The sequence below is a fragment of the Virgibacillus oceani genome, assembly GCF_014638995.1.
GTDB lineage: Bacteria > Bacillota > Bacilli > Bacillales > Amphibacillaceae > Virgibacillus_E > Virgibacillus_E oceani.
Genome location: NZ_BMFR01000003.1, coordinates 115,344 through 230,686 on the forward strand (window position 1 = coordinate 115,344; position 115,343 = coordinate 230,686).

General features: G+C 37.7%; 118 protein-coding genes and 1 other annotated feature (2 of these 119 cut by a window edge). Of the genes, 18 read left to right on the forward strand and 100 right to left on the reverse strand.

What is annotated here, in order from left to right; genetic code table 11:
- Positions 1–432, forward strand: partial view of an NCS2 family permease gene (locus IEV74_RS05855; RefSeq protein ID WP_188454430.1) — the end only. 855 nt of this gene lie to the left of the window's left edge; only the last 432 of its 1,287 coding nucleotides appear in the window; its start codon lies beyond the left edge, outside the window; its stop codon occupies positions 430–432.
- Positions 433–650: 218 nt separating this feature from the next.
- Here the strand turns inward: IEV74_RS05855 and fakA are convergent, their stop codons facing one another.
- Positions 651–2,312: a DAK2 domain-containing protein gene (fakA, locus tag IEV74_RS05860; RefSeq protein WP_188454431.1), complete on the reverse strand. Its 1,662-nt coding sequence runs from the start codon at positions 2,310–2,312 to the stop codon at positions 651–653.
- 36 nt (positions 2,313–2,348) lie between these two features.
- Positions 2,349–2,711, reverse strand: coding sequence for an Asp23/Gls24 family envelope stress response protein (locus tag IEV74_RS05865; RefSeq protein WP_188454432.1), 363 nt, complete (start codon positions 2,709–2,711; stop codon positions 2,349–2,351).
- 282 nt (positions 2,712–2,993) lie between these two features.
- Here IEV74_RS05865 and rpmB point away from each other — a divergent pair, with 282 nt between their 5' ends.
- Positions 2,994–3,182 carry a 50S ribosomal protein L28 gene (gene rpmB, locus IEV74_RS05870; protein ID WP_188454433.1) on the forward strand — a complete coding sequence of 63 codons (189 nt, stop codon included), beginning with the start codon at positions 2,994–2,996 and terminating at the stop codon, positions 3,180–3,182.
- Between the two features lie 147 nt (positions 3,183–3,329).
- Here the strand turns inward: rpmB and spoVM are convergent, their stop codons facing one another.
- From spoVM to IEV74_RS05945, 15 genes are all read right to left on the reverse strand, one after another.
- Positions 3,330–3,440, reverse strand: a complete 111-nt coding sequence (gene spoVM, locus IEV74_RS05875; protein WP_229683073.1) for a stage V sporulation protein SpoVM — start codon at positions 3,438–3,440, stop codon at positions 3,330–3,332.
- 3 nt (positions 3,441–3,443) lie between these two features.
- Positions 3,444–4,112, reverse strand: a complete 669-nt coding sequence (locus IEV74_RS05880; RefSeq protein WP_188454434.1) for a thiamine diphosphokinase — start codon at positions 4,110–4,112, stop codon at positions 3,444–3,446.
- 3 nt (positions 4,113–4,115) lie between these two features.
- A complete protein-coding gene (rpe, locus tag IEV74_RS05885) occupies positions 4,116–4,772 on the reverse strand; it encodes a ribulose-phosphate 3-epimerase (protein ID WP_188454435.1) in 657 nt (218 codons plus the stop codon).
- A 2-nt stretch (positions 4,773–4,774) separates the two neighbouring features.
- Positions 4,775–5,656, reverse strand: a complete 882-nt coding sequence (gene rsgA / locus IEV74_RS05890) for a ribosome small subunit-dependent GTPase A (RefSeq protein WP_188454436.1) — start codon at positions 5,654–5,656, stop codon at positions 4,775–4,777.
- The gene (pknB, locus tag IEV74_RS05895) at positions 5,657–7,720 is read right to left on the reverse strand and encodes a Stk1 family PASTA domain-containing Ser/Thr kinase (protein ID WP_188454437.1); all 2,064 of its coding nucleotides are present in this window, start codon (positions 7,718–7,720) and stop codon (positions 5,657–5,659) included.
- Positions 7,714–8,475, reverse strand: a complete 762-nt coding sequence (locus tag IEV74_RS05900) for a Stp1/IreP family PP2C-type Ser/Thr phosphatase (RefSeq protein ID WP_188454438.1) — start codon at positions 8,473–8,475, stop codon at positions 7,714–7,716. Before IEV74_RS05900 ends, pknB begins: the two co-directional genes overlap by 7 nt.
- A gap of 112 nt (positions 8,476–8,587) precedes the next feature.
- Positions 8,588–9,937: a 16S rRNA (cytosine(967)-C(5))-methyltransferase RsmB gene (gene rsmB, locus IEV74_RS05905; protein ID WP_188454439.1), complete on the reverse strand. Its 1,350-nt coding sequence runs from the start codon at positions 9,935–9,937 to the stop codon at positions 8,588–8,590.
- The gene (gene fmt / locus IEV74_RS05910; RefSeq protein WP_188454440.1) at positions 9,934–10,878 is read right to left on the reverse strand and encodes a methionyl-tRNA formyltransferase; all 945 of its coding nucleotides are present in this window, start codon (positions 10,876–10,878) and stop codon (positions 9,934–9,936) included. Before fmt ends, rsmB begins: the two co-directional genes overlap by 4 nt.
- A 16-nt stretch (positions 10,879–10,894) precedes the next feature.
- The gene (priA, locus tag IEV74_RS05915; RefSeq protein ID WP_188454441.1) at positions 10,895–13,303 is read right to left on the reverse strand and encodes a primosomal protein N'; all 2,409 of its coding nucleotides are present in this window, start codon (positions 13,301–13,303) and stop codon (positions 10,895–10,897) included.
- Positions 13,300–14,508, reverse strand: a complete 1,209-nt coding sequence (coaBC, locus tag IEV74_RS05920; protein WP_188454442.1) for a bifunctional phosphopantothenoylcysteine decarboxylase/phosphopantothenate--cysteine ligase CoaBC — start codon at positions 14,506–14,508, stop codon at positions 13,300–13,302. The genes priA and coaBC overlap by 4 nt, the downstream gene beginning before the upstream one ends.
- 124 nt (positions 14,509–14,632) lie before the next feature.
- Entirely contained in the window at positions 14,633–14,827 is a 195-nt protein-coding gene (gene rpoZ / locus IEV74_RS05925) for a DNA-directed RNA polymerase subunit omega (protein WP_188454443.1), read from the reverse strand.
- Positions 14,824–15,444: a guanylate kinase gene (gene gmk / locus IEV74_RS05930; RefSeq protein WP_188454444.1), complete on the reverse strand. Its 621-nt coding sequence runs from the start codon at positions 15,442–15,444 to the stop codon at positions 14,824–14,826. Before gmk ends, rpoZ begins: the two co-directional genes overlap by 4 nt.
- Before the next feature lie 14 nt (positions 15,445–15,458).
- Entirely contained in the window at positions 15,459–15,716 is a 258-nt protein-coding gene (gene remA, locus IEV74_RS05935) for an extracellular matrix/biofilm regulator RemA (RefSeq protein ID WP_099158037.1), read from the reverse strand.
- A 115-nt stretch (positions 15,717–15,831) separates the two neighbouring features.
- Positions 15,832–16,713: a YicC/YloC family endoribonuclease gene (locus IEV74_RS05940; protein WP_188454445.1), complete on the reverse strand. Its 882-nt coding sequence runs from the start codon at positions 16,711–16,713 to the stop codon at positions 15,832–15,834.
- Between the two features lie 179 nt (positions 16,714–16,892).
- Positions 16,893–19,544 carry a calcium-translocating P-type ATPase, SERCA-type gene (locus IEV74_RS05945; protein WP_229683074.1) on the reverse strand — a complete coding sequence of 884 codons (2,652 nt, stop codon included), beginning with the start codon at positions 19,542–19,544 and terminating at the stop codon, positions 16,893–16,895.
- A 125-nt stretch (positions 19,545–19,669) separates the two neighbouring features.
- Here IEV74_RS05945 and IEV74_RS05950 point away from each other — a divergent pair, with 125 nt between their 5' ends.
- Positions 19,670–21,379: an Rqc2 family fibronectin-binding protein gene (locus IEV74_RS05950; RefSeq protein ID WP_188454447.1), complete on the forward strand. Its 1,710-nt coding sequence runs from the start codon at positions 19,670–19,672 to the stop codon at positions 21,377–21,379.
- A gap of 84 nt (positions 21,380–21,463) precedes the next feature.
- Here the strand turns inward: IEV74_RS05950 and IEV74_RS05955 are convergent, their stop codons facing one another.
- Both IEV74_RS05955 and IEV74_RS05960 read right to left on the reverse strand, forming a co-directional pair.
- Positions 21,464–21,883, reverse strand: coding sequence for an organic hydroperoxide resistance protein (locus IEV74_RS05955; protein WP_188454448.1), 420 nt, complete (start codon positions 21,881–21,883; stop codon positions 21,464–21,466).
- Between the two features lie 71 nt (positions 21,884–21,954).
- The gene (locus tag IEV74_RS05960) at positions 21,955–22,815 is read right to left on the reverse strand and encodes a LysR family transcriptional regulator (protein ID WP_188454449.1); all 861 of its coding nucleotides are present in this window, start codon (positions 22,813–22,815) and stop codon (positions 21,955–21,957) included.
- 80 nt (positions 22,816–22,895) lie between these two features.
- Here IEV74_RS05960 and IEV74_RS05965 point away from each other — a divergent pair, with 80 nt between their 5' ends.
- Entirely contained in the window at positions 22,896–23,693 is a 798-nt protein-coding gene (locus IEV74_RS05965) for a class I SAM-dependent methyltransferase (RefSeq protein ID WP_229683075.1), read from the forward strand.
- Between the two features lie 35 nt (positions 23,694–23,728).
- On the opposite strand, the gene IEV74_RS05970 is transcribed toward IEV74_RS05965, so the two are convergent.
- The 6 genes from IEV74_RS05970 to IEV74_RS05995 all read right to left on the reverse strand — a co-directional run bounded on the left by IEV74_RS05970 (position 23,729) and on the right by IEV74_RS05995 (position 28,079).
- Positions 23,729–24,349, reverse strand: coding sequence for a TVP38/TMEM64 family protein (locus IEV74_RS05970; protein ID WP_188454450.1), 621 nt, complete (start codon positions 24,347–24,349; stop codon positions 23,729–23,731).
- A 67-nt stretch (positions 24,350–24,416) separates the two neighbouring features.
- A complete protein-coding gene (locus tag IEV74_RS05975; protein WP_188454451.1) occupies positions 24,417–25,076 on the reverse strand; it encodes an LPxTATN C-terminal sorting signal domain in 660 nt (219 codons plus the stop codon).
- Between the two features lie 52 nt (positions 25,077–25,128).
- On the reverse strand, positions 25,129–25,725 hold the full coding sequence (sipW, locus tag IEV74_RS05980; protein ID WP_188454452.1) for a signal peptidase I SipW: 597 nt from the start codon (positions 25,723–25,725) through the stop codon (positions 25,129–25,131).
- On the reverse strand, positions 25,709–26,575 hold the full coding sequence (gene tapA / locus IEV74_RS05985; protein WP_188454453.1) for an amyloid fiber anchoring/assembly protein TapA: 867 nt from the start codon (positions 26,573–26,575) through the stop codon (positions 25,709–25,711). The genes sipW and tapA overlap by 17 nt, the downstream gene beginning before the upstream one ends.
- A gap of 154 nt (positions 26,576–26,729) precedes the next feature.
- Entirely contained in the window at positions 26,730–27,299 is a 570-nt protein-coding gene (locus IEV74_RS05990; RefSeq protein WP_188454454.1) for a TasA family protein, read from the reverse strand.
- Between the two features lie 147 nt (positions 27,300–27,446).
- The gene (locus IEV74_RS05995) at positions 27,447–28,079 is read right to left on the reverse strand and encodes a CalY family protein (protein ID WP_188454455.1); all 633 of its coding nucleotides are present in this window, start codon (positions 28,077–28,079) and stop codon (positions 27,447–27,449) included.
- Positions 28,080–28,485: 406 nt separating this feature from the next.
- Here IEV74_RS05995 and IEV74_RS06000 point away from each other — a divergent pair, with 406 nt between their 5' ends.
- Positions 28,486–28,830 (forward strand): helix-turn-helix domain-containing protein, encoded by a 345-nt coding sequence (locus IEV74_RS06000; protein ID WP_188454456.1) that lies wholly within the window; start codon positions 28,486–28,488, stop codon positions 28,828–28,830.
- A 58-nt stretch (positions 28,831–28,888) separates the two neighbouring features.
- Here IEV74_RS06000 and pyrE read toward each other — a convergent pair whose 3' ends face one another.
- From pyrE to IEV74_RS06205, 41 genes are all read right to left on the reverse strand, one after another.
- Positions 28,889–29,503 (reverse strand): orotate phosphoribosyltransferase, encoded by a 615-nt coding sequence (gene pyrE / locus IEV74_RS06005; protein WP_188454457.1) that lies wholly within the window; start codon positions 29,501–29,503, stop codon positions 28,889–28,891.
- Entirely contained in the window at positions 29,487–30,200 is a 714-nt protein-coding gene (gene pyrF / locus IEV74_RS06010; RefSeq protein ID WP_188454458.1) for an orotidine-5'-phosphate decarboxylase, read from the reverse strand. Before pyrF ends, pyrE begins: the two co-directional genes overlap by 17 nt.
- On the reverse strand, positions 30,200–31,114 hold the full coding sequence (locus IEV74_RS06015) for a dihydroorotate dehydrogenase (RefSeq protein ID WP_188454459.1): 915 nt from the start codon (positions 31,112–31,114) through the stop codon (positions 30,200–30,202). The genes pyrF and IEV74_RS06015 overlap by 1 nt, the downstream gene beginning before the upstream one ends.
- Entirely contained in the window at positions 31,111–31,863 is a 753-nt protein-coding gene (locus IEV74_RS06020; protein WP_188454460.1) for a dihydroorotate dehydrogenase electron transfer subunit, read from the reverse strand. The genes IEV74_RS06015 and IEV74_RS06020 overlap by 4 nt, the downstream gene beginning before the upstream one ends.
- Positions 31,860–35,060 (reverse strand): carbamoyl-phosphate synthase large subunit, encoded by a 3,201-nt coding sequence (gene carB, locus IEV74_RS06025; RefSeq protein ID WP_188454461.1) that lies wholly within the window; start codon positions 35,058–35,060, stop codon positions 31,860–31,862. Before carB ends, IEV74_RS06020 begins: the two co-directional genes overlap by 4 nt.
- Positions 35,053–36,153 (reverse strand): carbamoyl phosphate synthase small subunit, encoded by a 1,101-nt coding sequence (locus IEV74_RS06030; protein ID WP_188454462.1) that lies wholly within the window; start codon positions 36,151–36,153, stop codon positions 35,053–35,055. Before IEV74_RS06030 ends, carB begins: the two co-directional genes overlap by 8 nt.
- A complete protein-coding gene (gene pyrC / locus IEV74_RS06035; RefSeq protein ID WP_188454463.1) occupies positions 36,146–37,426 on the reverse strand; it encodes a dihydroorotase in 1,281 nt (426 codons plus the stop codon). The genes IEV74_RS06030 and pyrC overlap by 8 nt, the downstream gene beginning before the upstream one ends.
- Positions 37,386–38,306, reverse strand: a complete 921-nt coding sequence (locus IEV74_RS06040; RefSeq protein ID WP_188454464.1) for an aspartate carbamoyltransferase catalytic subunit — start codon at positions 38,304–38,306, stop codon at positions 37,386–37,388. The genes pyrC and IEV74_RS06040 overlap by 41 nt, the downstream gene beginning before the upstream one ends.
- Before the next feature lie 137 nt (positions 38,307–38,443).
- Complete coding sequence (gene pyrR / locus IEV74_RS06045) at positions 38,444–38,986, reverse strand: bifunctional pyr operon transcriptional regulator/uracil phosphoribosyltransferase PyrR (RefSeq protein ID WP_188454465.1); 543 nt, start codon at positions 38,984–38,986, stop codon at positions 38,444–38,446.
- 256 nt (positions 38,987–39,242) lie between these two features.
- Positions 39,243–40,154: an RluA family pseudouridine synthase gene (locus IEV74_RS06050; RefSeq protein WP_188454466.1), complete on the reverse strand. Its 912-nt coding sequence runs from the start codon at positions 40,152–40,154 to the stop codon at positions 39,243–39,245.
- Positions 40,151–40,621, reverse strand: coding sequence for a signal peptidase II (lspA, locus tag IEV74_RS06055; RefSeq protein WP_188454467.1), 471 nt, complete (start codon positions 40,619–40,621; stop codon positions 40,151–40,153). Before lspA ends, IEV74_RS06050 begins: the two co-directional genes overlap by 4 nt.
- A 380-nt stretch (positions 40,622–41,001) precedes the next feature.
- Positions 41,002–43,764 carry an isoleucine--tRNA ligase gene (ileS, locus tag IEV74_RS06060; RefSeq protein ID WP_188454468.1) on the reverse strand — a complete coding sequence of 921 codons (2,763 nt, stop codon included), beginning with the start codon at positions 43,762–43,764 and terminating at the stop codon, positions 41,002–41,004.
- Positions 43,765–44,047: 283 nt separating this feature from the next.
- Positions 44,048–44,268 (reverse strand) — a binding site (T-box leader).
- 59 nt (positions 44,269–44,327) lie between these two features.
- The gene (locus IEV74_RS06065; RefSeq protein ID WP_188454469.1) at positions 44,328–44,831 is read right to left on the reverse strand and encodes a DivIVA domain-containing protein; all 504 of its coding nucleotides are present in this window, start codon (positions 44,829–44,831) and stop codon (positions 44,328–44,330) included.
- Positions 44,832–44,932: 101 nt separating this feature from the next.
- A complete protein-coding gene (locus tag IEV74_RS06070; RefSeq protein ID WP_188454470.1) occupies positions 44,933–45,706 on the reverse strand; it encodes a YlmH family RNA-binding protein in 774 nt (257 codons plus the stop codon).
- Between the two features lie 11 nt (positions 45,707–45,717).
- A complete protein-coding gene (locus IEV74_RS06075) occupies positions 45,718–45,984 on the reverse strand; it encodes a YggT family protein (protein ID WP_188454471.1) in 267 nt (88 codons plus the stop codon).
- Positions 45,985–45,990: 6 nt separating this feature from the next.
- On the reverse strand, positions 45,991–46,428 hold the full coding sequence (locus tag IEV74_RS06080; protein ID WP_188454472.1) for a cell division protein SepF: 438 nt from the start codon (positions 46,426–46,428) through the stop codon (positions 45,991–45,993).
- A 9-nt stretch (positions 46,429–46,437) separates the two neighbouring features.
- Positions 46,438–47,118 (reverse strand): YggS family pyridoxal phosphate-dependent enzyme, encoded by a 681-nt coding sequence (locus IEV74_RS06085; RefSeq protein WP_188454473.1) that lies wholly within the window; start codon positions 47,116–47,118, stop codon positions 46,438–46,440.
- 27 nt (positions 47,119–47,145) lie between these two features.
- Positions 47,146–47,955, reverse strand: coding sequence for a peptidoglycan editing factor PgeF (gene pgeF, locus IEV74_RS06090; RefSeq protein WP_188454474.1), 810 nt, complete (start codon positions 47,953–47,955; stop codon positions 47,146–47,148).
- Between the two features lie 58 nt (positions 47,956–48,013).
- The gene (locus IEV74_RS06095) at positions 48,014–48,280 is read right to left on the reverse strand and encodes a YlmC/YmxH family sporulation protein (protein WP_188454475.1); all 267 of its coding nucleotides are present in this window, start codon (positions 48,278–48,280) and stop codon (positions 48,014–48,016) included.
- Positions 48,281–48,412: 132 nt separating this feature from the next.
- On the reverse strand, positions 48,413–49,192 hold the full coding sequence (gene sigG / locus IEV74_RS06100; RefSeq protein WP_099158004.1) for an RNA polymerase sporulation sigma factor SigG: 780 nt from the start codon (positions 49,190–49,192) through the stop codon (positions 48,413–48,415).
- A gap of 127 nt (positions 49,193–49,319) precedes the next feature.
- A complete protein-coding gene (gene sigE, locus IEV74_RS06105; RefSeq protein WP_188454476.1) occupies positions 49,320–50,039 on the reverse strand; it encodes an RNA polymerase sporulation sigma factor SigE in 720 nt (239 codons plus the stop codon).
- Between the two features lie 16 nt (positions 50,040–50,055).
- Entirely contained in the window at positions 50,056–50,979 is a 924-nt protein-coding gene (gene spoIIGA / locus IEV74_RS06110) for a sigma-E processing peptidase SpoIIGA (protein WP_229683076.1), read from the reverse strand.
- A 328-nt stretch (positions 50,980–51,307) separates the two neighbouring features.
- The gene (gene ftsZ / locus IEV74_RS06115; RefSeq protein ID WP_188454477.1) at positions 51,308–52,444 is read right to left on the reverse strand and encodes a cell division protein FtsZ; all 1,137 of its coding nucleotides are present in this window, start codon (positions 52,442–52,444) and stop codon (positions 51,308–51,310) included.
- A 111-nt stretch (positions 52,445–52,555) separates the two neighbouring features.
- Positions 52,556–53,842 carry a cell division protein FtsA gene (gene ftsA / locus IEV74_RS06120; RefSeq protein ID WP_188454478.1) on the reverse strand — a complete coding sequence of 429 codons (1,287 nt, stop codon included), beginning with the start codon at positions 53,840–53,842 and terminating at the stop codon, positions 52,556–52,558.
- A 168-nt stretch (positions 53,843–54,010) separates the two neighbouring features.
- Positions 54,011–54,379: a small basic family protein gene (locus tag IEV74_RS06125; RefSeq protein ID WP_188454479.1), complete on the reverse strand. Its 369-nt coding sequence runs from the start codon at positions 54,377–54,379 to the stop codon at positions 54,011–54,013.
- Positions 54,380–54,381: 2 nt separating this feature from the next.
- On the reverse strand, positions 54,382–55,110 hold the full coding sequence (locus IEV74_RS06130; protein WP_188454480.1) for a DUF881 domain-containing protein: 729 nt from the start codon (positions 55,108–55,110) through the stop codon (positions 54,382–54,384).
- 4 nt (positions 55,111–55,114) lie between these two features.
- Positions 55,115–55,816: a DUF881 domain-containing protein gene (locus IEV74_RS06135; protein WP_188454481.1), complete on the reverse strand. Its 702-nt coding sequence runs from the start codon at positions 55,814–55,816 to the stop codon at positions 55,115–55,117.
- The gene (locus tag IEV74_RS06140; protein ID WP_188454482.1) at positions 55,800–56,591 is read right to left on the reverse strand and encodes a cell division protein FtsQ/DivIB; all 792 of its coding nucleotides are present in this window, start codon (positions 56,589–56,591) and stop codon (positions 55,800–55,802) included. Before IEV74_RS06140 ends, IEV74_RS06135 begins: the two co-directional genes overlap by 17 nt.
- 602 nt (positions 56,592–57,193) lie before the next feature.
- Entirely contained in the window at positions 57,194–58,294 is a 1,101-nt protein-coding gene (gene spoVE, locus IEV74_RS06145; RefSeq protein WP_188454630.1) for a stage V sporulation protein E, read from the reverse strand.
- 147 nt (positions 58,295–58,441) lie between these two features.
- Positions 58,442–59,791: a UDP-N-acetylmuramoyl-L-alanine--D-glutamate ligase gene (murD, locus tag IEV74_RS06150; RefSeq protein WP_188454483.1), complete on the reverse strand. Its 1,350-nt coding sequence runs from the start codon at positions 59,789–59,791 to the stop codon at positions 58,442–58,444.
- Entirely contained in the window at positions 59,788–60,774 is a 987-nt protein-coding gene (mraY, locus tag IEV74_RS06155) for a phospho-N-acetylmuramoyl-pentapeptide-transferase (protein ID WP_188454484.1), read from the reverse strand. The genes murD and mraY overlap by 4 nt, the downstream gene beginning before the upstream one ends.
- A gap of 35 nt (positions 60,775–60,809) precedes the next feature.
- The gene (locus IEV74_RS06160; protein ID WP_188454485.1) at positions 60,810–62,174 is read right to left on the reverse strand and encodes a UDP-N-acetylmuramoyl-tripeptide--D-alanyl-D-alanine ligase; all 1,365 of its coding nucleotides are present in this window, start codon (positions 62,172–62,174) and stop codon (positions 60,810–60,812) included.
- Positions 62,175–62,176: 2 nt separating this feature from the next.
- A complete protein-coding gene (locus IEV74_RS06165) occupies positions 62,177–63,649 on the reverse strand; it encodes a UDP-N-acetylmuramoyl-L-alanyl-D-glutamate--2,6-diaminopimelate ligase (RefSeq protein WP_188454486.1) in 1,473 nt (490 codons plus the stop codon).
- A 125-nt stretch (positions 63,650–63,774) separates the two neighbouring features.
- Positions 63,775–65,718 carry a stage V sporulation protein D gene (locus IEV74_RS06170; RefSeq protein WP_188454487.1) on the reverse strand — a complete coding sequence of 648 codons (1,944 nt, stop codon included), beginning with the start codon at positions 65,716–65,718 and terminating at the stop codon, positions 63,775–63,777.
- A 93-nt stretch (positions 65,719–65,811) separates the two neighbouring features.
- Positions 65,812–68,034 carry a penicillin-binding protein gene (locus IEV74_RS06175; RefSeq protein WP_188454488.1) on the reverse strand — a complete coding sequence of 741 codons (2,223 nt, stop codon included), beginning with the start codon at positions 68,032–68,034 and terminating at the stop codon, positions 65,812–65,814.
- A gap of 16 nt (positions 68,035–68,050) precedes the next feature.
- The gene (gene ftsL, locus IEV74_RS06180) at positions 68,051–68,425 is read right to left on the reverse strand and encodes a cell division protein FtsL (RefSeq protein WP_188454489.1); all 375 of its coding nucleotides are present in this window, start codon (positions 68,423–68,425) and stop codon (positions 68,051–68,053) included.
- Positions 68,425–69,402, reverse strand: coding sequence for a 16S rRNA (cytosine(1402)-N(4))-methyltransferase RsmH (gene rsmH / locus IEV74_RS06185; protein WP_188454490.1), 978 nt, complete (start codon positions 69,400–69,402; stop codon positions 68,425–68,427). Before rsmH ends, ftsL begins: the two co-directional genes overlap by 1 nt.
- Before the next feature lie 23 nt (positions 69,403–69,425).
- Positions 69,426–69,857, reverse strand: coding sequence for a division/cell wall cluster transcriptional repressor MraZ (gene mraZ / locus IEV74_RS06190; RefSeq protein WP_188454491.1), 432 nt, complete (start codon positions 69,855–69,857; stop codon positions 69,426–69,428).
- Between the two features lie 286 nt (positions 69,858–70,143).
- Entirely contained in the window at positions 70,144–71,769 is a 1,626-nt protein-coding gene (bshC, locus tag IEV74_RS06195; RefSeq protein ID WP_188454492.1) for a bacillithiol biosynthesis cysteine-adding enzyme BshC, read from the reverse strand.
- Between the two features lie 186 nt (positions 71,770–71,955).
- On the reverse strand, positions 71,956–72,336 hold the full coding sequence (locus IEV74_RS06200; protein WP_188454493.1) for a DUF3397 domain-containing protein: 381 nt from the start codon (positions 72,334–72,336) through the stop codon (positions 71,956–71,958).
- Between the two features lie 2 nt (positions 72,337–72,338).
- Positions 72,339–73,217: a 2-dehydropantoate 2-reductase gene (locus tag IEV74_RS06205; RefSeq protein ID WP_188454494.1), complete on the reverse strand. Its 879-nt coding sequence runs from the start codon at positions 73,215–73,217 to the stop codon at positions 72,339–72,341.
- 182 nt (positions 73,218–73,399) lie between these two features.
- On the opposite strand from IEV74_RS06205, the gene IEV74_RS06210 reads away from it, so the two are divergent.
- Positions 73,400–73,870 carry an N-acetyltransferase gene (locus tag IEV74_RS06210; RefSeq protein ID WP_188454495.1) on the forward strand — a complete coding sequence of 157 codons (471 nt, stop codon included), beginning with the start codon at positions 73,400–73,402 and terminating at the stop codon, positions 73,868–73,870.
- Positions 73,871–73,914: 44 nt separating this feature from the next.
- Here IEV74_RS06210 and IEV74_RS06215 read toward each other — a convergent pair whose 3' ends face one another.
- The 4 genes from IEV74_RS06215 to IEV74_RS06230 all read right to left on the reverse strand — a co-directional run bounded on the left by IEV74_RS06215 (position 73,915) and on the right by IEV74_RS06230 (position 76,129).
- Positions 73,915–74,400, reverse strand: coding sequence for an RsfA family transcriptional regulator (locus IEV74_RS06215; protein ID WP_188454496.1), 486 nt, complete (start codon positions 74,398–74,400; stop codon positions 73,915–73,917).
- A 91-nt stretch (positions 74,401–74,491) separates the two neighbouring features.
- Positions 74,492–75,250, reverse strand: coding sequence for an enoyl-CoA hydratase/isomerase family protein (locus tag IEV74_RS06220; protein ID WP_188454497.1), 759 nt, complete (start codon positions 75,248–75,250; stop codon positions 74,492–74,494).
- A 135-nt stretch (positions 75,251–75,385) separates the two neighbouring features.
- Positions 75,386–75,559: a 50S ribosomal protein L32 gene (gene rpmF, locus IEV74_RS06225; protein WP_188454498.1), complete on the reverse strand. Its 174-nt coding sequence runs from the start codon at positions 75,557–75,559 to the stop codon at positions 75,386–75,388.
- A 39-nt stretch (positions 75,560–75,598) separates the two neighbouring features.
- Positions 75,599–76,129 (reverse strand): YceD family protein, encoded by a 531-nt coding sequence (locus IEV74_RS06230; protein WP_188454499.1) that lies wholly within the window; start codon positions 76,127–76,129, stop codon positions 75,599–75,601.
- 186 nt (positions 76,130–76,315) lie between these two features.
- Here IEV74_RS06230 and IEV74_RS06235 point away from each other — a divergent pair, with 186 nt between their 5' ends.
- A complete protein-coding gene (locus IEV74_RS06235) occupies positions 76,316–77,563 on the forward strand; it encodes a nucleotidyltransferase (protein WP_308418978.1) in 1,248 nt (415 codons plus the stop codon).
- A gap of 207 nt (positions 77,564–77,770) precedes the next feature.
- Here the strand turns inward: IEV74_RS06235 and IEV74_RS06240 are convergent, their stop codons facing one another.
- Positions 77,771–78,787 (reverse strand): SepM family pheromone-processing serine protease, encoded by a 1,017-nt coding sequence (locus tag IEV74_RS06240; protein ID WP_188454500.1) that lies wholly within the window; start codon positions 78,785–78,787, stop codon positions 77,771–77,773.
- Positions 78,788–79,032: 245 nt separating this feature from the next.
- Between IEV74_RS06240 and spoVV the strand changes: the two genes are divergently transcribed.
- Positions 79,033–80,244 carry a dipicolinic acid transporter SpoVV gene (gene spoVV, locus IEV74_RS06245; RefSeq protein ID WP_188454501.1) on the forward strand — a complete coding sequence of 404 codons (1,212 nt, stop codon included), beginning with the start codon at positions 79,033–79,035 and terminating at the stop codon, positions 80,242–80,244.
- 41 nt (positions 80,245–80,285) lie between these two features.
- On the opposite strand, the gene coaD is transcribed toward spoVV, so the two are convergent.
- The 7 genes from coaD to IEV74_RS06280 form a co-directional block, all read right to left on the reverse strand.
- The gene (gene coaD, locus IEV74_RS06250; RefSeq protein ID WP_188454502.1) at positions 80,286–80,765 is read right to left on the reverse strand and encodes a pantetheine-phosphate adenylyltransferase; all 480 of its coding nucleotides are present in this window, start codon (positions 80,763–80,765) and stop codon (positions 80,286–80,288) included.
- 16 nt (positions 80,766–80,781) lie between these two features.
- The gene (rsmD, locus tag IEV74_RS06255) at positions 80,782–81,336 is read right to left on the reverse strand and encodes a 16S rRNA (guanine(966)-N(2))-methyltransferase RsmD (protein ID WP_188454503.1); all 555 of its coding nucleotides are present in this window, start codon (positions 81,334–81,336) and stop codon (positions 80,782–80,784) included.
- 379 nt (positions 81,337–81,715) lie between these two features.
- Positions 81,716–81,991 carry a YlbG family protein gene (locus IEV74_RS06260; RefSeq protein ID WP_188454504.1) on the reverse strand — a complete coding sequence of 92 codons (276 nt, stop codon included), beginning with the start codon at positions 81,989–81,991 and terminating at the stop codon, positions 81,716–81,718.
- Positions 81,992–82,060: 69 nt separating this feature from the next.
- Positions 82,061–82,504, reverse strand: coding sequence for a YlbF/YmcA family competence regulator (locus tag IEV74_RS06265; RefSeq protein ID WP_188454505.1), 444 nt, complete (start codon positions 82,502–82,504; stop codon positions 82,061–82,063).
- 131 nt (positions 82,505–82,635) lie between these two features.
- Entirely contained in the window at positions 82,636–82,869 is a 234-nt protein-coding gene (locus tag IEV74_RS06270) for a YlbE-like family protein (protein WP_188454506.1), read from the reverse strand.
- A gap of 10 nt (positions 82,870–82,879) precedes the next feature.
- Complete coding sequence (locus IEV74_RS06275) at positions 82,880–83,284, reverse strand: YlbD family protein (RefSeq protein ID WP_188454507.1); 405 nt, start codon at positions 83,282–83,284, stop codon at positions 82,880–82,882.
- 332 nt (positions 83,285–83,616) lie between these two features.
- The gene (locus IEV74_RS06280; protein WP_188454508.1) at positions 83,617–84,684 is read right to left on the reverse strand and encodes a CAP domain-containing protein; all 1,068 of its coding nucleotides are present in this window, start codon (positions 84,682–84,684) and stop codon (positions 83,617–83,619) included.
- Positions 84,685–84,939: 255 nt separating this feature from the next.
- Here IEV74_RS06280 and IEV74_RS06285 point away from each other — a divergent pair, with 255 nt between their 5' ends.
- On the forward strand, positions 84,940–85,305 hold the full coding sequence (locus IEV74_RS06285) for a YugN family protein (RefSeq protein WP_188454509.1): 366 nt from the start codon (positions 84,940–84,942) through the stop codon (positions 85,303–85,305).
- A gap of 138 nt (positions 85,306–85,443) precedes the next feature.
- Positions 85,444–86,502, forward strand: coding sequence for a sporulation integral membrane protein YtvI (ytvI, locus tag IEV74_RS06290; RefSeq protein ID WP_188454510.1), 1,059 nt, complete (start codon positions 85,444–85,446; stop codon positions 86,500–86,502).
- 47 nt (positions 86,503–86,549) lie between these two features.
- Here the strand turns inward: ytvI and IEV74_RS06295 are convergent, their stop codons facing one another.
- From IEV74_RS06295 to cyoE, 7 genes are all read right to left on the reverse strand, one after another.
- Positions 86,550–87,005 carry a DUF420 domain-containing protein gene (locus IEV74_RS06295; protein ID WP_188454632.1) on the reverse strand — a complete coding sequence of 152 codons (456 nt, stop codon included), beginning with the start codon at positions 87,003–87,005 and terminating at the stop codon, positions 86,550–86,552.
- 85 nt (positions 87,006–87,090) lie between these two features.
- The gene (gene ctaG, locus IEV74_RS06300) at positions 87,091–87,993 is read right to left on the reverse strand and encodes a cytochrome c oxidase assembly factor CtaG (protein WP_188454511.1); all 903 of its coding nucleotides are present in this window, start codon (positions 87,991–87,993) and stop codon (positions 87,091–87,093) included.
- 131 nt (positions 87,994–88,124) lie between these two features.
- Complete coding sequence (gene ctaF / locus IEV74_RS06305) at positions 88,125–88,448, reverse strand: cytochrome c oxidase subunit IVB (RefSeq protein WP_188454512.1); 324 nt, start codon at positions 88,446–88,448, stop codon at positions 88,125–88,127.
- Positions 88,449–88,451: 3 nt separating this feature from the next.
- On the reverse strand, positions 88,452–89,075 hold the full coding sequence (locus IEV74_RS06310; RefSeq protein ID WP_188454513.1) for a cytochrome (ubi)quinol oxidase subunit III: 624 nt from the start codon (positions 89,073–89,075) through the stop codon (positions 88,452–88,454).
- Between the two features lies 1 nt (position 89,076).
- A complete protein-coding gene (gene ctaD / locus IEV74_RS06315; protein ID WP_188454514.1) occupies positions 89,077–90,927 on the reverse strand; it encodes a cytochrome c oxidase subunit I in 1,851 nt (616 codons plus the stop codon).
- A 59-nt stretch (positions 90,928–90,986) separates the two neighbouring features.
- Positions 90,987–92,039 (reverse strand): cytochrome c oxidase subunit II, encoded by a 1,053-nt coding sequence (gene coxB, locus IEV74_RS06320; protein ID WP_188454515.1) that lies wholly within the window; start codon positions 92,037–92,039, stop codon positions 90,987–90,989.
- Between the two features lie 78 nt (positions 92,040–92,117).
- Positions 92,118–93,056, reverse strand: a complete 939-nt coding sequence (gene cyoE, locus IEV74_RS06325; RefSeq protein ID WP_188454516.1) for a heme o synthase — start codon at positions 93,054–93,056, stop codon at positions 92,118–92,120.
- A 501-nt stretch (positions 93,057–93,557) separates the two neighbouring features.
- Here cyoE and IEV74_RS06330 point away from each other — a divergent pair.
- A complete protein-coding gene (locus tag IEV74_RS06330; protein WP_188454517.1) occupies positions 93,558–94,514 on the forward strand; it encodes a COX15/CtaA family protein in 957 nt (318 codons plus the stop codon).
- 40 nt (positions 94,515–94,554) lie between these two features.
- Here IEV74_RS06330 and pyc read toward each other — a convergent pair whose 3' ends face one another.
- From pyc to IEV74_RS06345, 3 genes are all read right to left on the reverse strand, one after another.
- A complete protein-coding gene (pyc, locus tag IEV74_RS06335) occupies positions 94,555–97,998 on the reverse strand; it encodes a pyruvate carboxylase (protein WP_188454518.1) in 3,444 nt (1,147 codons plus the stop codon).
- A complete protein-coding gene (gene ftsW / locus IEV74_RS06340; protein WP_188454519.1) occupies positions 97,986–99,173 on the reverse strand; it encodes a putative lipid II flippase FtsW in 1,188 nt (395 codons plus the stop codon). Before ftsW ends, pyc begins: the two co-directional genes overlap by 13 nt.
- Positions 99,174–99,405: 232 nt before the next feature.
- Complete coding sequence (locus tag IEV74_RS06345) at positions 99,406–99,690, reverse strand: Fpa/YlaN family protein (RefSeq protein ID WP_373284308.1); 285 nt, start codon at positions 99,688–99,690, stop codon at positions 99,406–99,408.
- A 178-nt stretch (positions 99,691–99,868) separates the two neighbouring features.
- Between IEV74_RS06345 and IEV74_RS06350 the strand changes: the two genes are divergently transcribed.
- Complete coding sequence (locus tag IEV74_RS06350; RefSeq protein ID WP_188454520.1) at positions 99,869–100,360, forward strand: hypothetical protein; 492 nt, start codon at positions 99,869–99,871, stop codon at positions 100,358–100,360.
- A gap of 213 nt (positions 100,361–100,573) precedes the next feature.
- Positions 100,574–101,173 carry a YhcN/YlaJ family sporulation lipoprotein gene (locus IEV74_RS06355; protein WP_188454521.1) on the forward strand — a complete coding sequence of 200 codons (600 nt, stop codon included), beginning with the start codon at positions 100,574–100,576 and terminating at the stop codon, positions 101,171–101,173.
- 57 nt (positions 101,174–101,230) lie between these two features.
- Here the strand turns inward: IEV74_RS06355 and IEV74_RS06360 are convergent, their stop codons facing one another.
- On the reverse strand, positions 101,231–101,518 hold the full coding sequence (locus IEV74_RS06360) for a YbyB family protein (protein WP_188454522.1): 288 nt from the start codon (positions 101,516–101,518) through the stop codon (positions 101,231–101,233).
- A 136-nt stretch (positions 101,519–101,654) separates the two neighbouring features.
- Between IEV74_RS06360 and IEV74_RS06365 the strand changes: the two genes are divergently transcribed.
- Entirely contained in the window at positions 101,655–101,858 is a 204-nt protein-coding gene (locus IEV74_RS06365) for a YlaI family protein (protein ID WP_188454523.1), read from the forward strand.
- Between the two features lie 41 nt (positions 101,859–101,899).
- Here IEV74_RS06365 and IEV74_RS06370 read toward each other — a convergent pair whose 3' ends face one another.
- Complete coding sequence (locus IEV74_RS06370) at positions 101,900–102,193, reverse strand: YlaH-like family protein (protein WP_188454524.1); 294 nt, start codon at positions 102,191–102,193, stop codon at positions 101,900–101,902.
- A gap of 145 nt (positions 102,194–102,338) precedes the next feature.
- Between IEV74_RS06370 and IEV74_RS06375 the strand changes: the two genes are divergently transcribed.
- The gene (locus IEV74_RS06375) at positions 102,339–102,518 is read left to right on the forward strand and encodes a DUF5325 family protein (protein ID WP_188454525.1); all 180 of its coding nucleotides are present in this window, start codon (positions 102,339–102,341) and stop codon (positions 102,516–102,518) included.
- A gap of 7 nt (positions 102,519–102,525) precedes the next feature.
- Here IEV74_RS06375 and IEV74_RS06380 read toward each other — a convergent pair whose 3' ends face one another.
- Both IEV74_RS06380 and IEV74_RS06385 read right to left on the reverse strand, forming a co-directional pair.
- Positions 102,526–103,335, reverse strand: coding sequence for an inositol monophosphatase family protein (locus IEV74_RS06380; RefSeq protein ID WP_188454526.1), 810 nt, complete (start codon positions 103,333–103,335; stop codon positions 102,526–102,528).
- Between the two features lie 159 nt (positions 103,336–103,494).
- Positions 103,495–103,686, reverse strand: a complete 192-nt coding sequence (locus IEV74_RS06385) for a YkzI domain-containing protein (protein ID WP_188454527.1) — start codon at positions 103,684–103,686, stop codon at positions 103,495–103,497.
- Between the two features lie 205 nt (positions 103,687–103,891).
- On the opposite strand from IEV74_RS06385, the gene IEV74_RS06390 reads away from it, so the two are divergent.
- A complete protein-coding gene (locus IEV74_RS06390; RefSeq protein WP_188454528.1) occupies positions 103,892–104,515 on the forward strand; it encodes a YktB family protein in 624 nt (207 codons plus the stop codon).
- A gap of 91 nt (positions 104,516–104,606) precedes the next feature.
- On the opposite strand, the gene IEV74_RS06395 is transcribed toward IEV74_RS06390, so the two are convergent.
- Positions 104,607–104,891, reverse strand: coding sequence for a UPF0223 family protein (locus IEV74_RS06395; RefSeq protein ID WP_188454529.1), 285 nt, complete (start codon positions 104,889–104,891; stop codon positions 104,607–104,609).
- An 11-nt stretch (positions 104,892–104,902) separates the two neighbouring features.
- A complete protein-coding gene (locus tag IEV74_RS06400; RefSeq protein WP_188454530.1) occupies positions 104,903–105,862 on the reverse strand; it encodes an NAD(P)H-dependent flavin oxidoreductase in 960 nt (319 codons plus the stop codon).
- A 145-nt stretch (positions 105,863–106,007) separates the two neighbouring features.
- Between IEV74_RS06400 and IEV74_RS06405 the strand changes: the two genes are divergently transcribed.
- Entirely contained in the window at positions 106,008–107,480 is a 1,473-nt protein-coding gene (locus IEV74_RS06405; RefSeq protein ID WP_188454531.1) for an aminotransferase class I/II-fold pyridoxal phosphate-dependent enzyme, read from the forward strand.
- Positions 107,481–107,519: 39 nt separating this feature from the next.
- Here the strand turns inward: IEV74_RS06405 and IEV74_RS06410 are convergent, their stop codons facing one another.
- Entirely contained in the window at positions 107,520–107,621 is a 102-nt protein-coding gene (locus IEV74_RS06410; protein WP_188454532.1) for a GapA-binding peptide SR1P, read from the reverse strand.
- Between the two features lie 587 nt (positions 107,622–108,208).
- Positions 108,209–109,045 carry a polysaccharide deacetylase family protein gene (locus IEV74_RS06415; RefSeq protein ID WP_229683077.1) on the reverse strand — a complete coding sequence of 279 codons (837 nt, stop codon included), beginning with the start codon at positions 109,043–109,045 and terminating at the stop codon, positions 108,209–108,211.
- Between the two features lie 262 nt (positions 109,046–109,307).
- Here IEV74_RS06415 and IEV74_RS06420 point away from each other — a divergent pair, with 262 nt between their 5' ends.
- Positions 109,308–110,834, forward strand: a complete 1,527-nt coding sequence (locus tag IEV74_RS06420) for a glycine betaine uptake BCCT transporter (RefSeq protein WP_188454533.1) — start codon at positions 109,308–109,310, stop codon at positions 110,832–110,834.
- A gap of 237 nt (positions 110,835–111,071) precedes the next feature.
- On the opposite strand, the gene lpdA is transcribed toward IEV74_RS06420, so the two are convergent.
- The 4 genes in view from lpdA to pdhA are tightly spaced (at most 24 nt apart) and all read right to left on the reverse strand, a layout consistent with a single transcriptional unit that may run on beyond the window.
- Positions 111,072–112,478 carry a dihydrolipoyl dehydrogenase gene (gene lpdA / locus IEV74_RS06425; RefSeq protein ID WP_188454534.1) on the reverse strand — a complete coding sequence of 469 codons (1,407 nt, stop codon included), beginning with the start codon at positions 112,476–112,478 and terminating at the stop codon, positions 111,072–111,074.
- Between the two features lie 3 nt (positions 112,479–112,481).
- A complete protein-coding gene (locus tag IEV74_RS06430; protein WP_188454535.1) occupies positions 112,482–113,771 on the reverse strand; it encodes a dihydrolipoamide acetyltransferase family protein in 1,290 nt (429 codons plus the stop codon).
- Positions 113,772–113,795: 24 nt separating this feature from the next.
- Positions 113,796–114,773 carry an alpha-ketoacid dehydrogenase subunit beta gene (locus IEV74_RS06435; protein ID WP_188454536.1) on the reverse strand — a complete coding sequence of 326 codons (978 nt, stop codon included), beginning with the start codon at positions 114,771–114,773 and terminating at the stop codon, positions 113,796–113,798.
- A gap of 3 nt (positions 114,774–114,776) precedes the next feature.
- Positions 114,777–115,343, reverse strand: the 3' portion of a protein-coding gene (gene pdhA / locus IEV74_RS06440) for a pyruvate dehydrogenase (acetyl-transferring) E1 component subunit alpha (protein ID WP_229683080.1). Its footprint extends 477 nt past the window's final position; the window shows 567 of its 1,044 coding nt (coding positions 478–1,044); its start codon lies off the right edge, out of view; the stop codon is at positions 114,777–114,779.

Consider the following 115,343-nt stretch of genomic DNA (forward strand, 5'->3'; position numbering starts at 1 on the left):
ATATGCGCCTTTTTAGGTACATCACCTACAGTTTCAGCGGCAGAAAACGCAGCTGTAATTGCGTCTAAGGGAAAAACAGGTAAAGCGGCTATTACAGCAGGTATACTGTTTTTAGCAACGCTCTTTATTATTCCCTGGATTTCAATGATTCCGAACACAGCTATTAGTCCGATTTTAATCATTGTTGGAGTGTTAATGGCACAGAATATCCGCCATATATCACTCGATGATTTATCGGAAGCATTGCCTGCATTTTTAATTGCTGTGATGATTCCGTTTACGTACAGCATTGCTGATGGAATGGCCTTTGGTTTTATTGCTTATCCAATTGTAAAGATTGCCCTTGGAAAACAAAAGGAATTATCAACAGCATTAATCGTTATTTCATCGCTGTTTTTATTTGATTTTTTAATGAAGATTGCAGGGTTATAAGATTGGTAGTGACTGGGTCGAAAGTATTTTAGTCAAAGAGAAATCCGAACTATAAATTCTTCTATTTGAATTGTATAGTTCGGATTTCTCTTTTTTTTGGTTATTCGTAATCCCTACTGCGAATTGTCCGTAAACTGCGACGTAAGTATTACATTTTGCGATGCTCTTCGATTTCGCAGGCCGTATCAGTAGGTGATGCGGCCTTTGTTTCAATACTACTATTCAACTGAAAAGATATATGAATAGATCGGCTGATTCCCATTGTGGAGTTCAACCTCTACATCCGCATATGTTTCTTCAACAAAATCAACCAGTTCTTTTGCTTCTTCGTCATTTACATCTTCCCCATACAAAATGGTTAGAATTTCATCGTCCTCTGTAATCATCTCAGCGAGCAGTGCTTTTACTGCTTCAAATTTGTCCTGATGTGTCGCTTTAATTTTGCCATCAGCGATACCCATGAAGTTACCGTTTTCGATCGTAATGCCATCAATTTGTGTATCACGAACAGCATATGTAACCTGTCCAGTTTTAACTTGTGATCTTGCTTGATCCATTGCTTCTTTGTTTTCGCTTATACCTGCATCTGGATGGAATGCAAGCATTGCACTAATACCCTGTGGAATTGTTTTAGTCGGAACAACTTGTACGTTTTCTTCTGCCAAATCCGCTGCTTGATCAGCAGCCATAATAATGTTCTTGTTATTCGGTAATATCAGTACATTTTTAGCGTTTGCCTCTTTAATTGCATCAGAAATATCTTGTGTGCTAGGGTTCATTGTCTGACCACCCTCAATTACTACTGTAGCTCCGAGACTTTCAAGCAATGCCTTCAAGCCACTGCCCATTGCAACTGTCACAATTGCATATTCAGCTTTTTCTTTTAATTCCGGCTTCGCCTCTTTTTCACCAACGATTGAGGTATGCTGTTCACGCATATTTTCAATCTTCATGTTTATCAGACTGCCGTAACGCTGGCCAATTGTCAGAACTGAACCGGGGTATTCTGCATGGACATGAACTTTTACAATCTCATCATCTGCCACTACTAATAAAGAATCGCCGTGGTCACTTAATTCATTGCGAAAATCTTCCTCACTAAAAGGATTCTCATCCACTTTTTCTTTTTCAAATTTAACCATAAATTCTGTACAATAGCCAAATTCGATATCAGAAGTATTCATAAAGTCCTGAGCAATTTTATGATGTTCTGCATTTACCATTTCATCCATTCCAACATCACTAGCATCCTCAGGAAGTTCCTCGCCTTTTAATGCCGCTAGAAATCCTTCGTAAATCGTGACCAAGCCCTGTCCGCCAGAGTCAACCACACCGACTTCCTTTAATACAGGAAGTAAATCTGGTGTGCGCTTTAATGAAGCTTTTGCCTCTTTTAATACTTTTTCCATGAATACAATTACATCATTTTCCCGCTTCGCTTCTTTTACAGCAATTTTTGCGGCATCTTTTGCAACCGTTAAAATCGTACCTTCCACAGGTTTCATTACAGCTTTATAGGCTGTAGCGACACCGCTGTCTAAAGCTTCTGCCAGGTCCTTAACTGTTAATTCATGCTTTTTCTCTGTACCCTTTGCAAAGCCTCGAAATAACTGTGATAGAATTACCCCGGAATTTCCCCTGGCACCCATTAGCAAACCTTTTGCAAAAGCCTGTGCAACTTCTGATACATGATCGGTTTTTGTATTCTTTACCTCTTTGGCACCAGAGGTCATCGATAAATTCATATTTGTACCTGTATCTCCATCCGGAACCGGAAATACATTAAGTGCGTCAATTTTCTTAGCATTATTCGTTAAATGGTGTGCTCCTGAGAGTACCATTTGTGCAAACGTCCTGCCATCTAACGTTCGTACCGTCACTACTTCTTCCTCCTTCTTGACCGAAACTAGCAAAGGTTATTCCTTCGCTACCCGAACCCCCTGTATATAAATATTTACAGAGCCAATCGATAATCCTAATGTTTTATTTAGTGTGTATTTGACTTGAGATTGAACGTTATGTGCTATTTCTGATATTTTGGTACCATAGCTTACAATAATATACATATCAATATGAAGACTATCACCATCTTGTCTTACTACGACGCCTCTTGAAAAGTTTTCTTTTCTCAAAATTTCAGCAATACCATCTTTTATCTGGCTTTTAGAGGCCATTCCGACAATGCCGTAACACTCAATTGCTGCACCTCCGGCAATAGTTGCAATAACATCATTTGTAATTGTTACATGACCATCATTCGTATTAAGTTCAATGGACATCATTATCCTCCTTCTATACCCACTAATTATAAGGATAGTTTACTACAAACAAATCAGTTTTAAAAGCACTCTATTTCACACATAACCCATTATAACAATGGACGAAACTAACTAAACTGTCAAGCATTTTCACTTTATAAAATCAAAAGCGAAACGGGCTTGTTCAGCTGCGACAAGCGTAATCTAAATCGCCATAAATCAAAAAGCAATTGCATTCTAGCGGCAGTTGTGATAAATTGTATTAGTAATAATTGACGCATGTTAAGAGTAAGGAGGGATACCATGGCTAGAAAATGTGTTGTTACTGGACGTAAAACTCGCAGTGGAAATCAACGCTCTCACGCTATGAATTCCAATAAACGTAATTGGAAAGCTAATGTACAAAAAGTTCGTATTATGGTAGACGGGAAACCTAAACGTGTTTATGTTTCCGCACGTGGACTTAAATCTGGTAAAGTTGAGCGCGTATAAGTTATCGTTCCATCAAAGCTGTTGCTTTGGCATGGTAAATCAAAAGCACCCTATTTGGGTGCTTTTTTAATATACTATTAAATATACGTGCTCTGGCAACAAAAAAATGAGCTTCTGCCAATTAATTTGACAAAAGCAAGCATTATCCTATTTATCTTTCTTAAACACACCAATTACAACTCGAACAAATCCGCCAATTACCCTTGGGAGCTTAATCGTATAAAATTTCAATGAGTCCCCTCCTCTAAATACAAACACAGCTTACTTTGGAATCGTTTCATCTGTGGCATCACGACTCTTTATTAGTAATAATATGCCTTTGCTAAATGAAAAAGTACCATTTTTTAAAAGAAGCTTGTTTGATATACAAAGAGTAGAACCCCAAGAAATAGTCTGATCAGCTAGAGGATAATAAAAACCTTCTAATGTTAACCCCTCTATATTTTCGGTAAATGGGACAAATGAGATATTTGGGTAGTTTTCATTAAACGTAATTTGATATTTACCTGGGTTCACCATTTCAAGCTGATTATTTTTGTCTGCAATAATTCCCTTAATATTATTTTTATTTATGGAATAAAGCGTTTGTATATTTATCAGTTCATGATCTATTCTTCCACCAGTCACACCTAATAAATAAATTGTGTCAGGATTTAATTCATATGCTTTTAAAATAGCAATTTCTAAATCAGTCTGATCTTTTTCCGCTGGATATTCCGAAAAATTTCTAGCATACTTCTGGATCTGTTCTTTTTCATGTACACTGATGGAATCAAAGTCACCAACCGCGTAATCCGGGATAATTTGATTTTCAACTAATGTATACGCCCCACGATCGGCCCCGATCCATAAATCTATGATCTCCCGGTACAACGTTAAATCTGGAAGTAATTCTATCGGTCCATTTCCTACAATCGCAATCGCAGTCATTATTTACCCCTGTGCTGCTTGCATAATAGCTTTTATTGCCTGTCCACGGTCTTCTTTATTAAATACCGCACTACCTGCAACCAATACATCTGCTCCAGCATCTGTACATAGCTTAGCAGTATTGACATTGACTCCGCCATCAATTTCAATTTCGAATGATAGCCCTAATTCTTTTCTCCATGCATTGATTTTTTCTACCTTTTTAATAACACTCTGAATAAATGATTGTCCACCAAATCCAGGATTGACTGTCATTAACAACACTAAATCTACCTCAGGCAAAACTTCTTTAATCATCTCAGCTGGAGTGGCTGGATTGATGACAACACCTGCTTTTACATGTTGATCTTTTATTAATTGCAGTGTTCGATGCAGGTGTGGGCACGTTTCCTGATGAACGGTTATAATATCTGCCCCAGCACTTGCAAACATTGGAATATAGGCATCCGGATTTTTAATCATTAAATGGACATCAAGCGGCAATGCTGTTACTGGTCTGATTGCTTCTACAATGAGCGGCCCGATCGTAATGTTTGGCACAAAATGCCCATCCATTACATCAACATGGATATACGCTGCTCCACCGCGTTCAACATCCTTAATTTCTTCTCCTAGTTTTGAAAAATCTGCTGATAAGATTGATGGTGCTATTTTTGTCATAATTAATACCTCGGCTTTCTATTTTGAATCTCCTCTAAGAAGGTTAGATAATGCTCATATCTAAAATGTGCAATTTCTCCTTGATCAACAGCCTGCTTAATTGCACATTTAGGCTCTTTATGATGCATACATCCTCGAAATTTACAGCTTTCTTTTCGTTCACGCATTTCCGGGAAGCAGTCTGTTAACTCTTCCATCACTATTTCATTAAATTCCAGCGAGCTGAATCCAGGTGTATCTGCCACCAAACCGCCGTTAATCTTGACTAATTCTACATGCCTAGTAGTATGCTTTCCTCTTCCAAGGCTTTTTGAGACATCACCCGTTTTTAACAGCAGTGATGGTTTTAGTGCATTTAATAATGAAGATTTTCCTACACCGGACTGTCCAGCAAATACAGATATTTTGTCAGTAAAATAATGTTCCAGCCCGGTTAATTCACTCGCTCTTTTTGACGATAGCAATTCAACAGGATAACCGATTTCCCGATAAATTTTTTCATAACCTTCAATTTGCTTTACTTGTTCATCTGTAATGACATCCATTTTTGTAATAAATATAACTGGTTTTATATCCTTTGACTCAATTAAAACTAGAAACCGATCTAACAATAATGTACTGAATTCAGGTGTAACTACAGAACTCACAATAATTGCCTGGTCAATATTTGCTATAGGCGGCCGTACTAACTCATTTGTTCTAGAATTAATCTCCTGGATATACCCCTCATCAGGATTACTTTCATCAAAAGTTACATAGTCTCCAACAAGCGGCGTGATGTTTTTATTTCGAAAAACACCACGGCCACGGCATTGGTATATTTTATCTTTTGTCTGAACATAATAAAATCCGCTTAATGCTTTGATTATTCTGCCCTCTGCCATTTATTCACCCTCTCCGTACGGAACCTTCTTATCAATAATTGTTTCATCGTCACGAATCACCTTATACTGAGCAGTTTCTCCCGGGGCAATTGTTAATGTAATCGTATAATCTGTATCTTCTGTTATTGTATCCTCTTTAAAAACATCAGATATATCGTTGTTTGCATCCTCAATATATATTCTGACTGCTTGTTGTTTTGGCTTCTCGTCTTCCTGCTGCTGATCCTGATCATCAGACTCTTCTGGCTGCTCAGGTTCCTTATATGGTACAGTGAACGTTACCGAATGTGATTTAGGCGGCTTCTCCTTAGGTCCAATGGAGATATACACATCAACAGTAGAACCTTCCTCAAGCTCTGCGTTTGGACCTGGCTCTTGTCTGATTACCTCACCTTTAGGGGTATCATCAGAATTCTCTTCGATAGCATTCATTTTAAGGTTATTGCTTTCTAAATAATCTTCAGCTTCGTCTTTAGTCATTCCTTTGAGATTGTCTAATGAAACTAACTCAGGACCCTTGCTTATTTCAAAAATCACCTTCGTTTCACTAGGTACAACTTCTGTATCGGGTGCAGGCTGTATTTGAGTAATAATTTCTCCTACCTGCTTATCCGAAAATTTTTCGATTGGAATTATTTCATCGTACCCTGCTTCTTCCAGTAACCTTTCAACCTGACTGAAGTCATCTCCAAGGTAATCTGGAAAAGCAACTTTTTCCTTACCCGAACTCACAAAAACGGTAACCTTTGATCCTTCTTTCACAGTTTTTCCGAATCGCGGATTAGTTTTTATCACAATACCTTCTTCAACATCCTCGGAAGGAATCACCTCTTTTTCAGGTTTTAATTTAACCGACTCTAATTCGTTCACTGCATCCTCATACTCCATATTAGCTACATCTGGAACATCAACCTCAGCGGGCTGCAATAAATCTGGTAATACAAATAATGCAGCAATACCCGTTGCAAGCAGCATAAATAAGACCACAAGTATAATGATCCACTTTTTCTTCTTACTTTTATTTTTCTTTTTTTTATCTTTCTTTTTAATTTTTTTATTCTTTTTAGCTTTCACTGGTTGTTCATCCTGATCGCCTGCATATTTTTGTGTATTGCCATTCGTATGGTGTACTATCGTGTTTTGATTGGTGTGCTGCTGCATTTGATTATCTGTAATGATTGGAATCGCTTTTGTTTCCTCGCCGATTTCAACTGGTGGAGCATATTTTTCTTCATTCAATTTACTTGGATCCAATGCTGTTTCAAGTGCATCTTCCATTTCATAAACCGTTTCATATCTGTGAAAAGGATCCTTTGCTGTTGCTTTTAGGACAACATTTTCAACACTTTGTGGTACATCCTGGTTAAACCTTCTTACGGATGGTGTATCGTTTTGCAAATGTTTTAGCGCGATTGATACTGGCGATTGACCTGAAAATGGCAATCGTGCAGTTAACAATTCGAACAGAACGATACCAAGCGAATAGATGTCCGATTTTTTCGTAGCCATTCCGCCTCGTGCTTGTTCGGGTGACAAATAGTGAACAGATCCTAAAATGGAATTGGTCTGCGTCAATGATGTCGCACTTAAAGCAACAGCTATTCCAAAATCGGTAACCTTAACCTGACCATATGTATCAATTAAAATATTCTGCGGCTTTATGTCACGATGCACGATATCATTAGCATGTGCATGTGCAATGGCAGAAGTGATTTGCTTCATAATATCCAATGATTCCTGAACCTCAATCGGTCCGTATTTTTGTATGTATTCCTTCAATGTCATTCCGTCAACATATTCCATTACCATATATAAATAATGGTCTTCTTCACCAACGTCATAAATATTGACAATATTTGGATGTGAAAGACTTGTTGCTGATTGTGCTTCGCGGTCAAACCGGGCAATAAATTCGTCATCGTTTGCATATTCCAGGCGCAGTACTTTTATCGCAACGTCACGATCTAAAATAATATCATTAGCTAAGTATACATTGGCCATACCGCCGCCGCCAATCGTTTCTTTAATGCGATACCGCTCATTTAACAGGTGTCCTTTTAACACGATGTTTCACCTTCTTTCTTGGGAGCATCATGCTGAACGATAACGAGGGAAATATTATCCTCGCCTCCTAATTCATTTGCTAAATCGACCATTTTTTGCGCTGTCTCATTGATATCGGAATCTAATTTAAGGAAATTAAAAAGATTTTCATCAGAAACTTTATTTGTTAATCCGTCGGAGCATAACAGCAGTTTATCCCCAAGCTCCCAGCCAATAGATTGTATATCGGCAGCTACATTTTCCTCCGTACCCAGTGCCTTTAAAATTAAATTTTTTCTAGGATGATGTTCTGCATCTTCCTTTGTTATTTGTCCCGATCGCACTAATTCATTAACTAATGAATGGTCTTCCGTTACTTGACTAAACCCGCTTTCGTTAAGCATATAAATACGACTGTCACCAATGTGTGCAGTTGTGACAAATTCATCTGTACAAATAGCAATTACTGCAGTCGTACCCATTCCATTACATTCCTCTTTTTGCAATGCGTGGTCATAGATCGTTTTATTCATTTCCAGCACAGTTTTCGTCAGCCATTCCTCGGTTTCTTCCGGTGAATGCAGCTTATTGCTATCAATCCATTTCTTTTGAATAACTGATGTTGCCATTTCACTCGCCACATCCCCAGCCTGATGGCCCCCCATACCATCAGCAATGATCGCTAGAAACTGTCCATCTTGATTAAAAAATATCCCCCCGGCGTCTTCATTATGACTCCGGATCTGACCACGATCCGTTAGAAATTTACCTATCATTCTTTCACCCCTTAAAAACAGCAGATAACCACCCGTTTATCCAATTTAACTCTATTATTACACGAAATTGCATGATAAAGAACACTTTTTGACATATTTTTCTTCTTATTAGTTAAGATTTTCTAATTAACCTTGTAAGAAAAAATCCATCTGTTTGAAATGTCTGCGGAAAAAGCTGAAGGCCATAATCCGTTATGCCAGGTGACTGTTCAAAAATAGTCGGCAATTCTTCAAAAAACTCTGTATCGATATGATAGTCTGGATGTTCTTCCAAAAAACTTTTGACTACCCCTTCATTTTCTTCCCTATCAACCGTACACGTACTGTAGATTAATCGGCCGCCTTTTTTCAATAGCGGAGCAACACGCTGTAAAATATTCAATTGGATTGCTGCTAGATTGTGTATATCTGAGGCTTGTTTCGTGTATTTAATTTCCGGTTTGCCTCGTATAACACCTAACCCGGAACATGGAGCATCAATCAAAATCCGATCAAAATTTTCTTCCCTGTGAATCGTGTGGAGTTTTCTAGCATCAGCATGATCTGCAGTGATAATCGACAGCTCAAGATCTAAAGCTTTTTTGTTTACTAATTTTGCCTTCTTCGCATGAAGATCATATGCATAGAGCTTACCTTGATTTTGCATTTTTTCAGCTATATGTGTTGCTTTCCCTCCAGGTGCACTGCAAGCGTCAAGTACGTTCATTCCTGGTCTTAAGTCAAGCATTTCTGCAACTAGCATTGAACTCTGATCTTGAATCGTGACAAATCCACTTTTAAAAAGGTCTGTTTTTAAAATATTTCCTTTTTCCACGATGATCCCTTGATCAGAAAAGTCTGACACCCTAGTTTCAAATCCTTGCTCTCTTAACACTTTCATTGCATGATCGCGTGAGATTCTGAGCGGTTGGACACGAATGGATACAGCTTTTCGCACAAGATTCGCTTCACACATTTCTTTAGTAACTTTTCCCCCATACATGAATACCCAGCGTTTAACAAGCCATTCCGGATGACTTGTTTCGATTGCAATACGTTTGACATCATCTTTCACCATTGAAGTGTCTGGAACACCATTGCGCTGTACACTGCGAAGAACACCATTTACTAATGAAGCAATTCCTTTGTGTCCTCTGCGTTTTGCAATCTCAACCGCTTCATGAATAATTGCGTGATCAGGAATTTTGTCTAAATATACCATTTGATAAACAGACATTCGAAGCAGCATCACTACCCAATCATCAAGCTTTTTCCTGGTATCGATAAATGATTCAAGATAATAGTCCAGAGTTAGCTTTCGCTGGGTCGTACCATAGACAATTTCTGTCAACAGCCCCTCATCCTTTGGAGAAACTTTGCCGGACTTTATTTCATGATCAATTAATAAATGGCTGAAACCATTATCCTTTTCAATTCGCAGAAGCAAATTTACAACTGTTTCTCTTAAGCTATACGTAATCAAATTAATTCACCCATTTTAGTCCCTGTTTTTATTCGATCTGGTGCCCCTCGCAAAAAATCACTTACTGTCATTCGTTTTTTTCCAGCAGGTTGAATTTCAGTAATACGAAGACCTTTTTTATTGCCGCAAACGACTATAAATGATGTTTTATCCACTTGGACTATCTCACCGGGAGATCCATCATAGGTTGTATTATCCATTTCCGCCCACCAAATTTTCATCGGCTTTTCCTGATAAGCAGTAAACGCAACAGGCCAAGGGTGTAATCCCCTAACTTGATTGTAAAGCTCATCATTCGGTCTATTCCAATCCATTCGCTCTTGATCCCGCTTAATATTTGATGCAAAGGTTGCCTTATTTTCATCTTGTTTCACTGGAATAATGGAACGTGTGAAAAGATCTGGCAATGTTTCCATCAATAAATCTGAACCTGCCGCTGAAAGCTTATCATGCAAGGTACCAACATGGTCATCGCTTTCGATTGGGACACGTTGCTGTGACAGAATATCCCCTGCATCCAGCTTCTCTACCATGTACATAATTGTAATACCGGTTTCTTTTTTCCCTTGTAAAATGGCATAATGTATTGGTGCACCTCCTCGTAATTCCGGCAGCAATGATGCGTGGACATTAATACAGCCAAATTCAGGTGCAGTTAACAGCTCATTAGGCAGTAATTGCCCATATGCCGCCGTTACTATCAAATCTGGCTTATAGGACAAGATTTCCTGAAATTCATTTTTTAATTTTTCCGGTTGAAAAACGGGAATTTGATTGTTTAATGCCTCTACTTTAACTGGAGGCGGTGTTAATATTTTTTTTCTGCCTTTTGGTCGGTCTGGCTGGGTTACAACTAAAACGACTTCATAAGCGGAATGGATAAGTGATTGTAATATTGGTACAGAAAAATCCGGTGTTCCCATAAAAACGATTCTTTTCAAAACGCATCCCTACTTCCTACATCAATTGATATGGCTGCATATCTACTGTGATTAATAAATCTTCTTTTCGAACTTCATCATCAAATTGCTGTATAATCTTTTTAATAAGTGCACGCAATTTTGGTTCATTTTTGTATTTTACCATGCATTGATAGCGATATCTATCTTTCATCCGTGCAATCGGTGAAGGTGTTGGCCCAAGAACAACTGTATCTTCCCCAACATGATTCACCAGCATTCGGACTATCTTTTGTGTAATTTGAACTGCCTTGATCTGATTTTGATGCGAAACAGTTACTAGTGCTAAAAATACATATGGCGGATAGTTAAATGTCTTTCGCATAGCCATTTCCCGTAAATAGAATTGGTTATAATCATAAACACTTGCCAGTTCAATACTATAATGATCCGGTGTATAGGTCTGCACGATAACTTCACCAGGCAGCTCATGCCGTCCTGCTCGTCCGCTCACCTGAGTTAATAGTTGAAATGTTTTTTCCGATGAACGAAAATCAGGTAAGTGCAGCATGGAGTCGGCCGTCAATACACCTACAAGCGTAACATTCTCAAAATCAAGACCTTTCGCAATCATTTGTGTTCCTAATAAAATGTCAGCTTCTTTATTTGCAAATTGGTTTAACAGTTTTTCATGTGCACCTTTTCTTCTTGTTGTATCTACATCCATTCGAATCACACGTGCCTCTGGAATTAATTGTGTCAATGATTCTTCAACTCGCTGTGTCCCTGTACCAAAATAACGAATCAAATCACTATTGCATTCAGGACAATTTAACGGCATTGGTTCCTCATATGAACAATAATGACATTTTAATTGATTGCTATTTTTATGATAGGTTAACGCGATATCACAATGCGGGCATTCTTTAACATGGCCACAGTCACGGCACATAACGAAAGTAGAATAACCTCGTCGATTTAATAATAGGACAATTTGTTCTTTTCTCTCCATACTTTGTTCAATTTTATCCTTAAGGCTACGTGAAAACATCGTTCGGTTACCCGCGTGAAGTTCATTACGCATATCAACGATTTCTACTTTTGGCATTGCTTTCTCGTTTGTTCGTTTGTCTAATGCGGCTAATTGATAAACACCTTTTTGTGCTCTTGCATACGATTCCAGCGTTGGTGTCGCACTGCCTAAGATGACTGGACAATGATGATGTTCTCCACGGTGAATGGCAACATCGCGCGCATGGTAGCGTGGCTGGTCCTCTTGTTTATAGCTTGTTTCATGTTCCTCGTCAATAATGATGATGCCGAGATTCTCAAAAGGGGCAAAGATGGCTGACCTTGCTCCTACAACCACTTGGACTTCTTTTCGGTGAATCCGTCGCCATTCATCATATTTCTCCCCGCTTGATAACGCACTGTGCATCACCGCAACATTGGAACCAAACCTTCCCTTAAACCGACGAACCATTTGCGGGGTAAGTGAAATTTCCGGAACTAGTACGATCGCTTCTTTCCCCTTATTAATCACATCTTGAATTGCCTGTAAGTAGATTTCTGTCTTCCCGCTCCCGGTAACGCCGTGCACTAAAAATACATCATGTTCATTCGCAGCAATTTTTTGTTTGATTGGTGTAATTGCCTGCTGCTGCTGATCGGTAAGCCTTAGAGGGATTGTCGATTCAAATTTTGTATCATTGTATGGATTCCGTAAAACCTCTACTTTATATGTTGTTACAAGCTTTCTGTCTTGCAATATTTTAATCGTTGAACGTGTTGTTTGCATTTCATTCATGAATTTCTGAAGTTCGACCGGCTCAGAGTTTTCAATGAAAAATGCTACAATTTCCCGTTGTTTTTTTGCTTTTTTGGATAAATCGTTATAAGCTTCCTCCAACAAATGCATCGGACATGAGGATTTTATCATGGTCACATGCTTTTTTGTGATTTTCGATTTGACAAGATAATTAACTGCCACATCCCCATCATGAATTGCCTTTTGTAATTGATAATAGCTAATTTCGGAACCTGTAAACTCTTCATATGGAAGAATATCACGTCCTGCAAAAACCATTTCCAATTCATGTGATAGATCCGCTTCTGTCATTTTCACAAGCTCTTTTTTGTATTGGGATTTTAAAACTTGCGGAAGCATTGCCTGAAAAGAGGTGATATATAAGCTTAATGTTTCATCAGCAAGCCATTTTCCAAGCCCAAGTAATTCGGGTGTCAAAACAGGAGTTATGTCCAAAACTTCGGTTATATTTTTCAATCCTTTAAATGCAGACTTAGCCTTTCTGCCGACGACAAACCCCATTATTTTCCTAGGTCCAAATGGAACGATTACCCGCATACCACTCTCGAGCACATCCTGAAACCGTTCTGGGATCTTATAATCAAACGTTTGATTTATAGAGCTTGCCGGAACATCAACAATAACGCTTGCTATATTCACTTTGCTTCATCCTTTATATCGCGTTCGATAAATTTCAACAATCGTTCAGCAACCACTCTTTTTGATGCTAATTCAATCTCTTCTGGATGTAATGATTTATTTACGTACGTTACAATATTGGTATCCCCGTCAAAACCAGCTCCTTCAGCAGAAACATTGTTGATTACGACAGCATCTAAATTCTTTTTCGCTAATTTCCCAATCCCATATTCCAATGGATTAGTAGTTTCTGCTGCAAAGCCAACCAAGAATTGAAGCGTTTTTTTCTCACCAAGTGATTGCAGAATATCCTGCGTTCGCTCCATTTCAATTTGCCAGTTGCCTTGTCCTTTTTTCATTTTCTCGTCATGTACAAGCTTCGGACGATAATCTGCGACAGCTGCTGCTTTAATCACAATGTCATTATTTGGAAAATGCTTGTGCATGACATCGTACATTTCCGCTGCTGTCACAACGTCAATACGATGGATTTGTTTGTTTGAAAGTTCTAGTTTAACAGGACCTGCAACAAGTGTTACCTCGGCTCCAAAGTCAGCTGCAGCCTCTGCAAGCGCAAATCCCATTTTACCTGACGAGTGATTAGTAAAAAATCGCACTGGATCAATTTTCTCTCGCGTTGGTCCAGCTGAAATTAATACTTTCCTTCCTGTCAGCAATGAATTGGATGCCTGATGATTTCGAACCGCTTCTATGATGCTTTCTGGTTCCTCCAGTCGTCCTTTGCCAATCCATCCACATGCAAGGTACCCCGCTCCAGGCTCAATAAAGTGATAGCCCCATCCTTCAAGCCGCTTCATATTTCGAATAACAGCTGGGTGCGCGTACATATTAACATTCATAGCAGGCGCAATATATACACTGGCCTGCGCTGCAAGTAATGTAGTTGAAAGCATATCATCTGCAGTACCGTTTGCTAGTTTACCAATTATATTGGCTGTTGCTGGAGCGATAATAATGATATCAGCCCAGTCAGCTACATCAATATGTGCAATTTTTTGGGGATCTTTTTCATCAAATGTATCTATGTAAACGGGGTTTCTTGACAGAGCTTGAAATGTTAAAGGAGACACAAATTCGGTCGCATTTTCTGTCATCATAACTTTGACGTTCGCACCCTGTTGTGTTAGCTTACTGGTGAGCGCACATGCCTTATATGCGGCAATTCCTCCCGAGACCCCTAAAAGAATATTCTTGTTTTGAACCATCCTGCTCGCCCCTTTCAAATCAATTGTTCCTTTTGTTTAGTTATACCATAAAAAGCAGCGGAAAAATAAACAAAACCCTCGCTGTTGAAATCTTTGCGAGGGCATCTTTATTTTATTGCAATAATTATTCTTTAATCGATAACTTTTCTGCTTGCACTTCCTCCAGTGCCATTCCGACAAATTTGTAAGACTTTGGGTTTTCGACGAGTACATTTTTATTTTCGCGAATTTGTCTTGCACGCCTTGCTGACAATGTAACAAGGGAATATTTTGATTTGATTTTTTCTTGTAATGCATCAATTGATGGTTCTAGCATCATTTTGTTTCATCCTCCAGTATTCGTTTATATTGTTTTTCAATTCTTTCACGTTTGCAATGCTCGCTTTGAATAATTGATTGCACCTTTTCGACTGCATGATCGACACGATCGTTCACGACAACATAGTCATAGGCATCCATCATTTCGATTTCATCTCTTGCAGCTTTTAATCGGTTAATCACCAGATCCTCGGTTTCAGTACCACGGCTGACAATACGGTTCTTTAACTCTTCCAGGCTTGGCGGGAATAAAAAGATAAACACACCCTCTGGAAAGTTTTCCTTAACCTGCAAGGCTCCTTGTACTTCTATTTCCAAAAATACATCATGACCCTCAGCAAGTGTCTTTTCCACATATTCTCTTGGTGTACCATAGTAATTATTAACATACTGCGCATATTCCAACAATTGGTTCTGATCAATTAATGTTTCAAATTCTTCTTTTGTTTTATAAAAATAATCCACCCCATCCGTTTCACCAGGCCGTATATTCCTCGTTGTCATGGAAATGGAATATCTCAAATCTGTGTCCTGTTCAAAAAGCTCTTTTCTTACCGTACCCTTTCCTACCCCTGATGGTCCGGAAAGAACAAATAAAATACCTTTCTCATCAATCAAAATGGTTCCTCCTATTATTCATCAATCTCCTCATGACTCAATACACGCTGTCCCACCGTTTCAGGCTGGACCGCTGATAGAACAACATGGTCACTATCGGTAATAATTACCGCCCTAGTTCTTCTTCCGTACGTTGCATCAACTAACTTGTTATTATCCCTTGCAACCGTAATAATTCGTTTGATTGGCGCAGATTCGGGTGAAACAATTGAAATAATTCTATTTGCGGAAACTACATTGCCAAATCCTATATTAATTAAACGTAAACTCAAAATTTCTTCCCCCTTAAAAATTCCCCTTACTGATATCTATGTATATTTAAGTAATTTACTTTATTTATCTATAATATATCTATTATATGAAAAAATAAATGGAAAACACAACTGATTACTCGATATTTTGGACTTGTTCTTTAATTTTTTCAATATCACTTTTTAACGATACGACCCATTCGCCAATTTTAGTATCGGTAGATTTAGACCCAATTGTATTCGTTTCCCGATGCATCTCCTGCAGTATAAAATCTAACTTTCTGCCAATTGCATCACTTGTTTCCGTTGTCCGCAGAAAATGATCAATATGGCTAAACAGCCTTGTAATTTCTTCTGTAATATCACCTTTTTCTGCTAATAAAGCAATTTCCTGCACTAGCCTTGCATCATCAATTTGAACATGTTCGTCCAAATGTTGATGGATCCGATCGAATATCCGATTACGGTACTCTGCAATTACACTTTCTCTGCGTGTTTGCAGTTGTGAAACTGTATCCCGAATTGTTTTCATCCTGTCTAGTATATCATGAAACAGATGCATACCTTCTTTTACACGCATTTCATATACTTCTGAGCATGCCTTTTCAACACTTGCTAAAATGGCCTCTGTCTGCTGGTCTGTCCGCTGTTCTATTTGCTGTACGGAAAATAAATCGGGCAATGCCGCTACGATTGATGCTGGTATCTCGCCTGATAAATGATAGCGTTCTTTCGCCCTCTTTATCTGTTCTACATATTGATCCATTAAATCCCAATCCGTATGAAGTGATTTTTCAGCAAATCCTTTACCCTCAATACCAATATACATTTCAATGCGGCCACGTTTGAAATAGGATTGAATCATTTTTTTGAATTTATCTTCTAGAAACAAAAACGATGGCGGAATCTTTGTATTGAAATCCAGAAATCGGTGATTAACACTGCGAATTTCCACGGTCAATGAGGCCTCGCCTAACTGGATAACATCCCGTCCAAACCCTGTCATACTTTTTACCATTATAACCACATCCATTATTTGAAATAACTCTTCCAATTATAGCAGGCATTTAAGAAAAACGCTAAATCGTCTTGGAATTTCAAAAAGGAATATCCGAACTAATCCAAATTCTAATGGAAGAATTCATCGTTCGGATATTCCTATGGATTAAATTAATTTTGTCCCAGCCACCTTAAAAATTATTTTTTCGTAAAACCAAATAATACAGTTGGCAGTGAACTTAATACAATGATAAACATCCAATCCCTAATTCCCAGGAATGTTGTATGGAAGATCGGCTGTAACGGTTCAAAATAGATTACAACCAATAGTAGTAATAATGATGATAGAACAGCTAATACAAGATACATATTTTCAAATGGATTCCGGGAGAAAACAGATTTTTCACTGCGACAATCAAACACATGAATTAATTGTGCCATTACCAAAGTCGTGAAGGCTACTGTTTGCCCATAAACCAAGTTGTCAGGATTATTTTGATAAGACATCATAAACGCAATTAACGTTACAATTCCTATTACAATACCACGGCTGACTATTTTAAACCCAAGCCCTCGCGCGAAAATTCCTTCTCTCGGACTTCTTGGGGCACGCTTCATAACGTCTTCCTCCGGTTTATCAAGCCCAAGTGCCATTGCAGGCAATCCATCTGTAACTAGATTTACCCAGAGAATTTGTACAGGAACGAGCGGCAGGGGCAATGCAAGCAGCATCGCGAACAGCATAACTAAAATTTCACCAACGTTTGATGCTAGTAAATATCGGATAAATTTACGAATATTTTCATAGATATTCCGTCCTTCATTGATCGCAGACTTTATGGTCGCAAAATTATCATCCATCAAGATTAACGAAGATGCTTCTTTCGTTACATCGGTTCCGCTCCGTCCCATTGCGACACCAATATCGCTTGCCTTGATTGCGGGTGCATCGTTTACTCCATCACCAGTCATGGCAACGATATGACCTTTTTCCTGGAAAGCCTTTACGATTTTCAGCTTATGTTCTGGCGTAACGCGGGCAAACACATAAACACGATCGATAATATCACTTAGTTCGGATGGCGACATTTGATTTAATTGATAGCCATCCAGTACTAACCCATTTTCCGGGAGCAACTGTAAATGAGTGGCAATTGCCCGTGCCGTTTTTTCATGGTCACCGGTTATCATAACCGTCTTAATTCCAGCTTCCCTGCACTCAGCGATCGCAGATTTAACCTCTTTTCTTGGTGGATCAATCATGCCATATAAACCGATAAAGGTTAGATCTTTTTCCAATAACGCTGAATCAAAGGAGTCGCGATTGGAAATAGGTTTTATCCCTATAGCAATCGTCCGCAGAGCCTTTGATGCCATTTTATTGATCGCACCTTCAATATTGCGTTTGTCCGCTGATTTTAACAGTTTTCTTCCACTTTCGTCTATGAAAAAAGATGTCCTTGGCAATAAAACATCTGGCGCACCTTTTGTAATGACAAATCGTCGATTATTCTCATCCTCTATGATGACACTCATTCGTTTACGGTCTGAATCAAATGGAAATTCTTCAATGATTCGATATTGATGGTTTGTTGGCTGAAGCCCCAATTTCCTAGCTGCAACAAGCAGTGCTCCATCAGTTGGGTCTCCGTCAACAAAATATTTTCCTTTCTTAACCTTCAATTGAGCATGGTTGCAAAGCGCCCCATACAATAGCATAGATTCCAAATTAGGAAAATCGCTTTCTAGTTTGCGTTTATCCAAAAAGTAGTCTCCACGTATATCATAACCGTCACCTGTTACATATAAATGTTTCCCGTTAAGGTATACTTCTTTTACCGTCATCTGGTTTTCTGTCATCGTTCCAGTCTTGTCTGAACAAATAACGGAAGCACATCCAAGGGTTTCTACTGCCGATAGCTTGCGCACGATAGCTTTTTTCTTGATCATCCGCTGTACACCTAGGGAAAGGGCAACCGTAACAATTGCCGGCAAGCCTTCTGGAATCGCTGCAACTGCAAGTGATACACCCGCTAAAAACATTTCATACAGCTGGTGACCCTGGTAGACACCAACAACTACTACTAATGCTGTTAATGCAAGTGCTACAGCGATCAGGATTTTACCAAGTTCTGCAAGCTTGTGTTCAAGCGGTGTAATCATTTTTTTCGTTTTAACCATTAGGGATGCAATTTGCCCCATAACGGTGTTCATACCAGTTCCAACAACAATCCCAATCCCAGTTCCACGGGTTACCAATGTACCCATGAACGCCATATTAACCTGGTCCTGCGGGTCAAGGTGGTCTCTTCTAATCGATGATGCATGCTTCATAACAGGCAGCGATTCACCTGTCAGTGCAGATTCTTCCGTTTCTAAACTAGTTGATTTTGCAATCCGGACATCAGCAGGGATTCGATCACCGCTTGCCACACGCACTACGTCTCCAACCACGACCTCGCTTGACGGGACTTTCACCCACTCTCCCTCACGCAATACAGTAGCAACCGGTGCAGATAATTCCTTTAATTTTGCCAGTGATTTTTCTGCCTTCTGTTCTTGAAAGTACCCAATAAAACCATTGACTAATACGATTACCATAATCGCAATAGCGTCAATGTATTCACCTAATAACCCGGCAATTAATGTCGCTGCAAGAAGAACCAATACCATGAAATCCTGAAACTGTTTTAGAAAAATCAACCATTTGGATGTTGTTTTTTCCTCTTCTAACACATTCAGACCATATTGCTTACGGCGCTCTCCAACTTGTTTGTCTGATAATCCCCTGTTAGCAGTTACGAGCAGTTTTTGTTCAACACTTTCTACGTCTAATTGATACCATTTCACACCGCATTCCCTCCACATTCACCTGCAATCTCATTCACATATCTTCAAAGTTGAACTTATCTCCTTATCGATATCTATGCAGACTCGTCCAAAAAAATGCTATAATTGCCTAAAGAGGTGATCGTATGCCATTCGATGGAATAGTTACTAGAGCAGTAACAGAAGAATTGGATGAGAAAATTATTCCAGGAAAAATCACAAAAATATATCAGCCGACAGACACCGAACTAGTTTTTACAATTCGCAGTCAAGGCATGAACCATACATTATTACTATCGATACATCCTGCATATGCTAGATTGCACCTGACTGACGATGAATATAAAAATCCAGCAGAGCCTCCAATGTTTTGCATGCTTCTCCGCAAGCATTTGGCAGGAGCGATTATCGAATCTATTGAACAATATGGGATGGAGCGAATTGTTACATTTACCGTCAAAACCCGGAATGAGATTGGGGACATTGCCTATAAAAGCCTTGTCGTTGAATTAATGGGCAAACATAGTAATATTATGCTGCTCGATCAGGAAAAAGGACATATTATTGATAGTTTGAAGCATGTATCCATGGCTCAAAACCGGTACAGAACGATTTTACCAGGGGCAGAATACAAGCTCCCACCTAATCAGAATAAACTGAATCTATTAGATATTGACAGTGAGACATTTATTAAGAAACTCGACTTTAACTCAGGCAAAATTGAAAACCAAATCGTCAAAACATTGGTAGGTATATCCCCTCTTGCGGCTAAAGAAATCGTCTTTCGCGCTAAACTTGGTTCAGACAAGGCGTACATGGAGAGTTTTACGCAACTGCAAGAACCTATTAAGGATCATGCATATACTCCGGTCATCTACCGCGGAAATAAAGAAGATTTTCATGTACTTTCTATTTCCTCCTTTCAGGGTGAACAGGAAACCTTTTCATCGACAAACGAAATGCTTGACGAATTCTATTCTGGAAAAGCTGAGCGTGACCGTGTGAAGCAACAAGCTAAAGATCTCTATCGATTTATTAAAAATGAAAAAGATAAAAACGAACGAAAGATGAAAAAGCACCTGAAAACGATTAAAAAAGCCTCTGGCGCCGAGAAATATCAGCGGCTGGGAGAATTGTTAACAGCCAATATGCACCTTGTAAAACAAGGGGATACAACCGTTGATGTGATTGATTATTATGATCCTGAACAAAGTGAACTAACAATAGAGCTTAATCCGAACAAAACTCCAAGTGAAAATGCTCAAGGCTTTTTCAAAACATATCAGAAGCTAAAAACATCAAAAAAAATGGTTGAGAAAGAAATTACGAAAACAAATGAAGAAATTGCCTATTTAGATCAACTATTACAGCAAATTGATGTGGCTAGTGTTGATGATATTGAAGAAATTCGCGAGGAACTTCGTGAGGAAGGATATCTAAAAAAACAAACTAGACAAAAGAAAAAGAATAAACCTGGAAAACCTGTACTCGAGCATTATATATCATCTGATGGCACTTTAATCCTCGTAGGTAAAAATAATAAGCAAAATGAATATTTGACTACTAAGGTTGGCCATCGTGATGATATTTGGCTCCATACAAAGGATATTCCAGGATCCCATGTTGTAATCCGTGACCGTGAACCTGGTGAAGAGACATTGCTTGAAGCGGCAGAGCTAGCTGCGTATTTTAGCAAGTCACAGCAATCTTCATCTGTACCCGTTGACTATACAACCATTCGACACGTGAAAAAACCAAATGGTGCCAAACCGGGTTATGTTATTTATGATAACCAAAAGACAGTTTTTGTGACACCAGATAAAAGTACTATTAACAAGCTAAGGAAAAAAAGATAGCGGGACAAGGGGTCAGTCCCTTGTCCCATTGAAAAAGCATGTGAAATTCGATTTCACATGCTTTTATAGAAATTACCTATTCACTTACACCGCTTGAGGGTCTAATTTAACTTCAATATTCCCTCTTGTCGCCTTTGAATATGGGCAAAATTCATGAGCGTCTTCCGCCAATTGCTGCGCATCTTCTGGATTGACACCTTTAATTTTTATCGTTAAAGTAACCGCGATTTTAAAACCGTCATCTTCCGGATCCTTGCAGAAGCTGACATCTGCGGTTGTTTCGGAATCTATTTTCTTCTTTTGCTTCGAGGCTACTAAGTTCAATGCCCCGTCAAAACAAGCAGAATATGCCGCTGCAAAAAGCTGTTCCGGATTCGATCCTTTTTCATCTTTGTTCGTTGCTGGATTAACTAATTTTAAATCAATCAAACCATCTGCTGATTTAACATGACCATCCCGGCCATTTTTCGCTGTTGCACTTGATGTAAATATAACATCTCTCATTACTCAACACTCCTTTAAAATTTAAAAATACGATATAGTTATTTGTTCCTTGAAATAGAAGGAATTAAACATTAAAGAAATGTTTTGTCGATTATTGCTTTAATAAAATGGTCCACTTGCGGTAATTTTCGGATGCCTTCCTGATAACAAACCCAAGTATCCCTTGTAACAGGTTCCCCATTTAATTCCAGCGGGATATTTGGATATTCATCCATCATGAAATCTGATACACTCTCCGGCAGCACAGCCATACCGAGCCCTTGCTTCATAAATTGTTTGCATGTTTCAATTTGATCTACACGAATTGCTTTCTGCGGCTTAATCCGGTCCTGATGATGGTACAGCCAGTTATCTACTAATTCATGCATGCTGTCATCACTCTTAAATGAGATCAACGGACGTTCCTTCAATTTATTCTTTGGAAACGGTTCTGTATCAAAAAAGTACAATGGATCATCAAACAAGCGTTCACATGTGCTCTCCTTTAATTTTTCACCGCGAATAATGCAAACGTGGTAATTTTTATGATCCCGTTTAATATCCTCGCTAATTCCAGTTACTAGATCAATTGCTACTTTAGGGAATTTTCTTGTATACTCAGCCAATATTGCAGGCAAAAAACGCTGGCTGATAATCGTCGAACAAGCAATCGATAATGTACCCTGGACTTCTTCCCCTGACTGTGCAATGGCATTTTTGATTGCTTGTTCCCTTGTGATTACTTTTTTTGCGTGTTCTAAAATTAATTCCCCTGCAGGTGTAAGCATCAGGCTTTTTGGAGTGCGTATAAAAATGTTTTGACCGAAATATTCTTCAATATATTTAAGCCGTTGCGTTACAGCTGGCTGTGAAATTAAAATGGCCTTTGCCGTACCTCGAATGGTGCCAATTTCATTTAACTTCAGTAATAAAGCATAATCATCAATTTTCATGTTAGTCGACCTCATCATATAAGTATTTGTTATTACTTTTGATTATAAACTAATATTATACTTATTGCATCAGATAGCATATGCTTACTATATACATTGGAGAAGAAGGTGCGATAATGAAGGAAAAAGATCACGTTAAAGAAGTTTTTTCGAAAAACAAAGAGGCATATGTTTCAAGCTCAACACATTCGACTGGAAGTGATTTACCTTTAATGATTGAATGGCTGAAACCTAAGTCCACTATGATAGCATTGGATATCGCGACTGGTGGAGGACATGTCGCCAAGCAGCTTTCACGTCATATTGGAAAAGTAATTGCAACAGATCTTACGGAGGAAATGCTGGAGAACACTTCCCGGCATTTAACATCGATTAACAATATTAGCTATAAGGTTGCTGATGCAGAGAATTTGCCATTTGATGATCATTCATTCGACATTGTTACATGCCGGATTGCAGCCCATCATTTTCCAAATCCTGATTTGTTCGTCCAAGAAGTGGCCAGAGTTCTGAAACAAGATGGGAAATTTTTATTCATTGATAATATTGCACCGGATGATCATGCATTGGATAGATTCAATAATACATTGGAAAAAATGCGGGATTATAGTCATGTAAGATCACGGACTATTCTGGAATGGAAGTCTATTTTTGCAGATTTTGGATTATCGATTGAAAAAGAAAAAAACAGAAAGAAAACACTCCCATATCAGGAATGGATTAAGAGAACACTGGATAGCAAGAATGATATGAACAGGGTTGAGAAGTTTATATTGGAAGCTTCAGATGAAATAAAAGAATACTTTCAGGTAAGGATGGAAGACGGCTGTATTATTTCATTTGCGATTGATGAGTGGATGGTGCTGGGCCAGAAATAAGTGAATGGACCACTTAGATTTAAAGTGGTCTTTTCCTATGTATGTACATTCGTTTGTTGTTTCATCTTCCAAGTTACAAGGATTGAGATTAAAAGGAAGTATACAGCATAAATCGCTATAGATAAAATTGTATTTTGAGTTACCTGTATTCCGGCAATTGTAAAAATTACAGTCCGTGGCAATTTCCCAAGTAAACTAGCAACTATGAAGGTTTCAAGCCTTACCTTTGTAATCCCGCATAAAATGTTTACTAGTGGTGATGGTATAATTGGCACAATACGCAAACCAAGAATCCCAATAAATGCGTTTTGTTCAAAATATGTTTTATAGTTTTTTATTTTTGGAAATTTATCAAGCATACGTTGCACCCAGTCCTGGAATCCATAACGAGCCATCAAAAACATTATAATTGTACCAGCAATTACTCCTGATAAAATAATCGCTGTTCCAAGTATAACGCCAAAAGAAGCACCTATTATACCAGCAGCCACAACAAATGGCACGACAGGAAAGAACACTAGTAATGCGAAAAATAGCATACTAATAATGATGGAAAGTTCATCACCTGAGCGGATCCATGCAAGAAACACATCTTTGTTTATGAATAGGAGGATAACCAATAATGTGTATATAGCTATTGTAAAGAACTTTTTCATCTGATCACCTTTAACTTTTAAAGTTTACAAAAAAACAACCTTGATTATTAACGTTCAATCAAGGCAATTATACTCGTTTATTATCAAGCCGTCTTATTCGATAAAGTAATAATACTATTCCCCCAGCAACTACCAATGCAGCACCGATAAGCAGGTAAGTGAACATATTTGTAGCTGTAACTGGTAATTTGGATCCTCCGCCTGAGAAACTATCATCGCCTCCAACTACTCCTCCACTAGTTTCTTCATCCGTTCCACTATTATTTCCTTCTGCTGTAAAGATAATTAAGAAATTAGAGCTGAGACCTTGAAAATCATTCCCTAACTCCTCTGGAAACCTTATCGTAAAGGTTAGCTTTTCATCACTTGAAGGGGCAAGAGTTCTCGGTGATATTCCTTTGAAATCAGTGAGTTTACCATTATATATCTCACCATTTCCATCTTCTATTTCCAGTAATAGTTCGTTAAATAACTTTTTCGATCCGCCTTCATTTTGTACTGTTGTAACATACTTAAATTCTTTTAAACCATTATTTTGAACAACAATTTCCCTCGGTGCCCAGTCCCCTGGCTTCATGTTCTCAATATCAAATAAATACTCACTAGGTGTAATTCCAATATCTATTTCTGATTCAGAATTTGTTTCACCTGAAACCGAATGTCCTGGATAAACAAAAGGTAGCATAAATAAAATGAATGTTATTCCAAATAATAAGATCTTTTTCATCTGACTTCCCTCCTGTCGCCGGCAGCTATACATCGAATATATAGCTCCATGACTATGAGACCTCTGCATTTTCCTTTACACTATTTTTATTCTTCTTATTATTTATATCAAGCTCTGACAATGCTCTCCAGATGACAAACCCAGAATAACAGAGAAGGATGAGCCCTGGTATTAATAATAGAAATGCACCATTTTTCGATTGGGAAAAGTTAACAAAGTAACCGACATATGGAATTGTAAACCCTGAATATTCTGCTAGAACATTTTCAGATAGAACCGGATCCATATCAGGGGCATTATTGTTATCCCCTTTTGTTCGGTATAATGTGTTATCCCCGCTTTCAACAACCTCAACAATTCTATGTGTGATCAGCTTTTCATCCTCTGCCATAAACGTAATGACATCATCTTTTTCAAATCGAGTCATATCGCCACCGGGCTTAACCGCTATGATGGACCCTGTTTTAATACCCGGTTCCATTGATCCAGACAAAACAGTTTTTAATTGATAGCCGAAAATCTCTGGTTCCCCTCCAGAAGCCTTTGACATGACAACAACGACTAACATACCGATTAGCACTGTAAATAATATTCCTGTTGTAATGTTATTCATCCATTTCAATACTTTTTTCTTATTTAGTTTGCTCATTTGCTGAATCCCCCTCTTCTGCGTTAGTTTCAGATTCTTTTTTCACTTTTTTATTAGCAGTATTTTCCTGTTTCTTGTCTTCTTCCGCACCTGTATTCTCTGTTGATTTATCACTTTCATTTGACGAATCACTATTTTCCCCATTGCCAGCACCCTGATCTTTTTTATCTTCCTGTTTGGTATCATCATTATTTGCGGCTTCTGATTCATCGGCAGAATCGTTACCTTCTTCTTTTGATGAATCCGTTTTTGAATCAGATTTTTCTTCTTCGTTACCTTGTTCAGATTGTTTCTCTTCTGCGTTTTCGTGTTTATCGGCTTCCGCAGGTTCTTCTTCTAGTTTTTCGATACACTTAACCATTACTTTTTCGCTCCAAATTATCTTTTTGCCATCACCTTCATAGTCGGATCGCTGCTTCGCTTTAAACATGTATGAACCTATTTTTTCAGCTTTGTAGGTTAACGTGTCAGTTGCGCCTGCATCAATAGGATCAATGCTGCCTTCAGCAATCTTTGTTCCTTGATTTTTGGGGTTTCCATTTTCAGAATAATAGACTTCATATTCCGTTGATCCGATCATACCGAAACCTTTGTTTTTAATTCCAACTGAGATTTCAACCGGAGGGCAAGCTTTAATAGTCTGCGTTGGTTTACCTGTAAAAACCAAATCACTTCCATCCCACCATGATCCCGCTTCAATTACTTGTTTTTCCGAATTCGAATTAATGAAATAAGCACCCGTTCCAGAGGATAGATAACTGAATATAAAGGTTGTTACATAAAAAATGGCCAGAAGCTTGCTAACTAGCATAAGCTTTTTTCTGTTTTTAAACTTTTTAAGACGACTCATTCGCAAAATACTCCCTCCTACCAGCTTGTTTTATGACTTTATAGAGTTTTCCATAAACAATGTTAATCTTTATACACATTCATAAATACAGAACGATTGTTTTATGTTTATGAGTATGTATAAATCAGGAAGGAGAATAACTCTCCCCCCTTATTTATCTTAATTCTCCGTCTTGCTGCGATGCTTCATACTTAAATGTTACATCCAGTACATCACCTTGATAGATATTTTGTGATTCACCCGTATCACGGAAAATAAATTGATAAGTTAAAATTTCTCTATCTCCCGCATTAAGGTCTTTATCAATTACCAAATCGTTAATTTCACTTAATGGAACATTATCAATGATTACTGGGGTTCCAGCAGGTTCCTGAGGGTCATAAACCGTAACATAAATTTGACTTGCAAAATCCTCATCACCATTATCACCATTTACATCCTTGACCTCATAATCCGCGTTCAGCAATACATCTTTTATTGACAAAGATCCTTCATTAATCAAGCGAACTTGACGGTACATTTTATCACCAGGTTTTATGTTTTCAACGGTAAAGTTTAAATTACCGCCTTCATTCGTTGAAAGAGCAAGGTCTAATGTTCCGGCAGCAAATGTATTATCCGTGTTTTCTGTATCATTGAAATAAGCAAACGTTCCCCCGCCAATTAAGCTTACTCCAAGTGCTGCAGATGCTATACCCATTCCTAATTTATTCTTTATACCCATGTAAGACTTCCTCCTATATTCCCTATTACGGTAATGTGGAAAAAATTCCACATTTGACTAAGTATCTTCTTTTTGTACTTATCTGTTTTAAATAAATGTAAAAAGTGAAGGAGAGAAGGTATATGCCTTCTCTCTATTCAACTTTACTTATCTTAATTCGCCATCCGTTTGATGTGCATTGAAAGTCCATTTAAGATTTAAAGCATCTCCTTGGAATTCATTTTGATCTGCATCATTGTCAACGAATTCAAATGCTACATACATTTGGTCACTTGTTCCTGCCTCTAACCCACTATCTTCACCATTTAAGCCAAAGAACCATGTAATCCAGCTTTGAAGGTTTTCAACAGCATCTGGTGTTTGATGTTGTAGGTCATATAATGTTGTTTCAGAAATAACATCATTATAATCACCAATCACCCAGCCATCACCAGTTTTATCCGCATTTTCAAGGAAAAGTACTTTGATATGTTTACCAAAGTCATCAACATTGTCTCCGTTTGCATCGGTAACCGTATATTCTGTTGATAAATCTACTGATGAAATATCCAATGATCCACTATTACCTAATACAAATTCGCGTACCATAACATCCCCTGGCTTTAAGTTTTTCACATCAATGATTGTAGTTGGATCAACTGTTAAATCTAACGTACCTGCAGCGAAGGTATTGTTTGTATCTTCGGAATCACTGAAGTATGCGTATGTACCTCCACCAATTAATGAAACCCCCAGCACTGCTGATGCTACACCTAAACCTAATTTCTTTTTAATACTCATTCTTGTTTCCTCCCTGTAATTTATAATTTTTTTATTTTGAACTCTTAAGCAGAGACAAAATCGAATTTGTTGTTCTTCGGTGTTCGACACAACGAACTTTGATTAAAAATTGTTTTTTAATATTCTTCTTCTACCATTCCCCCTTTCCGATCGCTGCTAGTAAAGTAATTATTGCATTGTTTGTTCTTTATCAAGAACCTAACGATTACGAGTATATTCCATATTCGGTTCTTTGAAAAACCCCAAAATCAGCCGTTTATACGTTATTAAGAACAGTTATCGTTCGTTATCTCGTTTTTTCTCCTATTTTCATACAATTTTAAAACTTTATTAAGAACGTATTGTTCTATATAATGCACATATGTGGTAGGGTAAATTTGAATATAAAAGTTAGGAGACAATGCCTATGATTGGTGAGAGATTAAGGAAACTTAGGCAGGAAAGGGGATATTCGCTTTCTGAACTTGCAGAACGTGCTGGGGTATCGAAATCGTACTTAAGTTATTTGGAACGGGATGTTAAAAATAATCCATCCTTACAGTTCATTTCCAAAATAGCAGATACACTTAATGTTTCAGTAGAATATCTATTAGCCGACGAACAAAAGAATGGAAAAGAAGAAAAATTTCAAGGGCTGGATCAGGAATGGGTGGATTTAATTAAAAAACTGAATGAAGAGATGAGTAAAGCAGACTTAGAGGAATTTCGCGATTTTCTAGCGTTTAAAAATTGGAAAACCACCAAAAAATAAAAAATCCGCCATTATAAAAACACATGACCTTACCTTTTTGGTCATGTGTTTTTATATTTTAGAGCTTATTTCGCCATGCCTCTAATGCTTCTTTATCATCATTGCTTATTATTTCGTCTTCAACCAATAATTTTAGTACTTCATCATAATTCGTGATTGCTTGAAATTCCAGTTCTGCAGCATGAAACTGTTTTATTGATTTTTCCAGGCCATATGTAAATACAGCCAAAACGCCCAGCACATTGACCCCCTCAAGCCGAAGTGCTTTTGCAGCATCTATGGATGAACCCCCGGTAGAAATCAAATCTTCAATCACGATTGCGCTCTGTCCGTTTTCAATTAGTCCTTCGATTTGATTTCCTTTGCCATGCCCTTTTGGTTTTGAGCGAACATAAACCATTGGCAGGTTAAGTCTATCCGCAAGCCATGCAGCGTGCGGAATTCCAGCTGTCGCACATCCAGCAATAACATCGGGCTTTTGATCCATTTGCTCAATTAGCTGGACAAAAGCTTCAGCAATTTTGCTGCGTATTTTTGGAAAGGACATGGTAAGTCGGTTATCGCAATAAATAGGTGATTGCATTCCAGATGTCCACGTGAAATAATTTTCCGTTCGAATTTGCACTGCCTTAATGTCTAATAAATCCTTTGCTATTTCACGACTCAATCCCATATCCCCACTCCTCTTTTACTTTTTCAAAGGCATCTTTAGGGTGCTGTGCTTCTGTGACAGTACGCCCCAACACTAGAATATCTGCACCATTTTCACGTGCTAGCCTAGGTGTTGCTGCACGCTTTTGGTCATTTATATCCGATTCCTGAAGTCGAATTCCTGGTGTTACAGTTAAAAATGCTGATCCGCATACCTCTTTAATTCGTTTGGCTTCGTGAACAGAACATACTACACCATCTGCACCATTTTCACGTGCAAATTCCGCAAAATGGACAGCATTTTCCTGTACATTTCCTGGTATCTTTAATTCGTTATTCATACTATAATTATCCATTGAGGTAAGTACAGTAACCGCTATAAGCTTTGTTTCATGATTCGTGTTAGACCCTAATAATAAACCTTCTTTTGCCCGCTGAATCATTTCACTGCCCCCGAGTGCATGAACATTTACGATATCCACCTCAAGCTTGGCAAGGTTTTTCATTGCCTTCATTACGGTCGTTGGGATATCATGAAGCTTCAAATCTAGAAAAATAGCATGATTGTCACGCTTTAATTTTTCGATAATGCTTGGCCCTTCACGGTAAAATAACTCCATACCAACTTTTACGGGAACGCTATGCAATTCATGCTGATCCAGAAAACTCTTTGCCTCCGTCCACGTAGGAAAATCCAACGCTACAAACATATTATTCATTACGCTTCATACCCCTTTCCTACTGCATCCAGCACAGACTGAAACCCGTATTGTTCAAGCGTTCTCGGCAATGCATCAATTATTTCCGGACAAACACATGGATTTTGGAAATTGGCTGTCCCAACTGCGACTGCACTAGCACCTGCAAGCAAAAATTCCAGGACATCCTCGGCAGTTGAAATGCCGCCCATGCCGATAATTGGGATCGTCACGTGCTGTTTCACTTCATAAATCATCCGAATAGCAATTGGTTTGATTGCCTGACCAGAGAGTCCTCCTGTTTTATTGGCTAACAATGGCTTTTTAGTTTCCAAATGGATTTGCATACCCGTTAACGTGTTGATCATGGAAAGACCATCTGCGCCAGCTTTTTCCACAGCTTTTGCCATCCCAACAATATCCGATACGTTTGGCGATAGCTTAACATACACCGGCAGATTGCTAGCTTCTTTTACCTTTTCCGTCACGGTTGCCGCCATATCTGGATCAGTCCCAAACTGGATGCCGCCCTCTTTAACATTTGGACAAGAGATATTTAATTCCAGCGCATTTACAGATTCCGTTTTGTTAAATGCTAAAGCAACCTTCACATACTCCTCTAGCGTGCTGCCTGCTACATTTGCAATAATCGGAATAGCATAGTTTGCTAGAAACGGGACCTCATTTTCAATAATTTTTTCCACACCCGGATTTTGCAGCCCAATCGCATTTAGCATTCCAGATGACGTTTCAGCAACTCGCGGTGTATTGTTTCCGTAACGAACATCACCAGTTGCGGCTTTCATTATGACAGCGCCAAGCCTGCTTAAATCGTAAAATTCGCTATACTCCCTGCCGAATCCAAAACACCCTGAAGCAGGCATGATTGGATTTTTAAGATTTAAACCTGGTAAATCCATGGTCAAATCTATCATAATATCACCTCATTCACTGCAAACACGGGGCCATCCTTACAAATTTTTCGGTATCCACCTTCAGTATCTGTAGGGATAACACACGCAAAGCATGCTCCAATACCACAGCCCATTCGCTCTTCCAGTGAAATATATCCTTGATGACCATGCAAAGCCTTTGTAACTGCCTTAAGCATTGGAACCGGACCGCAAGAGAAGTAATAATCAAAGTCAGCTACCTGATCCAACACATTTGTGACAAAGCCTCTAGATCCGTAACTTCCATCGTTTGTTACAACAATGGTTTCACCTAGTTCGTTAAATTTTTCTTCATAAAATACATGTTCCTTAGATTGATACCCAAGGACAGCTATAACCTTGATTCCTTTGTTTTTAAGCTGTTTCCCCAGGTTATAAAGTGGTGGGATTCCAATTCCCCCACCAATCAATAACACTGTTTTCATAGATGGTTCATACGAAAAACCGTTTCCGCTTGGACCTAATGCGTCAATGGTCATCCCAGGTCTATACATTGCCAGTCGTTTTGTTCCATCACCTAATTTTTTAAAAAGGACAGTAAGAAAATTATTTTCACGGTCTATATCTGCAATCGAAATCGGCCTTCTTAGTGCGTGCCCTTCAACCTGCAGATGCAAAAACTGCCCTGGTTGCGCGGTTTTTGCTGCGTGTACATTGGATAGTGTCATTTCAATTGTATCTAACGCAATCTCATTTACTTTTTCCACAACCATCTCTAATTGTTTCTTCATGACGGGATGACCTTTTTGCCAGTAATTGGACGTGCGCTGAATGTAGTGGAATCGATCACATTTAAAATTGCATTCGCTGTATCTAAATTTGTTAAGCAGGCAATTCCATGTTCAACCGCTTCCCGGCGAATCATAAACCCATCAGATCGCGGCTTTTTACCAGATGTCAGTGTATTTACGACGAATTGCACATCGCCATTTTCAATGATGGACAATACATTCGGTTCATCCGAGCCAACTTTTCCTACCTCGGTGACTGGAATGTTTTGCTGTTTCACACTTCTAGCCGTGCCTGTTGTTGCATACAGCTGGAAGCCTAATTGGTGGAAACGCCTTGCTATCTCCATTGTTTCTGCTTTGTCTTTATCGGCTACGGTTAAGAGAACAGCGCCTTCTTGCGGTATAGATAATCCCGAAGCGACCAAACCTTTATATAACGCTTTTTCCAATGTTTTATCATGACCGATTGCTTCACCAGTTGATTTCATTTCTGGTCCTAAGATCGTGTCAACGCTGCGTAATTTTTCAAAGGAGAAGACAGGTACTTTGACAGAAACCGCATCCTGTTCGGGTAAGATACCGGATTCATAGCCCATGCTCGTAAGTGACTCTCCTAGGATACAACGTGTTGCAACATTTGCCATTGTAACACCAGTAATCTTACTCAGGAATGGTATCGTTCTGCTTGCTCGCGGGTTAACCTCAAGGACATACACGTCGTCATTCCGAATGATAAATTGGATATTGACTAGACCCTTAACATTTAACCCGCGGGCAATTTTCACAGTTGCCTCCATGCAATCTTGCTTCACTGCATCACTAATGCGCTGTGGCGGATAAACCGCAATCGAATCGCCCGAGTGAACACCAGAACGCTCAATGTGTTCCATGATTCCCGGAACAATCACTGTATCCCCGTCACTGATGGCATCAACTTCCACTTCAATACCAGTAATATATTTGTCGATCAGAATCGGATGGCCATTACCAGTATCAACTGATTTTTCCAAGTAAGCGTGCAGCTCCTCGTTATCGTACACAATTTCCATACGGCTCCCGCCAATTACGTATGATGGTCTAACTAAAACTGGATAGCCAATATCATTAGCTACAGCTTCAGCTTGTTCTAATTTTAATACTGTTTTCCCTTTTGGACGCAGCAATTCCAGATCGTTAAGAAGCTGTTCAAATTTATCCCGGTCTTCCGCTTTATCAATCGCCTCTAAATTTGTTCCTAAGATTTTTACCCCGCGACGCTGCAGTCCTTCCGCTAAATTAATTGCCGTTTGCCCACCAAACTGAACAATTACCCCTTCAGGCTGTTCCAAGTTAACAACATGCATAACGTCTTCTAATGTAAGTGGTTCAAAATATAATTTATCTGAAATACTGAAATCCGTCGAAACTGTTTCCGGATTATTGTTCATAATAATAGCTTCGTAGCCCATTTCTTTAATTGCTAAAACAGAATGTACCGTTGCATAGTCAAACTCAATCCCCTGACCGATTCGGATTGGACCGGAACCAAGTACGAGCACTTTTTTATGATTCGATTGGACCGATTCATTTTCATCTTCATACGTGCTATAGAAATAAGGTGTTTCCGATTCAAATTCAGCTGCACACGTATCAACCATTTTGTAAACAGGGTTCATGTCATGTTCCATACGCATGTTATACACTTCATCTACTGATACATCCCATAATCGTGCAATATGCGCATCCGGGAATCCAAATATTTTTACAGCTTCCAGGATTTCCTGTGAAAATTTGTTTTGCCTTAACGTTTTTTCCAGTTCGATTAATTTTTCAATTTTTACTAGGAAAAATCGATCTATCTTCGTAATTTGGAAAATTTCCTCCACTGTCATCCCGCGCCTGAATACTTCAGCTAGAACAAATAATCGCTCATCATCCGCTTTCGGTAACCTCGCCTTAAGCTCCTCAAGCGAAAGATCTACTAGGCTCTTTAACCAAAGCTCTTCTGTACCAATATCAAGTGAACGGATTCCTTTTAACAATGACTCTTCAAAATTACGGCCGATTGACATGACTTCTCCTGTTGCTTTCATCTGTGTGCCAAGGTGGCGATCACCGCTTACGAATTTATCAAATGGGAATCGTGGAATTTTTGTCACTACATAGTCAAGCGCAGGCTCGAAGCATGCGTATGTGTTACCTGTTATTGGATTGATAATTTCATCCAATGTTAAGCCTACCGCTATTTTTGCTGCCATTTTCGCGATTGGATAGCCTGTTGCCTTAGACGCTAATGCTGACGATCGGCTTACACGTGGGTTTACCTCGATAATATAATAGTTAAAGCTATCCGGATCCAGTGCTAGCTGTACGTTACATCCACCTTCAATTTGCAGTGCCCGAATAATTTTCAATGACGCGTTTCGCAACAGCTGATATTCCCTGTCACTCAATGTCTGCGATGGTGCAACAACAATGGAATCACCAGTATGAATTCCAACCGGGTCAACGTTCTCCATGTTACATACAACAATCGCCTGGTCGTTTTTGTCACGCATTACCTCATATTCAATTTCCTTGAATCCTGCTATGTTTTTCTCAATTAAACATTGATGTACCGGAGATAATGCTAAACCGTTTCTAGCGATTTCCCGTAATTCTTTTTCACTGTAGCACATTCCTCCGCCGGTGCCGCCAAGTGTATATGCCGGGCGAACGATTACCGGGAACCCTATTTTGTCAGCAAAATCAATTGCTTCCTCTACCGTATTTACGATTTGGCTATCTGGAACAGGTTCATGTAACTCCCGCATCAATGTGCGAAATTTCTCTCTATCTTCCGCCTGTTCTATTGCATCCAGTGATGTGCCAAGTAATTCTACATTGTATTCAGACAATATTCCTGTTTTCTCAAGCGCAACCGCCATGTTTAGTCCTGTTTGTCCACCAAGAGTAGGGAGCAAAGCATCTGGCTGTTCCTTACGAATGATTTTAATTAAAAATTCAGTCGTAAGTGGTTCCATGTAAACTTTATCCGCTACTGTATGATCAGTCATGATTGTAGCTGGATTTGAGTTAGCTAATATCACTGTATACCCTTCTTCTTTTAACGCTTGACATGCTTGTGTACCAGAATAATCAAATTCTGCAGCTTGACCGATTACAATAGGTCCTGATCCGATTACGAGAATTTTATTGATGTTCATATTCTTAGGCATATGCTTCCTCCTCGTCCTTTGCTTTCGTTTGATGAATCATTTGTAAAAACTGATCAAAAAGATGATTAGTATCTTCTGGACCTGGTGAACTTTCAGGGTGATATTGCACAGAGAATGCTGGAAATTTCAGATGTTTAATTCCCTCAACAGTATTGTCGTTTAAAGCGACTTGTGTAATGGAAAGGTCAGTATTCTTTAAAGATTCAGGCATCACCGCATAGCTGTGATTTTGTGATGTCATATACGTTTTCCCGTTTTCTAAATTTTTCACTGGATGATTGGCGCCGCGATGACCGAATTTCATTTTTTCTGTATCAGCACCAAAAGATAATGCCAGCAGCTGATGTCCTAAACAGATGCCGAACAACGGTATTTCCCCTAAAACATCTTTAATCATTTCAATCGCTTCCGGAACATCTTTTGGATTGCCGGGACCGTTTGTAAGCATAATTCCATCCGGTTTTAATCGTAAAATATTTTCTGCCCCATAATTATACGGAACAACCGTAACATGACAATTTCGCTTCGTAAGCTCCCGTAAAATTCCATGTTTCATACCGAAGTCTACTAAAGCGATTCGTAATCCACGGCCCGGTACAACATATGGCTTGACGGTTGATGTCTGTTGTACCTGATCCGTACGTTCAGAGGCAAGCTTTAACCGTTCCACAATTTTATCAGCCGGCTCATCCAGTGGAGCTATACTTCCCTTCATCGTTCCATGCCGACGGATAATTTTTGTTAATTTACGTGTATCTATACCAGCAATTCCTGGAATATCATTTGCTTTTAAAAAGCTGCTCAGGCTCTCATCACTTCGAAAATTAGAAGGATGTTCACAATATTCTTTTACAATAAATCCTTGAATAAAAGGGGTCACTGTTTCAAAATCATCCCGGTTTATCCCATAATTCCCAACTAACGGATACGTCATCATAACGATTTGTCCACAGTAAGACGGGTCTGAGATTACTTCCTGGTACCCAGACATCCCTGTGTTAAAAACTACTTCTCCATTTGTTGGATTTTCACTGCCGAATCCTTCTCCAATAAATACAGAACCATCTTCTAAAACTAGCTGTCTTTTATTCATGCAGATCCCCCTCGTAGACAATTTTTCCTTCAGCGATCGTTAGCACTGGTTCTCCCGATACTTTCCAATCATGAAATGGAGTATTTTTTCCTTTTGAATAAAAGCTGTGTTTATCGATAAAGAATTCTTTCTCCAAATCAACTAGCGTTAGATCGGCAATAGCTCCTTCCTCTAGTCGGCCATATGGCAAGCCAAAAACGTCCGCTGGTTTTCGTGTAAGCCACTCGCTCAATTGATTTAGCGTAATTTTATTTGTTTTTACAAGATACGTATTTAATAAGGAAAATGCTGTCTCCAAGCCAACAATTCCAAACGGTGCCTTGCGAAATCCTAGTGCTTTTTCATCTTCAGCATGTGGTGCATGGTCTGTTGCGATAAAATCAATTGTACCGTCCAGTAATCCTTCGAGCAGTGCTTTCTGATCCTCTTTAGCCCGTAATGGTGGATTCATCTTAAAATTTGCATTGTCTTCTATTATTGCAGTTTCATTTAACAGCAGGTGATGCGGTGTTACCTCAGCTGTCACGTTTATACCCGCTTTTTTAGCATCACGAATCACCCGAACGGATTCTTTTGTACTTACATGACAGACATGATAATGGCAGCCGCTAGCTTCCGCTAAAAGAACATCTCGGGCGATTTGCACCGATTCGGCCAATGACGGAATCCCTGGAAGCTGTAACCTTCCGCTAACTTCCCCATCATGTACGACACCTTCGTAAACAATTGAGTTATCCTCACAATGAGCAACGATCGGCTTTCCGCACGCAGCCGCTTTCTTCATTGCGCGAAGCATATAATCTGCTGTTTGAACCCCGACACCATCGTCTGTAAAAGCAACTATTCCATTATTCGCTAAGTCTTGGATTGGAGTTAGTTCCTCACCTTTTAATCCTTTTGTAATCGCTGCATACGGTAATACTCGTACGACAGCATCTTGATGAATTTTATCTAAAAGCCCTGAAATTGTTTCCGCTTTATCCGGAACAGGGTTTGTGTTTGGCATGGAACAAACTGTTGTGAATCCTCCTCTTGCAGCAGCCTGTGTTCCTGTTCTAATTGTTTCTTTATGCTCTCCGCCCGGCTCGCGTAAATGGATGTGAACATCAATAAATCCCGGGAATAGCATCTTCCCTCCACAATCAATTATCTGTGCTTCATCTTCTGGAATAGATGGGCTGATTGCTTTAATTTTTTTATCTTCAATTAATATATCGCACCCTTCCACCTTATTAGATGGCATAAGTCTTGTTGCGTTTTTCAATAGAATCATTGATAATCCCCCATTCGTGAAGTAATTTCATAATAATGGCCATTCTGACATAGACACCATTTTCCATTTGCTTAAAAATTCTTGATCGCTTACATTCTACTAAGCTTGTATCAATTTCAATCCCGCGATTGATTGGTGCGGGATGCAGGATAATAGCGCGGTCCTTCATTCGTTTTTCTCTATCCCTTGTGAGCCCAAATGTTTCTAGATAACATGAATCCCGATAGATTGCTTCATGTCGTTCATGCTGGATTCTGAGCAGCATGACAACATCACATATTTCTGCAGCTTCGTCCATTGATAGATATGGAAAGTCAAGTAAAGGATCATCAAATCCAGGCGCCGCTGATAGATAAACGTTTGCTCCAAGTTTTTTTAACGCTTGTGCATTGGAGCGAGCTACCCGGCTATGCTTGATGTCGCCGGCAATCACTACTTTAAGGCCATTAAAATAACCATATTCCTGATAAATTGTTGCCAAATCCAACATACATTGTGTCGGATGCCCACCCTTCCCAGCACCTGCATTAATTATTGGAACCTGTAACCCATGTATTAATTCGTCATACCATGTATCATCCCCATGACGGATAACTAATACATTCGCGCCAATCGATTCAAACGTCCTTGCTGTATCGTACAGTGTCTCACCTTTTAGAACACTGGAAGCCTCACTATGAAAATCTAAAACTTCTATACCAAGTTTCTTTTGTGCAACAATGAAACTCATCTTTGTGCGTGTGCTTGGTTCAAAAAAAAGATTTGCAGCAAATACCTGTTTATCTATCGATAGCTGCTTATTCCGAAACCTTTCTGCAGCCTCGATTATCGAAAAAATTTCCTTAGAATTTAACTGGTTAACAGATAAAAAGTTTCGCATGACGCTCCTCCTTTATTTTCCCCATAAAAAAACCTCTTTGCTTAAGGCCGCAAAGAGGTACACGTGTTGTGAAAGTACACGTATTCTATGGGACCTTGAAAATCTCTCTGGATTTAGTTAAAGGTCATTCTATTCATTTATTTTTCATAAATCGATACTTGATCTGCTTCATCCGTTTCAATTAATTGAACGACAATTATTTCTTGTTCAGATGTAGGGATGTTTTTACCGACATAATCGGCTCGGATCGGCAATTCCCTGTGACCGCGATCAATCAGTACACCAAGCTGAATTTGTGACGGTCTTCCCAAATCCATTACAGCGTCCATTGCAGCACGTACAGTACGGCCGGTAAATAGTACATCATCAATCAAAATCACTTTTTTACCCGTAAGCTCAACTTCAATGTTTGTTTCTTTTAGTTCCGGTTCATCATTTTCAACCGTTTTTTCTAAATCATCACGATAAAGTGTGATATCCAGTTCACCTACAGGAACAGTAATATTCTCTATTTGTTTAATTTTGTCCTGCAGACGTTTTGTAATCGGAACCCCTCGCGTCTTAATACCAACTAACACAAGGTTTTCTCCGCCTTTATTTTTTTCTACAATTTCGTGTGCAATCCGGGTTAGTGCCCGATTGATTGCGGGTTGATCAAGTACTTCAGTCTTTTTTTTCACATTGTCACTCCTAATCGCAAAGGCGTACATATCCGGGTGGCGATATGGCTGATCCTATTTCCAGTAATCATTCCCGTAAAATGTAATGATCCATAATCGATATTAAAAATTCCCTTTTCTCCATGAGGAAAAAAGGGAATTGGATATACGCAGCCATACCTATGCTATAAATTCCGTTTCCTTTTTAGCCTCACGGGACTATTATTAAAGGGTCATTATTTCATTACATTTATTATGTCAAATTCAGATCAGCCTGTCAATACATTTTTTCTATTTGGTTCAAAAGATCTCTGAATTCCTTTGGGGCTTCTTTTTCAAAATGCAGCCATTCATTCGTCCGGGGATGCGTAAAACCGAGAACTCTTGCATGCAGCGCCTGTCCATTTTTACCTAGTGTTTTCCTAGGACCATATTTAGGATCACCAACGAGTGGAAATCCTATATATTTCATGTGTACACGGATCTGGTGTGTTCTTCCCGTTTCAAGTCTGCATTCAACATGTGTAAATTGTTCATATCGCTTTATTACCTTAAAATGTGTAACAGCAGATTTCCCATTATCCACTATCCCCATTTTTTGCCGGTCTTTTGGATCCCTGGCGATTGGGGCATCAATCAAGCCGTTTTCGTGTTCAATGACACCATGAACAATTGCTTCATATTTACGCTCCACATCCTTCGCAGCAAGCTGAACAGCTAGTGACTCGTGTGCCTGATCGTTTTTGGCAGCAACAATTAAACCACTCGTATCCTTATCAATTCGGTGGACAATGCCCGGTCGTTCTATACCATTAATTCCTGACAGGTCCTGACAATGATAAAGCAATGCATTAACGAGTGTACCGCCTGAATGTCCTGCAGATGGATGAACAACCATTCCCTTTGGTTTATTAACAACGATGACGTCACTATCTTCATAGACGATATCAAGTGCTATATTTTCCGGATTAATTTCGGCAGGTTTTGTTTCAGGTATTGTCCATTTTACAATATCACCTGTTTGGCACTTATAGTTTGCCTTTACCATTCGTTCATTAACCGTTACAGAATCCTGGTTTATCCATGTTTGCACCTGTGAGCGTGATGTATCTGGATTAATTTCAGCTAAAAGCTTATCAATTCGTATTTTATTTTGTTCGGACTTAACCTCATATTGCTGCTCGGTCATGATGCTGTCTTTCCTTTCTTTTTCTCATCAATAAAGGTTGCAATTAACACAAGGAAAACACCAACACATAAGGATGAATCTGCTACATTAAAGATAGGGAAATCATAGTTAAATATAATGAAATCAAGGAAATCAACAACTTCTTGACGGAATATACGGTCGATAAAATTACCTATTGCCCCACCTAGAATTAGACTTAGTGAGATAGCTAATAATATACTTTCACGCGCATACTTTTGCATGTAAAAAATAATACCGATAATTACAATTACTGTAATGATATAAAAAAACATCATATGACCCTTTAGTATCCCCCATGCTGCGCCAGTATTTCGATGTGAAGTCAGATAAAAAAAGTCATTAATAATTGCAATTTGTTCATATAATTCCATGTTTTTTACGACAATCCATTTTGTGAACTGATCGATTCCAATAATGATTGCTGCAATAATATAATACCAATACATGTACTGTCCTCCGATTTCTCCTGTACTCTTCTACTGCATTTTATTTTATCATAAAAAATGGCTTTTTTCGCAAAGTTTGATGTAATTTCAGTAAAATGCAGGTATTTGCCATTACAAAGCTGGAAACCATGAGTAAGGTACTGATAAGATCTTTTAAGGACCACCAATAGTATGAAGTATACTAAATATGTCACTTATTAAGCCAATAGGAATATGGGCTGCGGGCAAAATGACGGCACAAAATGTAAAGTGTTTATAGTATTTACATCGCAGTTTATTTAATTGCTAAATAGAATACGACATTTTAAATTGCAGCCTTCTTTTGGAAAAACAGCCCAAAAAGTACTCATCTTCTAAAGAGGAGTACTTTTTAACAATCTTTATTCCGCTGTTGTATAATGCTTTTTCACAATATCTGCACAACGCGTACATAGTTCTGGATGTTCTTTATCTTCACCAACAGTTTCTGAAGCTACCCAGCAGCGTTCACATTTTTCACCTGGATGTTTTTCAACTTTCACATCAACATATCGATATTCAGTTGCCCCGTCAGCATTATCTGTAACATCAGCATGTGAAACGATTAATAATTGATGTAAATGTGGAATCTGTGCCAGCACTGCCTTTGTTTTTTCATCTTTCGCAACAATCGTTAATTTTGCTTCTAACGATTTACCAATGACTTTTCCATTTCGGGCTTCTTCAAGTGCTTTTAAAACATCATCTCGAACCTTCATGAAGTGATCCCATTTTTCTAACGCTTCATTGTTTTCAAACACCTTTTTCGGTTCTGGAATATCTGTTAATTGAACATATTCTGCTTCGGTACCTGGAATATATCCCCATACTTCCTCTGCGGTATGTGGAACAATCGGTGTTAGCACTTTAACCAAGCTTGTTAGAATATCATAATACACTGTTTGAATACTTCTGCGGCGATGATCATCTGCTGCTTCAATGTATAAGATATCTTTTGCGAAATCAAGATAGAACGAGCTTAGATCCACCGAACAGAAATTATGAACTTGATGATAGATCGGTGAGTACTCAAATTTGTCATAGCTTTCACGGACACTTGAAATTAGACCTTGTAACCGGTGCAGCATATAACGATCTACATCTTCTAAATCTGCGTCCGCAATTCGATCTTTTGCTGGATCAAAGTCTGCAATATTTGCAAGCATAAAACGGAATGTGTTGCGAATTTTACGATATGTTTCAGACACTTGTTTTAAAATATCGTTTGAAATACGTACATCTGCTTGATAGTCAACAGACGATACCCAAAGTCTTAAAATATCTGCACCTAATTGCTTTAATGTTTTAGATGGAAGAATAACGTTACCAAGTGACTTACTCATTTTTCTTCCATCACCATCTAAAACAAAACCGTGACTAATCACATTTTCATATGGTGCTTTTCCAGTTACCGCAACAGCAGTAGATAGGGAAGAATTAAACCAGCCACGATACTGGTCGCTGCCTTCTAAATATACATCTGCAGGGCGTCTATGGTCTTCACGTCCCATTAATACTGCTTCATGTGAAGATCCAGAATCAAACCATACATCCATGATATCTGTTTCTTTTGTAAATTTACCATTCGGGCTGTGTTCTGATGTAAATCCTTCAGGTAAAAGTTCCTTTGCATCCCATTCAAACCATACATTTGAACCATGCTCGCTGAACAGCTTTGAGACATGTTCAATTGTTTCGTCTGTGATAATTGGAGTTCTATCTTCACCATAGAATACTGGAATTGGCACACCCCATGTACGCTGGCGGGAAATACACCAGTCCTCACGGTCGCGAACCATGTTATATAGTCGTGTTTCTCCCCAATTTGGATACCAATTGATCCGTTTTATTTCGTCTAAAATATCTTGACGGAAATCTTTAATGGATGCGAACCATTGTGATGTCGCACGGAAGATAGTTGGTTTCTTCGTACGCCAGTCATGTGGATACGAGTGTATAATGAATTTTAGTTTTAGTAATGCGCCAACCTCTTCCAATTTTTCTGTAATAGCTTTATTAGCTGTATCATAGAATTCACCTTCAAATCCTGGAGCCTCATCTGTAAAGACACCTTTTTCATCGACAGGGCATAAAGCATCAATTCCATATCTTCTGCATACATAAAAGTCGTCTTCCCCATGACCTGGTGCTGTATGAACACAGCCGGTACCTGCATCAGTAGTGACATGATCACCTAGCATTACAAGTGAATCACGATCATAAAAAGGATGTCTTGTAACAATTTTATCAGCTTCCTGACCCTTGAATGTCTTCACAACCTCAGGATCTTCCCATTCAAGTTCTTCAGCGACTGCTTCTAATAAATCATGTGCAACAACGTATTTTTCGCCGCTTGCAGCAACTACAGCATATTCTAAATCAGGATGTAAACTAATTCCAAGATTTGCTGGGATCGTCCATGGAGTCGTTGTCCAGATAATGAATTTCTCATCGCCATCGAGCAATCCTTTACCATCTGTTACATGAAAGGCAACGTAAATGGATGGAGAACGTTTGTCATGATATTCGATTTCAGCTTCGGCGAGTGCTGATTCAGATGATGGTGACCAGTAAACAGGCTTTAATCCTTTATAGATATAGCCTTTTTTCGCCATTTCACCGAATACGCGAATTTGTGCTGCTTCGTAATCCTTTGTAAGCGTAATGTATGGATGATCCCAGTCACCTCGAACACCCAGTTCTTTAAATTGCGAACGCTGGTTATCGACTTGGCCCATTGCATATTGAGCACATTTTTCTCTAAATTCAGCGACACTCATTTTTTTACGGTCCACTTTTTTCTTCTTGGTCAATGCAGTTTCAATCGGCAGTCCGTGTGTATCCCAGCCAGGAATATACGGTGCGTGATAACCTGCCATTGATTTATAACGTGTAATAAAGTCTTTCAAAATTTTATTTAATGCATGACCAATGTGCAAATCACCATTGGCATATGGAGGTCCATCATGAAGGATAAACAATGGTCTCCCCTTTGTTCTTTCAAGACTTTTTTCGTAAAGGTTTGTTTCATCCCATTCTTTTCGTCTTAGTGGTTCTTTATTCGGCAAATTTCCGCGCATTGGAAATTCTGTTTTTGGCATTAGCAATGTTTCTTTGTAATCCATGATGCAATTCCTCCTTAATTACTCTTTAACATAAAGGTTATTTGATAAATTTTGTTGTTTATTAATTGCACTGTTTCCGTAAACTGCGACGTAATATTCTCGGGTCGCCGTCCGGGATCGCTGCGGGCGGATGCTTTCCGCGAAATACGGGCTGCGGGACCAGAGAGCGTCCAAAATGATGCAAAATCACCACAAGCATTTATGTCGCATTACACGGATTTTGTGTCAAAAACAGTACCTTTGAAAACAACAATTAACTATAAAAAAAGCCTTCAGCATCCCAGAAAGGGACGAGAAGACTCGCGGTACCACCCTAATAAATTTAAATAATTAAATTCACTCGAAATTCGTAACGTGAATGAACCGTCCATTTCTACTAAGCTGCCTGTTCGAATGGATACTCGGGAGTGATATTCTAAAAGCATTTCTGCATCAGGCTTCCACCATGCCCTGACTCGCTTAACAGACACCTTGCTTTTTTACTGTCTCCGTCATCGTACGTTCTATTATTATCAAGAACTATGTGTAAGAATTATATGCATAAATTGCCCTATCGTCAAGGCTTATGATTTATTTTCTGCATATTCCAGTTCTTCGCCCATTTCCTCGTTGAACACTTTATCCCAATCATCGGTTCCAATCATATCTAACTGAGCCTCAACAAGCATTCTTAAACGTGTCCGGAAAACTTTAGCCTGTTTTTTCAATTCCTCTACTTCCAATGAAATGCGGCGGGATTTATCTAGTGATTCGTTAATAATCCGGTCAGCATTTTTCTCTGCTTCTTTAATAATCAATTTGGATTCCTTTGTTGCATTGCCTTTTAATTCCTCGGCGGTTTCCTGAGCAATAAGAATCGACTTGTTTAGTGTTGTTTCAATATTAGTAAAGTGCCCAAGCTTTTCATTTAATTGTTCAACCTGTTCTTTTAAATCTTTTTTCTCACGGATAACGATTTCATAATCCTTAATTACCTGGTCTAAAAATTCATTGACCTCATCCTCATCATATCCGCGAAAACTTCTTGTAAACTCTTTATTGTGAATATCTAACGGCGATAATGGCACAAAGGCCACCTCCTTACGAATAATTGCATAAAATGAAAATATAATAGCTTATTACGTTATGATTCGACATGAAACGAAAAGTTCCTGCAAAATAGGTTAAATTATTTTAAAACGGCAGTAGAAATTTTCCATTTTTCTTTTTTCGTTTGTCCGTTTATGCTGCTTAATTTACTTCTGCCTTTCCCACGAACGGAAATGAGATCCCCCTCTTGCAAAACAAAAGCAGGATCTTCTACTACTTTATAATTTACTTTAACTAGATTTTTCCTGATGTAATCGACTGAATCTTTTCTTGATACATGATATATTTCCTTCAACACAGCATCTAATCGTAATGATGAGACAGTTTTATCTGATGCTATCCAATTTTTTTCAACCTCTACAAGCTGGGAAAGCATTTTTTCTTCCAGCTTAATTTTGGCCTTCTTTATAGATGTAAGATTAGCACTAACAAACGGGGCAATATCATTAGCCATGAGAATTTGTAAAATGCCATTGCCAACAAATATATCGCCAAGCTTTTTCCGCTTGATCCCAAGAGATAAAAATGCCCCCATCACATCCCTATGGGTTAGGGTAATAAATTTATCCTGATATGTTGCTTGCATTAACGTTAGGTCGAACTTATCATCCGTAATTTCTTCATAAAACGGGGCTAAAAGCGTTCGTTTTCTTTCGGTATGTATTCCCCCGCCAAAAACATGCAATACAACATCATTGTTAGTGCCGATTAATATGTCCATAATTTGCTGCTCTCTTGGGTCGAGAAAGTCGGTAAGCTTATTTTGATACGTTTGTTCTACCTGTTCCTTCCACGATAGTACCTTATCTATAAAGGGTTGTTCTTCCTTGCGAAAATGCTGATAAATATCCATCATACACTACCTTAAAATAAAATCATTTTAAAAAGCTCAAGCAGCCCCATTCTTGCTAAATACAGAACAAAAATTGCTACGATAGGGGACAAATCAATCATTCCTAATGGGGGAATAATTTTACGAAATTGTTCTAAGTATGGTTCGGTTATTCTGCCTAATAGATTACCAAATGCTGATTCCCGTGCTCCCGGAAACCATGACATAAAAATGTAGACAATCAATGCATAGCTATATATTACAATAGCAGTATCTAAAATATTCCATAATTGGACCATAATTGGCTACCACCCTCTTTCAAATTCATTCTCATCTGCAAATGCTTCCGAAATCGTACCAGAAACATCGACATTATCCGGCACACATAGGAATGTTTGTGTTCCAAGCTTCTGAATGTCACCGTTAACGGCGTATACAGTCCCGCTCAAAAAATCAACAATCCGTTTTGCCTGATTGTGATCAACGCGCTGCAGATTTATGACAACTGCACGTCTGTTCACGATGTTATCCGCTATTTCCTGGACTTCATTGTACGATCTTGGTTCAGAAAGCACCACCTTAGATGAAGGCTGCTGCATACTCTTTAAATTTACTACATTTTGCCCTTTTTGACTTCTTCTTTGCGGGATTGATGTTTCCTCTGGTAAATCAATTTCTTCTTCTACATATTCATATTCATCATCCATCGTAAAAAATGTTTTAATTTTGTTCTTAATGGTCATGATTTCACCTCACTCGTATTCAGTCCCAACCAATTTCGACCCAATGCGGATGTGTGTAGCACCTTCTTCAATCGCAATTTGGTAATCATTACTCATTCCCATTGATAAAAACTGGCATGGTGCATGCTCAAGATTTTTATCTTGGATCGTTCCCCTTAATACCGCTAAATTTCTAAATGTATTCCTAATCATCGCCTCATCCTTAACATGGGGTGCCATTGTCATTAATCCGACTATACGGATATTTTCATAGTTATCTATACTTTCAACAAATGGCATGACCTGTTCGGGAGCAAGTCCATGTTTCGACTCCTCTCCACTTACATTTACTTGAACAAAACAATTGATAGGTTTAGCTGCACGTTTGTTAATCTCTTTTGCTAACGATTTACGATCAAGCGAATGCACGGCATCAACCTTATCAATTACATCCTTCACCTTCCTGGATTGCAACGTCCCTATGAAGTGCCATGTTGCTCTGTTTTGTATGGTATTATACTTTTCCAATAATCCTTCTAGACGATTTTCACCAAGATTTTTAATGCCAGCTTCAATCGTTTCCTCTGTTCGTTCTATTGTAACATATTTCGTTACACCAATAATTGTAATTTCCCGAGGATTGCGATTGCACCTTTTGCAGGCTTGTCTTATGTTTGTGCGAATTTCTTCAAGGTTTGCTGCTACAGTCACTCTTTCGTTCTCTCCCCTCTAGCATTGTCAAGGTTTATACCCAATATACCCCAGCATTCTTCCGGTTTTACCTTTATCCCTGCGGTGTGAAAAAAATAACGATTCATCACGTAACGTGCAAAAATTTGTTACCTCTATATTATTACGTAATATCCCGCATTGCAAAAGGATTTCCACATTTAACTGTTTTAAATCTAACAAATAATGATGATGTTTTGTTTTAACTGCGGTTTTTTCCGCCAATTCATTAGGTATATGACTAATGACATGCTCATCCACTTCATACGATTCCTCTGAAATACAAGGACCAATAGCTACTAAAAGATTCGCGATATCGACTCCCGAATGCTGCAGCTTTAAGACCATCTTTTCAGCAATGCGATTCACGGAGCCTTTCCATCCAGCATGGGCAATACCAATATAGTTAGATACTGGATCAAAGAAAAACAATGGAACGCAATCTGCAAAAAAAGCCGTACACAAAATACCAGCTTGATTTGTTATCATCCCATCAATACCTTTTAATGCGTCCTGGTATGAAACTGCCCCTTTCCCTTTATCAGGAATTCCAATTTCTTTTACCTGATTAGAATGAATCTGCTCCCCGGACACCCAATCATTTAGAGGAAATTCGATTTTGTTTGCTAATTGCTGTCTGTTATTCAAACAATCGTCATAATCATCTGAAACGTGCAGGCCCATGTTTAAGGATTGAAAGGATCCTTTGCTGTAACCGCCATTTCTAGTTGTAAAACCAACACGTAAATTCGGATTTAGATCCTGCCAGCTTTTTATATGTAAATAGGATATGTCCTTCTGAATAAAGGCCTCACTCATTTTCATGCCCCCTGTTAGATGTGCTTGTATCATTTTATCATAATTTGCGCCTTGAGTACTATTTCACTTCATTTTGCAAATATAATTGTGGCGAATTTTCACTTCTTCTAACTAAAATAACATCAGAGCCAATCGTAACAATTTGCTCCCAGCGAATAGCTATTTCATCTATTTTTCCAAACAATCCCGCTTTTTTCCCCATTATGATCAATGAAAGTATTTTACCATTATCAACATCAAGTTCAAGATCGAAAATATGACCTAACCGTTTACCATCTTCCACAACAATAATTTCTTTTACCTGCAATTCAGACAGCTTCATCATATTCCTCACCCACCTTATTATAAATATATATGCAGGTGTACAGGATTTTTTCATATGAAATTTGGCACAAGAAAAGGGACAGGTTGTTTCCTGTCCCTTTAAGCATTGATTATACCGCTGACCAGATATGGCTTATTCAAACATCTGTTTATTCATTTGCTGAATGGCGGCTTTTTCCAATCTTGATACCTGCGCCTGTGAAATACCAATTTCATCGGCAACTTCCATTTGGGTTTTTCCTTGGAAAAATCGTTTATTTAATATCATTTTTTCTCTTGCATTTAATTGGATCATGCCCTCTTTCAAACTAAGCTTATCAAGCCAGTTTTCATCTTTATCCTTGTCATCACTTAGTTGATCCATGACAAAGATGGGATCACCGCCATCATTATAGATCGGTTCAAATAAGGATACCGGATCCTGTATAGCATCCATTGCAAATACGACATCAGAATGAGGTACACCCATCTCATCTGCTATTTCCTGTGGTGTAGGTTCTTTTGAAGTTTTGTTAATCAATTTTTCTCTCACCTGAAGTGCTTTATAGGCAATATCGCGTAATGATCTTGAAACTCTGATCGGGTTATTATCCCTTAAGTATCTTCTGATTTCACCAATAATCATTGGTACAGCATACGTGGAAAATCGAACATTATGTCCAAGGTCAAAGTTATCAATTGATTTCATTAATCCGATACAGCCCACCTGAAACAAATCATCCACGTACTCCCCTCGATTATTAAATCGCTGGATAACACTTAAAACAAGGCGTAAATTCCCATTAACAAGTTCTTCCCTGGCGGATATGTCCCCCTCCTGCATCTTAACAAATAGCTTTTTCATTTCCTCATTCTTTAAAACAGGTAACTTCGATGTATCAACACCGCATATCTCTACTTTATGTCTAATCATTCTGTTCTACCCTCCCAGTTGGAGATGCTGTTCTTCATGGACAGTATCTCCCCCTGAAAGGATTTTTATGCAGTCATATTTATGCTGAAAAAAGTAAAATCATGTCGATAATCTAGTGTTTACAAGGCTAAACCATTTTATTAAATTCTTTTTTTAAGCGCCTAATAATTTTCTTTTCCAAACGTGAAATATACGATTGTGAAATTCCAAGCATATCAGCCACATCTTTTTGCGTTTTCTCTTCCTCACCAACTAAACCAAATCGCAATTCCATAATCTGCTTTTCCCGATCATTTAATGTTGACAGTGCATTTTTTAACAAATGTTTATCCACATTGCTTTCAAGGTTCTTTGTAATTACATCGTCATCTGTTCCCAGTACATCAGATAAAAGCAATTCGTTTCCATCCCAATCTATGTTTAACGGTTCATCAAATGAAATTTCCGATTTTAATTTATTATTTCTTCTAAGATACATTAATATCTCATTTTCAATACATCTTGATGCATATGTTGCAAGTTTAATTTTCTTTTCAGGATTAAACGTATTAACCGCCTTGATCAATCCTATTGTTCCGATACTGATCAAATCCTCAATGTTAATCCCCGTATTTTCAAATTTACGTGCAATATAAACAACTAGACGAAGATTTCGCTCAATCAGCATCGCCCGCGCACCTTTATCACCCTTTGGCAAGAGCTCAAGAAGTTCTTGCTCCTCTGTTTTGGATAATGGTGGTGGTAACGCTTCACTTCCCCCGATATAATAAATTTCATCAGATTTAATTCCAAGCTTGATTAAAATATTATACCACCATAAACGCATCCGCAGTTTCCATTTTCTCAAATTTTATCTCTCCCTTTTATGCTGTTTCAACAGCTGCTAATTTTATGATTTGTGGATGAAGTAAACAATGATAACGCCGATCATTCGTTAAATCCGCGAATTGAATTCCAATCAAAATTTTTCGTGTAACTATTTTTTTTGAATCGTAATAGATAATTAAATTGTCAGGCTTAATCGCCAGCATAAATGTTCGTCTGCCCTCTACACCTTGGTATGGGACAATCTGAATTCGTTTCTCCCAATCGCCGGGAATTTTTTCAAAGTCCAATTCTTCATGTGCAGTTTTTAACCGACCCCATTCATCTTCAGAGAACCATTTTTTTAAAAACTGTTCATCACAAATGATTACCGGTTTCTTTGTCAATGGATCGACTAATTGGTTCCCACTGTCAATATATCCAGTAGTAGAATTGGTTTGGTGATTGATTTGAATCGTCACAGGATAAAGCTGATCATAACGAATTTTTTCTGTGGCATGCTTGTCCATACGAATCTTCGTAAACCACCAAACTACTGGAAATCCGATAACAACAAATAGCCAGCTGACTGGATCGCCGTAGCCTGCGTTATACGTGAGTATACCTGATGCTGAAAAGCCAATCGGATTTTGAAACAAAAAATGTAAGCCTACTAATCCACCCCCAATAGCAAAAGTAGTGAAATAAAATAACAAAAGCATTTTTAACGACTGATAAAAAGAATAAAACTTAAAACTGCATAAAATAATAATTATCGAATAAAGTAATTTTCCGATAACTGTGGTAAAAAATGATTCTGGAAAATAGAGTGTTAAAGGTATGAGCAAGGAAGCGATAAATGCTCCAAACATTATTCTAATTTTACTCGTACTGTCTTTTGCCAAGATTTGCGCTAGCATGAGAAGCATCATATCCAATAGGAAATTCAATACCCAAACAGCATCGAGATAAATAGTCACCATACTCTTCCTTTCCTCATAACCACCCAGGAACCTATTAACTATGTAGACATTCAGAAAGATTACCTGAGTTAAAGAAAGTATACCGAACTAAATAGGCAAAGTCTGTCACTTCTTGTCTGCATAAAAATGCTAATTTTAACAAGTTTTTAGGGAGTTTGTCGGAGAGTCAAATACGAGGAAGACTTGTTCTTGTGTTATAGGAAACCTGGGTGCAATGTTTTAGCGCCAGAGCTGAAAATAGCATACAGTTACAATCAATACAGAGAAATTCACAAAAAAAGGGTCAAACCGATTAAATCTATCAGTTTGACCCATTTCATCTATAATCCTATCTGTTGCGATTACGGTTACGTAAAAATGTTGGTATATCCAGAGTATCGTCTTCCTGTTTAGAACGCTGCTGCTGTTGCTGATTCATGGTATCCCTTTGAACATCATCATTCATTGTTGTCGCAGCGTGTTGTTTATGATTGATGATTGGACGTTGTTTCGGCTGATTATCAACCTTTTGATTTTCATCAAACCCAGTAGCAATTACGGTTACAATAATCTCATCTTTTAAGTTCTCATTAATGACGGAACCAAAGATAACATTTACTTCATTATCAGCAGCTGATGTTACCAGATCCGCAGCTTCCTGAACTTCATATAGGCTCAAGTTAGTTCCGCCAGTGATATTCATAAGAATCCCATGCGCACCATCTATTGACGTTTCTAATAATGGTGATGAAATTGCTTTTTTAGCAGCTTCTGTTGCACGATTTTCTCCTGTAGCAACACCTATTCCCATTAATGCGGAACCTTTGTCAAACATAATTGTTTTAACGTCTGCAAAGTCAACGTTAATTAAACCCGGTTTGGCGATTAAATCCGAGATACCTTGTACACCTTGACGTAAAACATTATCTGCTTCACGGAATGCTTCAAGCATTGGGGTATTTTTGTCAACAATTTCTAATAAACGATCGTTTGGAATAACAATCAATGTATCAACACTGTTTTTTAATGCTTCGATACCAGAAATTGCTTGAGTAGACCTTCTTCTTCCTTCAAAAGAAAATGGACGTGTAACGACACCGACTGTTAATGCTCCGAGATCTTTCGCAATTTGTGCAATAATTGGAGCAGCACCAGTACCGGTTCCTCCACCCATTCCAGCTGTTACAAATATCATGTCAGCACCTTGAAGTACTTCTTCAAGCTGCTCTTTGCTTTCTTCAGCAGCTTTTTTGCCTACCTCGGGATTAGCACCAGCGCCTAATCCGCGGGTAAGTTTACCGCCAATTTGCACTTTCACTTCTGCTTTAGATAGATTCAAAGCTTGTGCATCTGTGTTGACAGCGATGAATTCTACACCTTCAACACCATGTTCAATCATGCGATTAACGGCATTATTTCCGCCGCCACCGACACCGATCACTTTTATTGTTGCAAGCTGGTCCATATTTGTATCAAACTCTAACATAAATCGTTCCTCCTAATTTGTGCAAAGTTACAAGTTTACTAGAAGTTAAGTAATATCATATCACAATATGTACAAGCCTCTCACTCGTGTTTATGTGATAGGGAACGCTGTCTAATCAAAAAAATACTTAAACAAATTAGCTATTCCGGATTCCTTTTTCTTCTTTTCAGTATGTTCTTCTGGTTGTGGTTGTTTCTTGGTTCGTTTTGGTTTTGGCTGCTCATACGAATTTACAATCACAGATGGAAGTAATTCTTTTCCTTGTATTTTCGCATTTCGATAGGCAAATTGCAAGATTCCAACCCCCGCAGTGAATTGCGGTTCTCTTACACCTATGTAATCCGGTATTGCCATTCTAACATTTGACTGGAATAAATCCTGCGCTAATTCCAATACACCAGGCATTTTCATTGTACCACCTGTTAGAACATAGCCGCCTGGTAATTCGTGGTACCCCATTCTTCTAATTTCCCGTTCTGCAAATGCATATATTTCTTCCAGTCTTGCTTCAATCATATCGGCAATCTGCAATTGATTATAGGTTTGCGAGGTATTACTGCCGATAATCGATGCTTCAAATGTTTCATCCTCTCTGGCATCATCGAAGAAAGCATGGCCATGATTGGTCTTAATATCTTCTGCTTCTTCTGTCGATGTCCTTAGTCCGATAGATAAATCCTTTGTAATATTGTCCCCGCCTAGCGGAACAACACTTGTAGATACCAGGTGATCATTTTCAAAAAGTGATACAGTTGAACATCCGCCACCGACATCGATTAATGCAACGCCAAGATTTTTCTCATCTTTAGACAATGCGATAGATCCTGCCGCAAGTGGCTGCAGGCAAATATCTGAAATTTGTAACCCTGCACGTTCAACACATTTTAAAATGTTATGTAATGCAGTTCTTGAACAAGTGATAATTGTCCCTTCCATTTCTAAACGGACACCTATCATACCTCTTGGATCGTTAATTTCATCCAATCCGTCAACAATAAATTGCTTTGGTATGACATCAATGATTTCCCGTTCAGGCGGAATTGATATAACTTTAGCAGCATCAATTACTCTTGTTATATCTTCGTCGCCAATTTCTCTATTCTCACTTTGTACCGCTACAACCCCGTGACAGGTTTGCAATTGTACATGATTGCCATTAATACCTACGACAACACTATCAATTTGCATCCCTACCATTCTTTCAGCTTGTTCAATTGCATTTTTTATTGAGTGTACGGTTTGATCTATATCAACAATAGCACCTTTTTTCATGCCATTTGATTTCGCGCTACCAACACCAATAATGTTCAGTGAATCATTCAATACTTCTCCAATAATAACTTTTATTTTTGATGTACCTATGTCTAGACTTACTAGTATTTCACTGTTGTTGTTCAAAGAAAGGCACCTCCAGTTTCAGACGAATCCGATAATTTTCAGAATATATAATCAGATCGTTTTACGTCTACTTATCTATTATAGTATTATAATTAATAATTCTATAGGAATAAACAGAAAAAGAAAATATATTATTGAAATAATTCAACAAAAAATGGTTAATTCCTTTTATTTTTCCTCTGTTTTTTTCCTTTTCTTCATAAAATAGCGTTTTTCTATTAAATATCTTCGTATTAGCGCTATATTTTGGAATAATCGAACGCCGAATGCGAATACAGCTGCCAGGTATAAATCAACACCCAATTGTACACCTATGAATGCTAAAAATGCTGCCAAAGAAACATTAAAGAAAAATCCGCTTATAAATACCTTGTCATCAAATTTCCCCTCTAAGTGTGCACGGATTCCGCCAAGTAATGTATCAAATGCTGCTAGGACAGCTATCGAAAGGTAATCCGTGTATTCTTCTGGAATTCTGATATCTGTCAATAATCCCAACACGATACCAAATAGTAAAAAAACAAAAGGTAGCCACATTTTTATTCTCCGTTCGCATCCTCAGCCTCTAGCAGGTGAATAGATTCTAAATGAATGTCTTGGTCATACTTAGGTAATACGATAGTGTCTTTGGCTTTGCCCAGCAAATTAATATTTTCAATAGCAAAATAATCACGTATGGAACTATATTCCACGTAGCTTAGAAGTTTTTTTGGGTCTTCCGCCAACACTTTTATTTCAAAAGGAAGCGGTGGTAATGGATGGTTATTCACATAAATATTTCCATTTACATTTCGTATCGGCGTAATACTGATTACCCGTTCATCTGCTATTGAAATATCTGTTGCACCATACTTATTTAATTCATTAATTAACCGGGATAATAATTCTTGTGTCAATACAGGATAAACCTGCACATCAACATCTTTCATGCTTTCCTGGAATAATGGTTCAACCTTGAAAACCACACCTTTTCCTTTTTTTTCGGTTAAACCAGCCTCTTCCTTTAATTGCTGTACAGAATTTTTTAACGTTTTCGTCGTTTGAGTAATCGAGTCATATTGGTATTGATTAATAATTTTTTCAGCTTGTTGAATATTGGCATACAGTTCCTGTTGTGTTTTCTGCTGTTTTTGTATGTCTGCCCGAAGTTCCCATGTGTCCCTTGTATCCCGTTCCTTTGGTTTCTGAAAGGATTGAAATTGCACGGCAATCATAAAACCCGCAAGAAGAAATACGAGCAATACGATCAGATTATATTTTGATTTCATGTAATCACCGTTCCCCCGCAATGTTAGCATCCATTTCCAGATCATTGACCTTTTTAATATTCACTTCGATATTTTCACTTTCCAGCTGATCCTTAACACCATTTGTCAAGGTTATACTTGGAAATAACACCTCAGGATCTCCGATTGCACTAATAATAAAAGGAGCAGGATATTCCACCCCATCAACAGATATTACTGGTCCGATACAAGCTATAAAAGAATCCTCCATTATACGTTGTCCATTTATTGCGACTGCTTTTGCACCGGCACTAAACAATTCGTTAACAACTTTGTGTATGTGACTTTCGTGCACAATATAATTATTAGCATTTTCCTCATTTGGAATATAATTGGCATCGTTTAAGGCAACTTGAACACCATCACCAGCCACAGCCAATTTTCCGGTTAATAGTTGCAGCTGCTTTTTTTGATCAACATATTGACCAACCAATTCTTCTTTACTTGAGAGCTCTGCTTCCAGGTCCTGTATCTTTTGCATTTTCGCATCTAATTCTTCTCGTAATTCTTTATTCTTATCAACTAAGTCGATTGCCTGTTTTCGATATTCATAGTTCTTTTCCCATTTTTGTTCAGATAATTGAACTACTTTCGGATCGTCTTTTGCTTGTTGATAACTGTAGGCAACTAAAAACCCGGAAACGAGTAGAATTAGTGAAATAACCACGTGTCTACCCTTCAGTTTCATCCTCTATCTCCTCTTCTGCCGATTCCTTTTTATCAAATGATTCAAAATAAGCACCTACCCCAATATGGATTATCCCTTTACTTTCCGGTTTTAATTGAGCGACGATAGATGGATAAACCTCCATTTTTTCTGCAAATTCCCGAATAGTACCGTCAACAATGTATCCATCATTCATGTATAATACAATTTTTTTCTTATTTTCATCCGAGGGTACCCAATGAATCTCTGAAATAATATTTAATATACTACTCGGTAATTTCTTTAATTCGTCTGTCATTGACTGCAATACTTGTTTATCTGTAAAGTTTAATAATAGAGGCGCATCACCGTTTACCGTTTTTTGTTCAAGTGAATCCAGCAGCTGGCCATTGCCTAATATAGGGTAATATTGATTATCCTTATTGATGTAACCAACTTTCTTATATTCTTTTATATTAATCTTAACTGTCCAGGGAAGCTTTTTGTCTATGCTGACTGATTTTATTACAGGATTTTTACTAATAGCTTGTTTGATTTCTTTCTCATTTATTGTCCAGATGTTTGTGTCATTCATTAGATTACTTTGTTCGATTATCTCAGTATCATGTACAAATGTATTACCATTTACTTGGACCGTTTTTACATGACTTAATGGAGATTGTAAATAAACAATGACAGCTATCAACAGGAAAAAAATAGAAAGATAAAAAATTAAGCGTCTATTTGCCTTTTTCTTACGGGCTTGTTTCAATTTTGGAATACGGTCTTCAATCGAAACAATGTTTTTTTTGCTCATTCCTATTTCTTCCTTTATCTAAAATTTAACAAATGAAACGGCACTTTAATAAGTGTGCCGTTTCGCAATGTTACTTGAATTATATCATAACTTGTCCAGAAGCATGTAGTACATATTACCTAGTTTTTTCTATTTCAAAAATTACAGATTATGTAATTATATTTAGAATACACGTTTAATAAAAATTTAGTACACTATTATTACGTAGTTTTGGTAACTGTGACGTAAATACTTGTGGTGATTTCGCTTCATTTTGGATGCTCTTTGGTACCACAGCCTGCTAGTAAGTGTATTTATAACGTAATCATGATTTCTTAAAGATATTATAGATACGTTATATTTAATAATTACAATCTATGTAAGTACCGATATATATTAATTCCACTGCACTAGTCCGGGTGAGTGGAGGGCGGTGACTCCTGCTCAGAAAAGCACGAGTCCGAAGACACCAAAGAGTGGGTTTCTCGAGGAGACTGAGGCCGTGCCCTAAGGTGCGCATCCGTCCGGAGCGATCCCGGACGGCGAACCGAGAATATTACTTCGCATTTTACGTCCAATGTGTAATAAAAACGTATCATTAACCAGTCTTGTAATTTGACATTCTATATCGAGGAATATCTGCTTACATTTAATAAAATACCTACTGAACAGAGGGTTAATGTCAGCGACGATCCTCCATAGCTTAGAAAAGGCAACGTTATACCGGTTACTGGAATCAGCCCAATTACAACACTTATATTTATCATAACCTGTATGGTTAACATCGACACAATTCCTAAAGCAAGAAAACGTCCAAATTGATCTGGTGCACCGAGTGATATCTTTATCCCTCTCCAAAATAGAAGTGCAAACAAAACTAGCACAAAGGTTCCACCGATAAAACCCAGCTCCTCACCTATTATGGCAAAGATAAAATCGGTTTGCGGTTCAGGTAAATAAAAATATTTTTGTAAGCTTTCTCCAAGACCAAGTCCCATCAAGCCACCCGGTCCAATCGCATAAAGAGATTGAATGATTTGAAAACCATCACCTAGTGGGTCCTGCCATGGATTTAAAAATGCTGTAATCCTGGCAATCCGATACGGTGCTGAAATAATTAGAAATAAAAATCCAACCAAACCAAGGAATGCTAGTCCAAAAAAATGGGAAAGCCTTGCACCGGCAGTATAAATCAATGCCATACAGGTTAAAACCAGCACTACACCAGTACCTAAATCTGGCTGAAGCATAATCAAGCCAAACGCTGTAAAAACCAGTAATAACGAGGGAATAAAACCTTTCCGTAAAGAAGTGATATATTTTTGATTACTCGCTAAATATACAGATAAAAAGATGATCAATCCAAGCTTCATAAATTCAGAAGGCTGAATACTGAATGCTCCAACACCTATCCAGCTTTGCGCACCGCCACGCGTCATCCCAACACCTGGAATTAACACAAGCAACAACAATACAAAACAACTTAGTAAGATAATTTTCGCATACTTCTTCCACGTTCCATAGGGAATCATCATGATAAAAAACATTGCCGCAACACCAGCACCCGTAAACAGGAGCTGCCGCTTTAAATAATAATACATATCATCATACTTATAATCCGCCCAGACATAGGATGAACTATAAACCATAACGACACCAACTACGATTAAAGAAAGAACTACTACAAGCAATGTATAGTCAGGCGCATTTTGATGCTTAAACAGATTCCGAAACAAAAGAAACACCCCAATCCATAATTGAATAGGGGCGTTATCACTATTATTTTGTTCACAGGTTAAAGAAATTAATCCAAGCAATGGTCACCATTCCGTTCTTTGGCTCCTTACACCTGGTATTTATAAGACAAGCCCCTACACTAATGTATGCACAGTTTGAATAAACATGTCTCCTCTTTCCTCAAACGTTCGATATTGGTCCCAGCTGGCACATGCTGGGGATAATAATATGACATCGTTAGGGTTTGATAATTGGTACGCTTTTTTCACAGCGTCCTCTACATTTTCTGCAGCTTCGACCGTTTCAATTCCTGCTTTTTCAGCGACTTCCTTAAGCTTTTCTTTAGTTTGACCAAATAGCACAGCTGCCTTTACATTTTCTAAATGAGGTAATAAGTCATCAAATCCATTCCCGCGATCGAGTCCGCCAGCTAACCATATCGTTGGCTGTTTAAAAGATTGCAACGCTTTTTGAGTGGCCAATATATTAGTCGCCTTTGAATCATTATAAAATAAGCGATCATTCATTTTCTCCACATATTGCAGCCTGTGTTTTACACCTGAAAATGTGGTTAAAACCTCGTATATACCGTCATTTGTAGCACCACTTAATTTCGCGGCACCGACAGCAGCCAGAATATTTTCCAGATTGTGTTCCCCGACAAGAACGATATCCTGTCTAGCCATAATTTTTTCATTTTTGAAATAAATGCTTTCTTCATCAGCCCAAACCCCATGTTCCTGCCGGCGTTTTACTGAAAATGGAACTCTCGCAGCCTTGGCATTAGCAACCGCCTCAACTACAACTGGTTCCTCTGCATTGTATACTAAGTAATCATGATTCGTTTGGTTTTTAAAAATATTGCACTTCGCTTCTTTATAATTTTCAAATGATTTATGATAATCGAGATGTGCCTCAAAAATATTTAACAACACAGCTACTTTCGGCTTAAATTGTTGAATTCCCATCAGCTGAAAAGAAGAGAGCTCCAAAACCATTTTTTCATCAGAACCAAGTGTTTGTGCAACTTCAGTAGCAACAGTTCCAATATTTCCAGCCATTTTTACAGGCTGTTCACTTCTTTTCAGCATTTCAGCAGTAAGCATCGTAGTAGTCGTCTTGCCATTTGATCCCGTTATTCCAATAATTGAACTTTCAACTAGATTACCCGCAAGTTCAATCTCCGTAATGATTGGAACACCACGTTTTGCGGCCTCTGCTAATACAGGATTTTCATATGGAATACCAGGATTTTTTACGATTAATTCAATGCTTTCTAAAACAGAAAGAGGATGGGAGCCGACAATAACTTCTGCCCCCATCGTTGTTAATTCCTTAACAATCTTATCATTTTCGTCGGTTTTCATATCATTCACACGAACGTGTATGTTATTTTGCAGGAGCAATTTAGCTGCTGCGGTGCCACTTTTAGCTAAACCTAAAACAAGTACATGTGAATAAGGAAAGTTTGTCAATTTTTTCAAGTTAACCACACCTCAATGTATATGCCAAGAGCTGCAAAAATAAGTCCTATTAGCCAAAATGTCGTTACCACTCGCCATTCGGACCACCCCAATAGTTCGTAATGATGGTGTAATGGGCTCATTTTGAATACCCTTTTTCCAGTTGTTTTAAATGAAATAACTTGGATGATTACCGAAAGCGTCTCTATTACAAATACCCCACCAATAATAACTAAAATAATCTCCAGCTTCGTTAGTATTGCTATTGCCGCAATTGCCCCGCCAAGAGCAAGTGACCCTGTATCACCCATAAATACCTTTGCAGGGTGGGCGTTGAATACAAGGAATCCTAATAATGCACCAACCACAGCTAACGAGAATACAGCTACCTCATGCTGCGGAAATCCATACCAAGCTAATATACCGAATGCGCCAAATGCGATTGCAGCTGTACCGGCTAACAACCCATCCAGCCCATCGGTTAAATTTACTGCGTTAGAAGATCCAACTAACATAAAAATGATTAAAAATGCGTATCCCCAACCGAGTTCCCATTGAATATTCGTACCAGGGATTTGAATATAAGTCGGAAAATCGTTAGCACGTAAAATAAAATAAAAAACAAGCGCTATAATCAGCTGTCCTAGCAGTTTTTGTTTAGATGTTAAACCAAGATTTCGTTTCATGGCTACTTTTATAAAATCATCAAGAAAACCAATAATTCCATATCCAAGGATAACAAAAATCAAAAGCCAAATTTCATAGCCAATCTGCTCAGCATTCGTTTTATTTATCATAATCAATGAAGTTATAATGACACTAATAACAATCATGATACCGCCCATTGTGGGGGTACCTGTTTTTTTCTGGTGGGATTTTGGTCCCTCTTCCCTAATACTTTGTCCAAACTTTAATCGTCTTAAGAACGGAATTAAAATTGGTGATAACAGGACGGTAATAAGAAATGCTATCGCTATGGTTAAAATTAATACGGTAATATTCACTGTTTCTCCTCCTCTTGCAGCATCCGTCCATAAATTTATGGCTGTATAATTTCTTTTACAAATAATTCAAATTGCATTCCCCGGGACGCTTTAAATAATAGTAATGTATCCTCGTTTAAATAGGCATGCAGTTCATTCAATAACGCTTCCCTTGTGTTAAAATGCCTGCAAATAATTGGTTTATTTTGCTTTTGAACTGCTTTGGAAATTATTTCTGAATCATTGCCAAAAGTAAAGAGTGCTGTAATTGGTGAATCGATTACTTCTGCAACAGATTGATGTAACGTTTTAGCATGTTCACCTAATTCAAATATATCTCCTAGCACAAGAACTTTATCGCTAAATCCGGTCATTTGCTTAACCACTTCAATCGCTGCTTTCATTGACGTAGGAGAAGCATTATACGCGTCATTTATTACGGACACATTATGTTTCCCTTTTAACATTTCAAAACGCATGGAAGTAAGCTCAAGTGATAACAAAGCTTGCTTAATGGTGTCTCTTGTTATGCCTAATCGTTTGCCAAGTGTAATTGCATAGGAAGCATTTTTAGCGTGATGTTTTCCTAACAAGGCAATAGTATATTCGGTACCATCAGAAAGGTTAAAGACCGTTTGATCATGCTGAATAGACACCTCTTTAATTATTACATCATTATTGCTTGAAAAACCACACGTTATAACATGATCGCGCTTATGTACTTGCTTTAACAGTTGTTCATCGCCATCAATGATTAAAATCCCATCCTTTTTAAGTCCGCTGGTAATTTCAAGCTTTGCTTTTGCAATCCCTTCTCGTGACCCTAAAAATTCAATGTGTGATTCCCCAATATTCGTAATAATAGCTGCATCGGGTCGAGCAATAGTCGATAATTGTTCTATTTCGCCAAAATGATTCATACCCATTTCAAGTACAAGTACCTCTGTTTGTCTATCCATTGCAAGAATCGTTAGTGGCATTCCTATATGGTTATTAAAATTGCCATCCGTATAATGAGTCCTATACTGTGATTTTACCACAGCCGCCACTAAATCTTTTGTCGTTGTTTTACCGTTTGAACCTGTTATTCCAATTACGATTGGATTGATTTCTGTTCGATAAACAGCTGCAAGTTTCTGCAAGGCAATTAAAGTGTCATCAACTAAAAATACCGGAAAATCTGTTGGCAAAAATTCCGGCAAATTTTTGCTTTTGTCCCAGATCACTGCCACGGCCCCATTATCGAACGCTTGTTTTATAAAATCGTGCCCATCAAAGTTATCACCAATTAATGGAATAAATAATCCCTTTTTCGTTTTCTTTCTGCTATCTGTTGTAACTTCATCAATTGGTATTGTATCTGGTGCAGCTCCTTGATATTCTGTAAATGTATTGGATATCCATTCTGTTGTAAATAGCATACTTATTTCCCCTTACTTAGAATTGCTTCTTTCGCAATTTCTCGATCATCGAATTTATATTTTACGTTGCCAATCTGCTGGTAGGTTTCATGTCCTTTACCAGCAATTAATACTATATCATCCTCTTTCGCAAGGTAAACCGCTTGGAAGATAGCCTGTTTACGATCTGCAACCACATCATAATGCGTATCGGTTAAATCTTGTGTCATATCATCCAAAATAACTTGCGGATCCTCTGTCCTTGGGTTGTCGGACGTAAATATGGCGTAGTCAGCATACTTTAATGCGATAGCAGCCATTAATGGCCTTTTCGTCCGATCCCGATCACCTCCACAGCCAACAACCACATAAATGTTTCGCTTGGCAAAGTCTTTGATCGTTTGCAGGACGTTTTCCAAAGAATCCGGTGTATGTGCATAATCTACTATTGTCGCAAATGGTTGACCCACCTGCACTGGCTCAAAGCGTCCACTTACTCCAGGTATGATTTCAAGCGCACTTTTGATAATGGATATTGGTACACCTGCTGCAATTGCTGCTGCACTCGCAGCAAGCATATTATAAACATTAAACATTCCAATCAGTTTACTGTTTACATGGACATTTCCAATAGGTGCATCTAGTGTAAATGATGTACCAGTAATATCTAATCGTATGTTTTTTGCCTTCACTAGAGCATCGTGGTTATTACCATATGGAATAACATACTGTGCTGTACTCCTTTTTAGTTTTTCATAGTGCGGATCATCCATATTAATAACAGCAAACTTTTTTCTTCCGTTGTCATAGGTATTCCCTAATTGCGCGAACAGCAGACTTTTTGCGTGTAAATAATCATCCATATTTTTATGATAATCAAGATGATCCTGTGTAAGATTGGTGAAAATGGCGATGTCGAAATCACAGCCATAGACCCTGCCCATATCCAGTGCGTGTGAGGAGACCTCCATTATGGCAACCGATACATTCTTTTCTTTCATTTTCCTAATGGTTTTTTGCAGAAACAATGCATTTGGGGTTGTATTCGGTACTGGATACGTTTCATTCCCTACTTTTAATTGAATGGTTCCAATTATTCCTGTTTTCACTTGTAATTGATTAAAAATAGTTTCTAATAAATACGTTGTTGTTGTTTTCCCATTAGTTCCAGTAACTCCGATTAGCGGAAGTTTTGCCGATGGGAAATCAAAAAACTTTGCCGTTATCATCGCTAACGCGCGCGATGTGTCAGGAACAATTATTGTTGGAACGAATAAATTTAAATTTCTTTCCGTCAAAATTGCACCAGCGCCATTATAAATTGCCTCTGCGGCAAAGTCGTGTCCATCTACCCTAAAACCCCGTATGCAAACAAACAAATCCCCTGGTTTAACTTTTTTTGAATCTATTTCGATATCATTAATTTCAACGTCGTTATCTGCGAGTGTTGCAGTATCATAGAATGGTAATACAGAAATAATTTCTGATAATTTCATATTAATCATCCTATCCTTAATAATATCCCACATATGTATTCTAAACGATGTCAATTTTTAAGAGGGTGGATTCACCCTCTTTTTAATTTTCACGAATAATAACACTAACTAATTATACCAAAGATTTAGTCGGAATTATTGTCCTTTTTACCAGATAAATAAATTCTGATTTTTGAACCAGGTTCAACTTTAGTACCTGGCTGCGGTGCTTGATTAATAATAGTGTCTCCCGCACCGCTTGTTTCAATGGATAGATTAGTCATATATTCCGTTAATTCGCTTTTCTCTAAACCAATTAAATCAGGTACCTCTATTTTCGGTTGCTCTGGCCACATATATTCCTTATCTAAGCCACCTTCTCGTTGCTTCACTCCAAGGGCTCTTAAGCTGTCTCCAATTATTGTCCCAACGATAGGTGCTGCAACAACACCACCAAATTGGACTGTATTCTTTGGATTATCAATTGCTACATATACAACTATTTCTGGATCATCGGCAGGTGCGAAGCCAATGAATGACACGACGTAATTGTTTTTCAAATAATGTCCATCCGGCCCTACTTTCTGAGCTGTACCCGTTTTCCCTCCAACCCGGTAGCCGTCAACGTATGCTGGTCGACCGGTCCCCTTCGCAACAACACTTTCCAAAGCAAGTCGCACTTCTTTTGATGTTTCTTGGGAAATTACACGCTCTTTCATCGTGGGTTCAATTTTTTCAACGGTTTCTTCTGTCCTAGGGTCGATCCATTCTTTGGCAATATGCGGTTCATATAAATAGCCGCCATTGACAGCCGCAGCTACTGCCATCACTTGCTGTATCGGCGTAACCGAAACTCCCTGCCCAAATGCTGTTGTTGCAAGTTCAACCGGTCCAATATTCTCTGGCTTGAATAAAATCCCGTTTCCCTCTCCTTGCAAATCGATACCTGTTTTCTTGCCAAATCCAAAGTCTTTAATATATGAAAACAGCTTTTCCTTGCCTAATTCCATCCCCAAATTGACAAAACCGGGGTTACAGGAATTTTGAACAACTTCCAAATATGTCTGATGACCGTGTCCACCACTCTTCCAGCAATGTAGTTCTGTACCTCCTACTGAAATATCACCATCATCGTTAAACACATCATTTTTTAGATCTACTGTATTTTCTTCCAATGCAGCAGCTAATGTTATAATCTTAAACGTTGAACCTGGCTCATACGTACTCCAAATAGGTAAATTCCGGTTGTATATCTTTGAATCCACCTCTTGATAATTTTCTGGATTAAAATTTGGTCTGGATGTCATACCGATGATCCCCCCCGTATCAGGATTGACAGCAACGGCTAGTGCCCCATCCGGGTTATATTTGGCAACAGCTAAATCAAGTTCACGTTCCATAATGGTTTGAACCTTTGTATTGATTGTCGTTTTTAAATTCAATCCATCCTGCGGTGATTTATATATATCGGCAAGATCCTCAAGCTTCTTGCCTTTAGCGTCAGAATAGAATGATAGACTTCCTTTATCACCACTGAGCTTATCGTTATAATAGAGTTCCAGCCCCATTAATCCCTGATTATCAATACCTGTAAACCCTAATACATGTGCCAGATTGTTTCCGTTTGGATAATTGCGTTTTGAATCCTTGGCAAGATAAACACCATCCAAATTAAGGGTTCGTATTGCTTCTTCTTGTTCCTTAGATATTTTTCTTCCCTCCGGATGAACTTTTACCATCGATTCCTTTTGTGTAACGTATTCATATGCTTTATCAACCGTCATATCCAATATTTTAGCTAGCTGCTCTGCAGTTTTTTGCGGATTTTCAATTTGCCTTGGAACAAGCATGACAGAAGGGGCAGAGACATTCTCAGCTAAGATCTCGCCATTTACATCTAGTATATTCCCTCGCTCTGCTTCAAATGTTATATCCCTTGTCCATAAATTGTTCGCCTTTGCCATTAATTGATCGCCAATAACAAATTGCACATAGCCAAGACGAAAATCAATTATCGCGAGTATAAGTAAACCACAAAGAAAAACAGTAACTATTCGCTTTCTAACCGTAACAGCAGATACACGTTTCATCTTCCATCCCCTTTTCATAGGTAGGCTTGTATCAACTATATGAACTAGAAAAACTGAATAGAACACTGTTTCTTTTATTAGGTACACTAGATCCTATTCTGATTGCTCTGAATCTTGTTCTGCTTGTTCTCCTTCCTGATTTTCCGCTGATTCCTTATCCGGATTCTTTTTTTCCTTTTCCGGGGGCTTTAGTTCTACCCCTAGATAATCACCCTTCTTAATAGCAGTACCTTCTTTGATACTTTGACTGAAGGCATAACCATTTCCTATTGTTTCAATATCCAATTGAGCTAATTCTGCCAGCTGTAAAACATCTCTTAATGACCAGCCAATAATAGCTGGCATGGTTGGCTCGTCGGTTAATAACAGTATCCTGTCATTTGGTAATAATTCTTCCCCTTCAGCAGCACTTGCTCCAATAATTTTGTCACCTGCACCAATTACCGTTACATTTAACCCTTTTAAAGCTTGTTTTGCAGCCTTTGTACCTTCGCCTTTTAATTCAGGAATCTTAACAGTTTGAACAGAATTAGTCGATTCCTTATCCGGTTTAATGTTTAAGTAATGCAGACTATTTTTCATGACATTTTTAAAAATAAATGAAACTGGCACGGATCCATGTTCCGCCTCTAATTGCGGATGCTTTATCGAGACATACATCATTAGCTGCGGATCATCTGCAGGTGCCATCCCTAAGAAAGAAAAGATATATTTTTCGCGACCAGTCGCATATTTTCCATCAACAGTATATTGTGCAGTACCTGTTTTACCAGCAACAGAGTAATCTTCAAGACTGAAGCCTTTTCCTGTACCATCTTCTGCCGTCACAACAGAACCTAACAATTCCATCATTCTATCGGAGGTTTCTTTAGAAATTGGTTTGCCAACTACCTCAGGTGACGTTTCCTTCAGTTCTTCACCTGTAATTGAGTCAACAATTTTTGAAATAACGTATGGTTTAACCATTTTTCCATCATTTGCAATTGCAGAAGCTGCTTTCATAATCTGAATAGGCGTAAATGTACTTGCCTGTCCGAACCCAGTTGAAGCAATGTCTCTTGGTGCATTGGGATTATGCACAATTCTTCCAATAACTTCACCTGGTAAATCAATTCCTGTCTTTTGATTAAAATCAAATGCTTTTAAATAGTTTAGATACTTTTCCGGACCAATTACTCCGCTTACCAATTTTGCCGCAGCGACGTTTGATGAGCGCCTGAATCCCTCATTGAAAGAAATGGTGCCCCAGCCTCTTCCGCCGTTATGGTCATTTATCGGCACGCTGCCTTCTGTAACTTTATAGCTGCCCGATTTATACATTGCATTCCCATTATAAACACCTGCATCGATCGCTGATGCCCATGTGAACATTTTCATTGTCGACCCTGGTTCAATTGGTGTCGAAACTGCATCATTGTACCAATTTTCCACATCTGCGGGGTTATTGGGGTTATAGCTGGGTCTGTTGCTCATTGCTACAATTTCACCTGTCTTTGGATTCATGACAATCGCGGTCATTCGTTCAGGCTCATATTTTTTATCTACTTGTGACATAACATCCTCTAGTAACGTTTGAACCTTTTGATCAATAGTTAGATAGACATTATCACCGTCTTTTGGTTGTTTAATAACCTCGTTTGGATCTAATAGTTTTGTATTATATTTATCGCGCTGATAGGAAATATGCCCTGCCTTACCGCTCAAAAGCTTATTCATTTCCCGTTCCATACCGGTTACACCTGAGGTTTTCCCATCTTCACCCTTACGCGCAAATCCAATAATATGTGAAGCGAACATTCCATTCGGATAATAACGGATAGCTTCCTTGTCGAATTTTATACCAGGTAAATCCAGATCTTCAATCTTATCCTTCGTTTTCTGTGATAACTCTTTTCCTCCAGATCCAAATTCCACTTGGAACTTATCGTTTTTAATCCCTTTCTCAAGCCTTTGTTGAATATAGCTTTTATCTATATTCAACAAAGGAGCCAGCACTTCCGCAGTTTTCTCCGGATCTTTTACATGCTTTGGCTCCTCTTCATCTGTCGTATATGTTTCATCCACAATGGCATAAATACTAAAAGTCGGACGGTCATATGCCAATGTCATTCCATTGCTATCAAAAATTTTGCCTCGTTCTGCATTTAAAGGATAGGATGATGTCCGTTTTTTATCAGCCCATTCTTCTAACGAAACACCGTTAATCTCACCTGTAGCTTGTATGTACAAAAACCTTCCAGTTAAGATTAAAAATATCGCAACAAATACAAGAATAAAAATTCCTGACATAAAGTGTGTTGTCTTATTTTTTTTCATGACATATTCACCCTGATTATTTGTTTATCAAACTTGCATGTTTAACCTCTGAGTCTTGTATTTTCAATCCATTTTCTTTTGCAATCTTAATGATTCTTTCAGGTCTGCTCAATTCTTTTTTTTCATATTTCAACCCGTCATTTTCAACTTTCTGGGTTTGAATTGTACGTTCTAATGATTGAATTTCCCTATTTACTGAATCAGTCGATGATGAAAAAGAAACAATGAAAATACCAGCTAAAATTAAACAAACACCTACCACAGTATACAATACTTTCTCACCTTTTGTAATCCAGCTGCTTTTACGAACTTTAATTGCAACTTGCTTTTCCCTTTGCGGCGAATGCGAAGTGTGAGTTGGTTGAAAGCTGCGTGCTTGATTTGTACTCATTATTTTTTCCACCCTTCTTGATAAGTAAAATCTGAATTCCATTCGTTAACTTTTTCAACAATACGTAACTTTGATGATCGTGACCTGCGATTTTGTGAAAGCTCCAAATCACTTGGTACGATTGGTTTACGAGTAATCATCTTAAATGGTGCTTCATGTCCCTTGGGTATAACCGGTAAATTCCGTGGTACTTCCCTAGCAGTGCTCCACTTTTTAAATGCTTGTTTGCATAATCTGTCTTCTAGAGAATGAAAGGTTATAACCGCTATCCGCCCTCTAACATCAACAGCTTTCGCCGCTTGATGTAACGCATCGTTAAATGCTGCTAGTTCGTCATTAACAGCAATTCGCAATGCCTGAAAAACCCGTTTAGCAGGATGCCCGCCTTTCCTTCGTGCCGGTGCTGGAATACCTTCCTTGATTATTTCTACTAATTCGTGTGTTGATTCAATTTCGTTTGTTTTCCTATATTCTTCTATTTTCCTAGCTATTTGTTTCGAAAATTTCTCCTCGCCATATGCAAAAAATATTTTCACTAACTTTTCATATGGCCATGAGTTGACAATTTCGTAAGCAGTCAGATCTTGTTCCTGATTCATACGCATATCAAGTGTTGCATCATGCTGATAACTAAACCCACGTTCCCCGCGGTCCAACTGTGGTGAGGAAACGCCTAGATCAAATAATACCCCATCAATGTGGTCAATATTATGTTCGGCAAGCATTTCTTCAAGCTTGCGAAAATTAGCATGAATAAATGTAATTCGATCGCGATAAGCATCCAATCTAGATTTAGCTGCATTTAGAGCATCTATATCCTGATCAAACGCCAGCAGCAATCCGTTTTCACTTAATCTGGAAGCAATTTTTTCGGAATGCCCACCGCCACCAAGTGTACAGTCTGCATATGTACCATTTGGGTTGATATTTAATCCAATAATCGTTTCTTCTTTTAAAACGCTATAATGTTCAAACATGGGTTACACCTGCTTCTATGCTGTTAGATATCAAAATCCATTAGATTCTCGGCAATCTCCGCGAAAGATTCCTCAGAGTCAGTGAAATAGTCATCCCAATTTTCACTCGCCCAGAATTCAATTCTGTTTGATACGCCAATAACGACGCATTCTTTTTCCAATACTGCGTAATTTCTTAATGGTCCTGGAATGTTTATTCTTCCCTGTTTATCAATTTCACATTCTACTGCTCCAGAAAAGAAAAACCGTGTAAAAGCTCTTGCATCTTTTTTTGTAAGTGGGAGTTTCTTTAACTTTTCTTCTAATAGTTTCCATTCGTTCATTGGGTATGCAAACAGACATTTATCAAGTCCGCGTGTCACAACAAAGCTATCGCCAAGCTCTTCACGAAACTTAGCAGGGACTATGATTCTCCCCTTCGCATCAATGTTATGCTGAAATTCACCCATGAACATATGGTTCTCCCCACCTTCATGTTTTTATATTACCACATCCCCCCACAATCCACCACCTAATTTTCCAAAAAAACTTTTTCCAGTTTAAATTTAGTTATAAAGTCATAAAAAAAGCTGTCCTTATAGCCTTCCGTTACGGTTAAAGAAATTCGCAAAACAAGTTGTAAATACAATTGTTTTGCATATTGAACCGTAATGATAAGCTAAAAGACAGCTTTTATTTGTTATGGTGGGGGAAAGTGGTACCCCCCAAAAAAATATTAAAATTTAATGATCAGTCAAAGGTTTATAAATATACTAGGTAATGCTCGTTTTCAAATGAGCAATTTGCTTTTGTCAGGTCCTTAATGAACTGTACACCGTAATCATTTATCCATGGTAATGGATTCCACATTCGCTCCTGCAATCCGCCATTAGGACGAAGAACAGTATTAATCACATTAAATTCATATAATTCCTTTGCATATTTTTCCTTCATCTCTTTCATTAAACGATCTTCCAAAAATTCAATATCACAAAAAAGATAATTTAAATTTTTATCGGCTAGATCACCTAGGTCTGAACGAATGCTTTTTGCTGCTTCACGAAGCGGCCTGTGGGCTTCATCAATCGCTTCCTTTATCCCTTTAGCAACTTGGGGTATGGGCGGATCATTTTTAGCAGCAAGCCACTGATCCCGCTCCGATTCCACTCCATAGTTTACTGCATATTCGCCCGTTAAATCATATTTCATTAACAACTTTTCCACATTTCGCTCAACAAATGTATACGACAGGCGTGGAATGACTGGTGGCATGTTTATCTTAAATGCTTGAAAAACCGGTTTAAGTGCAGACCAGTAGCTTATTTCTCCCGGACCACCAATAAACGCTAAACTTGGGAAAAGCAATTCTTGCATTAATGGCCGCGTTACAACATTATTACTTAGAAGCTCTGGTTTTTCTTTAGCAATTGTTATGAGTTCCTTCATTGTTAAAAGCACTTCATTTTGCTTACCTACCCAGTCACCTGAATCATTCCGCACTAATAATACCCGTTCACCATTCTTATGATAAAAAATGTGTGCATCATTTTCTAAAACACCCAGTGAAATAGTATATCCCTTCTGCTTTAACCGACGTTCATTATCGTAAACACCTTTACTTATTTCTGGTTGAAGCTCAAGTAAGTTTACAAAGCTGTCATTTTCCAATTTCCGTATTTCCGGATTAGATGAATCAACTAATACGACACCCTCATCATCAAATATCTGATAAATTAATCTTGCAAAGAAATCAACATAATTATCAGCCTTATCCAGACAATCCTTAACAGTCGCAAATAAATGTTTTGTATGTTCAGTTTCCTTTAGCTGTTCAAACACAGATGTCAGCCACTGGTTTGCATATGTTTCGTCTTTGGGAATATGGCCAACAGATTTTTTTCCCAATACGCGCTGCAATAATTTATATTTTTTCATCTTTGGAACGTCTGGCAGGAAAATATGATTAATCTCATCAAAATCATGATCTTCTCCGGCAATCCAGAAAACAGGTATAACCGGAAGTTGCAATTCTTCTTCTTGCTGCCTGGCTAATTGGATAATCGATATAAGTTTATTTATGGAATACATCGGTCCGGTTAACAGACCTGCTTGCTGACCGCCAATCACGACAACGCTATTCTCATCTGTTAACCGCTCAATATTCTCATATGTAGCCTTAGGGGCTTCCCAATTATGATTCATGATTTTTAATGCTTCCGACAGTTTTTTTCGATTAAATTTTCGTTCCTTTAAATCCTTGATCCTGTCTTGATATGTCGTTTTTTCAAAAGGAAGGTAATCAAAATACTGCATAATATTTTCTTCACTATTACGATAATCCGTTATTAATTTAGATTGTTTCTGTATTTGAATAGGGTCGATCCTCATAAGATTACTTCTCCTTTAAAACGTAATGGGTATAGTCCAATACGTATTGTACATAAAACCCAATAAAATTTCATTTAATCTGTTTGAACCTAAAGTAAAACGGGTTTGATCAGGGGCTAAAAGCGTAAATAAGAGACCGCAGTAAACACGGAATTTAAATACGATTCGAGCCACTCGCACGCAAAACTATGACAAAATTTCCTGAACAAGACCAATGCATACTAAGCAGACATAACAGAAGGAAAAAAATAAAAAAGAAAAGCGCCAAAACCCTTTGAATGCTTTAGAAAATACGACCTCTGTTTTCAGTTTCCATTGGATAATGATGATACATGTAAAGAAACTTAATAATACAATTAGAACAAATGCGGCAAGCTGTTTCTCAAATACAATGGTTAATAATGCAATTACTGCAAATATGTAAAGGCAAGTTGTCCAATTGACTGCAGTATGAATTGCACGCCATCTTTGTTTATGTATTTTCAGTGCAATTTTATACACAATCCAGGTCGCAGCAAGTGGCACCGTAATCAACAATGCAATGAAATAAATAATAATATCGAACATGTTTACTCCTTAATCCCCTTCATAACCTCCAACGCTCTAATGCTGTCATAAACAAATGCTGTATATGGAATATGGTATTTACTAACATTTAATAAATAGCCGGAAATAGCCTCATTTTCAGTTTTTCGTTCTTCCTGTAAATCCTTACGCATGGATGACACATTATCCTTTGTTGCATCCGCAACTGCCTGAACCCTGGACCATTGCTCTTGAAAATTTAAACCTAATGCCAAAGCCGCTTCACCGCATAAATGCTTTGCCAATTTAGTTAAAGACGGATTACGCAATAGTTTTCCGTTGTTCACATCAAATAGTGCCGTAAGTGGATTGATTACCGCGTTAATAACCAGCTTTTCATGCAGCATTTGCTCCCAATCTTCTGCTAAGCAAACAGGAAATACTGGATTTACTAACTGATTTGCGAATGTTTTTAGTTCTTTTATATCCCGATTAAACGCGGCAAGCTTAATAACCCCTTTTCCTGTATGGAGTATAGCATGATCACTTAATTTTAGCGCACCATGTTCCACAGCTCCTACAAATATTGGTTGGTTAAAATGCTTTAAATAATCGACATGTCCCATACCATTTTGCAAAAAAACCACTGGCATTCGCTGATCGGATTTATGTATCATTGAAACAATATCCGAAATACCTCCTTGCTTTACACAGACGATTAGGCAATCTTCCTTTTTTAATTCATTAGACAGTAAAGCCCTGACCGGATGTTCGATTTCCGAATTTGATACGGATAAGCGATATTCATTTAATGCCTGTTTTTGCTGCTCTCTTCTTACGTAAATTGTTACGGTGTGTTCATAACTCAGAAGGGCACTGACTAACAGACCAATCGACCCTCCGCCAATAACTCCAATGTTCATTTGCACTCACCTGTCCGTCTAAATCTTTATGCCTATTGTAGCAAACTATTTATAACTGAAACAGATAAATTTATGCCGTTTTCATTATTTTTCCTCGTCTACATTTCAATCTATATCTATTTATATTATAATAAAGGGAATAATGATTTTAATATCGTGATTTTGATAAGGGGGAGAAACGGATGATAAAGGTAGAAAAACTTTTAATTAATTATAAAACCTTGGAACAATTTAAGCGATTTAAAGAATATGGAAACCAGGAATTGTCCATGCTTGAGGATCTGCAAAGCAATATCGTGGAAAATGACAGCGAATCGCCGTTTTATGGCGTGTACTACGGTAATACACTTGTTTCTCGCATGAGTCTATACAAGGTACAAAAAAAATATGATCAATACTTTGAACCTGCACAGGACTATTTAGTGCTGTGGAAGCTTGAAGTATTGCCAGATTTCAGAGGAAAGGGCTATGGTAAGGCACTGGTTGAATTTGCAAAACAATATCAATTGCCAATAAAAACAAATCCTCGTATTAATTCACAAGGATTCTGGGAAAAAATGGGCTTCCAAAAAGCTAAATATGATATGGAACGGGATTTAGGCGAGAATCCATTAATCTGGATGCCAGAGGGTGTAGAAGAAAAAGAGGTCTAAATAAAACGTAGACATGAATGTTTAAAGCATTCATGTCTATTTTTTTACTCGGTATCAGCTTTATTCACCCAGCTCCATAGATTGCCCATTTCTTTCCATGCATCTTCATAACGGAGCAGCTGAGCCTTTAAGTATTTATTTTCTTCTTCTAAGTTTTGTACCTGTTTCTCATATTCCTGTTGTGAAATTTGATTTTCAGGGGAAAAATTTATTTTCATTTTTTCTAGTAATGAAATTGCGGTATCAATCGTATCCTTCTCATGACTCGATTTTGGTTCGATATAATTCCATGTATTTTTTCTGCCACCTTGTTTCCGTTCCTCCTTAGCATGAGTCACGGCGTCTTGATAATTCTTGCGTATCGTTGCATTCCAACGAAACCCGCAAGCAGCCGAAGTACGCGATAATTGTTTTGCAACTTCTTTGAATGCCTCTAATTGGGTTTTACCCTCTCTGATATAACGAAGCACGGTTTCAGCTAAGATTACGTCCTCATCTTTCGTCCATGCATCTTGGCGTGTTGCATTCATAACATCCCTCCTTATATGTTTGCTATCAATGTATGCAAAAAATAGGAGTGATAGAATAACTGTTTTACTATTTTTAATATTACACCTGTGATTATCGGGATAAAAATTTCGCTACAGCATGTTTATGCTCCCTAGAGTCCCAAAGATTAGCGCAATTTCGCACTTCCTCATCCATCAGTGCAGACAGGCTAAGAATAGACAATTTTTTTGTATACTGTTTTTTTAATATTTTCATTTGATCATATGACTTTGTTCTATATGACTCTAATAATTTCGTTTGATCACCCCAGTTATCATCCATTACTATTTTATGGATCCAGCCACATTCATGCAAAAAGGCCGCACTATGTATGGCAGCTTCCATTATCCACTGATAAGCAAAGCTAGAATGAACTTTTTCGTATAAGAGTGCTCCTCCTCCCCAACCTGGTGAGATTCCTAGTTTTGTTTGGATAAAACCGAATTTATTCGATTCCCTTGCAATTCGAAAATCACATGCTGTAGCTATTTCACACCCTCCTCCAAGTGCATCGCCATTAAGCAAACATATTGTCGGCATTGGAAAGGATGCTACTTCAAAGAGTACCTCCTTCATTGCATAGAGCTCTTGAAACGCCTGTTCAACTGTCAGACCGCCATGCAAATCCTGCAAATCTCCACCAGCGCAAAACATTTTATCTCCTGCACCAGTAATCACTAAAAATTTTGCCGAATCTTTCCTAGCTTGTTCAATAGATCGCTTCAGCTCCTTAACCATTTCTTTGGATATTGCATTTCTTTTCTCTGGACGGTTTAATGTGATAACACTATAACCTTCATCAAATAGCTGATATTTTACAGCACTTATCATTCTATTCCCTCTTTCGTTATGTATATAGCTTATAGTAGCATATATTGTTGCTTATCTTTATCAAAAAACAGCAATCTTTAATAAATAGAAAAACAGACCACTGATAAGCGTGATCTGTTTGATTTAAACTATTTATTATGCTTCTACTACTGCTTTTCCATCGTAATGCCCACAAGATTTACATACATGATGCGGTTTAGTTAACTCTCCACAATTTGAGCATTCTACCATGCCAGGTACGTGTAATTTTTTATGAGTACGACGTTGATTTTTAACCTTTTTAGACGTTCTTCTTTTTGGTACTGCCATGACTTACACCTCCTTCAAACGAAAGCTAAATAAATATTCCTATTTCTCTTTCTTTTTATCCTTCAGCAAAGACTCCAATTTTTTCAAACGTGGATCTATTTTTTGTTCAGTTTTCTCATTGGAAATAAAATCCCATCCATCGCCATTCATAGGGGCATTCTCTTTTGCATTTGCATCATCAGAGAATACTCGAAATGGAACCTCTAGTAAAATATTTTCCTTTATATACGGGGTTAAGTCAAGCATTTCTCCATCAATTGGATGAATTTCATTTTCCATTTCTTCTTCCCCGTAATATGTGGAAAGCGAAAACACTTCATCAGCCCTGATTTTAAAGGAATATGGCACATCAACTAAGGTTCGTGCACATGGCAAAATCATTTTACCTTTTATAGTAAATGAAAAGAATAATTGTTCCCCTTGAACGTGACATTGCCCAGAAACATGTACAGGTTCAATGTTGCGAATATCATTGTTCATCGTTTCTAATTCGGAAACGTCAACCTTTCCGTCAAATGTGAAAGGCTCATTATGGGTAGTTCTTTTAATCTGTGCTACCGAAAATTTCATTATATCACCTCTAACGAGCAACAAAAGTTATTTTAAAAGGAAAATAGACTTTTGTCAACATATTTTCTTTACAGAATGACAATTTAATGTAAAAAATCTGCACTTTTTTTGTGTAGCATACCCAATAACTATTACATTAATCAATCCTGCAATCCGGAAATGCTATTATTCCATATTTTTGTTAAAATGGATGCAACAAACAACTATTTAGGAGATGAACAGATGCAAGCATGTGGTTTAATAGTAGAATATAACCCATTCCATAATGGACATGTTTATCATCTAGAAGAGGCACGGAAAAAGTCGAATGCGGATTGCATGATTACCGTAATGAGCGGGTCTTTTTTGCAGCGTGGTGAACCCGCTATTATTGACAAATTTCACAGGACTAAGGCTGCGTTAAAAAGCGGTATAGATATTGTTGTTGAATTACCCTATGTTTTTGCGGTTCAAAGCAGCGATTTGTTTGCAAAAGGATCTGTCCAAACATTACATGAATTAGGAGTCTCTTCTATTTGTTTTGGAAGTGAATCCGGTGATATCACTGATTTTACTTCTAGTCACACTACATTTAAAGCACGTGAAACACAATACAGAGAAACACTGCAATCAAATTTGGACTTAGGCTTATCTTTCCCTGAGGCAAGCAGGATTGCTTACAGAGAAATTGGTTTAACAACAGACCGAATGGATCTTTCTAAACCTAACAATATTCTGGGTTTTAGTTATGTAAAAGCTATTGTGGAAAACAATTTACCAATTGAACCACTTACAATCAAACGAAGCAAAAGCAACTATCATGATGAAACAATCACCAGCTCCATTGCTAGTGCAACAAGTATACGAAAGGAGCTCTTTGCTTTTGGAATAATGACACCTGAAATTGCAAGCACCATTCCCGAAAATACTGAACATCAATTAAAAATTTACAAAGAGAAAACAAAAGTTTGGCACTCATGGGAAGCATATTTTCCATTCCTGCATTATCGAGTAATGACGATGACAACTGATGAATTACAGCAAATTCAAGGTGTGGATGAAGGTTTGGAAAATAGAATTAAAAAGACTGCAAACCAGGCTGCCTCTTTTCAGGAATGGGTCGAGAAAATAAAAACCAAACGATATACATGGACAAGGCTGCAGCGGATTTTCGTACATATTTTAACAAATACAAAAAAGGCAGATATGAACTTTGTGCAAAGCTTATCCAGGATACCTTATGTTCGTATTCTTGGACTAACGGAAAATGGGAAGGCATACCTTAATCAAGTTAAAAAAGATATGGAAGTACCTATTGTAACTCAATTAAGCAGAAGCATGAATGAAATGCTATCAATTGAAGAAAAAGCCAGTCACGCTTATTACAGTATTTTGCCGCCTGCTATAAGAAAACAGCTTCACCGCCAAGAATTAGCACCACCAATCTTTGTTTAATGGCTGTTTCCCGCCACTGATGGTGCGTCTTATTTCGTTAATCATCTATCATTTACTTAATTAAAAGAAGTGGATGTAACAAAGTATTTTTAGGCAAAGAAAAATCCGAACTGTGAATTCTTCCATTAGAATTTGTACAGTTCGGATTTTTTGGTAGTTTGTCTTTTGACCCAAATGTTTTAATTTGTCCTATGCAACTTCTTTTTTTCACTTAAGATCCTGTAGGTATTTTAACGCATCATCAAACGTATCTACTGGAACAATCTTCATGTCTGATCCTATTTCCTTAGCAGTTTTTTTAGCGATTTCATAATTAGAGTCAGCAGCACCGTTTTCATTTGGCGCAAAGAAAACTTTACAACCCTCTTCATCCGCAGCAATTACTTTTTTATCTATGCCACCTATCCGCATCACATTACCTTCATAATCAATTTCGCCTGTCCCGGCAATCTGATAGCCGTGTGTTAAATCTTCTTCAGTTAACTGATCATAGATTTCCAATGAGAACATTAATCCTGCACTTGGCCCTCCAATACTGCCACTTGAGAAATTCACTTCCGGATCAACTTCGACATGTCGATCGGTTACAAGCTGAATTCCTATGCCAACTTTGTTTTCAAGTTCCTCAAATGTTTTTAAGGTAACGTCCTTGGTAATTGTTTTCTTATCACGTACCAACTCAATCGAGATTTCATCGCCAGCTTTTTTATTTTCAACATATTTGATTAATTCTTGTGACTCTTTAATTTCATTACCATCGATCCCAATAATCCTATCGCCCATTTTTAATTTGCCGTCCGCCGGCATTCCTTCAATCACTGTCACTACATAAACACCATCATATTCAATTGTAATATCCTCATTTGCTGCTTTATAGGCAACTACTGTTGATGCTTCCTGTGAATTCTCCATCATTTGCAATTGAACATGAAAATACTCCTCCTCGGAGATGCCTTCAGGTCTTATCTCTTCAAGCGGGTGAATTTCCTGGTGCGGAAGCAGTTTAGCCCAAAGATACTGAATTGGAGTTGCCTGACCTCCCCTTACCGTAACGAGGTGCATATCTCCATCACTTTCATATCCACCATCAACCGTAACAATTGGATTTAACGCATCCGCTCCACCAGGCTTATATATGTAATACGGTAATTTATAGGCGGAAAGGAAAAAAGCGATGGCTACTACAATAACTAAGTATAGTATTTGCCGTTTAGTAAATTTCACTGCAGGAACTCCTTCCATTTCTTACAGGTTACACATATCAATTTCTATTCTAAGAAAAGTGTATGGCATATTTGCCAAGGGTATGTGCGTATATTGATAGAAGACTTGTACTAAACACGAGAGTACATTGTGAAAGTAACTCTATCAGTCTTATATGTTTGCCCATTACTTTTAAATAATAAGCTAAAATCATTCTACTACTAACAAAAACATAAGTACAGAGTAAGCTTACAATAGGGGGCTTTATGTTGAAACAAATAATCAAAACATTATTACTGGCCAGTATTACTTGTTTTATTGCATTTGCAATATTAAAATTCCCTATGGATGCGACTGAAGCAAGTATTCGCGGATTAACCTTATGGTGGGAGAAGGTCTTCCCCACATTATTGCCTTTTTTCGTTATAGCTGAATTGTTACTTGGGTTTGGTGTCGTCAAATTTATTGGTATTCTGTGTGAACCAATTATGAGGCCAATTTTTAATGTGCCAGGTGTTGGAAGTTTCGCCTGGGTTATGGGGATGGCAAGCGGTTATCCTACAGGTGCCAAAATATCAGCTCGCCTCAGAGAGGAAAATCAGATTACGCAAATTGAGGGGGAACGTCTGGTATCGTTCACTAATGCCTCTAGCCCATTATTTATTTTCGGTGTTATATCTGTCGGTTTCTTTGTTGATGAAAAGCTTGGTATTCTTCTCGCAGTTTGTCATTATCTGGGCAATGCTTTGGTGGGGATTTGCATGAGATTCCATGGCAGAACACATGAACAGAATACACAGCATTCAACAAAACAAAAGATATCGATTATGAAAGCATTGCAGGAAATGCACCGCACCAGATTAAATGACCCTAGGCCAATTGGGCAAGTACTTGGTGAAGCCGTTTTAAACGCTGTCAAAACATTAGTTATGGTTGGTGGCTTTATTATCATTTTCTCTGTTATTACAAAATTATTATTTCTTATAGGTGTGACACCGTTTTTAGCTAAAGGTTTTCAATCTTTTTTTCACCTTCTTTCCCTGCCGATCGATTTGGCTCTCCCATTCCTGTCAGGGCTGTTTGAAATTACTATAGGCGGAAGCATGATTTCTCATGAGGCTACTGATAATTTATTAGCACAACTTGTGGTCGTAAGTTTTATACTTGCCTTTCATGGTTTTTCTGTACAGGCTCAGGTTGCGAGTATAATAGCGAACACGGATATTCGATTTACTCCTTATTTTTTTGCACGATTTCTTCATGGACTATTCGCAAGTCTATTAACAATTATTTTATTTAAACCATTATACTTAAATCGACAGGTGTTCGATATGGAAGAAGTTCCAGTGTCGAAGGGATTTCAGCAAAGTATATGGACCGATTTCATACGTGTGCTTGAACAAATTGGACCTTTAATAACTTTTTTTGCGCTAGGGGTTGCTATTATCGTTTTGTATCGACGAAAACAGCATAAATGAAAGGATGCTGCAAGCTGAATAAGCTGGCAGCATCCTTTCTGCTAATTAAATTTATCCTTTAAAGCTTTCTCTACTATTTCAGGTACTAAATCAGAAACATTCGCTTTATATTTAGCTACTTCTTTGACGATACTTGAGCTTAGAAATGAGTACTGATTGTTCGTCATCATAAAAAGGGTTTCAATATTTTCATCAAGCTTCTTGTTCATGGATGTAATTTGCATTTCATATTCGAAATCACTTACTGCCCGTAATCCGCGCAAAATGGCATGAGCGTTCTGTTTCCTTGCATAATCGATTAATAATCCATTACTAGAATCTACGGAGACATTAGGGATATCCTTTGTTGTTTCTTTTAATAAAGCAATCCTTTCATCTACCGTAAATAATGGTGCCTTTGATTGATTGTTGAATACAGCAACAATCACCTGATCAAATATTTTTGCCCCCCTCTGTATAATATCTAGATGTCCATATGTAACTGGATCAAAGCTTCCTGGACAAATCGCTAATCTGCTCAATGGAAAGCTCCCCTTCCTATTTCTTTTTATAGATGGTTATTCCAATTGTTCCACCATAACTTTCTTTTTTAAGTACTGATAAATTACAGTGTTCATCTGGTAAAATTTCATTACTATCATGCTCACAGTATATAATTCCATTCGAATTAAGCAATTCAAGTTCATTAATTGCATTCAGGAATTTCATATAGTCTACTTTGCCATAGGGCGGGTCTAGAAAAATAATGTCAAAACGCAATCCGCGTTTTGCAGCCGCATGAAGCGCCCGATATGCATCAGCACGAAAAACTTCAGCTTTCTGCTCAATGTTAAATGATTTTAAATTCTGTTGAATCGTATGTATTGCTTTTGGATGCTTATCAACAAATACGCACTTTTCCATTCCTCTGCTTATTGCTTCAATTCCAAGTGATCCACTTCCAGCAAATAGATCCAAACACAGTCCATCTTGAAAAAAAGGACCAAGTATTTGAAAAACAGCTTCTTTCACTTTATCCGCAGTTGGTCTTGTCGACCTCCCTGGAACTGCCTTTAACTGCCTTCCTTTTAATTCTCCTGCAATCACACGCATACTATGACCACCTTAATTTGGCACTATTCGACATATATCCTACCATAAAACGATGACAAGAACAAAAGTGAATACCAGAAACATTCAAAAATAGAGTTGGTATGGAATACACGATTAAAGTTTCATATAAGCGTATATTATTTTTCCCCTCGTACATACTAACATAATGAGACAGCTAATACTTTGCTTGGTTGTTTCAAAACACGGAGAAGACTTACATTTCCCCATAAGTTCTTCCTCCGGTTTCTCCTCTCCCTTTGCCTTTTTGTTTTCGGAATTAGAAAACAAAAAGACCTGCAGAACTATTTCTGCAGGTTTTTCTTTTTAAAAGACTATAAAAACCTTATGGCACTAACTATGTAAGAACCTTAAAAGGTTTTCAGATTCCCATTTTATAATCGTATTGTTTTGCCTTATCCGGCTTTGCATTTTCAAAATCAGTTTGAATAAAAGGTTTGTATGATCGATCAATTTTAGATACAAAAGACAATTTTAATAACCGTTTTTCAATATCTTCCAAATCGGCTTGGTCCACATATAGTACTGCATAACGTAAACGTTTAGATGTGTACACCAAATGTCCATAGCGTTTTATTTGCTTTATATTTTTCATATGCTGAAACCAAACAACGATCCCTTGGCGATATGTTCTCATTTTGTTTCCTCACTAACTGACATCTATTTTAGGATAGTGTATCAGAATAGGGCAATTACATCAATACTCTTAAGATGCTTGGCAACCGCATCCGCCGCTTCCGCTTCCACATCCACATCCGCCATCACTTAAGGCGGCTCCATCTTTAGGTGCCTTAATCTGTTCACTTGCGCTTATGGCTACTAGCTGGCTTATTTCGTCCAGAAGCTTTTGTAAATTTCGTTCGGCAATTTTAAATGCTGCCACTTTGTCATTCATATCCATTTCGCGTTTTGTTGAACGAACCGCTTTCATAATCTGGTTGTAATCAGGATGGTACCTGCCGAAGCGCTGTACATCCTCATACTGATCTTTTATATCTATAAAAGCTTTAATTAGCTGTTGTGCCTTCTTGTCTTCTTGAAGTGCCTTACGGGAATTTTCATAAGATTCCATTACATCTGAGTGTAAAATCATTTTACCCAGTTCCTCAGAATGATCAAGAATTTCTACATATTCCATTGAAGCTATCATATGATTCACCTCCGCCTTTATCTTATCACGTTATGATGGCTGTGAAAACGAAAAAGTGAAACTTCATTCAGTGGAGGTGTCCATTTACTCCACTGAATGTTAGTCAACGAACATGACCTAATTGGTGGAAATTAATCTTTCATTGCACCTGCAAGTTGAATAAACATACCAATCATTTGCGCCTGGTTACTGATTTTTTCTAACTGCTGCGGAAATGTTTTTCCATAAAACTTTTTTGCTTCTCGTGGAAGTTCATATATTTTGTTTGGATCTCGTGTAATATAACGATACCAGATTGGATTATAACGAACAAAATTTGCCAAATCGGGATTAGATTGCAGATACTGATAGCTTGCTGGCTGCATCGTAACCCTCCTAGTCCCTAAACCAGTTAAATCTTTGATTTTGGTTATCCGGTATTTTTGGCAACTCTTTTGTGTCTTTAAATTGCCCCAGCATTTCCTGTACAGTAGATAATGTAGAGCTTAATTGCTGTGCTTGTTTTTGTACTTTGTTAAGATCAATGTTTTCCGTGAGCTTTAACAATTGGCCAACAATTTCAGATTGTTTATCAGTGCCCTTTTTCTTTGTTTCATCTTTATTATTGCTATCATCCTTATATGAATTCCACATTGGATCATCTTCGCCAAGCAATACCCATTGCTCGTAATGTCCCTGCCACGATTGCCCACTTTTTCTTACTTCTTCAATAAGCTTTGGGTGTTCCTGTAAAAAAGCTTTGAATTCTCTCACAGTAGGATGTAAATTATCCTCATTCACTCGTCTCACCTCACGTAAAATATCCAAACTATATTAAATACATCGTTATGTTTACACATAAGACATAAACTGCGACTTAAATTTTTCATTTTATGTTTAGCAGGAATGAATATGCTTTTTTTATTTCCTCATCACCATAAACGTATGAAGTTATAAAATATCACATTAGTGTATTCCAGAACGGTAGTCTAAGCATTTCATTACGTCGCACGCAGTTTACGGAAACTACGTAGTAAAGAGCTACAAAAGAAAATTTTATTACTACTATGGTATGATAACCACCTATAAACTGTGAAAAGTCCCAAAGAAAAAAGACCCTCCAAGGTCTTTAATTATGGCTGCTGAACAAAATTTTGTGTGTAATACAATTGGTATACACCTACACCTAAGTCTGTATAATCCGCATTGAGCAATGCCTCCCGGTGTCCCTTACTATTTAGCCAGCCTTCCATCGCGGCAGGTGCGTCTGGATATTGCGCCGCTATATTCTCACCTGCTCTAAAGTAATATACTTCGTTTGCTGCCAACCGTTCTTTTAAACCATCACCGTTTTGGCTGTAATGAGAAAAATAATTATGTTTCGCCATGTCCTCACTATGCAGGAAAGCTACTTCACTTACATTGTCATTCCATTTCAATACCTTCTTATCAAATTGCTTCCTAATTACATTGGTAATATCAAAAATTTGCTGCTCCATGCCACTTTCAACTTTATCCCATTGCTCTGAATTCAATTCCGGCTGATCAGGCAAGTCCCCGCGATATTCCATTGCATATGGACGATGTTTGAGCAGAACATCTCCGGTCATTACACGTATTGATGATAATTTGTTCGTAAATGTATCAAAATAACATTGTACAAACACATTCTCTCCTATTTTTGTTAATGGCCGCATTTTTATTTCATTTTTGTCTAATTGAAATGAATAGGATGATATTCCCGTACTGTATGTAACTCGATTTTCAAATTCAAAGCGTTTATTTATTTTGTCATACACTTGTCCAATTTGTATCGGTTCCGCCGACAAATTGTTTCCAGTTGCATATACAGTTAGAATTGTATTATCCTGAATACCAAATTGGATATATTGTTCATTTTTGTCTGTGTAAACCCACCACACGTATCCATATGCACTTAAGTCTTTCCGTTCTGGTTTACCAAAACTCTCCGTTAACTCTTCCACAGAATTTCCTATCCATTGATATAAGTCTCCGTCTAAATCCACTTTATACTGTCTATCCTCAGGTATCGTTTTCGATGAAAGTTGATTTTTCTTTTGATTAAAAGATTTGCTGATACTGGTAATAGCCTCTTCGGACGAAACACCGCTTTTTGCAAATATGTACCAGCTGCCTAAAACTAGTAAAATTAGTATAACGATCACTTGAATATACCGCATAAATGCTATTCCCCTTTATTTTGCTTATAATCATATTATATATATATGTACTAGAAGTCTATTCCATTCTATTTTCTCTACTATTCATGTTATTAAATTCAGAAACAATTTAGAACGTATTATTCGCTGTAATTGTGATATAACTATCTTATGTATCAAGCAGAGGCTATAGATTGTAATTCTCTTTTCGATTGCAACTTGGGTTAATTCGTACTATTATAGAAATAGTGAGGATAATTATGTGAGGTGGAAAAAATGAGATTAGAAAATACAGGAATAGAAGATGCAGTTGTCGACCTAAAACCGTTAGATCACTTAATGGGAAAACACGCTTTTATTCGAGCAGGCCAATGGGATTACGAACGTGTAACCTATGACTATAAAATTGGTTCAAAAGAAAAAAATATTACATACTATATTCGTATTCAAGGCTATGCACTTGAAGGTGATGTTGATCGTGGAAATGCAGTTATTAAATTGTCAACGCCACTTTTAGGAAAGCATTATTACCCACATGGAGTTGAATACGGCGAAGAAGAAAACTTCCCCGAAAATCTAATTGAACGAGCAAATAGTCTTGTTACAAAAATCCAAGAAGAAATTAATCAATACAAAAAATAATAGTGATCAAAAAGGAAACAGCTGCTTGAATCTGAGCGGTTGTTTTTTTGTTCTAAAAAATTATCTGTTCAAACCAGTCATTACATGCTATATTTCTATATAACAACAGATTTTATTGAAAGGAGTACTCCCATTAAATTGTTTCGGAATATTTCAAAGCGTCAATGGACATTAATTTTTTTAACCATTTTACTCTTACTAGCATTGTATTTTATTTTGCCGATTTCGATTCCCTTAATTGCTGCATTAATAACTGCCCTAATGCTTAACCCTGCAGTCAGACTGATTCAAAATAAAACAAAGACGAGCAGGAAAACATCAGTAATCATTGTTTTTATGCTGTTTTTACTGTTAATCGGGATTGCTGGAACATTTGTTGTTACAAAAGCGATAACAGAGGTAGTTAATTTTGTGGAGGATGTTCCAGAATATTTTAGTGAATTAAATCACGTTTATGCGGAATGGGAAAAAGACTTTACACAATACTCGAAAAGCTTGCCACCTGAGTTTGTAAAAGAAGTCTCCAAAAGTTTAGAGGAAAATTTAACAGCATTAAGCACTACCGCAAAAGAAAAAATTACGATCGATAACATAACAAAAATATTTGCTAAAATACCGCAATACTTAATAAGCTTTTTAGTGTACTTAATTGCCTTATTCTTATTTATGCTAGAATTGCCACTTGTAAAGGCTAATACATATAAACTCATGAGAAAAGAAACAGCAGAAAAAGTAACCTTCATGAACAGACGACTATCCAGCGTAATACTTGGATTTCTGAAGGCACAATTCTTAGTAAGTGTCATTATTTTTATTGTTTCATTAATCGGTTTGTTTATCATTGCACCTGAAGTAGCAATTGTTATGTCACTGATCATATGGGTCATTGATTTTATCCCTATTATCGGTTCCATCGTTATTCTTGGCCCATGGTCATTATTTATGTTCTTATCTGGGGACATTGCGATGGGGGTAAAGCTTGCGATACTAGCAATTATCCTTCTGGGAATTAGACGTACAGTTGAACCAAAAGTAATGGGAAAACATATTGGTCTATCACCGCTAGCAACACTTATTGCCATGTTCTTAGGTATTCAGCTTATGGGGATTAGCGGATTTATTCTTGGTCCATTATTGTTAATCATGTTTAATTCTGCTTCAGAAGCAGGTATTATTAAGTTAAATATTAAGATTTAAGACTTTATAAAAAGGTGTGAAAGCAAATTGCTCTCACACCTTTTTTATTATGATCCTAATATCGCTTTCAGCATGCTGGTTGTTTCCCCGCCGTCATAAATGATGTATAAAAGTAAATAAACCATAACACCAGTTAATGCACTAAAGAACCATATAACACTGGTAATTGGACCGATTTTTCGGTGGATTGTAATTTTCCGCCTAAATGCCAACGTTAATGTCACAATTCCGAATATCGCCCCGGTGGTAGCTAAAAATATATGAAAGATTAAAAATATCGTATAATACTTTTCAATGCTTTCCGGCCCACCGAAGCTTGTATTACCAATAAAAGCAGTTCGGGACATATAAATGATAAAGAAAATAAGTGCACTGATTGCTGCAAGGATCATTGTCCGTTTATGTGCAGCTGCCTTCCCTTTAACAATAAATCTCCATCCAATTGCAATTAGTATAGCACTTAATACGATAAAAAATGTACTGATTGTCGGTAATAATGGCATATTTAACATTTGTTCCTTTCATCAAAAAGTTATGTATCCCTGCTGCATTCCCTATTTACAGCTAGAAAATACAGCAATGGACAGATCACATATTATGATTTGGTTCCGGTATTGGATCCACCTTAAGACTTTCTCGATTAAACCAAGAGAAGAAAATTTTTGCTAAGACAACACCATATGTTATTTCTTGCATTAATTTCATAATAATACCGCCAAGCTGCTGATCTTCCAGCGTACCCATTGGCGAAAACATTTCAGGGCCGGAAATGGAAACTGCTATGCCCTGCAATACGTCATTCGGAACACATAAGGCAAGCGCTTGAATCCACGCACCATCCTGGCTATATGCCGCATATAATGGCACATCTGAAAATATAATCAATACACAAGCAGGCGTAATCAAGACACCATTCGCAAAAATATAAGCAATTTTTAATAGCGGTGAAATTGTATCCCGTTCCTTAATCGGTGTTAATATTGGAAACCATACAATAAACGCCGCAATCAAGATAACTGTTGATATTGTAGAATGCGCAATTGGCGATGCCTTCGTAAAGTCAAAAACGTCTGGAATATGATAAATTGAAAATAATGTATTAAAGAGCAACAGCGATATTAATGGCTTTGTTAATAATTTAAATACTGGTCTTATAATAGGAATATTAATGACCTTCTCCCATACCCAGCTTGGAATACCTTTTATCATTAATATTGGGAATATCAGGAAATATATAGCTAACTGAATCATATGAGCCGTTAGCATAATGTGCGTTAATAAATCTATTGGAGATCCTTTAACAGCATAAAGCAGTAGCATACCTGTAAAAAAATAGAACTGCTGTTTACCAGTCGGTTTATCTTTAATCCCAAACTTATGTCGAAAACGGATTGTTATTAAATAATAAGCAAGGCATAGCGCTAATACAAACAGTAAGTAATACGGGCTCCACAATGCACGAAACCCGAAAATTTGAAGTTCTAACCACATCATAATTCACTCCATAAATATAGCATATACATTATATTATAACGCAATTTAACAAGATGCACGCATTTTGAATGTGACAGAATTAGTAAAAAACAAAAGGCTGGGAAAAATCCCAGCCTTTTGTTGTAATGTTACCACCAAACGATTGTGCTTAATCCTGCCACAGCTAATATGGCTGCCCATATACCTCCGTAAATCATAGCCGATGCCATTTCATGTCCTTCATGTTTCATATGCATGAAATAATAAAATTGGAAAGCAACTTGCACGATTGCCAGAATAAGCAATATTGGAATAACCAGCATTTTATCCATCATTCCAGTTGCCACAACTACGAAAGCGAGAATAGTAAATACAATCATAAGCGCAAAACTAATTAATTGTTTTTGCATTTCTTCTTTGTTTTTTTTCTTATGAAAAGAATCAATTTTATTGGAACCGGTGTTTTCAGTCATGGATTAGCCCACCTTTCCCATTAGATATACTACAGTGAAAATGAACACCCAAACAACGTCAATAAAGTGCCAATATAGACTCCAAATATAAAATTTGGGAGCGTTGTACAGATTTAAACCTCTTCGTGCATTGCGGATTAACAATGTAATCATCCAGAATAACCCAAATGTTACGTGTCCTCCATGGAATCCAAGCAATGCATAGAAAGCAGATCCAAACGCTGATGATCGGAATGTAAATCCATATTCCGTAATATAATGATGAAACTCATAAAGTTCACAGCCAACAAAGCCAAAGCCAAGAATGATTGTAATGATAAACCAAAGAGTCATCTTGCCAAAATCATTATTCTTCATGTGATAAATTGCATACACACTTGTTAAAGAACTTGTTAATAATAATATTGTCATTACAAATACAAGTTCCAAACCAAATAATTCATTTCCTGCAGGTCCACCTGCAGTCGAATTATGAAGTGCCAGATAAGTTCCAAATAAGCTTGCAAAAAGAACTGTTTCTCCACCTAGGAAGAACCAAAATCCAATGAACTTATTTTTGCCCTCAAGGGTTGCCTTCTCAGGTTCATGCGGCATTGTTTCTGGATTTAAGGAATGATCGTGACTCATATTAGTCAGCCTCCCTTTCTAGTTCTTCTTTTGAAATATGATAACCTAGGTCATCCTTCATTGATCTTACTACCATCGTTCCTAATGAGAATGCCATACCGCCGATTAGGACTGCCAACCATGCTTTATTGTCTGTTTGATAAATAAAGCCAAATCCTGCTACAAATAGTCCTAATGAGAATAAGAATGGCAAGAAAGAATTGTTTGGCATATGAATTTCACCTAATGGTTCCGCTGGTGTCATTTTACCTTTTCCTTCTGACTTCTCAATCCATAATGGATCTAGTCCACGAACAAGTGGTGTTTGTTTAAAATTGTAATGTGCCGGCGGAGATGCAGTAGCCCATTCAAGCGTACGTCCATCCCACGGATCTGCCGGTGCTTTTTCATCCCTTGCAGTAAGAATTACGTTGATAATAAACACAATAACCCCAAATGCCATAAAGAAGGCACCAATTGTACTGATTAAGTTACCTAAATCCAATCCATCTCCAGAATGGAATACCCAATAGCGGCGAGGCATACCCATTAATCCAAGGAAATGCTGGATAAAGAAAGTTAAATGGAAACCAATGAAAAATGTCCAGAAAGTTAGTTTACCTAATCCTTCGCGTAAAACTCTGCCAAAGATTTTCGGCCACCAATAATGCAATGCTGCAAAAATACCAAAGATTGTTCCACCAACAATTACATAGTGGAAGTGGGCAATTACAAAGTACGTATCATGATATTGATAGTCAGCTGCAACAGTTGCTACCATTACACCAGTCATACCGCCAATAGTAAATGTAGGTATAAACGCAAGTGACCATAGCATTGCTGAGTTTATCGTTATGTTACCGCCCCATAATGTTGCGAGCCAGTTAAAGATCTTAATCCCCGTTGGAACAGCGATCGCCATTGTTGCAATCGAGAAGATTGAGTTCGCTACAGGACCTAAACCTACTGTAAACATGTGGTGTGCCCATACCATAAATCCTAAAAATGCGATTAACATTGTTGCAAATACCATTGCGGTATATCCAAATAGTCTTTTCTTTGCAAAAGTAGAAAATACATCACTGAATACACCAAATAAAGGCAAGATCAAAATATAAACCTCAGGGTGACCAAAAATCCAGAAAATATGTTCCCAGATTATCGTATTACCACCTAACGAAACATCAAAAAATGCAGTACCAAACATACGATCAAACATTAATAAGAACAAACCAACTGTTAAAGCTGGGAATGCGAATAAAATTAAAATACTTGCAATAAATGATGCCCAAGTAAATAGTGGCATACGCATGTAAGTCATACCCGGTGCACGCATATTAACTACTGTCACCAAGAAGTTAATACCACCAATTAATGTTCCGGCACCAGCTATTTGCAGACCCATGACATAGAAATCTACCCCATGACCTGGTGAAGTGGTTGATAATGGTGCATATGCAGTCCAACCTGCGTCCGGTGCACCACCCAAAAACCAACTGCAGTTAAGTAAAATACCACCAAACATAAATAACCAAAAACCTAATGAATTCAAATACGGAAATGCTACGTCACGCGCACCAATTTGCAGTGGAAGCACCGCATTCATTAATGCAAATATTAAAGGCATAGCCGCTAAGAAAATCATTGTAGTACCATGCATGGTTATCATTTCATTGTACAAACCAGCACTCAAGAAATCGTTGTCTGGTTTGGCTAATTGAATTCGAATTAACATCGCTTCTATTCCACCGATTAGGAAGAACAATCCGCCGCCAAATAAATACAAATGTGCAATTTTCTTATGGTCGACAGTTGTAACGTAATCCCATAACACGGAACCGAAGCCTCTTTTCTGAGTAGCTGCAACACTCACTACTTTAACCTCCCTTATACATCTTCCATCCCAAAATAATTATGTTATATATTTAAAAATTAATTTCCAGCGCTTTCAGAAGTAATCTCTGAAGGCTGTAATTGTAATAAGTAATCAGCAATTTTATTTGCCTCTTCTTTGGATACAGTTGGGTAATTACCAGTCATTTTGTTACCTGGTTTAATTGACTCTGGATCCATAATCCACTGAACAATATTATCTTTCGTATGTTCTTTAATACCAGCTACTTGTGTGCGGTCACCGAAGTTAGTTAAGTTTGGACCAACTTGAATTGGGGATGACCCAATAGCATGGCAGCCCATACAATTTTTTTCCTGGAATAATTCTTGTCCTTGCTGTGCAGTTTCACCCTCAGCAACAGCTTTAGGATCTACACTTTGCATGTCAGATACCCATTGTTCAAATTCCTCTGGGCTGACTGCAATTACTTTAAAGTCCATCAAAGAATGTGAAGGGCCGCATAACTCTGCACATTTACCCCAGTATACTCCCTCTTCATATGCTTCAATGTACATCGTATTTTCATTTTCGGGGTTTACATCCATTTTACCTGAAATTGCTGGTACCCAAAATGAATGAATGACATCAGAAGATTTCATGTTAAGATACACTTTTTCCCCTGTTGGTATATACAAATCCTGACTAGTTTGTATTTCTTGACCATTGTAATTAAAGTGCCACCAATATTGGTTACCTGTAACATCCACATTTAATGCCTTTTTTGAGCCTTCTGTATCAGCTAAATCAAACGTAGCAATCGTTGTTGGAACAGCAATGATAATTAGCAAAATAATTGGAATAACTGTCCAAATAGTTTCAAGTGTTTTATTCCCTTCAACCTGTTTTGGAATAAAATCCTCTTTTCCTTTCTTTTTACGGAAACGGACCAGCACAGTTACATACAAAATCATTACGATAAGCAGTACAAACAACATAACTACTGTTGATAAGATAATTAGGTCAAGTGATTTTTCTGCACCATATCCTTTAGGTATTAATGCAGTTAAATTTTCCCTACCACATCCCGACAGAACGAGCGCAATCGAGCCTAACAGTGTTAAAACCCGAAGTTTTCCCATCCAACCTTTCATGTAATCATACCTCTCTTTCTCTTTTGTTTCTTCCTTATATTTGTTTTACTTAAGGACAATTACAAAATTCCATTTTCATTATAGGGGGAACTCAAATGTTACCATAACCATCAAGATACACATAATGGTTAAATAATTTAATGAATAGATAAACATTAGATTTGCCCATTTAAGATCATTTTTCATAAAAAATCCACCAACACCCAAAGCAAGCCATCCAACATTAAGCAATGTTGCTATCACAACAAAAGTCGTGCCTAATGATACTAAATAAAATGGTAATGGCAACAAACATGCCGTATATACAACTATTTGGCGTTTTGTAAATGCAAATCCATGAACAACAGGAAGCATTGGGATACCAGCTGCTTTATATTCTTCGCTTTTTTTCATAGCCAATGCAAGAAAATGCGGTGTTTGCCATATAAACATTATGAGAAAAAACACAATAGCTGCCATATGTAAATCAGGGTCAATGGCTGCCCATCCAATTAACGGAGGCACTGCACCAGAAAAACTTCCTACAACAGTATTCAAGGTATATTTACGCTTAGTCCACATCGTATATAAAACAACATATGTAAACCAACCTAAAAAACCAATAACAGCAGCTTCAATGGTTGTTAGAAGTAAAAGTATGAGTCCAACACCCGTTGCCGCTATTCCTAATAGAAGTACTTGGTTTAAGGGTATGGATCCTGTAACTGTTGGCCGTTTTTTTGTACGCGTCATTACTGGGTCAATATCTGCATCATACCAGTTATTCAGAATACATCCGCCGGCAATTACCAGACCACTTCCGGCCATTGTTAGCAAAAAGGTACCCCAGTTTGCTATAAATGAAGCATCTGTGAAATATAGTGCTAACCAGAAGCCAGCAAATGTTGTGATTAAATTTGAATTAACGATACCAATTTTTATTAATGATTTCAGATCGCTAACTAATGTGGTGCCAATTTTCTCAGATGCTGCAACATTACCGATCACTTGTGTGGAAGTTGTTTCCACCTTATTCATGTCATTATCCCCCCTTCAAATCCCCAACAAAAAGGCACACAATAAAAGAGCATACTAGAAAACAGCAACTTACTATTACTATTCCCAAAAGTATCCTGTCTATAATCCTAATTGTATCATGGAATTGTATTACATTCTATTAACCACATAGTGTTATTTTACATTTTTTTAGCATCTATTAAATGTGACAAATTTGTGAAATTGAGACTAAAAATAAAATAAAAGGCATTATAGCCTTCCATTGTAAAACAAAGATATGTAGTTAAACCCATTATAATGGGCACAATGGTGGAAAGCTTATCAAATATCCCCTACATTATTTCTAGCAAACAACGCACCACTTTGCAAGGGTTTTTTATTTTTTTATAGTGAAAATAGTAATAAATAATGATAAGATGACAATTGTGTGATTTTCACATTGTTTGTATTGCCCTCTATTAGAAAAAAGTATTACTATAAAGCTATTGTATATATTTATTTGCATAAAAGTGAGGCCTTATTATGATCAAAATATTAAAATGGCTATCAGTTGTAGCTGCAATTGGCATGGTTTTTGTTTTAATTGGAGGTGCACTCGTTACCAAGACAGATTCTGGTGCTGGATGCGGAGCAAGCTGGCCATTATGCCACGGGAAATTTGTACCGTTACCATCCGATATAACACCTGAACTTGTCATCGAATTAAGTCATCGACTCGTCTCTGGAATAATGGGAATTGTCGTTTTAGCTTTATCATTTTTATCCTGGAAGCACCTTGGGCATATTCGTGAAATGAAATTCCTATCCTTTTTATCTGCATTCTTTTTAATTTTGCAAGCTTTAATAGGAGCAGCGGCTGTTAAATGGGGGCAGTCTGATTTTGTTCTTGCTACCCATTTCGGTATTTCGTTGATATCGTTTGTTGCAGTCTTCCTGCTAATGCTATTAATTTTTGAAATAGATAAGAAATTCGATGCTACGTCATTAACAATTCAAAAGAAGCACCGCATTGAAATATATGCCTTAGCTATTTATACATTAATTGTTGTCTACACAGGTGCATACGTTCGCCACGCAAATGCAAGTATGGTTTGTGCTGACTGGCCATTTTGTACGAATGAATCGCCATTCTCGTTTTCAACATTCAGATTCGACCAATGGGTACAAATGGGACATCGTTTAGCGGCGGGAATTCTTTTTCTCTGGACTATCATATTTTTTATAAAAGTCATGAAAAACTATGCTGCAAATAGGGTAATGTTCTGGGGATGGATAACAACTTTAACACTAATAATTTTACAGGTTTTCTTTGGTGCTATGATCATATTTTCCATGTTGAATCTTGGTATTGCATTGCTGCATGCATTAGTAATATCCTGCTATTTCGCCATGTTAAGTTATTTCATTTTACTATCTTCAAGAAGTGCTAAATACGAAAAACAATTAATCAATTTAAATAAGAATGCTAATTCAAAATAAAAAGCAGGCAGCCGGACATTTCCGCTCCCTGCTTTTTATTTTATTCAAATTCAATAAGTAAATCGTTTACTGCTAATGCGTCTCCGTTTTTAACGTAAATTTCTTTTATAACACCTGAAAAAGGAGCTTGTACCGTTGTTTCCATTTTCATTGCCTCGTTAATAAGCAAATAATCACCTTTATTTACTTTATCACCTTTTTCGCATAACACTTTTACAACAGTACCAGGCATTGTCGCCCCGATGTGTTTTTCGTTGCCTTTATCCACTTTTGGCCTGGTAACTATTTGTGATTTTACACTTTCATCTTTAATAACCACTTCCCTGGATTGACCATTTAATTCAAAGTAGATGACTCGTGTACCGTCAGATCTTGCTTCAGAAACAGAAACCAGTTTTACGATTAATGTTTTCCCTTGCTCGATTTCAACCTCGATTTCCTCACCCAGCTTCATTCCATAGAAAAATGTTGGTGTGTCAAGAACAGACATATCACCATATGTTTCATAGAATTTATGGTAATCCATATACACCTTAGGATATAAGGCATACGAGATCATATCAAAACTTGTTACAGGTCTGTCCAGCGATTTATACAGTTGTTCCTTTAGCTGAATAAAATCAATCGGGTCCAGCAGTTCACCTGGCCGTACATTAATTGGTTTCTTTCCTTTTAGAATAATCCGTTGCAATTCTTGCGGGAAACCTTGATACGGCTGACCAATATAACCTTGAGCAAATTCTATTACAGAATCAGGAAAATCAATTGATTCTCCCCGTTCATAAATATCATCCTCAGTTAAATTATTCTGAACCATAAACAATGTCATATCACCTACTACTTTAGATGATGGTGTAACCTTAATTAAATCCCCAAACATATCATTTACTTGACGAAACATTGTTTTCACTTCATTCCAGCGTTCTTCTAATCCAACTGCTTTTGCCTGCTGCTTTAAATTACTGTATTGTCCCCCAGGCATTTCATGAAAGTAAATTTCTGTATGCGGTGATTTCATGCCGCTTTCAAAGTCTTGATAATAGCCGCGGACATCTTCCCAGTAATAGGACAACTTTTCAAATGATCCGACATTTACTTTTGGCTGGCGTTTTGTACCTTCTAATGCATGATATAGTGTTTGGGCGCTTGGCTGTGATGTTAAGCCTGACATTGGCCCGCATGCTACATCTACCGCATCAACACCAGCATCAATTGCCCGGGCATACATATGAATACCATTTCCGCTCGTATCGTGCGTGTGAAGATGAACCGGCAGATCAATTGATTCTTTTAATGTTGAAATTAGCTGATATGCAGCTTCTGGTTTGAGCAGTCCAGCCATATCCTTAATACCTAAAATATGTGCCCCGGACTGTTCAAGCTCTTTAGCTAAATTCTTATAGTAATTTAAATCATATTTTGTACGGCCAGTGTCTAATATGTCGCCTGTATAGCACATAGATGCTTCGGCAATTTTATTATTGTCCCTAACGGCTTGAATCGCAGGTGTCATCCCCTCTAACCAATTTAAGCTATCAAAAATGCGAAATACATCTATTCCAGCAGTCGCACTTTTTTCGACGAATTCTTTTATTAGGTTATCTGGATAGTTCTTATACCCGACAGCGTTGCTGGCACGCAGAAGCATCTGGAACAGAACATTCGGAATTTTTTCTCTAAGCTTTAACAATCGTTCCCAAGGATCTTCCTTTAGAAAACGGTAAGAAACGTCAAATGTCGCTCCTCCCCACATCTCTACTGAAAATAATTCGGGTAATAAGCGTGCAGTAGGTTCAGCGATCTGCAGTAAATCCTTTGAGCGCACTCTTGTCGCAAGCAGCGATTGATGAGCATCACGGAAGGTTGTATCTGTAAGCTTTACATCCGTTTCTTCCTTTAGCCATTTTGCTAATCCCTCAGGGCCACGCTCGTCTAAAATTTGCTTGGTACCTTCTGGGAATTTTTGAACCTGATTAACTTTTGGAATCCTTGGATTTAAGAAAATTGGTTTTTCCTTTTTTGTCATTCCTTCAAAACCATTCACCGTTGTATTTCCAATATACGTAAGCATTTTTGTTCCTCGGTCCTTGCGTTTTGGAAAAACAAATAGTTCTGGTGACTTGTCGATAAACGTTGTGTTATATTCGCCAGATAAAAATTGCTTATGCAGAATAACATTCTCTAAAAATGGAATATTTGTTTTTATACCGCGAATACGGAATTCTTTTAAATTTCGGACCATCTTATTTGCAGCTTGCTCAAACGTTAGTGCCCATGTTGACACCTTAACAAGCAATGAATCATAATGCGGCGATATAACAGCGCCTTGGAATCCGTTACCAGCATCAAGCCTCACTCCAAAACCGCCACCCGTACGGTACGCCATGATTTTACCTGTATCAGGCATGAAATTATTTAGCGGATCTTCTGTTGTAACACGAGATTGAATAGCAAATCCGTTTGTTGCTATATTATCCTGATCTGGAATCCCTATCGATTCAGCATGTATAGATTGTCCCTCAGCCACCTTTATTTGTGTTTGTACAATATCAATTCCTGTTACCAGCTCTGTTATGGTGTGTTCTACTTGGACACGCGGATTTACTTCAATGAAATAAAAGTCGTTTCCAGTTACCAGAAATTCTACAGTACCGGCATTTAGATAGTTTACTTTTTGCATCAGTTTTACTGCCGCGTCACAGATTTTTAATCTTAATCCATCTGGCAATGCTACACTTGGTGCTACCTCTACTACCTTCTGATGCCTTCTTTGAACAGAACAGTCCCTTTCAAATAAATGCACAATATTTCCATGCTGATCACCAATTATTTGTACCTCAATATGTTTCGGGTTTTCGATAAGTTTCTCGACATATACCTCATCATTTCCAAATGCTGCTTTTGCTTCCGATTTAGCCCGGTCATACGCTTCTCCTAGCCCATTGGCATTACGAACAATCCGCATTCCCCGGCCACCGCCGCCAAGCGATGCTTTAATAATAATCGGAAAGCCAAATTCCTCACCAAATCCCTCTATTTCTTCAATTGAAGATACAGGACCATCACTTCCAGGGATTACAGGCAATCCAGCATTTACCGCCTGTGTCCTAGCTTTCACCTTATCACCAAACATGTCCAGATGCTTACTGCTTGGCCCTATAAATATAATCCCCTCTTCTTCACATCGTTTAGCAAAGTGAATATTTTCCGATAAGAACCCATATCCGGGATGAATAGCATCAACATCCACCTTTTTAGCAACTTCAATGATACCCTCAATATCTAAGTAAGCATCAATTGGTTTCTTTCCTTCACCAACTAGATAGGATTCATCCGCTTTATACCGATGATAGGAACCTGTATCTTCCTTGGAATATACAGCAACCGTACGTATATTTAATTCCGTACAAGCACGAAAAACCCGAATTGCAATTTCCCCGCGATTAGCGACTAAAACTTTTTGAATTTGATTTATACTAGCCATGATTTTCCTCCTCTATTATTAGAAGCCATATTTTCTGGCATATCTTTTTCATTTACCGGTACTGGTTGTCTTTCCCGCTTTTTCACAGATTTTGCAATATTATTTAATATTCCCATAGAGATCATCATAACCAATAGCGATGATCCGCCATAGCTGACAAATGGAAGTGGTACTCCGGTTATTGGCAGTAATCCGCTTATAGCACCAAGATTGATAAAAGCTTGTATCCCTACCATCGATGAAATCCCTATGGCTAACAGCGCTCCAAAACTATCGTCACATTTTCTAGCTATAAAAATGCCTCGTAAAATAATTGTTGCTAGCAGCCCTATAACGATAATAACGCCAATAAATCCTAATTCCTCTGCAATAACTGCCATTATGAAATCGGTATGTGCCTCCTGCAAATAGCCAAGCTTTTGTACACTATGTCCTAACCCTTCACCCGTCAGACCACCGACACCAATTGCCAAATAGGATTGTATTAAATGGTATCCATCTGAATCAGGCGTTTCAAATGGCTGGTATGCGCCTGTAAAGCGGGCAATTCTTTCATCTGTAACCATACTCGGTATCGCAATCGCAACAACTGCTAAACCAATAAAAATAAGAATGGATAAATGTTTAAAGCGAATACCAGAACTAAAGATTACCGAACATGCTATTAGAAAGATAATAGCAGCGGTACCAATATCCGGCTGCATTACAATCAACCCTAACACAATACCTGTTAACACTAATGGCGGCAAAACACCCCTGTTAAAATCATTAATATAGGATTGTTTTTTGGAGTAGATAGACGCCAAATACATGATTAATCCTAATTTAGCAAATTCAGCAGGCTGCAGACTGCCAAAACCAAAACTAAACCAGGATTTGGCATTATTTACTTCATTACCAAATAAAAGTACTCCCACCAATAACCCCAATACGAGCAGGATAACCAGTTTCATCAGTTTTTGATAATATTTATATGGGAAGATACAACATAAAGCAAAACCAATAAAACCAAGCACAAACCATTGAAGCTGCTTAAATAAATAATGTGTACTTTCGTATCCCTCCACAACCGCAATTACCATACTGGCACTGTAGATCATGACAATGCCAAATCCCGCTAATAGGATAGGTGTAATCATAAGAGTAAAATCATAATCTTTAAATTTCTTAATCATCTTACTTCTCCCCAGAATATGTATTAAGGTAAAGATGAAATAGAAATTTTCAAATAGTTTAACACATTATAGAAAAAGTGTAATCTATTCCACAGAATTGTGTTTCATCATCTACCAAAATTATTTATATTTTATTATAGTACCATCTATCTCGATTGGAAATAACAAGAATTTAAAATAAAAAAACCTTGCCATTTAAATTGTCGGCAAAGTTTTTACTCTAAGCTGCAGTTTATACAGAATTCTGTGCTGCTTCGTGAAGCACATTGAGTTGTCTTTCCAAATTCTCGAGAAGTGCTTTACCTTCATTCTCGCTGATTAAGTTCAAACGCACAGCAAAATCAATTTCTCTTGAAAGACCAAACATTTGTGTATCTAAAACCTCTTCATATAAGGGACATTGAGGCATCGTTAAGTTCTCAATTTGAACTTCTATTAGTTTCAATATTTTGTCAGCATCAGCCTTAAGAAGGGCATAGGCTTTTTCACGATGATCAACTGTCATCTCGGGTATCATATATATCCCCTCCGCTCTTAAAGACTTTCTTCTATATTATCTTATCGTTAGCAACAATAAATTGCAAATAAAATTACTATAAATTTATAGTAAATCAATATTTTCAGTTCTAAAATCGTGAAAAAACTTTGCATGTCTGCTATTCTTGATAAAGATTAATTTGAAAGGTGGCGCAACAATGATTGTACCAATCACAGGAAATGTTACATATAAAATTACGCTTGATCCAACGGTTTGGATCTTCGACGATCGAAAAATTTTACTTGAAGAAGCATTTTTGACGAATGCTAGCAAACATACAGTTACTGAGAGTGAATTGGAAGAAGCTTCAAAACGCTGGGATAGAGCAGTTTATCAGCAAAAAGTTAATCCACCCGTAAACAGAAGCATTTCCCGTTTAGAAGGTGAGAAAATATTAACAAATTCCTATGTAATGCCAATTAACGAATTTATAAACCACGCTGAAATTAAAGATGATGCTCAAAAAGCTACATTAGTTACGGATAATGGGGATGTTGACATTTCATTAGATGAACTCAAAAATGCTTATTTTCTGTTCTCTATTGATGGCAAACCACTAAAAGAAAATGGGCCAGTACATGTCTACTATAAGGACGGATCAAATAAAAATAACCCTATCACAGGAGTTAACAAAATCGTTATTGTCTGATAATGCGCCCTTCATACGTTTTGTATTTAACTATTTCATGCAAGCTGGACAATTTGAATATTTGCGGGAGAAACACTCTTAAAAAGCTGATTGGTATTTTGCTCCAATCGGCTTTTTGTATAATTTGACACTTAAGACAAAAAATAAACAGCAAAAGCGAAATGACTGATTAAATTTTAAAGTTAGTCATTTTCATTTAAGGAGGAGTGTCAAATGAATATTCGTATAGGAATAGTATTATTTAGCTGTTTACTATTTATGATTGGCTGCCAACAAGATAATCAAGATAATGCATTAACCGATGAAGGCACGAATAATCGTTTTTTGCAGGTTGAGAACTCTGACCCAACTGAAAATCAAAATTTAAATAATAGACAGATGGCGGATCATTTAGCAAAAGTTGCCGGTGATGTACCAAATGTTAATGATTCCGCCGCAATTGTTGCTGGTCCATATGCTGTAGTTGCTATCGACGTGGACAAAGATCTTGATCGTTCTCGTGTGGGGACAATTAAATATTCTGTATTAGAGGCATTGCAGCACGATCCTTATGGCAAAACAGCTGTAGTTGTCGCAGACGCAGATGTTATGGAAAGAATCCGGGGTATGAGTAATAAGATTAGCCAGGGTCATCCTGTTCACGGTGTTGTAGATGAATTATCGGCAATAGTCGGCCGATACATGCCTGATTTCCCAATTAGTGATGACCAGCCAGATGAACCAGATCAAAATAAAGAAGTGATTCCAAAAAAAGATGAGAAAAAACTTGATGACATTCAAGAGGACCAATCCAACCAAAGAAATCAGGAATAGCTGCTTTCTTTGGGCTCAAATGGAAATCCTCCCCTTATAAGAGTGGGGAGGATTTCGTTATGAATTACTTTTTGCTTTTACCTCATTATAATAATTTACACCAAATTGTGATCCCTCTGATACCATTTTTGCATTCTCAAATTGCGCCAGATCTTTATTATCCGTTTGATCCGGAATACCAGCATCTTCTAAAGTTGTACTATTGTGGTTAAATTCCTTCATTTTTTGTGTTGCAAATTTTACTTTTTCTTTTAACTTGTTTCTATTATCCTTATCTTTCAAGACGTATCCAGCGACACCTGCACCTACTGCTCCTATGGCAGAAAATACATAACGTTTCTTCATCAAATCGTCCTCTCAAATGTCATTTACAAGACCATTCCCCACATATTATCTTATAAAACATCAATAATATACTTCTTTAATGAGCTTCCATCCTATGTTATAGTTATACCTAATAAGCCTACTCTGAGGTGAAACCATGCAAGTTAAATGTGTTATATGTGACAATATAGAAGATATTAACGACAGTTCTTTACAAGCAAAACGTTTAAGAAACCGCAGAATTCATATGTATTTATGTGAATCATGCTATCAACGAATTGACGATAAAACGAAAGCACGCCACGCTTCAGGCAACTTTCGCCTTTATCGTGAAAAGAAGAAAAAAAACGATTTATTGTAAAAAACAAAACTCCCGATCTATTAAGAGAGGGAGTTTTGTTGTTATTCATTATTTTGCTCTTTACGCTGTCTATGTAACCGAAACCTGTAAATACCCAAAACAATACAAATAATAATTAAACTTTCCGTCATTGGCATTTTGAATATGCTAAAAATAGTTATGATAAACGTGCCTATTGCTAACATGATATATACAAAAAGCGATTTTAACAAAGGTAGCTGACGGGCAAATCCTAGTTTAAAAGCAATTGCACCAAAAATTAAATTAAGAACATAAAAAATTAAAAATACATGATCTGTCCCGTAATTATCTACAATTAAATCAAAAATAAACATTTGTCTCCCCCATATATTAAAACTCTTTTACTATCATACTAAATCTTTCCTTCTCTTGCTAGTTCTAACCGTTATGATTGGGACCTGCGTTTTGAAAAAGCTATGATAATCATTTATACTATTCCATGTAATAGAGGTGAAAACGATGAAAAACATAAACTTTCCCATGTTTATGCTGGCTATGCTCGTCATTCTAATGTTTGTAGCGGCGGGGGTTGCCATTGCATTCCGAAATATTTGGTTTGTTACACTGTTTATTTTACTAGGTTTTGCATTTATGGGATTCGGATTATCTATCAAACGCAGAAAAAGTGACTCTTTTTAATCCAGAGTCACTTTTTTCCTTTTTTAATAAAGTCGTTGATAATGCTTTTTTGAATGGCTGGATGACATGTTAAAATTGAATTTTTTTCAAGCATGTTGACATCTCCACCCATGATATTTGTAGTAACCCCGCCAACCTCATTCACGATTACAATTCCTGCTGCTACATCCCATGGGGCTAGGCTCATTGTCAGATAACCATCCATTATTCCTTCAGCTACATAGGCAAATTCCAATGCAGCTGATCCGTATGTTCTAGTACCACGAACCTCTCGCACAAGCTTTTGCATTATTTGTTCTTCAACCAATCGATTTTCCAATAGCCAAAAGTGATTTAACCCCAGTAATGACTCATCTAATTTTACTTGTTCTTTCAATTGTGGTAATTGTTTATTATCCTTGTAAGCACCCTCCCCACGCTTGGCACTATATAAATTATCATCCATTACATTATAAATTAAACCCATTTCCCCAATTCCCTGATGGTAAATACCAATTGAAATAGCAAAGTTACGTTTTTGCTGAACAAAATTCATTGTTCCATCAATCGGATCAACAATCCATACGATCCCATCCAATGACTGAAGATTGTCACCAAATCCTTCTTCACTTAACAATAAGTGTTCAGGGTATTCTGATTTAATTTTCCTAACAAAAAATTGTTCCGTTTCCTTGTCCATGTGTGTTACTAAATCTTTTGGATTTGATTTTGTGTCAATAGTTAACGGATCATCAATTCTTTCTCTAATCGCGCCCCCTGCTTCAAGTATCCATTTTTTAGCTTGATTAAAGATTTCATCGCGAAGTTCCAAGTTCATTTAAAAGCCTCCAATATTCTCATTGCTACAATAGTATCAAATTGACGTAAGCTAGTCATATAATTGGATTATACAGAATGAGTCTCTATAAAAAATGACCGCCATATGTATCAACTATGAATTGACAGTTGTGATACTGGGGTCAATTAAACTTTGCTCTTATTCATTTTCTATCTTCATAAGTTGGATGCGTAAGTGCTCTAACCGCTCTTTTGTCTTTATAATTTGAACAGTATCTTTAGCTTGTAATGCATCATAGAGTGTCATAAGTTCATAATCGATTTCCATGCGAATGACAGGCAATCTCTCTTGTGCTTCTTTTCTCCTAAGTGCTTCCATTACATACTTCATAACACCTACATCCTTTCAGATGGCTTTTATTATATATATGAAAAAGCTGCAAGATGGGTTCGTAATTTTACATTATGTTTTTATAACAATTCCCTTTTCTCGATAGTTTTAAACGTTTACTGCTCATGTGTACGGCTTGACTATACGGCCGTATTGCTTAATAATAATTATTATAAAGAAGAGATAAGAAAGGAAGAAGATTCATATGCGATTTGAAGGATTCACTCAAAATGACTTTGCAACCTTTAATATTGAAGGTTTAGATAATCGAATGGAAGCAATACAAAAACGCATTCAGCCTAAATTCCAGGAGATAGGAACGGAACTTGTTGATCATTTAGCAGCAAGGCTTGGTAATGAAATGTTTTTACACATTGCCAGGCACGCAAGAAGAACCGTGAACCCGCCTAAAGATACCTGGCTCGCAATTGCTGACAATAAAAGAGGGTACAAGCAGCATCCCCATTTCCAAGTAGGATTGTTTGATGATCATGTATTCATCTGGTTTGCATTGATTTATGAATTGCCTCATAAAACAGAAATTGCTAAAGCCTTTCTAAGCAATATAGATGAAATCCGGAAACAGATTCCCACTGATTATGTTGTGTCATTGGATCATACGAAAAAAGATGCTGTTCAAATGAAGGAGTTAGATTTAAAAGCTGCACTTGAGCGTTTTCGTGATGTTAAAAAAGCTGAGTTTTTGGTTGGTCAGCATTTAAATGCAGATGACAAACGTTTAACAGAGGGAATGGAATTTATCAAAATTGCAAAAGAGACTATAGATAATGTACTTCCATTATATTCAAGAGCTATGAAAGCAAGATAAGCTCAAATGTATTCAATACGGTGATCTAGTTATGCATAGCATACAGATTCAAATTTTATAATTTCCTAAACGACTAAAAGGCGGCTCACATTTATGAGTTGCCCTTTTTCATAACAATAACACCATTCTTTTGATTATTCGCATGTTTTACAACGTAATAGCTTGAATATCCCGATGCTTGCTGAAACTCAGCAAAAATACGTTTTTCCTCACTTTTGGATGGAACTATTTGCTTGAACCTTTTATATGCCACCATTATTTCCTCACATGTTGTTGTGTTTTTTTCATATGCTTTTTCAATTGCACTGAAAAAATGGACGACATCAACAATTTCCTGCTTGGACCATGTTTCATCAATTGGGTAATGATAGTTCATTTCTTATCACCTCACCTGGTCCATTTGTTTTTTATCGTTTCTGCTTCCGTAAGCATTACAGAAAATAATTCCTGTACCGTTGGGATGTTTTTAATGCGTCCAGCAGCCTGACCAGCCCAGCCGAATCCTTGCGTTTCATTACCATCATGTATGTACTGTTTGTTCGCTTTCCCGTCTATGTAGGGTTTCAATTCATCAAAATTAGCATGTGCAGATTCTAAATCCATTATTCTATCAGTCCATTCATTTTTTAACGCTCGTGCCGGTGCGCCAAGCGAGCGCTTTATTACGACTGTCGCATTTTCATCCGCATTAATTAACGCTTGCTTATAAATTGGATGTGCATCAATACACTCTTTTGCAGCGATAAATCTAGTGCCCATTTCGATCCCTTCAGCTCCTAAAGCAAAGGCAGCCATCATTCCCCTGCCATCTGCTATACCACCAGAAGCAATAACCGGAATTGATACACTGTCAACTACTTGCGGTGTTAAGACAAATGTTCCAACATCACTTCGCCCTAAATGACCCCCACCTTCTTGTCCGACAACCATAACAGCATCTGCGCCCAGCTCTTCCGCTTTTTCAGCCTGTCTCCTGGCTGCAACTAGTACAAGTTTTTTAATAGGATGTTTATCGACCATATCCAGTACACCTTTTGGATTACCGCCAGTAACAGAAATGACTTGAACTTGTTCATCAATTGCTGCCTCTACCATGTGTTCATATGGTCTTCCATGCTGACCTATCGCAAAATTAACTCCAAAAGGTTTATCAGTCATTGTTTTTACACGACGAATTTCTTCTCTTAATCTATCGGGACCCTCCAAACTCATTGCCGTAATTTGACCGAGCCCTCCAGCATTAGATACAGCAGCAGCCAAATCAGCATATGCTAGATATGCTAAACCACCTTGGATAATTGGATAATCAATCTTTAGTAAATCAGTTACTCGCGTTTTCCATACCATTCATAATCTCCCCTGCCATGAAAATTTACGTAATATAGCAATCGTATCACGAGCAGTATACGTATGGCTATCTAAATACTAAAACTAGCTATTAAAAACAAGATCTGATATAATACTTTGGTTATTTAGAATCGAGGTGTTTAGTGTGAACAGACAGTTACAAACGCCACTATTTGATGGCTTGTTAAACCATATAAAAAATAAACCTACACAATTTCATATACCTGGACATAAGCAAGGAAAAGCGGTTGATCCGACTTTCAGGGAGTTTATTGGCGATAATACTTTTTCAATTGATTTAATCAACATCGAACCTTTAGATGACCTTCATCATCCAAACGGAATTATAAAGGAAGCCCAAGAACTTGCAGCAGCCGCATTTGGTGCAGATTACACATACTTTTCTGTACAGGGGACAAGTGGTTGCATTATGACGATGGTTATGAGTGTATGCAATCCCGGTGATAAAATTATTGTACCCAGAAATGTGCATAAATCGGTGACATCGGCTATTATCTTTTCTGGAGCAACACCAGTTTTTATTCATCCTGAAATAGACACAACGCTCGGAATTTCACATGGAATAACTCCAAATGCAGTTAAACATGCCATAGAAGCACATCCGGATGCGAAAGCTGTACTGGTTATTAATCCAACATATTTTGGAATAGCTGCTGACCTAAAAGAAATTGTATCGATAGCACATCAATACGATATACCTGTTCTAGTGGATGAAGCTCATGGTGTTCATATTCACTTTCATGACAAATTACCAATTTCTGCAATGCAAGCGGGCGCTGACCTTGCAGCAACAAGTGTGCATAAATTAGGTGGTTCCCTCACGCAAAGCTCTGTACTGAATATCAAAGGTGACCGTGTTTCCGAAGAACGAGTACAAACCATTATGTCCATGCTTACGACAACTTCTACATCTTATATTTTATTGACTTCCTTAGATGCTGCCCGAAAGCAACTTGCTACACAGGGGTTTCAATTAGCTGATCAAGCGATTCAACTGGCGGAAATAGCACGAGAGAAAATTAATAAAATTGATCATCTTTATTGTGTCGGGAAAGAAATCATTGGAAGTGAAGCAATATATGATATCGACCCTACAAAATTAATTATTTCAGTTAAGGATTTAGGAATTTCAGGCTATGATGCTGAGGTGTGGCTGCGGAAGAACTTTGCAATAGAAGTCGAGCTATCGGACCTATATAATCTGTTATGTATCATTACACCTGGCGACTCAGAGGAAACAGTAAACCTGTTAATTTCTGCATTAAAACAGCTTGCCTTGGAAAAAGAGAAGAATGTATCAAAAAAAGAAATTCAGGTAACGATCCCTGATATTCCACTTTTGTCCTTAACGCCAAGAGATGCCTTTTATTCGGAAACAGAAACAATTCAATTAGAAGAATCCGTTGGCAGAATTAGCGCAGAATCCATTATGGTTTACCCACCAGGTATTCCAATTTTTATACCTGGCGAAATCATTACAGACGATAACATTGCTTACATCCATAAAAATATTGATGCTGGTTTACCAGTACAAGGACTCCAAGACGAAACATTGAAAACCATTCATGTTATTAAAGAATATAAACCATTCAAATAAAAAAAGAGCTGTCCTGCCAGCTCTTTTTTTACGTTATATTTATTTCTCACAACTAGGACATGTACCGTAAAGGGTTGTTACTTTTTCATCATCAAAATGCTCAATAACCTGTTGACAATCCTGACAAATGATTGTTCCCATTTGGTCCAGCTCCTTTTTGATTAATTAAAACACCATATTCATATTATAATATGTCATAATTAAAGTATCAAGCCCAAATAGTATAACACATTATAAAATGTGTTTTTATATAATGCTTTTTGTAAACGTAATGCTTGCTTTATAACTTGGCAATTCCAAAGATCACTAAGTATAGGCAATCACACATTGCTTTGCTTTCCTAGGACAGCTGATCCGTCTTCGCGTGGTTACCTCTTAAAAAATATCTGGTCCTCTCATTAACTTCCTATATAAAAAGACTAGGGCATAACAAAAACGTTTGGTAATACGTAGTTGACGTAAACTGCGACGTAAATTTTGCATTTTACGTTGCTTTTTTACCCCGCAGCCCGTAAACACTTCGCTTTCCGTGGACGGCTGATGAGCCTCCTTAAGCCGACGCACTCCGGGATCTCACCAGAGTCTCCGTGTATAGGGGCTGCTAGTATGAGGGTACATGATGTTTCTATTTGAATACCCAAAAAAATATCCGAACTAATACAAATTCTAATGGAAGAATTCATAGCTCGGATTTCTTTTTGACTAATAAACTTTTGACACAGCTACTTTTATTTTGTTGTTCGTATTAATTTCGGGTCAACAAGCTCATACCCCTTGTCACGTAATCCTTTTACAATATCTTCTAGTGCAGCTTCAGTCCATTTCCGATCATGCATTAATAAATTTGCCCCATTAACCAGCAAATTAGTATTAATCATAATATCGGTCAAGGCATCTTTTGACATATACTCTTTATTCCAATCATAGCCATAGGACCAATTCATTAAGGTCATACCCTCTTCTTGCGCAATTTGTTTCGAATAATCAGTATTTTCTCCATTTGGTGCCCTGAAGAACTTTGGGCGTTCCCCAATGATTTCTTCTACCATATCATTTACGCGTATGATTTCTTTTCTTTGCTCTATTTTGCTTAAATCAGGTAAGGATGCATGGCTGTATGTATGATTCCCGATCACGAAACCCATATCATTTAGTTGTTTTAGCATTTCCTTTTTTTTAGTCGTTTCAAGCAAATGACCATTGACGAAAAAGATGGCATTTACATCCATATTTTTTAAGGTCTGTGCCATTTTTAGTGCATATTTGCCCGGAGCATCATCAATCGTGATTAATACAACCCTCTTATTTATATGATCTTCAATAGGAACAATCGACCATACATCTGATACTTTGTATTTAGGCTTAACTTCTTCCTCCGGTTTATTAATTGAATCCGTACTTTCTTTTTCGTCTAGTTTATGATCACTCTGCTGTGAATCGTTAGTCTGCTGTTTATCGTCAGCAGGTTCAGAATGACTAGACGTATTGGTGTTCTGCGTATTGCTGCAAGCCGAGATAATTACGCAACATAATAAAAATAGCATTCCCGCCACTATTTTTTTCAATGATGTCCCCTCCACGCTGTTAAAAAGTTCAACATAATTTCAGTATAGATGACATGGAATGACATGACTACCTTACAATATAATTGTTTAGAATTATTTTTGTAAGGGTAAAGAACGACGATGTATTTAAAATTCCGGAATTATATCAATCAATAAAGGAAATAGTAAGGACATCGCATTATTTGAATCATGTGCATTCTTATGTTTCAATACATAAATGTGTGCGTTTATGAAAAATTTCACATGGAAAGGAATTGTGATTATGGAAAAAGTTACACGTGTCTTTTATATTTCAGCAGTTGTTGCAATTCTATTTATCATATGGGGAATCATTCCTGACGATGTTTTACCAAATGGCAATCTAAGTGATGTAACAACAGCCATCCAAGCATTTATTGTAGATAGATTTGGTTGGTTTTACCTGTTGACAACAACGGGATTTCTAATATTTTCTTTATACCTGATCTTTTCAAAATATGGGAAAATAAAACTGGGAAAGCCCACTGATAAACCAGAGTACTCTTATATAACCTGGTTTGCAATGTTATTTAGTGCCGGCATGGGTATTGGACTTGTCTTCTGGGGAGCAGCAGAACCTTTATCCCATTTCCATAGTCCTCCATTTGGCGAGGGTGGCACGGATGAAACAGCGAAAATTGCTTTACGTTACAGCTTCTTCCATTGGGGTTTGCACCCATGGGCAGTATACGCAACCATCGCTTTAGCTTTAGCATACTTTAAATTCCGCAAACAGTCTCCTGGTGTTGTAAGTGCGATACTTGAGCCTGTTTTGGGTGACAGAGTTAAAGGACCCCTTGGAACATTAATTGATTTTATCGTAGTGTTCGCAACTGTTTTTGGTGTAGCAACCTCATTAGGGTTTGGTGCAATCCAAATTAGCGGTGGGCTCAGCTATGTATTTGGCTTTGAAAAAACAATAACACTGCAATTTGTCATTATTGCTATTGTAACGGTTTTATACTTAATTTCGGCCATGACTGGTTTGAACAAAGGGATTAAATATTTAAGTAATACGAATATCGTTCTTGCAATTGCCTTGATGCTTTTCATGCTATTTGCAGGACCTACAAACTTTATTATGGAAATATTTACAAGCACCTTTGGCAGCTATATTCAAAACCTGCCAGGTATGAGCTTCCGCATGACACCATTCCATCCAGATAATGCATGGCTTAGCAATTGGACAATCTTTTATTGGGCTTGGTGGATTGCATGGGCACCGTTTGTCGGTACATTCATTGCCCGTGTATCAAGAGGAAGAACAATTCGTGAATTTGTCTCAGGGGTATTGTTAGTGCCTACTATATTTGGCGCTATTTGGTTCGCGGTACTTGGCGGCTCAGCCATTAACCTTGAGTTCTTCCAGGGAGTTGACCTTGCATCACTGCTCGATTCCCCAAATTATGGGGAAGAAATTATTTTGTTCGCTGTTTTAGAACACTTCCCTTTAGGAACGTTAATGTCCATCCTGGCGATCCTTTTAATTAGTACATTCTTTATCACATCAGCCGATTCAGCGACATTTGTTTTAGGAATGCAAACGACTGGAGGAAGTTTATATCCACCAAATATCGTGAAATTAGTTTGGGGTATTCTTCAGTCAGGTGCTGCGGCAATTCTGTTGTGGCAGGGTGGACTTAATGCATTGCAAACTGCATCCATTATTGTTGCATTCCCGTTTGCGATAATCATGATTTTAATCGTCGTCTCACTTATAAAATCCTTTAAAGAAGAAGCGAGACAATTTGATTTAAAGCGAAAAAAATAACCAAAAAAGCGGCTAAGGAAATAGTATTTTAGTCAAAAAGAAATCCGAACTATGAATTCTTCCATTAGAATTTGTATTAGTTCGGATTTTTCTATTGGGTATTCGTAACATACGTTTTTGTTACGCCCTGCACTTTTTGTGTTGTAAAAAAATAGGTGTTTAACATTGCTTGCTTTCTTAAAATAAAATTGCAGAAAAAAGAGAGCTGAAAAAACAGCTCTCTTTTAATCGTTTCTATTACATTGTATGGATCGGCATGCCAAGTGCTTTTTCTGCTGCTTCCATTGTGATCTCGCCTAAGCTTGGATGTGCATGGATTGTAAGTGCAATATCTTCAGCAGTCATGCCAGCTTCAATTGCTAACCCAATTTCCGCAATAACATCACTTGCATTAGGACCTGCAACTTGTGCACCAATTACTAAGCCATCCTCTTCACGTGTAATTAGCTTCAGGAAACCATCCGTATCGTTAAGAGACAATGCGCGTCCATTAGCTGCAAACGGGAATTTAGAAGCTTTCACCTTGTATCCTGCATCTTTAGCTTCTTTTTCCGTATATCCAACAGATGCAAGCTCAGGATCTGAGAACACTACTGCAGGAATTCCAATATAATCGATTTCTGCTTTCTCGCCGCTAATTGCCTCAGCTGCCACTTTTCCTTCATAAGAAGCTTTGTGTGCAAGCGGAGGTCCAGCAACAATATCTCCAATTGCATAAATATTATCTACACTTGTGCGACATTGCTTGTCAATTTTGATTAGACCTTTTTCATCTACATCAATACCAACCTGCTCAAGACCGATTTCATCTGTGTTCGGACGACGGCCAACTGTCACTAATACATAATCCGCATCAACTGATTCCTCTTTACCTTTAGCTTCATACGTAACTTTAACGCCGTCTTTAGATTCCTCCACACCTTTGGCCATTGCTTCCGTAACGATGGTAACATTTTTCTTTTTCAATCGTTTTTTAACAACTTGTGTCATTTGTTTCTCAAAACCGCCAAGGATATCTTTCGTACCTTCTAAAACAACGATTTCAGTTCCAAAGTTTGCGTATGCTGAACCTAGCTCTGTACCAATGTATCCACCACCGATAACAACCATTTTCATAGGAATTTCTTTTAGGTTCAATGCTCCAGTTGAATCAAGGACACGATCAGAATATTTAAAGCTTGGTATTTCAATTGGTGTTGAACCTGTTGCGATAATACAGTTATTGAATGTATAGGTTTGTGAATTTTTTTCATCCATTACTTTAACTGTATTTTTATCAACGAAATATACTTCACCTTTTACAATATCTACTTTATTACCTTTTAAAAGTCCTTCAACACCAGAAGTGAGTTTATTAACTACTTTCCCTTTCCATTCCTGAACTTTTGTAAAATCAACGGAAACGTTCTCTGTTTTAATGCCCAATTCTTCATTCCCGTGTGCATGTTCAGTCAAGTGACCAGCTTGAATCATCGCTTTAGATGGGATACAGCCTACATTTAAGCAAACCCCGCCTAACTCGCCTTTTTCTACGATGGTAACTTTTTGTCCCATTTGTGCAGCACGAATTGCAGCGACGTAACCGCCAGGACCTGCACCAACAACTAGAGTGTCTAATTCAATTGGAAAATCTCCTACTACCATAATTTACGCCTCCATCATGATTAATTGTGGATCGTTCAATAATCGTTTGATTTGATTTAGTGCTAATTGAGCTGTTGCACCATCAACAATACGATGGTCAAAGCTTAATGATAATGCAAGTACGGGAGCGACAACAATTTCGCCATCACGGACAACTGGTTTTTCAGCAATTCGGCCAATTCCTAAGATAGCTGCTTCTGGATAATTAAGAACAGGTGTAAACCACTGTCCCCCAGCAGAACCAATGTTTGTAATTGTACTTGAAGCACCTTTCATTTCATCCGATGTTAGTTTACCACTTCTAGCTTTATCTGCCAATTCGTTAATTTCTGCTGAAATAGTAAAGATTGACTTACGATCAGCATCTTTTACAACAGGTACAAGCAAGCCTTTATCTGTGTCTGCTGCAATACCTACATTGTAGTAATGCTTATAAACGATCTCGTCTGTTTCATCATTAACGGCAGCATTTAATATTGGATATTTTTTCAATGCTGATACAAGAGCCTTTGCAACGTATGGCAAGTATGTTAATTTGATATCTTGTTCCAAAGCAACAGCCTTGAATTTCTTACGATGTGCAACAAGTTCAGTCACATCGATATCGTCCATTAGTGTAACGTGAGGAGCCTTCGTTTTCGAATTAACCATTGCTTTTGCAATAGCTTTACGAATTCCGCTCATTTTTTCACGAGTTTCCGGATATTGCCCTTCAGGTACTACTTGTTTCGATGTTTGTTTTTCCTCTTGTTGATCTGCTGATGTTTCATCCGTTTCTGCTGGTTGATCACCATTTAGATAACTATCAATATCCTCTTTTAATACACGTCCATTTTTTCCTGTTCCTGTTACCTGTTGAATGCTTACATCATTTTCACGTGCATATTTACGAACAGACGGCATTGCAATGACACGCTTACCTGATTTCTGTGAAGCGTCATCGCTTGATTTATTATCTGATTGTTCTTCTTTTTTAGGCTCTTCTTTAGTTTCTTCTTTGGATTCCTCTTTTGGTTTAGCTTCTGTTTCGCCGGAGTCACTATCATCCTCGTAGCCTTCAGCATCAATTGTAATAATTGTATCACCCACGACGACGACAGTTCCTTCTTCAACATGAACCTTTGTAACTGGTCCTTCAACTGGGGAAGGGATTTCTACAACAGCTTTATCGTTTTGCACTTCGCAAAGCACATCATCTTCTTTTACTTCGTCGCCTTCTTTTACAAACCATTTTACAATTTCGCCTTCATGAATCCCTTCACCAATATCCGGCAATTTAAAATTATATGCCATTATTACTACCTCCCATCCATTTAATTAAAAGTTGATTACTTGGTTAACCTTTTCTACGATGTCTTTATGATCAGGCAGCCATAGATCTTCCGCTTGAGGAAATGCATAGACTGTGTCTGGTGCAGTCACACGTAAAATCGGCGCCTCCAAATGTAAAATTGCGCGTTCTTGAATTTCAGAAATAACATGTGATGCTAAACCTGCTTGGCGTTGAGCTTCTTGAACAAAAACAACACGATTTGTTTTTTGTACAGATTCAATAATGGTATCAATGTCAATTGGTGATACTGTACGTAAATCAATAACTTCTGCATCAATATCGTTTTTTTCCAATTCTTCTGCTGCTTTAAGTGATGCGTGAACCATTGCACCATAAGAAATAATAGTTACGTCCTTACCTTCACGTTTAACATCCGCTTTCCCAAGTTCAATCGTATACTCTTCTTCTGGAACTTCTTCACGGAATGAACGGTAAAGCTTCAAATGCTCTAAAAATAAAACAGGATCATTATCACGGATAGATGCAATTAATAATCCTTTTGCATCATGTGGTGTTGAAGGAATAACAACTTTAATACCTGGTTGTTGAGCAATTAATCCTTCTAATGAGTCCGAATGTAATTCTGGTGTGTGAACGCCGCCCCCGAAAGGTGAACGAATCGTAACAGGTGCTGACTGTGTACCGCCTGAACGGTAGCGAAGACGAGCAATTTGTCCATTAATTGCGTCCATAGTTTCATAAACGAAGCCGAAAAACTGAATTTCCGGAACTGGACGATAGCCCTGTAAAGCTAAACCAAGAGACATACCGCCAATACCAGATTCAGCTAGTGGCGTATCAAATACACGATCCTCACCGAATTCCTTCTGCAAGCCCTCTGTAACACGGAAGACGCCACCGTTTTGACCGACATCTTCACCATACACAAGCACATTTTCATCATTTTTTAATTCTGTACGGAGTGCGTCGGTGATTGCTTGAACCATTGTCATTTGTGCCATGATTTATTTCGACTCCTTTTCTTTATATTCTTCCATTTGTTCTTGAAGATTTGCTGGAAGTTCTTCAAACATATTGGAAATAAGGTCTGTCACCTTTTGTTTTGGATATTCATCTGCTTTTTTAATTGCTTTTTTAATTTCTTCTTTTGCTTCTTCAATCACTTTATTTTCTTCTTCTTCAGACCATAATTTTTTGCCTTCCAAATATTTGCGGAAACGTACGATCGGATCCTTTTTCTCCCATTCATTATCAAGGTCATCTGTGCGGTAGCGAGTAGGATCGTCACCAGCCATTGTATGTGGTCCATAACGATAGGTTAATGTTTCAATTAATGTTGGACCTTCTCCATTTATCGCACGTTCACGGGCATCCTTCGTCACTGCATAAACAGCAAGGACATCCATTCCGTCAACTTGAATACCAGGAATTCCTGCCGCTACAGATTTTTGTGCTAACGTTTTGGCAGCAGATTGTTTTTCTACAGGAACCGAGATTGCGAAATAGTTATTTTGAACAAAGAAAATTGCCGGGGCACCGAATGCACCTGCAAAGTTAATTCCTTCATAAAA

Bases quoted from the DNA above. Each gene is read 5' to 3' on its own strand.
- IEV74_RS05865 (WP_188454432.1), bottom strand. From the start codon at position 2,711: ATGTCCATTGAACTTAATACGAATGATGGTCATGTAACAATTACAAAT.
- IEV74_RS06230 (WP_188454499.1), bottom strand. From the start codon at position 76,129: ATGAAATTTTCGGTAGCACAGATTAAAAGAACTACCCATAATGAGCCT.
- cyoE (WP_188454516.1), bottom strand. From the start codon at position 93,056: ATGAATAAGGTGGAAACAACTTCCACACAAGTGATCGGTAATGTTGCA.
- IEV74_RS06040 (WP_188454464.1), bottom strand. From the start codon at position 38,306: ATGCGAAACTTTTTATCTGTTAACCAGTTAAATTCTAAGGAAATTTTT.
- IEV74_RS05880 (WP_188454434.1), bottom strand. From the start codon at position 4,112: ATGACTGCGATTGCGATTGTAGGAAATGGACCGATAGAATTACTTCCA.
- IEV74_RS06280 (WP_188454508.1), bottom strand. From the start codon at position 84,684: ATGCGGTATATTCAAGTGATCGTTATACTAATTTTACTAGTTTTAGGC.
- IEV74_RS06030 (WP_188454462.1), bottom strand. From the start codon at position 36,153: ATGAATAAAAGACAGCTAGTTTTAGAAGATGGTTCTGTATTTATTGGA.
- IEV74_RS06360 (WP_188454522.1), bottom strand. From the start codon at position 101,518: ATGAAGAAACGTTATGTATTTTCTGCCATAGGAGCAGTAGGTGCAGGT.
- rsmD (WP_188454503.1), bottom strand. From the start codon at position 81,336: ATGCGTGTGATTGCAGGAGAATTAAAAGGAAGGCAGTTAAAGGCAGTT.
- IEV74_RS06380 (WP_188454526.1), bottom strand. From the start codon at position 103,335: ATGAACTTGGAACTTCGCGATGAAATCTTTAATCAAGCTAAAAAATGG.
- IEV74_RS06215 (WP_188454496.1), bottom strand. From the start codon at position 74,400: ATGAATGCAACACGCCAAGATGCATGGACGAAAGATGAGGACGTAATC.
- IEV74_RS06080 (WP_188454472.1), bottom strand. From the start codon at position 46,428: ATGACCATTAAGAACAAAATTAAAACATTTTTTACGATGGATGATGAA.
- IEV74_RS06160 (WP_188454485.1), bottom strand. From the start codon at position 62,174: ATGCTATTTACAACAGAATGGATATCCAATACATTTACAGAATATCAA.
- IEV74_RS06165 (WP_188454486.1), bottom strand. From the start codon at position 63,649: ATGAAATTATCAGAAATTATTTCTGTATTACCATTCTATGATACTGCA.
- IEV74_RS06285 (WP_188454509.1), top strand. From the start codon at position 84,940: ATGAGATTAGAAAATACAGGAATAGAAGATGCAGTTGTCGACCTAAAA.
- IEV74_RS06370 (WP_188454524.1), bottom strand. From the start codon at position 102,193: ATGTTTATTTTTGATTTAATTGTAGATAATTACGGGACAGATCATGTA.
- IEV74_RS06235 (WP_308418978.1), top strand. From the start codon at position 76,316: ATGGATGCAACAAACAACTATTTAGGAGATGAACAGATGCAAGCATGT.
- ctaG (WP_188454511.1), bottom strand. From the start codon at position 87,993: ATGTGGTTAGAACTTCAAATTTTCGGGTTTCGTGCATTGTGGAGCCCG.
- rpmB (WP_188454433.1), top strand. From the start codon at position 2,994: ATGGCTAGAAAATGTGTTGTTACTGGACGTAAAACTCGCAGTGGAAAT.
- IEV74_RS06260 (WP_188454504.1), bottom strand. From the start codon at position 81,991: ATGAGAACATATCGCCAAGGGATCGTTGTTTGGTTTCAGCATATGAAA.
- IEV74_RS06410 (WP_188454532.1), bottom strand. From the start codon at position 107,621: ATGGGAACAATCATTTGTCAGGATTGTCAACAGGTTATTGAGCATTTT.
- IEV74_RS06355 (WP_188454521.1), top strand. From the start codon at position 100,574: ATGAATATTCGTATAGGAATAGTATTATTTAGCTGTTTACTATTTATG.
- IEV74_RS06220 (WP_188454497.1), bottom strand. From the start codon at position 75,250: ATGATAAGTGCTGTAAAATATCAGCTATTTGATGAAGGTTATAGTGTT.
- IEV74_RS06395 (WP_188454529.1), bottom strand. From the start codon at position 104,891: ATGAACTATCATTACCCAATTGATGAAACATGGTCCAAGCAGGAAATT.
- ftsL (WP_188454489.1), bottom strand. From the start codon at position 68,425: ATGAGTACAAATCAAGCACGCAGCTTTCAACCAACTCACACTTCGCAT.
- IEV74_RS05900 (WP_188454438.1), bottom strand. From the start codon at position 8,475: ATGATAGGTAAATTTCTAACGGATCGTGGTCAGATCCGGAGTCATAAT.
- pyrF (WP_188454458.1), bottom strand. From the start codon at position 30,200: ATGAATAATATGTTTGTAGCGTTGGATTTTCCTACGTGGACGGAGGCA.
- IEV74_RS06175 (WP_188454488.1), bottom strand. From the start codon at position 68,034: ATGAAAAAAAATAAGACAACACACTTTATGTCAGGAATTTTTATTCTT.
- IEV74_RS06375 (WP_188454525.1), top strand. From the start codon at position 102,339: ATGAAAAACATAAACTTTCCCATGTTTATGCTGGCTATGCTCGTCATT.
- IEV74_RS06435 (WP_188454536.1), bottom strand. From the start codon at position 114,773: ATGGCACAAATGACAATGGTTCAAGCAATCACCGACGCACTCCGTACA.
- IEV74_RS06015 (WP_188454459.1), bottom strand. From the start codon at position 31,114: ATGATAGATTTGACCATGGATTTACCAGGTTTAAATCTTAAAAATCCA.
- IEV74_RS05965 (WP_229683075.1), top strand. From the start codon at position 22,896: ATGCTTACTATATACATTGGAGAAGAAGGTGCGATAATGAAGGAAAAA.
- rsgA (WP_188454436.1), bottom strand. From the start codon at position 5,656: ATGGCAGAGGGCAGAATAATCAAAGCATTAAGCGGATTTTATTATGTT.
- coaBC (WP_188454442.1), bottom strand. From the start codon at position 14,508: ATGGTTCAAAACAAGAATATTCTTTTAGGGGTCTCGGGAGGAATTGCC.
- IEV74_RS06345 (WP_373284308.1), bottom strand. From the start codon at position 99,690: ATGATACCCGAGATGACAGTTGATCATCGTGAAAAAGCCTATGCCCTT.
- sigG (WP_099158004.1), bottom strand. From the start codon at position 49,192: ATGATTAGACATAAAGTAGAGATATGCGGTGTTGATACATCGAAGTTA.
- IEV74_RS06295 (WP_188454632.1), bottom strand. From the start codon at position 87,005: ATGCCATTATTACCGACAATCAGTACATTTTTTATCGTATTAAGTGCT.
- bshC (WP_188454492.1), bottom strand. From the start codon at position 71,769: ATGAGGATCGACCCTATTCAAATACAGAAACAATCTAAATTAATAACG.
- rsmH (WP_188454490.1), bottom strand. From the start codon at position 69,402: ATGTTTGAACATTATAGCGTTTTAAAAGAAGAAACGATTATTGGATTA.
- IEV74_RS05990 (WP_188454454.1), bottom strand. From the start codon at position 27,299: ATGGGTATAAAGAATAAATTAGGAATGGGTATAGCATCTGCAGCACTT.
- tapA (WP_188454453.1), bottom strand. From the start codon at position 26,575: ATGAGTCGTCTTAAAAAGTTTAAAAACAGAAAAAAGCTTATGCTAGTT.
- IEV74_RS06310 (WP_188454513.1), bottom strand. From the start codon at position 89,075: ATGAGTCACGATCATTCCTTAAATCCAGAAACAATGCCGCATGAACCT.
- spoIIGA (WP_229683076.1), bottom strand. From the start codon at position 50,979: ATGGTGACTATTTATCTCGATGCTGTTTGGGTATTGAATTTCCTATTG.
- ctaF (WP_188454512.1), bottom strand. From the start codon at position 88,448: ATGACTGAAAACACCGGTTCCAATAAAATTGATTCTTTTCATAAGAAA.
- IEV74_RS06130 (WP_188454480.1), bottom strand. From the start codon at position 55,110: ATGAAATCAAAATATAATCTGATCGTATTGCTCGTATTTCTTCTTGCG.
- IEV74_RS06265 (WP_188454505.1), bottom strand. From the start codon at position 82,504: ATGATAGCTTCAATGGAATATGTAGAAATTCTTGATCATTCTGAGGAA.
- ftsZ (WP_188454477.1), bottom strand. From the start codon at position 52,444: ATGTTAGAGTTTGATACAAATATGGACCAGCTTGCAACAATAAAAGTG.
- pyrC (WP_188454463.1), bottom strand. From the start codon at position 37,426: ATGATTCTATTGAAAAACGCAACAAGACTTATGCCATCTAATAAGGTG.
- IEV74_RS06350 (WP_188454520.1), top strand. From the start codon at position 99,869: ATGATTGTACCAATCACAGGAAATGTTACATATAAAATTACGCTTGAT.
- ileS (WP_188454468.1), bottom strand. From the start codon at position 43,764: ATGGATTACAAAGAAACATTGCTAATGCCAAAAACAGAATTTCCAATG.
- IEV74_RS05975 (WP_188454451.1), bottom strand. From the start codon at position 25,076: ATGAAAAAGATCTTATTATTTGGAATAACATTCATTTTATTTATGCTA.
- IEV74_RS06385 (WP_188454527.1), bottom strand. From the start codon at position 103,686: ATGAAGTATGTAATGGAAGCACTTAGGAGAAAAGAAGCACAAGAGAGA.
- IEV74_RS06070 (WP_188454470.1), bottom strand. From the start codon at position 45,706: ATGGATATTTATCAGCATTTTCGCAAGGAAGAACAACCCTTTATAGAT.
- spoVV (WP_188454501.1), top strand. From the start codon at position 79,033: ATGTTGAAACAAATAATCAAAACATTATTACTGGCCAGTATTACTTGT.
- IEV74_RS06050 (WP_188454466.1), bottom strand. From the start codon at position 40,154: ATGACCGAGCAGCAATATGAGGTTAAGTCCGAACAAAATAAAATACGA.
- sipW (WP_188454452.1), bottom strand. From the start codon at position 25,725: ATGAGCAAACTAAATAAGAAAAAAGTATTGAAATGGATGAATAACATT.
- rpoZ (WP_188454443.1), bottom strand. From the start codon at position 14,827: ATGATGCTAGAACCATCAATTGATGCATTACAAGAAAAAATCAAATCA.
- mraZ (WP_188454491.1), bottom strand. From the start codon at position 69,857: ATGTTCATGGGTGAATTTCAGCATAACATTGATGCGAAGGGGAGAATC.
- lpdA (WP_188454534.1), bottom strand. From the start codon at position 112,478: ATGGTAGTAGGAGATTTTCCAATTGAATTAGACACTCTAGTTGTTGGT.
- carB (WP_188454461.1), bottom strand. From the start codon at position 35,060: ATGCCTAAGAATATGAACATCAATAAAATTCTCGTAATCGGATCAGGA.
- IEV74_RS06170 (WP_188454487.1), bottom strand. From the start codon at position 65,718: ATGAAACGTGTATCTGCTGTTACGGTTAGAAAGCGAATAGTTACTGTT.
- pyrE (WP_188454457.1), bottom strand. From the start codon at position 29,503: ATGGGATTGAGTCGTGAAATAGCAAAGGATTTATTAGACATTAAGGCA.
- IEV74_RS06365 (WP_188454523.1), top strand. From the start codon at position 101,655: ATGCAAGTTAAATGTGTTATATGTGACAATATAGAAGATATTAACGAC.
- IEV74_RS05995 (WP_188454455.1), bottom strand. From the start codon at position 28,079: ATGAGTATTAAAAAGAAATTAGGTTTAGGTGTAGCATCAGCAGTGCTG.
- ftsW (WP_188454519.1), bottom strand. From the start codon at position 99,173: ATGATTAAGAAATTTAAAGATTATGATTTTACTCTTATGATTACACCT.
- IEV74_RS06270 (WP_188454506.1), bottom strand. From the start codon at position 82,869: ATGCAGCCAGCAAGCTATCAGTATCTGCAATCTAATCCCGATTTGGCA.
- coxB (WP_188454515.1), bottom strand. From the start codon at position 92,039: ATGAAAGGTTGGATGGGAAAACTTCGGGTTTTAACACTGTTAGGCTCG.
- pyc (WP_188454518.1), bottom strand. From the start codon at position 97,998: ATGGCTAGTATAAATCAAATTCAAAAAGTTTTAGTCGCTAATCGCGGG.
- IEV74_RS06095 (WP_188454475.1), bottom strand. From the start codon at position 48,280: ATGATGAAGCTGTCTGAATTGCAGGTAAAAGAAATTATTGTTGTGGAA.
- IEV74_RS06330 (WP_188454517.1), top strand. From the start codon at position 93,558: ATGATCAAAATATTAAAATGGCTATCAGTTGTAGCTGCAATTGGCATG.
- IEV74_RS06205 (WP_188454494.1), bottom strand. From the start codon at position 73,217: ATGAACATTGGAGTTATTGGCGGAGGGTCGATTGGTCTGTTAGTCAGT.
- IEV74_RS06210 (WP_188454495.1), top strand. From the start codon at position 73,400: ATGATAAAGGTAGAAAAACTTTTAATTAATTATAAAACCTTGGAACAA.
- lspA (WP_188454467.1), bottom strand. From the start codon at position 40,621: ATGTATTGGTATTATATTATTGCAGCAATCATTATTGGAATCGATCAG.
- IEV74_RS06420 (WP_188454533.1), top strand. From the start codon at position 109,308: ATGGAAAAAGTTACACGTGTCTTTTATATTTCAGCAGTTGTTGCAATT.
- IEV74_RS06075 (WP_188454471.1), bottom strand. From the start codon at position 45,984: ATGGTCCAATTATGGAATATTTTAGATACTGCTATTGTAATATATAGC.
- IEV74_RS06390 (WP_188454528.1), top strand. From the start codon at position 103,892: ATGCGATTTGAAGGATTCACTCAAAATGACTTTGCAACCTTTAATATT.
- IEV74_RS05940 (WP_188454445.1), bottom strand. From the start codon at position 16,713: ATGGTAAAAAGTATGACAGGGTTTGGACGGGATGTTATCCAGTTAGGC.
- IEV74_RS05970 (WP_188454450.1), bottom strand. From the start codon at position 24,349: ATGAAAAAGTTCTTTACAATAGCTATATACACATTATTGGTTATCCTC.
- IEV74_RS06020 (WP_188454460.1), bottom strand. From the start codon at position 31,863: ATGAAGAAACAATTAGAGATGGTTGTGGAAAAAGTAAATGAGATTGCG.
- rpmF (WP_188454498.1), bottom strand. From the start codon at position 75,559: ATGGCAGTACCAAAAAGAAGAACGTCTAAAAAGGTTAAAAATCAACGT.
- IEV74_RS06125 (WP_188454479.1), bottom strand. From the start codon at position 54,379: ATGTGGCTACCTTTTGTTTTTTTACTATTTGGTATCGTGTTGGGATTA.
- IEV74_RS05960 (WP_188454449.1), bottom strand. From the start codon at position 22,815: ATGAAAATTGATGATTATGCTTTATTACTGAAGTTAAATGAAATTGGC.
- IEV74_RS05950 (WP_188454447.1), top strand. From the start codon at position 19,670: ATGCCATTCGATGGAATAGTTACTAGAGCAGTAACAGAAGAATTGGAT.
- pgeF (WP_188454474.1), bottom strand. From the start codon at position 47,955: ATGAGTGAGGCCTTTATTCAGAAGGACATATCCTATTTACATATAAAA.
- IEV74_RS06135 (WP_188454481.1), bottom strand. From the start codon at position 55,816: ATGAAACTGAAGGGTAGACACGTGGTTATTTCACTAATTCTACTCGTT.
- rpe (WP_188454435.1), bottom strand. From the start codon at position 4,772: ATGACAAAAATAGCACCATCAATCTTATCAGCAGATTTTTCAAAACTA.
- IEV74_RS05955 (WP_188454448.1), bottom strand. From the start codon at position 21,883: ATGAGAGATGTTATATTTACATCAAGTGCAACAGCGAAAAATGGCCGG.
- IEV74_RS06000 (WP_188454456.1), top strand. From the start codon at position 28,486: ATGATTGGTGAGAGATTAAGGAAACTTAGGCAGGAAAGGGGATATTCG.
- IEV74_RS06140 (WP_188454482.1), bottom strand. From the start codon at position 56,591: ATGAGCAAAAAAAACATTGTTTCGATTGAAGACCGTATTCCAAAATTG.
- IEV74_RS06430 (WP_188454535.1), bottom strand. From the start codon at position 113,771: ATGGCATATAATTTTAAATTGCCGGATATTGGTGAAGGGATTCATGAA.
- IEV74_RS06400 (WP_188454530.1), bottom strand. From the start codon at position 105,862: ATGGTATGGAAAACGCGAGTAACTGATTTACTAAAGATTGATTATCCA.
- IEV74_RS06200 (WP_188454493.1), bottom strand. From the start codon at position 72,336: ATGTTCGATATTATTATTTATTTCATTGCATTGTTGATTACGGTGCCA.